The organism is Mesorhizobium sp. M1338, from assembly GCF_040318045.1.
Lineage (GTDB): Bacteria > Pseudomonadota > Alphaproteobacteria > Rhizobiales > Rhizobiaceae > Mesorhizobium.
In genome coordinates this window covers 54,335-165,337 of sequence record NZ_JAMYLL010000008.1, presented here as the reverse complement: position 1 = coordinate 165,337, position 111,003 = coordinate 54,335, and the positions used below count along the sequence as shown (strand labels likewise).

Below are 111,003 nucleotides of genomic sequence, written 5' to 3'. Positions count from 1 at the left end.
CTTGTTGGCGACAAAGTCGGCGAAGCCCGGGTCCTGATGACTGAAGCCATTGTGATCCTGGCGCCAGACATGAGAGGTCAGCAGGTAATTGAGTGAAGCGATCGGCTTGCGCCAGGCGAGCTCGCCAGAGGTCTTCAACCATTTCGCGTGCTGGTTGACCATAGAGTCGACGATGTGAATGAACGCCTCGTAACATGAGAACAGACCGTGGCGGCCGGTCAGCAGATAGCCTTCCAGCCAACCCTGGCAAAGATGCTCGCTGAGCACTTCCATGACACGGCCGTCGCGGGAAAGATGGACGTCGTACGGTTCGATGCGTTCCATCCAGATCCGTTCCGTGACCTCGAACACATCGTCAAGGCGATTGGAAGACGTCTCGTCCGGTCCCATCAGCCGGAAATTCCGCGCTTTGGCGTTAAGGCGAAAGACCTCGCGAAGATAGCCACCACAAATCCGTGTCGCCTCGGCAATGACGCCTCCGGGCCGAGGCACTTCGAGCGCCAGGCTTTTCCAGTCCGGCAGCGCCAGGTCGCGCTTCAACAACCCGCCATTCGCATACGGAGTTGCGCCCATGCGCTTTGTTCCAGTTGGGGCAAGGGCCGCGAGTTCGGGCAGCAGATGTCCATCCTTATCGAACAGTTTTTCCGGTTCGTAGCTTCGCATCCAGGTCTCGAGGATCTTGCGGTGCTCTTCATTGCCGCGGGCATTCGATACCGGCACTTGGTGCGAGCGCCAGAAACCCTCGACTTTTTCGCCATCGACCTCCTTCGGCCCAGTCCAGCCCTTGGGGCTGCGCAGGACGATCATCGGCCACTGCGGACGTTCGCCACGCCATCCCGGACCTCGCGCCTGTTCCTGGATGGAACGGATCCGATCGAGCACACTGTCGAGCGTCTTGGCCATCGCCTGGTGCATGGCGACCGGCTCATGGCCTTCGACAAAGAACGGTTCGTAGCCGTAGCCGGTGAAGAGGTTGCGCAGCTCCTGGTCATCCATGCGGCCGAGGATCGTCGGGTTGGCGATCTTGTAGCCATTGAGATGAAGGATTGGCAGCACCGCGCCGTCCGAGGCTGGGTTCAGGAACTTGTTGGAATGCCAAGCTGCCGCGAGCGGACCGGTTTCGGCCTCGCCGTCGCCAACCACGCAGGCAACCACCAGATCCGGATTGTCGAACGCCGCGCCGAAAGCATGGACCAGGGCATATCCGAGTTCGCCGCCCTCATGAATGGAGCCGGGCGTTTCGGGCGCCACATGACTTGGCACCCCGCCTGGAAAGGAAAATTGGCGGAACAGTTTTCTCAGGCCGTCTTCGCCTTGGCCGATATCGGGGTAGATCTCCCCATAGGTGCCCTCTAGCCATGTATTGGCGACCATTGCCGGACCGCCATGTCCTGGACCGCAGATAAACAGCACATCGAGATCACGCTCACGGATAATTCGATTCAGATGCAAATAGAGGAAATTGAGGCCCGGCGTCGTACCCCAATGGCCGAGCAGCCGAGGCTTGACGTGTTCGGCTTTCAAGGGTTGGCGCAGCAGCGGATTGTCGAGCAGATAAATCTGGCCAACCGAGATGTAATTCGCGGCGCTCCAGTAGCGGTTCATGAGATCGATCCGTTCGAGGCTGATCGCCTGCGTCGTCGCGGCAGCCTTGTCGTTCATCGCCCAGTCTCCAGCATCGGTTTTCCAGCATCGGTTCGCTGGAGATAACTGGAGCGACTTCGCGCCTGAGCAAGCCCAAATTGGCGATGGCGCTCGAAGCAATGCCGAGGCGACGCTTGGGCAAGCAAGAACCAGTCGGCGTCTCCAGCGGGTCAGGTGGACTTGTCCTGCAAATACGGAAGGAACTTTGAGGCCCTCCAGCGGTTAGAGGCATGAGCCGGGAGAGCCGCTGAAGGCAGAGGACGTGGCTCACCGGCCAAAGACGAAGGATATCCTTGAACAATCGCGGACAAGCGGCCGCCAAGGGAGCTGAAAATGCTCGATCTTCCCAGTGCTCGCGACCGGATGGTCAATGTTCATCTCGCCCGGCGTGGCATCCGCAGTCGCGAGATCCTGCAGGCCATGCGGGAAGTTCCGCGCGAGGCTTTCGTCGATCCCGGCTTCGAAGAATTCGCTTATGAGGACGGACCACTGCCCATCGCTGATGGACAGACGATATCGCAACCCTACATCGTCGCGCTCATGATCGAGCTGGCGGACGTCAAGGCTGGTGACCACGTACTGGAGATTGGCACCGGCTCCGGCTATGCGGCGGCCGTGATGAGCCGGATCGTCGAACAGGTCTACACGATCGAGCGTCATCCCGGATTGGCCGAAACCGCGAAGCGTCGGTTTGAGAGACTTGGCTACGAGAACATCGCGGTCAGGACCGGCGACGGCACCAAGGGCTGGCCGGAGGCAGCGCCCTACGACGCCATCGTGGTGACGGCCAGCGGACCCGGCGCGCCGCTCGCCCTGCAGGAACAACTGGATGTCGGCGGCAGGCTCGTCATTCCGGTCGGTGACGATCTGAATTCGCAACGCCTGCTCAAGGTCACCCGAACGGGCGCTGCAGCCTACAGCGAGGAGGATTTCGGCGGCGTGCGGTTCGTCCCTCTCATCGGCGAGCAAGGCTGGCCCGAGAGTGGCGAAATCGTCGAGGTCGGTCGTCCGCTCCGGCATCCGCATCCCGCCAGTCTGCCCGATATGATCGCAATGGCGGCCGAGCCGCTTCCGGATTTCGACGACCCCGCCTTCGGCGAATTGTTCGATCGGTTCGCCGACCGGCGCGTCGTTCTGCTTGGCGAAGCAAGCCATGGCACGTCGGAGTTCTACAAGGCGCGCGCGGCGATCACCCGCCGGCTCGTCGACAAGCACGGTTTCACAATTGTTGCGGTCGAAGCCGATTGGCCCGATGCCGCGGCCATCGACCGCTATGTTCGTCATCGCGAGCCACGAGCCGGTGTCAGCGCGCCATTCCAGCGGTTCCCGACCTGGATGTGGCGCAACACCGACGTTGCGGCCTTCACCGGCTGGATGCGCGACCACAACGAAAAGCTCGAGCCATCCAGGCAAGCAGGATTCTACGGTCTCGACATCTACAATATGAGCGGGTCCATAGCCGCGGTTCTCGAATATCTTGACCGGGTTGATCCGCAGGCAGCGAAGATCGCGCGCGAGCGCTATGGCTGCCTGACCCCGTGGCAAAACGAACCGTCCACCTACGGCCGTGCGGCGCTGACCTCTGGCTACCGGGAATGCGAGCAGGCGGTTCTCGAACAATGTCGAGACCTGCTCGCCAGGCAACTGGACTATGCCCGACGGGACGGCAGCGACTTTCTCGATGCCGCTCAGAACGCCCGGCTGATAGCCTCCGCCGAACGTTATTACCGGATCATGTACTATGGTGGCGCGCAATCCTGGAACCTGCGTGACACGCATATGTTCGAAACGCTGGAACATCTGCTGGACGCCAACGGACCGAATTCCAAGGCGGTTGTTTGGGCGCACAATTCCCATATCGGAGATGCCCGTTATACCGAAATGGGCGTCGTCCGGGACGAACTGAATATCGGCCAGCTTTGCCGGCAACGGTTCGGCGACAGGGCAGCCCTGATCGGTCTGGGCACGCATTCCGGCACCGTGGCCGCCGCCTCCGACTGGGACGGCGAGATGAGGGTGAAGCAGGTGCGGCCTTCACACGCCGACAGCTACGAGCGGCTTTGCCATGACTGCGGCGTTCCGCGTTTTCTGCTCGACCTGAAGCGCGACGAGGCGCTGCGCGAGCGGCTCCTGGAACGCAGGCTGGAACGCTTCATCGGGGTGATCTATCGGCCGGAAACCGAATTGCGCAGCCATTATGCCGACGTTTCCCTACCCCAGCAATTCGACGCCTTCGTGTGGTTCGACAAAACCACCGCGGTAACTCCGCTTGGCCCGGAGCATGCAAGAGCTGGCGTTCCCGACACCTATCCGTTCGGACTTTAGCCGTCGGCGAACAGCGAATGGCTCGGAACATTTCGGCCGGCCTTGGGTTTTGAAACCGGAACCCTCGAAGGAGTTGTCTCATGAGCACAAGCAAACATCCAAAGTGGAAAAAGCCGAGCGATGCCGACCTGGTGAACAATCCGGGCATCGGAACCTCCAAGGGCACGATCAAGGAAGGCGATGAGCTCTACCTTGAAGGCGAAAACACTATCGAGGGCGACGTCGAGAACGACACGACGGCCGCCGGCGGAATCAATCCAAGGCAGAAAATACGGACGAACAAGTAGCGCCCGAACCGCACGAGAAAGGAGGCTATCGATGGCCGGAAACAAAACCCACGAGCAAAGCCTTCGCGTAATCGAAAAGCGCGAGAATACGAAGAATGCCGGCAAGGACTTCGACGCGAAGACGGAGCTGGGAAAGAGCGACGCTGAGCGCGCAGCCTCGCGGCAGGACAACCTCAGGCCCAAGCTGAGGGATATTGCCGACCCCGATGATCGGAACATCATCCGCGGAGAGAACCAGGAAAGCTCTCACAACAAGCATCGGGGAGGTCGTTGAGGTCGGCCCCATGCGCCGATATCCGCGTAGCAATTGTCTTCCGAAGGAGCAACTCATGCCACTCACGCTCAGCAGTTCCGCCTTTGCCGAAGGCGCAAAAATCCCCGAAAGATATACGCGGGATGGCAAAAACGTATCTCCGCCGCTGAAGTGGTCGGGGGTCCCGAATGATACGAGAAGCCTTGTTCTCATCGTCCAGGATCCGGATGCACCGAGCGGAACGTTCGGCCATTGGGCGGTGTTCAACATGTCCCCCGACACCCAGGAACTTCCCGAAGCGGCAAGCGGCAAGCCGGGTCCGCAGGCCCTCAGGCAGGCGACGAACGATTTCGGCAATGCCTATTATGACGGCCCTGAACCGCCGGTCGGACACGGCGTCCATCACTATCATTTCAAGCTGGCCGCGCTCGACACGCCAAACCTTGCTATCCCGGCAAGCGCCGGCATCCAGCGTATCTGGCAGGAAGCGCAAAAACATCTGATCGAGCAAGCAGAACTCGTCGGAACATACGAACGGATTTGATGGGTTGCATGAAGCCGGTGGAAGGAACCCGGATCGCGTGGTCGATGTCGGCGTGAACGGAACAGTTCTTCTCCTTCCCGTTTGTTCGGGAAAGGAGATGTGTCATGTTTGATTGTCGTGGCCGGCGGGCCACTGTTGCTGATCCTGCTGATGGCCTATGTCGTGCTGACACGCCGCCGCCCCGGCCCCGCCGAAAGCAGGGAACGTGACCGCGCAACCGACCGGCTGTATCGCCAGGACAGGCGCTGATCCGGAAATGGGGCGGTCGGGAATCGCGCGGTTGCGGGCACGCGACGATTCCCAACTCTCGCTCAGTGCATGATCCTTTGCTTCAACCACGCGAGAAACCTGTTTCCGCCGATCATTGCGCGGACCCGGGCGGCGGCCCACCCTGCTTTCATGGTAGCGCCTACGTGACAGTCGCAGACGATGTCGTGCAGTTGCCAGTCATTCAGCTCGAAGAAGCGCTTGGCCTCGCCATAGGTGTCATCCCTTAGGCCCGATGCGCGCAGCACCGTGTCTTCGAAGGCAACGGCAATTGCCGACCCCTCGCCACGCACCGTGGCGCGTGCTTCCGGGTGCAGATGTTCGGTGCCGGAAAACGCCGCGAGGCGTCGCTCGGGATTCCGCTCGAGAAGTTCAGCCCAGCGCGCGATGCGCTGGTTTCGTGTCATTGCCGAATATGCAGCCGAGGGTTCGATGACGGCGACGGCATGCAGTTGGTCGAGTGTCTGGTGTTTCATGGTCGGCTCCTGTTTCAAAGGGAGAAGCGCCCACCCCTTCAGGGGAATTATCGCGCGGCGATGCTCCGACAAGAGCGGAAGCCTGACAGAATTCGTCATTGCCAAATTCACTGGCTGGATCGTAAACCCGCCGGCCGCGTTCATGGAAAACAGGGGTTATTACCAGCCACGGATCCAGAATCAGGTTCTGCCCATGTTCGTCCAGCCGATCGACTATTTTCTTGTTGCCTGGTTCACTCTTGCCGCTGCCTCGACGCTCTATGTCGGCATTGATCAGTACCGCAACAATCCCGAACCGGTGGTGATGAAATGGGGATTCATCCTGGTGACCCTCTACATGGGTCCAATCGGCCTGCTGCTGTATGTGCTGGCCGACAAGGAGCCGCGACAGGGCGAGCACGAGGACTTCACCAGACCACTGTGGAAGCAAGGCGTCGGCTCGACCATTCACTGCGTTGCCGGAGATGCTACAGGCATCATCCTCGCCGCCGTCGTCACTGCGACGCTCGGTCTTCCTATGTGGCTCGACCTCATTGTCGAATATGTTTCCGGCTTCGCCTTCGGTCTGTTCATCTTTCAGTCGCTGTTCATGAAGTCGATGATGGGCGGCACCTATTGGGAGAACGTGCGCAAAAGCTTCCTGCCGGAGTTCATCTCGATGAACTTCATGATGGCGGGTATGGCGCCTGTGATGAGCTTCCTGATGATGGGGCGCGACATGCGGGCGATGGAGCCAACGGAACTTCTATTCTGGGGCGTGATGTCGATCGGCGTCATTGCCGGCTTCACACTCGCCTACCCCGCCAATGTCTGGCTGGTGGCACGCGGACTGAAGCATGGATTGATGACGCAGCGCCCGCGGACCACCGGAACGAGCAGTCGAGAGCAATCCGCGCACCAACGGCACGGAACAAGCCACAACGACACCTCCCACAGGGGCAAAAGCAGTGGCCACCAGATGAAGACGGACGCCACGACGCCGCAGGTCTCGGCACTCGGCATCGTATCCGTGATTGCGCTGGCGATCGGCGTGGCCGCACCGGCGAACTGGCTGAACCTGACGCTGTCGGCCCGTGACGTCGGCGGGGTAATCATGCCGCAAGGCATGATCATGGACCGTGATACCCCGGCCGAGGCAATGCGTGACATGGCGGCAGCCGATCCGCGTCGGGTGACGGCGTCCTACGATCTCGCCGCCAGAGGCGACCGGGAATTGCCGTTTCGCCTGGAGAACGGCATCAAGGTGTTCGAACTCAGGCCATCGGTGATCCGTTGGCGGATACTGCCCAACGTCGCGGTCGATGCCTATGCCTACAACGGACAGATTCCCGGGCCTCGCATCCACATCCGCCAAGGCGACAGGGTACGCATCAATGTCACCAACGACCTGCCGGAGGAAACGACGGTGCATTGGCACGGCATGATCCTGCCGAACCAGATGGACGGACCCGCCGACATTACCCAAGCGCCGATCGAGCCCGGACAATCTTACTCCTATGAGTTCACCGCCACCCAGCACGGGACCTATTTCTATCATCCGCACGCCAAGCCCGACCGCACCCAGGCGCTCGGCCTCTACGGCGCGCTGATCATCGACCCCGCCAATCCCGCCGACGAGGTCCAGGCCGACCACGACTATGTGATCGAGCTCCAGGAATGGCTGGTGCGCGAGGGCCTGACCTATCCCGCGATGCCGATGGACGGCGGCATGCCGAACTTCTTCACCATCAACGGCAAAGCGTATCCTTCAACCGATACGATTCATATGAAGCTCGGCGAGACGCTGAAAGTGCGTTTCATCGGCACCAACAATGGCTTTATCCACCCGATGCATATCCATGGCGGACCCTTCGAGGTCGTCGCCCGCGACGGCGAGACCCTTGCCCCGCCGGCGCGCTTCCTGGCCGATACGATCAATGTTGGGCCGGGGCAGCGTTATGACGTCGTCTGGAAGGCACAGCGGCCCGGCAAGTGGCTGATTCACTGCCACATTCCGCATCACACGACGAACAATAACGTCGAGGAAAAGGGCGGCGGCGGGCTGATGGTCATCATCGATGTCAGCTAACCGACACCGAGGCCATGGCCGAACAGGTGCGCTCGGCCGACACCGACGCAGCAACCCCGCAGCTGTTCGGAGATATCGTGTTCTACTTCTTGATAATGTTCCCGTCGCGCAGGTCGAATGCTTCGGTGCCGCGAGCCTGGCGGTAGAAATCGTCCTGCAATTCGCCCCATTCGCCGAGGAAGGCACCGCAATTGCTGCAATGGATTGGCGTCGACTCCTTGGCGTCGTCGGGAATGTCCATCTGGACCGTTCCGCAAGCCTTGCAATCGAGTTTGTCGTCCAACCGGCGTCCCATCTTGCGATGATTGCGCATTTTCACACCGTAGCCAATTGTCGATTTCGTACGGAGTGGTGCCGGGCGATAGTGAAATCCATTGTCGATCGGCTGGAGATCGTCAATTTCCGGATCCGTATCTCGCAAAAAGGCATGGGGCGCTGTCCCTCCGGTCGCGGAAACCTGCTTGAGAGCATCGGGCCTGCCTTCAGCATCTCCTGGACCTCGATAGCTTCGTAGTTATCGATGGTAAGAGCGGCTACGGCGGCAAAGGGAAACGATTGAAATTGCCCGGCGGTCATCGTGCTTACGGAACCATCGCTCGGCACAAGGGTTGTCTTCGACGTTTCGAAAGAAATGCAAGGAACGACCATGCGAATGTTGACGATAGTCGCCGCGCTTGCCGGTGCGGTCATCACACAGCCTCTCTACGGGCAAACCATCGACCCGCAGGGTCCACAGCTGACACCCCTGCCGGACCAGATACCGCCCGAGCAAGGGGCGCCTAACGAGAATTTCACCGATGTTGCCATCGTCGCCGTCGAGGATCTACCCGCGGAAATCAAGGCACAGGCGGAAGCCGTGATCACCCAGACCAGTGCGGAAGATCTGCTGCGTCTGCAGAACTCCATCGATGCATCGCCTCAGGCAACATTGGCGCTGAGGGCGAACGGGCTCAACTCTTCACAGGTCGTGGCCGCCAACATCGATGGTGATGGCACGTTGACGCTGATCATCCAGACGACGACTTGATCGGCCATCCGAACATACGGCCGTGAAGCAACGAAACGCAGATGTCGCGGAGAGCCCATGGCCGAAGCCGCTGTTCGCAACTTCACCATCAATTTCGGACCGCAGCATCCGTCGGCCCACGGGGTCCTGCGTTTGGTGCTGGAGCTGGATGGTGAGATCGTCGACCGAGCCGATCCGCACATCGGCCTGCTCCATCGCGGCACGGAAAAGCTCATAGAGTACAAGAACTATCTGCAGGCCCTGCCCTATTTCGACCGGCTAGACTACGTCGCACCGATGAATCAGGAGCATGCCTTCTGCCTCGCCGCCGAGAAATTGCTCGAAATATCGGTGCCAAGGCGTGGGCAACTTATCCGTGTCCTCTTTTGCGAAATCGGCCGGCTTTTGTCGCATCTCCTCAACGTCACGACCCAGGCCATGGACATCGGCGCACTGACCCCGCCGCTTTGGGGTTTCGCGGAGCGTGAGAAGTTGATGGTCTTCTACGAGCGCGCCTCGGGCGCCCGCATGCATGCGAATTATTTCAGGATCGGCGGCGTGCACCAGGACCTGCCTTCCGAGCTTCTCGATGATATCTGGAATTTCTGCGACCCGTTCCTGAAGGTCTGCGACAATCTCGACGACCTGCTCACCAACAGCCGCATTTTCAAGCAACGCAACGTCGATGTCGGCGCGATTGGGCTTGATGACGCCTGGGCATGGGGCTTCTCCGGCGTGATGGTGCGCGGATCGGGAGCGCCGTGGGACCTGCGCAAGGCACAGCCATACGAATGCTATCCCGAGATGGATTTCGACATACCGGTCGGGAAGAATGGAGACTGTTACGATCGGTACCTGGTTCGCATGGAGGAGATGCGCCAGTCAGTCCGGATCATGAAGCAATGCCTGGAAAAGTTGCGCTCGCCGGAAGGCCAGGGGCCGGTAGCGATCCCCAACCACAAGATCACGCCGCCGCCACGTGCCAAGATGAAACGTTCGATGGAAGCGACAATCCAGCATTTCAAACTCTACACGGAAGGGCATCGTGTGCCCGCCGGCGAGGTTTATGCGGCAGTCGAGGCTCCGAAGGGCGAGTTCGGCGTCTATCTGGTTTCGAACGGAAGCAACGTTCCCTATCGATGCAAGATACGCGCGCCTTCCTTCGCCCATCTGCAGGCGATGGATTTCCTGTCCCGAGGGCACATGATCGCCGATGTCGCCGCAATCATCGGATCCCTTGATATCGTGTTCGGCGAGATCGACCGCTGACCAGTGCGCGGATCACATGCCGCAGATCACATGCCATTGTCGAAATCGGTGGCCTCATCGGCGTGACGCATCATGCGGCGAAAGCTCATCGAGATATGGGCGCGCCTTATGTGGCCGATCGATTCCCAGTCTCCGATCTCCGCGGCGGCAAGGACTTCCTCCATCTCCCGGCGGAAGGCAGTGAATTCTTCGACAAGGCCCAATTGCGGCATCATCTTCAGGACGACCCGCGCGACCTGAAAATACAGGCGCTCGCTGATCTCGCGCAGCGGCTGGTTGCCGGTCATCGCGGTGAGTTCGTAGAAAAAATCCATGTTAAGGCGCAAGAAAGCGCGCTGGTCGGGGTTGAGGATATCGGAGTCACAGCGTGCGATAAGCGCTCTTATCCGATCGAGGTCTTCCGGCTTGCGCGGGATCGGCGACAGCTTGCCGACCAGAAGCGCCAACTCGAGCCTCAGATGATAAACCTGCTGGAGTTCCTCGATATCGACGTCCGTGACGATCGTGCCGACGCCATGGACGGATTGAACAAGACCTTCGGATTCGAGCCGCGCCAGCACGCGCCGAACCGGCGTCCGGCTGATCTCGAATTCCTGGGCGAGTTCTTCCTCGGAGAGACGGCTTCCCGGAGCATAGTCCAGCAGGCAGATGCGGTCGCGCAAGATCCGGTAGATACGCTCGAACCGCTCCCGGGCCGAGAGCGGGCGCGGGGTCACGGCTGTGGGCGCGGCATCCGTTTCAAGCGTCATCCAGCCTCCAGGACAGCGTGCAGAAACTGCCGTGTCCGCTCGTTCTTGGGCGCCCCGAATAGCTCGTTTGGCGGCCCCTGTTCACAAATCTTGCCTTGGTAGAAGAAGCAAACGCGATCGGAAAACTCCTTGGCGAAGCCCATCTGATGGGTAACCATCAGCATGGTCAGATCGTGCTCGCGCCCGATCTGCCTTATCACCTGCAGCACTTCGCCGACAAGCTCCGGGTCGAGCGCCGACGTCACCTCGTCGAACAGCATGATCTTGGGCCGCATGGCCAGCGCCCTGGCGATGGCAACGCGTTGCTGCTGGCCACCGGACAGCTGTGACGGGTAATGGTCCTTCTTCTGAGCCAGTCCCACCAGTTCCAGCAATTCGGCCGCCCGCGCCTCCGCATCCGCGCGTTTCATGCCAAGCACCGTCATCGGCGCCTCGATGCAATTGGCCATCGCCGTCATGTGCGGGAATAGGTTGAAGGATTGGAACACCATGCCGATCTTCGCCCTGATGCGGCGAATATGGGCAAGGTCGGCGGGAACGAGCATGCCGTTCTTCTTCATATGGGTCAGCGGCTCGCCTTCGACCCAGATGACGCCGTCGTTGATTGTTTCCAGCGTCATCAGCATGCGCAGCACCGTCGTCTTGCCGGAGCCGGAAGGGCCAATGATGGAGACCTTTTCACCGCGCGCGATTTCAAGATTGAGCCCGTCGAGGACGGTCAGTGTGCCATAGCGTTTCGACACATTGTCAAAACGGACCATCGGTTGTTCCGTCATCGCGTGGCCCTCTGGTTGAGCAAGCGTTCGAGAGTCCGGATCAGCGCGGCTGAAACCAGGCTCATGGCAAGGAAGAACAGGCCGACCAACGTGATCGGCTCGGTGTAGCGAAATGTTTCCGAGCCGATGATCTTGGCCGTCTGCATCAGCTCCATCACGGCGATCGCGGAAAGCAAGGGCGTCTCCTTGAACAAGGCGACGAGATAGTTGCCGAGTGCCGGAACGATCGGTGGAACCGCCTGCGGGATGATGATGTCGCGAAACGTCGTCCAGGCCGACAGATTGAGCGCGATCGAGGCTTCCCACTGGCCGCGATGGATGTTGTCGAAACCGGCGCGATAGACCTCGGAACAATAGGCGGCGTAGTGGATGCCGATGGCAAGCACGCCGGCGGTGAAGGCGTCGAGCACGAGGCCGAATTTCGGGAAGACGAAGTAGATAAAAAATATCTGGATGAGCAGTGGAGTCGAGCGGATCAGCTCAACCAGAACCGAGATCGTCCAGCCGGTCCGCGGTACGGCGATGCGCACGACCGCCAGCACCAGGCCAAGGGTGGCGGCAAGCACGAAGCCGATCAGCGTCGCCTCGATCGAGACGATTGCCGCGTGAGCCAGCACCGGCAGGATTTCGAGGGTGAAATTCCAGTCCCAGATCATGCTGCCTTCCCCCGCGCCAGACCAGCCGACGCCCGCCTTTCGAGCAGCCGCATGCCGATGGTGAGGACCAGCGACATGACGAGATACATCAGCAGGACGAGGGTGAAGATCGGAATGGTCTTGAACGTATTCTGGTTCATCTGCTGCGCCTTGAAGGCGAGATCCGAGAGCGTGATCAGAGAGACCAGCGACGTCGATTTGAGAAGCTCGATGAACAGATTGCCCCAGGGCGGGATCATGGCGACAAAAGCTTGCGGCAGGATCACTCGCCGCAGCATCTGGGCTCGGCTCATATTCAGCGCCGTGCATCCCTCCCACTGGCCGCGAGCGACAGACAGGATCGCGCCGCGTACGACCTCCGATCCATAAGCGCCGACGTTCAGCCCAAGCGCCAGCACGGCGACCGGGAATGGGGCGAGCGTGACGCCGAATTGCGGCAGCACGAAAAACAGCCAGAACAGTTGCACCAACGCCGAGGTGCCGCGGAAGATCTCGACATAGACCGTTGCCAGCCATCGGAGTGGTGCCGGACCGTAGAGCCGGGCGAGCGCGGCAAGCACACCCATGATAATCGCGAGCAGGCTGCCGAGGATGGCGATCTCGATCGTCAAGACCGCGCCCTGCAGCAAGCCGGGTAGAAACAGGCTGTAGGCCTGCTGTGTCGCCAGGACGCCGATGACCGCGAGTGCAATCGCCAGCATCGCTACAAGCGTGCCAATTCCCATCTGCCTCTCCGAAAAAGAGGCGGCGCCTTCGCGCCGCCCAGCAGTTGGGACCCTATTTCCCGGCGCAGAGCTCGGCGGTGGTCTTGTTCGGCAGGTAGTCCTTGCCGAAGCCGAGCGGCTCGACGAGTGCGATATGCTCCGGCGAGCCAAGGAATTTCTTCAGCTCGGCGTTAAATGCCTCTTGCAGATCGGTGTCTTCCTTGCGGAAGCCGAAGCCACCGTGGCCCTTCACCGACTTGCCGGCAACTTCGCCGAATGGTTTCGTCGATTCCACGCCGTCGGCCTTCTTGGCCATGTCGGCGATAGACAGGGCGGTTAGCGCAGCGGCGTCGGCACGGCCCGACTGGACGGCGGCGACGAGGCTGGACTGGTCAGGCAGGGAAACAATCTGCCCTGCCGCGACACCGGCATCCTTGGCAAAGCCGCCCTCGACCGCTCCGGCCATCACGGCGAGCTTGAGATCGGGATTGTCCTTGAAGCTCGAAAAGTCCTTCACGGCCTTCGGATTGCCCTTTGCCACCAGCAAGGCCTCGCCGATGCCGTAAGAAGGCTCGGAGTAGTTGATCTCGGCGCAGCGCTTGGGAGTGATGAACATGCCGGCGGCGATGATGTCGAAGCGCCCGGCCTTGAGACCAGGAATGAGCGAGCCGAACTCGGTCAGCACGCCGTCGACCTGCTTGATGCCCATCTTGGCGAGCACCGCCTTGGCGACTTCGGGCGCCTCGCCAGTCAGCTTGCCATCTGGCGTGGCATAGCCGAACGGCGCCTCATTGGCGAAGCCGACGCGGATATAGCCGTCCTTCTTGGCCCGCTCCAGGGTGGTTTCCGCATGAGCGGGCAGCGACGTCAGTGACGTGGCGGCGAGAGCAAGACAGGCCGCCGCCTTCACGACGATACGGCGCGAGATCGATGAATTGAACATGCTTTTCTCCCATTGAACAACTGATGATGGTTCCCAGCGTCGCGGCCTTCTTCGAGGTTGAAACGCGCTTGACCAGACGTATACAACTGGCCTAGACATTGTGCAAGCCAAGACACTGACACCTTTGAAAATTCGACATTCATACAACAAGCTCCTATCACGTTGTGCACAATTTAGGCAATTTTGCCCATCGCAAGGCATATCCAGGAGGCAGGCATTCAGGTGGCGAGCGCGAACCATTTCGGAACATTCACGCAAGCGGAATATGCGCAGCGCTTGACCGGCGTGAAGGCACGCATGGAACAGGCCGGCTTCGACCTCATCGTCTGTCAGGATCCCGCCAACATGTGCTGGCTGACCGGCTATGACGGATGGTCGTTTTATGTTCCGCAGTGCGTGCTCGTCCATCTGGAGGAGGACCGGCCGATCTGGTTCGGCAGGGCTCAAGATGCCCGCAGCGCACGCCTCACCACTGGCCTACCGCAGAAAAATATCGTGCCGTTCTCGGAACGGCTGGTGCAGCAGCCCGTCGAACATCCCTATGACGAGCTCGCCCAGCTGATCCGCTCGCGCGGCTGGGGAACCGCTCGCATCGGTGTCGAGATGGACGCGCATTACTACACCGCGCGCTGCCACGCCCATCTCACCCAAGGATTGCCCGACGCGCACTTCGCCAACAACCACGATCTCGTCAATTGGGCGCGGCTGGTCAAATCCGAAGCCGAACTGGCGCTGATCCGCGAGGCCGGTGCGATCTGCACCCATGCCATGAACCGCGCCATCGACAAGATGCGGCCCGGCGTCCCCCAGAACCACGTCATCGCCGAGATCTATCACGCGCAGATCATGGGCGTGCCCGGAGCCGGCGGCGACTATGCCGCGATCTGTCCGCTGATGCCCGTTGGCGAGGGCACCAGCACGCCGCATCTGACCTGGTCCGACGCGCCGCTGCCGGACAGTGGGCTTGCGATCCTGGAGATTGCCGGCGTGCGCCGCCGCTATCACGCGGCGCTGACGCGCACCGTGCATTTCGGCAAGCCGCCAGCGGCCATCCTCGATATGGCCAGGGCAATCGTCGAGGGCGTCGATGCCGGTCTCGAAAAGGCCCGGCCCGGCAACACCGCCGAAGAAGTGGAAGCGGCGTGGCAGGCTGTCTTGCGCAAGAACGGGCTGAAGAAAGAAAGCCGCGTCGGCTATCCGGTCGGGCTGGCATACCCGCCCGATTGGGGCGAACGCACCGCAAGCCTTCGTCCTGGCGACACCACCGAAATGCAATCCGGCATGTGCTTCCACTTCATGGCCGGCGTTTGGCTCGACGATTTCGGCATCGCCATCTCGGAATCCTTCGTCGTCACGGATCGCGGCGGGGAACGCCTCTGCGACGTGGCGCGCGAACTCATCGTCATCGACTGACCATGGCGCGCGGGAAGCCGGACCTGTTGAGAGACCCCGCCCGCAACGAAGCCGGCAGCAGCAAGCACGAGGACGCCTGATGGACCGCAATCCCTTTTCCGAAGCCGAAATCGCCGGCCGTCTTGCAAGGATCCGTGCGGCACTGGCCGAGCGCGAACTCGACGCGGCGGTCTTCGCTTCGCCGGAGAACGTCTTCTACCTCACCGGGCTCGATCACTGGGGATATTTTGCCCCTCACCTGCTGATCGTCCCGCTCGAAGGCAAGCCCGTTCTGGTTACCCGTTCGATGGAAAGGGTGACGATCGAGAAGCAGGTGACGGCAGCGGAGTTCCGTGGCCATTCCGACAGTGAAACGGCGGCGGATCTTGCCGCGCGGGTCCTCGCGGAACTCGGCTTGTCCGGTAGGCGGATCGGTCTCGAATATTGGACGGCGGGGCTCAGCCACGGGCTTGCCGTGGCGCTGCAGACGCAGGTGGATGCCAGATGGAGCGACGTCTCCGGTCTGGTCGACAGGATGCGGCGGGTGAAGAGCGCCGAGGAACAGGCCCTGATGCGGCAAGCCGCAAAGGTAACCGACGCCGCCGCCGGGGCCGCGATCGCGGCGATCTCGGACGGTGCCACCGAGCAGGAGGTCGCCGCCCAATGTGTTTCGGCGATGATCCGCGCCGGTGGCCATGCGCCGGGCTTCGGCCCGTTTATCCGCCCGGCCGCGCGGCTTGGCGAGGAGCATACGACCTGGGGCGACGGAATCTATCGCACGGGCGAGCCGGTCTTCGTCGAACTGTCCGGCTGCATCTCGCGCTACCACGCGCCGCTCGGCCGGCTCGTTCGCATCGGCCACATCAGCGACGAAGACGCCGCAATGGCTGAAGTGACCGCCAAGGCGTTCGACGCGGTCGTCAAGGCGCTGCGGCCCGGGGCCAAGGCGCGCGATGTCTACGCCGCCTGGCAGGCCGTCGCCGACGAGGCCGGCCTTGCCCACTATCGCCGCCATCACTGCGGCTATCTTGTCGGCGCCGGCCAGCCGCCATCATGGACCGGCGGCAATTCGGTGACCGGGCTGCGGCACGATTCCGATCTCGAGATCGAGACCGGGATGAGCTTCCACATCCTGTCCTGGCTGATGGGCACCGGCCGTGGCGATGACTTCATCTCCAACACCGTGCTGTTGACCGATGCGGGCGCCGAAGTGCTGACCCGCACGCCGACCGGCCCGATCGTTCGATAGGCCTCCCTACGCATGGCACGCTACTCGGCATTCTCGATTTTCCGCAATGCGCTGTCCGGCCAGAAGAACTGGCAGCGCGCCTGGCGGGCGGCGGAGCCCAAACCGTCCTACGATGTGATCGTCATCGGCGGCGGCGGCCACGGCCTCGCCACCGCTTTCTACCTCGCCGAAAACCATGGCATCCGCAATGTCGCCGTGCTCGAAAAAGGCTACATCGGTGGCGGCAATGTCGGCCGCAACACCACCGTCATCCGCTCCAACTACCTGCTCGACGGCAACACCCAGTTCTACGAATTCTCAATGAAGCTCTGGGAGGGCATGTCGCGCGCGCTGAACTTCAACGTCATGTTTTCGCAGCGCGGCCAGCTCGTCACCGCGCATTCGGCCGATCAGCTCGACGGCTTCGGCCACCGCGCCAACATCATGCGGCTGAACGGTATCGACGCCGACATCCTCGATCGTGACGACGTGCGCCGGCTGGTGCCTTATCTCGATTTTTCCGACACGGCCCGCTTTCCGATCCATGGCGCGATCTTCCAGGGCCGCGCGGGCACGGCGCGGCACGACGCCGTCGCCTGGGGCTATGCGCGCGCCGCCGATGGCCATGGCATCGACATCATCCAGAACTGCGAGGTGACGGACTTCATTCGCGATGGCGAACGGATCGTCGGCGTCGAGACGACGAAAGGCCGGATCAGCGCCGGCAAGGTCGGCCTCGCCGTTGCCGGCCATACATCCGTGCTCGGTGCCAAGGCCGGCCTTGATCTGCCGATCGAAAGCCATGTCCTGCAGGCCTTCGTCACCGAACCGTTGAAGCCGCTGGTCGACCATGTCGTCGCCTACGGCGCCGATCATTTCTATGTCAGCCAGTCGGACAAGGGCGGACTGGTCTTCGGCGGCAATCTCGACGGCTACAATTCCTACGCCCAGCGCGGCAATCTCGGCGTCGTGCGCGAGGTGGCCGAGGCGGCGATCGCCTTGATGCCGTGCATTTCGCGCATCCGTCTGCTGCGTCATTGGGGCGGCGTGATGGACATGACCCCGGATGCCAGCCCGATCATCTGCCGGACGCCGATCGACGGCCTCTATCTCAACGGTGGCTGGTGCTATGGCGGCTTCAAGGCGACGCCGGCTTCCGGCTGGTGCTTCGCCCACACGATCGCCACCGGCAAGCCGCATCCGTTGATCGCGGGCTACGGGCTCGACCGTTTCCGGACCGGCCATACGCTGGACGAAGCCGGCGCCGGCCCCTCCGCCTGGCTGCAATAGGAGGCGGGAAGAAGATGCTGCGCATCGAATGCCCCTGCTGCGGTCCGCGCGACCATGACGAGTTCCGCTATGGCGGCGATGCTTCCGTCCGGCGTCCGGCCCATGACGATCCCGATCCGGAGGCCTGGTACGCCTATGTCTATGTCCGGAAAAACCCCGCAGGCCTCCACCGCGAGTTCTGGCAGCACGTGGTCGGCTGCCGCCAGTGGTTGGTGGTCGAGCGCGACACACGCAACCACGTCGTTTCTTCGGTCACCTTCGCCAGGACATCGCAAGCATGAACGCCCGGAACAAGCGGCTACAAGGCGGCGGTCGCATCGACCGCTCTTATCCCGTCGAATTCAGCTTCGACGGCCAAAAGATGGCCGGATATCGTGGTGACACGCTCGCATCCGCGCTGCTCGCCAACGGCGTCACCCTGGTCGGGCGCAGCTTCAAATATCATCGTCCGCGTGGCATTCTTTCCGCCGGGCCGGAGGAGCCGAACGCCCTGGTCACGCTGGGGACAGCGGGCAGGCGCGAGCCGAACTTGCCGGCGACGACGCTGGAGCTTGACGACGGCATGGTCGCGGAAAGCCAGAACCGCTGGCCGTCGCTCGCCTTCGACGTGCAAAGCGTCAATGGCCTGTTCGCGCCGTTTCTTTCGGCCGGCTTCTACTACAAGACCTTCATGGGCCCGACGCGGCGCGCCTGGAAGGTCTACGAGCACTTCATTCGCAAGGCGGCTGGCCTCGGCAGAGCCGGCACCGAGCCGGATCCCGATCGCTACGTCGTCCGTCATGCCTTTGCCGATATCGCAATTGTCGGTGGTGGTCCGGCCGGATTGTCGGCGGCACGGGCAGCCGCCGCGGCCGGCGCGCGGGTCACGCTGATCGAGCAGGATTTCCTTCTCGGTGGTCAGCTTCTGGCTGAACGGTCCGACGGCACGGCGGCCTCATGGTTGAGCCAGGTCGAAGCCGAACTGAAAAGCTTCGAGACCGTCACGTTGATGAAGCGGACCAGCGCTTTCGGCGTCTATGACGGCAATGTCATAGGCCTGGTCGAACAACGCGACCAGGTCGGCCCGCCGCGAACCGGCGAAGCTCGGCAAACAGTCACCATGCTTCGCGCGCGCTCGATCGTTTTCGCCACCGGCGCCATCGAGCGTCCGATGGTGTTCTCGAATAACGACCGGCCCGGCGTCATGCTCGCCTCGGCCGCCCGGACCTACCTCAACCGCTTCGCCGTTCTGCCGGGCAGGAAAGTCATCGTCACTGCTGCCAATGACAGCGCCTGGCGCACCGCCTTCGACTACGCCGCAGCCGGCGCTGAGGTGACAGTAGCCGATCCGCGCGCCGCACCGCCCACAGCACTTGTCGTGGAAGCCGCACGGCTCGGCGTCACGGTGCGGGTCGCGACACGCATTGTCGACCTGCATGGCGGCCGTGCCGTCAGGGGCGCGACACTCGCCGGACCGGACGGCCAATCCGAGGCCGCCTGCGATCTGGTCTGCATGTCCGGCGGATGGTCGCCGACCGTGCACCTGACTTCGCATCTGGGCATGAAGCCTCGATATCGCGAAGACATCGACGGCTTCGTGCCAGGCGCCTTTCCAGCCAACCGGTTCGGAGCCGGCGCAGTGATGGGAAACTATTCGACCGTCGACGCCATCCAGGATGGTCATCGCGCCGGCATCGAAGCGGCATCCTTCTGTGGCAAATCGGCGCCGGCACCAGCGCCTTCAAAGCTCGATCTGGGCGAAACCGTCAGGACCATGCTTCGCGACGTCCCGTCCGCCCAACGCGGAAAAGCCTTTGTCGATTTCCAGATGGACGTGACGACAAAGGACATCGAACTCGCCCATCGCGAAGGCTATGAATCGGTTGAGCACCTGAAACGCTACACAACGCTCGGCATGGGTACCGACCAGGGCAAGACCAGCAATTTCCCAGCGCTTTCGGCGATGGCCGCCCTGCGTGGCTCAACGGTTCCCGAGACCGGCACCACGACCTTCCGCCCGCCCTTCACGCCGGTCGCCATCGGCGCGCTTGCCGGCCGCGCCACCGGCCATCATTTCAAGCCATTCCGCCGCACGCCGATGCACGACTGGCATCTGGCGAACGGCGCCGACATGCTGGAAGTCGGCCTGTGGATGCGGCCATGGTTTTACAAGCAGTCCGGAGCCGATGTGAACGAGGCCTACGTCGCCGACATGCGCAATGTGCGCCAGGCCGCTGGCCTGATGGACATCTCCACCCTCGGCAAGATCGACGTCCAGGGTCCGGACGCCGCCACGTTCCTCGACCGTGTCTACGCCAATGGCTTCGCCAAGCTGCAAGTCGGCCGTGCCCGCTACGGCGTCATGCTGCGCGACGACGGCATTGTCTTCGACGACGGCACCACGACGCGGCTGGCGGAAAACCGGTTCTTCATGACCACGTCGACCGCCAAGGCCGCCGACGTGCTGTCGCGGCTGGAGTTCCTGCTCGACGCCGCATGGCCGGAACTGCGCGTCGCCGTCACCTCGGTGAGCGATGAATGGGCGGCGATGTCCGTCGCCGGACCGAAGAGCCGCGCGATCCTGGCGGCGGCGTTTCCGTCGCTCGACGTTTCCAACGAAGCGCTGCCGCATATGGGCGCGCAAGAGAGGGAATGGAAAGGTCGAGCGCTGCGCATCCTGCGCCTCAGCTATTCAGGCGAGCGGGCTTATGAAATCTATGTCGGCGCAACTGCCGGTGAACGGCTCTGGAGCCACTTGCTCGAAGCCGGCAGGCCGTTCGACCTGAAGCCCTACGGCGTCGAGGCACTTGGTGCGCTGCGTGTCGAGAAGGGCCACGTCGCGGGGCCCGAAATCGATGGGCGCACGACGCTCGACGATCTCGGCCTTGGCCGCATGGTCGGCAAGCGCAGCGGCTTCGTTGGCGATGTGCTGCGGCGGCGCCCTGCTCTGCTGGCGCCTGACCGGCAACGCCTGGTCGGGCTGGAATGCATCGAGGACGGAAAGCGCCTGCGCGGTGGCGCCATACTGTTCCTGCCAGGCGAGAAAGCTCACGGCCACGGAAGCGGGCGCATCACCTCCGTCACCTTCAGCCCCGAACGCGGCCGCTATGTTGGGCTGGCGCTGGTTGCCGGCGATGTCGCGACAGAGGGAAGCGAGGTCGTGGCCGTCTATCCCATGAAGGCCGAAACGGTGCGTGCCCGCATCGTCTCGCCGGTATTCCTCGATCCGCAAGGAGAACGGCTGCATGGTTAGCCCGGATTTCAGCCTGTCCGTGGCCGATTGCCCGCTCATCCAGGTCGAGGCATGGGACGGAACGCTGGGCCAATTCGAATCGAGCCTCTCGGCGGCGCTCGGCACCGGACTTCCCGCCTCGGTCGGAGAGACGGTTCGTCACAAGAACCTTCTCATCATCCGCGTTGCACCGCGCCGTCTCTGGCTGGCGCTCGACGACGGGACGCAAGCTCCGTCCCTTGCCATCGATCCGGATCTCGGCTGTTCGGTTTGCCTTGGCGAAGGTAGCGTACGGTTCAGCCTGGCCGGGGCCGACATCGCAAGCGTTCTCTCCACCTGCATCGCCGTCGACTGGCATGCGCCGACCAGCGCTCCGGGCCGGGCCGTGCAGACATCCTTCCACCATGTGCCGGTACTCTTGCTTCGCACCGGCGAGACTTCGTGCGATCTCGTCGCGCCGCGAAGCTTCGCCCGCAGCCTCCATGATTGGCTTGCCGAGGGCTAGGCTGAATACTGCCCCAGAAATCCCATCATACGAATCCGACGCCGCCGCGCCGGCTTGGTCACGCGACTTCACGCGTCACAACCCGATTCATGTCGGCTGCTTCGCGCGGCCGCTACGGTGCCTCAACAGCCCGGTCAATTAGTCGTCGCTCATGGAACAAGAGGGCTCGGGTGAACGTTGAAAAGACGGGTTCGCCGTTTGCCAAGCAGTGAACGGCGGATCTTCCCTTCCAGGAATAGGAGAAGACGATGAGAAGTCATCTGATTCCTGCCGCCGCCGGGCTTATTCTGCTCGCCGGCATCGGCGTGGCCATCGCGGACGAGGTGATTATCACGCCCGAACAGCAGACGGTCATCCGCGAATATGTGCACAAGCATCCGCTGGCATCGATCAATCTTCTCGGGTTGGAACTCAGTGTCGGTTCCGCTTTGCCCGACACGGTCGAACTTCGGTCGATCGATGTTCCCGATGTCAAATACAAATATGTCGTCGTCGGCGATCACACAGTGCTGGTCGACCCGGGCACACGCAAGATTGTGAAGGTTATTGACTGACGGCAAGCCCGCCGTTCCTCGAGACAGCAGGCGTACCGCCCGATAGGAAAGGAGCCAGTTCAATGTTGCCGCATGTTGAGACGTGCGACGTGGCCGCGGCTGTCGACCAACTCCTGAACGAGCGATGCAACGCGTTGCTGTCGATGAAGGCAGCAATCGCCGCGCTGCGGGAACGTACGGGGACGGAGCGCTCGGACGCGGATCTGGAAGGACTGATCACCAAGAAGGCGGCGCTCTTCGGCGTCGCGGTGCTGTCCGACAGGGATTGAAGGCGAAAGCGCCGTTGGCACGGGCGGCGGCGCTTCGTTGCGAACGAACGATCGACCACAACACCCGCTTATCGGCGAGCTTTCGACCTCGCCTGCCTGGCTGCCGCCGGCTTAATACGAATTCGCAACGATCCACCCTCGGGATGGTCAATCTCGAAAGAATTCGTTTTCCGCACGAGATCACTTAGTTTCCGAAACCCGAAGGTCCGCGGATCAAAGTCCGAGGCCAGGTTAGCGAGTTGCGTGCCGACAGCACCGAGTGGGACCCAACCGTCCTCGCTCTCCATCTGCGCGATGACTTTCGAAATGACAGGCGTGGCGGCGCTGGGAGACTGAAGCGGGTTCGTGGCCCGGCTTGTGTCCCCGCTATTGGCATGCGTCGTTGCAAGCAGGTTCTCCGTGTAGACGAATTTGCGGCAGGCCTGGCGAAAACTCTCCGGGGTCTTCTGCTCGCCAAAGCCAAACACATCGATCCCCTGCTCGCGGATACGTGCCGCGAGACGAGTGAAATCGCTATCGGAGGAAACAAGGCAGAAACCGTCGAAGCGGCCGCTGTGAAGCAGGTCCATTGCATCGATCACCAGGGTAATGTCCGACGCATTCTTTCCCGTTGTGTAGGCAAACTGCTGTTGTGGGATGATGGCGTGCTTCGAGAGGATGTCGGCCCAGCCTTTGGAACGGACGCCGGAGAAGTCGCCGTATATGCGGCGGACGCTTGCCTCGCCGAGCTTGGCGATCTCTTCGAACAGGCCATCCGCGATCTTGGACGACGCGTTGTCGGCGTCAATGAGAACAGCGAGACGAGGAGAACGGATCTCAGGCATTGGATTCCTCCTGCACATAAGGCCTTCATGTCGATCCTGTGACGTGGACCGGAGGCTCTTCATTCTCGTCGGGATCGGGCAGCGGAGTTTCGTCCGGCGGGCCTTCCGGTTCGGGCTCGTCAATCGGTTCAGGCTTCCACGTAGGAGCCGGCATGGGCACATCGCGATTTGGGTCGGGTTCCTTTGGCTGAGGCATCGAGATTATCTCCGTTCAGCCGGGACAACCCGTCCGCCTGGCCATGGTTCCTGGCAAAACCCTCACTGCTCTGATTCATTACTCAGTCGGGATCGCATGGCTGGTGGTCGCGACGAGGCATCGGCGCTCGTGTTTTGCAGATCTTTCGGAACCGGTCCGATTTTCAAGCCGTTGTCTTGGACAGCGATCGAGGAGAACCGCCATGAAGGACAAGGCAGCAGATTCCGACAACACCTTGCCGCAGGTTGCCATCGACGACCAGGTGCGACAGCTGGCCGTCACGGCCGATTTGCCGTCAAACCAGGCCCGCGAACTGGTGCGCCGTCACGGCAACGATCCCAGGAAGCTCGAAGAGCTGGCGAAGTCGATCAACGCAGCGAACTGAGCCCAGTCGGATTGAAGCTGGCGATCCGCGGCTTTCAGTGAAGTATCGGGTTTCAGGAAGTGCGGGCCAAAAGCGCCACGCACTTTTCGGTTCGATGCTTCGCGTTTCAGGGCTTCCGGGCCGGCAGTGGTGGAGAGGGTTGGATTTGAACCAACGTAGGCATAGCCAACGGATTTACAGTCCGTCCCCTTTAACCACTCGGGCACCTCTCCAGTCTGCCGCCGGAGCCATGCAACGAGGCATCAACGCGTCGTGACCGCCTCAGCAGCCTTCCGCGAAGCGCCTTATGGCGGCACCGCCCAAAACTGTCAACCGCAAGATCCCGTCAAAACGCGCTGAATTTCATCTGCCATCCGGCAAGCCGTTCGATGCGGCAGTATCCATTGCCGCGCGACACGGTTATAGAAGCCGGTTATGAGCAACGACAGCAATTCCAAGACGCCCAAAGACACCCATTACGCCAAGCTGCGCCGCGCCTATCGCGACGAGAAAAGCGGCGGCGCGCCGGCGTTCAGGCCCCGACAGCCGGTTCCGCCGGGCGAAAATGCCGCGGACGGCCTGGTGCGGCTCTATGGCTTGCACACGGTGCGGGCGGCACTCGACAATCCGCGCCGCAAGATCCGGAAGATGCTGGTGACGCGCAATGCGGCCGAGCGCCTGGAAATCGCCGATCTCGCCGCCCTGCCCTTCAAGGCGGAGCTGGTCGAGCCCAGGGACATCGACAAGATCACCGGCTCGGACGCCGTGCATCAGGGTGTGCTGATCGAGGCCGAGCCGCTGAGACCGAAGCGGCTTGACGCACTTGGTGATGCCAAGCTGGTGCTAGTGCTCGACCAGGTCACCGACCCGCACAATGTCGGCGCCATCCTGCGCTCGGCGGTCGCCTTCGGCGCCGGCGCGCTCATCACCACGGCCCGCCACAGCCCGCAGGAATCGGGCGTGCTGGCGAAATCCGCCTCCGGCGCGCTGGAGCACATCGAACAGATCGAGGTGAAGAACTTGGCCGACGCGCTCGGCCAGTTGCACGAAGCCGGCTTCCGCACCATCGGGCTTGATTCGGACGGACCGGCGGAACTCGAAAAGAGCTTTGCCGGAGAAAAGATCGCCCTGGTGCTGGGCGCCGAAGGCAAGGGCCTGCGCCAGAAGACGCGCGAGACGGTGACGACGCTGGCGCGGCTCGACATGCCCGGCGCGATCCATTCGCTCAACGTATCGAACGCCGCGGCGATCAGCCTCTACGTGGCGCGGAAGTTCTTAGCGAGTAGCGAGTAGCGAGTAGCGAGTAGCGAGTAGCGAGTAGCGAAAGTCGAATCCCGGCTATCCGTGGCTGCAATCCCTATTCGCTATTCCCTACTCGCTATTCGCTTCTAACCTACCTCATGCGCGGCCATCCGCTCCAGCGCCCTGACCAGAGCCGAATGATCTTCCTTTGCGCCGCCATTGGCCGCGCAGGAGTTGAACAGTTGCTGCGTGGTCGAGGTGTTGGGCAGCGACACGCCGAGCGCTTTCGCGCCCTCCAGCGCCAGGTTCAAATCCTTCTGGTGCAGTTCGATGCGGAAGCCCGGCGCGAAGGTGCGCTTGACCATGCGCTCGCCATGCACTTCCAGAATGCGCGAAGCCGCCAGCCCGCCCATCAGCGCCTGCCTGACCTTGCCCGGGTCGGCGCCGGCTTTCGATGCAAAAACAAGTGCTTCGGCGACAGCTTCAATGGTCAGCGCGACGACTATCTGGTTGGCCACCTTGGTGGTCTGGCCGACGCCGTTCGGGCCGACCAGCGTGATGTTCTTGCCCATCTTCTCGAAGACAGGTTTTGCACGCTCGAATGGCTTTTCCTCGCCACCGACCATGATGGTCAGCGACGCCGCCTTGGCGCCGACTTCACCGCCCGAGACCGGTGCGTCGAGATAGTCGCAGCCCAGTTCGTTGATCTTCCTGGCGAATACCTTGGTCTCGATCGGCGAGATCGAGCTCATGTCGATGACCAGCTTGCCCTTCGACAGACCGGCCGCGACGCCGTTCTCGCCGAACAGCACGTCGGCCACCTGCGGGGTGTCCGGCACCATCAGGATGACGATGTCGGCGGCCTTGGCCACGGCGGCATGGCCGTTGGTGGTTTTTAGGCCCTTGGCGACGAGATCGGCAGGCGGCTTGGAGCGATGGTCGCTGGCGATGACCTTATAGCCCGCTTCCAGCAGATGCCCCGCCATCGGTGCGCCCATGATGCCGAGGCCGATGAAGCCGATGGTTTCCATTGTGGTTCTCCGTCTCTTGTTAGGCCGCGCTCTGTCACGCCCCCCTCTGTCCTGCCGGACATCTCCCCCACGAGGGGGGAGATTGGATGTCACCGCTGCCTTCGCCAATTTTCGAGCGTCAGAAAATCAAAGGGCGGCGCCGAAGCTGCCGATCTCCCCACCCGTGGGGGAGATGGCCGGCAGGCCAGAGGGGGGGCGCGAAGGAACGCGACTTCTACTGCGATAGCCGCTACGCCGCCGCGCTGCCCTTCCCGCTCAGTTCCCTGAACCACCCCAGCCCGGCCTCGGTCCCTGCCCTCGGTTTGTATTCCGCCCCGATCCAGCCGGAATAGCCGATGCGGTCGATATGCTCGTAGAGGAAGGGGTAGTTGATCTCGCCCGTCCCCGGCTCGTGACGGCCGGGATTGTCCGCAAGCTGGATATGCGCGATGCGGCTGAGGTTAGCCTCGATTGTACGGGCGAGATCCCCCTCCATGATCTGCATGTGATAAATGTCGTATTGCAGGAACAGGTTCTTCGAGCCGATACGGTCGATGAGATCAAGCGCCTGGTCGGAGTGTGTGAGGAAGAATCCCGGAATGTCGCGCGTGTTGATCGGCTCGATCAACAGCCTGATGCCGGCCTGCTCCAGCTTCTCCGCCGCGAAGGCGAGGTTTTCGGCGAAAACATCCTCCAGCACCTTGCGGTCGGCGCCCGCGGGCGCGATGCCGGCCAGGCAATTGACCTGCTGACAGCCGAGAGCCTGCGCATAGGCGATCGCCTTGGCGATGCCTTGGCGGAATTCCGGCACGCGGTCCGGCAATGCGGCAATGCCGCGCTCGCCCTTGCCCCAGTCGCCCGCCGGCAGGTTGAAAAGCACCTGGGTCAGGCCGTTCTTCTTCAGCCGGGCGGCGACGACATCGGGCGCATGGTCATAGGGGCCGATATATTCGATGCCCTTGAAACCGGCGCGGGCGGCGGCATCGAAACGGTCGAGGAAATCATGCTCGCCAAAGAGCATCGAAAGGTTGGCTGAAAAACGCGGCATTCTTTCTCTCCTCTTAGTCGAGCATGACGATCGCGGTCGGCGCGTCTTCCTGATGCTCGGCAAGGTCCTCGAATTCGGTGATCTTGTCGATCTCGGTGCCCATGGAGATGTTGGTGACGCGTTCGAGGATGAATTCGAGCACGACCGGCACCCGGTGTTCTTTCATCAGCCGCTGGGCCTCCTTGAAGGCGGCGGCGAATTCCTCGGGCTTGCGCACTCTGACCGCCTTGCAGCCCATCGCTTCGGCGACCGCAACGTGGTCGACGCCATAGCCGGCCTCCGGATCGCCTGATCGGTTGATGTTCTCGAAGGCGAGATCGACCTCGAAATCCATCGAAAACCCGCGCTGCGCCTGGCGGATCAGCCCGAGATAGGCGTTGTTCACGACAACATGGAGATAAGGCAGCTTGTGCTGCGCGCCAACCGCCAGTTCCTCGATCATGAACTGGAAATCATAGTCGCCAGACAGCGCCACGATGGTGCGGTCGGGATCGGCGGCGCGAACGCCAAGCGCCGCCGGCAAGGTCCAGCCGAGCGGGCCGGCCTGGCCGCAATTGATCCAGTTGCGCGGCTTGTAGACATGCAGGAACTGCGCGCCGGCGATCTGCGACAGGCCGATCGTTGTGACATAGGTGACGTCGCGGCCGAACGCCTTGTTCATCTCCTCGTAGACGCGCTGCGGCTTCAGCGGCACCTGGTCGAAATGTGTCTTGCGCTTCATCGTCTTCTTGCGAGCCTGGCACTCCTTCGCCCAGCCGGACCAATCGCGAAGCTTTCCGGCCGTCTTCCATTCGGTGGCGACGTCGAGCAGCATCTTCAGTGCCGCACCCGCATCCGACACGACGCCGAGGTCCGGCGCGAAGACGCGGCCGATCTGGGTGGGCTCGATGTCGACATGGACGAATTTTTTGCCCTTGGTGTAGACGTCGACCGAGCCGGTGTGACGGTTGGCCCAGCGGTTGCCAATGCCGAAGACGAAGTCGGCCTCCAGCATCGTCGCATTGCCATACCGGTGCGAGGTCTGCAGCCCGCACATGCCGGCCATCAGCCGGTGGTCGTCGGGTATCGCGCCCCAGCCCATCAAGGTCGGGATGACCGGCACGCCTGAAATCTCGGCGAATTCGATGAGCAGATCCGACGCATCGGCGTTGATGATGCCGCCGCCGGCGACGATAAGCGGCTTTTCCGCGGCGTTGAGCATAGTCAGCGCCTTTTCGGCCTGCACGCGCGTCATGGCCGGCTTGAACGGCATCAGCGGCTCATAGGCATCGATGTCGAATTCAATCTCGGCCAGCTGAACGTCGACCGGCAGGTCGATCAGCACCGGGCCGGGCCGCGACGAGCGCATCAGATGAAATGCCTTCTGCAGCGCCATCGGCACCAGATAGGGCTCCATGACGGTGACTGCCCATTTGGCGACCGGCGCGGCAATGGCTGATATGTCGACGGCCTGGAAATCCTCCTTGTTCAGCCGCGCACGTGGCGCCTGGCCGGTTATGCACAGGATCGGAATGGAATCCGCGGCCGCCGAATAGAGCCCGGTGATCATGTCGGTGCCGGCCGGACCGGAGGTGCCGATGCACAGGCCGATATTGCCAGCCTTGGCGCGGGTATAGCCTTCCGCCATGTGCGAGGCGCCCTCGACGTGACGGGCAAGAACGTGGCGGATGGTGCCCCTCGCCTTCATCGCCGAATAGAACGGGTTGATCGCCGCGCCCGGCACGCCGAAAGCGCAGGAGATGCCTTCCTTTTCGAGAACGAGAACCGCGGCATCGACAGCGCGCATCCTGGCCATTTCCAGCCCTCCATAGGGTTTGTCGTTGTTGGATTGGCCAAGGATGTCAGCAAGCAGGCTATTTTTCAATTTTTTCAGAATATTTTTTCATTTCTAGAAAACGGCTCCTATCCCTTGATTTTATTGGATCTTTTGTTTTCCAGGAATTCACCCCTTCGATCGGATGAAAAACTTTTTCATTGCCCGTTTGGCGAAATCGGCTGAGAATGGCGCCATGGAAACGACCGAAAAACGCCAGCGCGGCCGGCCGCGCGCTTTCAACGGGCCATCGGAGGCCAACTCGGTGCAGTCGCTCGATCGGGCGCTGCGCATCCTGGCCATCGTCGCGGAGGGCAGCGGCCTCTCGCTGAGCGAGATATCGGCGCAGAGCGGCTTGGCCGCCTCGACCGCCTACCGCATGCTGACGACGCTGCAAAACCACGGCATGGTCGAATTCGACACCAGCGACCAGCTGTGGTCGATCGGCGTCGAGACCTACCGCATGGGCGCGGCGTTCCTGCGCCGCCGCAAACTGGTCGACCGCGCCCGCGTCGTCATGCAGGAGTTGATGGAGAGAACCGGCGAGACCGCCAATCTCGGCGTCGCCGAGGATGATTGCGTCGTCTTCGTCAGCCAGGTCGAGACGCATCAGGCGATCCGCGCCTTCTTCCGGCCGGGCACGCGCAGCCCGTTCCATGCGTCCGGCATCGGCAAGGCGGTGCTGGCCCATCTCGAGCCGGAGCGCGTCGGAACCATCCTGCGCAAGGCCGGCCTGCAGCGCTTCACCGATAGGACGCTGTCCGACATTTCGGCGCTGGCCCACGATTTGGCACGAATCAAGCTGCGGGGCTGGTCGGTCGATGACGAAGAGCGGCACCCCGGCATGCGCTGCGTGGCGGCGGCTATCTTCAACGAATTCGGCGAGCCGATCGGTGGCGTGTCGGTCTCCGGGCCAACGGTGCGGGTGACGCCGGAGCGGCTGGCCGAGATCGGGCCGCTGGTGCGCGACGCCGCGGCCGAGGTGACAAGGATGATCGGCGGGGTGAAGGCGACCTGATGATAGCGAGGCCTCTACAACCACGAAGGGCAACTTCACGTAGTCACGCGCCAAGATCACCACGCCGGACGCCGCGGGCCGCTTTGCGAGGCCGGCTGTCGGAGGCAGTAGCTTGAGGTTCGCGCTGCCCCTCATCTGCCTGCCGGCATCTTCTCCCCGTATAGTGACGGGGAGAAGGACGATGTCTAAACGATTTCGCCAATCTCCAACGCTGCGAAAAAGTGCGGAGTGCCGCGGCTAGCGTCCTTCTCCCTGTTTTACGGGGAGAAGATGCCGGCAGGCAGATGAGGGGCGGCGCCAACATTGCCTGTCGATCAATTCGACAAGGGCCTTGCCCCCAACAGCGAAAAGAGGGGCGGCGGGGGCTGCGGCGGGGGCGCCCCCTCTTTTAAGGGATTGAAACGCCTCCTCCTCTCAGAGACGACAGTAGTGGCGATAGCCGTCGTGGCCGATATAGGTGTCGGAGTCGACGTCGTAGCTCGCGTAGCGATCGTAGCAGCGACGGACGTGCCATGAGCCGCCGTCCTCGTCGACATAGACGGTACGGGGCTGCTGGGAGAGCAGGCTGCCCAGCACGAAACCGCCAACGCCGGCGGCAATGCCGATACCGATTTCGCGATTGTGGTGATGGCTGTGAGCAGCCGAAGGCTGGACGGTGCCGAGCAGCGTGCTGGCGGCGACGGCGGTGGCGATGACGCCGGAAACGAGTGTGCGTGTGAACATGACGATCTCCTTGCTTCGTTGACCGAGGCGATCCATCCGCCTCTTGATCATCTGTCGTCGCGGCAAGGAAAAAGGTTCGAATCCTTTTTCGATTTTTCTGGAACGGCTTGGTTCGCCCGGCGAATTCGTGCTGGCGGCGAGTTCGAAAGGGGAAATCAGAAGGAGCGAATAGTGAGTAGCGAGTGGCGAGTGGCGAGAAGGGAAAGCCAGGAACGCCACGTACCACTCGCTATTCGCTATTCGCTATTCGCTCTTTTCACATCCCCGTGACATGGCGCAGCCAGAAGGCGAGCGCGATGAAGCCGATGATGGTGGTGACGCCGGTCCAGTCGACATTGGCCTTCTTCACATCGTTGATGATCTTCACCAACAGCATCCAGGCCACGAAGATGATCGGGAGAATGATGACAAATCTGATCATGCGGCACCCCTGCTCGAAGCGATTGCACCGTTTCCATATGTAGGAAGCAATCAGGCGCTTTTCAGGATGCCCCTCGCCGACGGCCCATGCGGCATGCCGGGTAAAACGGAGTTTTGTCTTTACTGGCGCAACAAATATGCTAACCGGAGCGCCGTGCCCTTGTAGCTCAGCTGGTAGAGCAGCGGTTTTGTAAACCGAAGGTCGGCGGTTCGATTCCGTCCGGGGGCACCAGCTCCGATCGACGACTACCCGAGAGCCAGAGCCTTCCGGGCGCCCCGATATCCTATGACGCGCTCGCAATTTGGGCGGATACCCCAACCCTGGTGAACGTGTTGCGTACCCTGACGGATTTGTAGACGTAAGCGACCCAGAGTCCGGTAAGGACAAACGAGACTATCGGCGCCGCAAGCGCGCCTCCGGTGACCACTTGCCCGACCGCAACCCCGAGAGCAGCGGAAACCCAGGCAGCGTCCAGGATGAAAACCACCGGGATTGCAAGCCACTGGATGAGAAACAACTGCTTGAACCAAGAGCTCCGCCTCAGCATGGCAACCAGCACCACCAGTTGAAGCACCAGAAATGCCAGCAGCAAAGCAACCTCACCATAGACTACCATGGGTCCATTCGGCACCAGCATGAGTTGGTTGTAGCCATCGCTCGAGGAACCCAATACGAGAAGTGTGCGCAGCGGTGACAATGCCTGGCCGATCGCCAGCAGCATCAACCAGCCACCGATGCCTACAAGAGTCTCAGGATTCTGTGATGGCTTCGTGGCTGATCGAACAGCAAAGAAAACAGGCACGCCGATCAACAGCAGCACGATTGCCCAATGCCAGATGGAAAACGACCCCATTTTACCCCTCTCCCTTATTTATGCCCTTCTAGGTTGTATCAGATTTCAAACTCAACTCAAGAGGTGAGTCTCGTCTGAAACCAGGTTTTATGCCGAAGCGACGATTTCTCCTGTCTGCTCCTGACTCTTTCACGCCCCGATCGCCGCCACCAGTATTCTATTCTGCCTGCGTATCGCCGCGCGCAGCTCGGGGATCTTCGCCGCGTCGCGCTTCACGAATTCGATGAACATCATGTTCATGTTGTTGAAGATCAGTTCGCCGAGCGCCGCCCCATCGATGTCCTGCCGCACCAAGCCAAGGGTCTGCAGGCGGGCGATCAGGGCGCGGATCTGTTCGGTCAGCGCGCGGTCGAGCCCGGTGTAAGCCTGACCGAACGGGCTGTCGGGCAGTTGCGTCGAGATCGCCATGGCCTGCCGCCACATCTCCTTGCTGAGATAGTGCAGCGAGTGTTCGATGTAGATGCCGATCAGCGTGTCCAGCGCATCGCCGACATTGGCCGGCGGCCTGGCGACGACCCCCTGCCCGGCATTGAGCACCTCGTTGACCTCCAGCGAGACGATGGCGCCGAGGATGTCGCCCTTATTCTGATAGTAATTGTAGATCGTACCGACCGAGACTTCGGCTTGGGCGGCGATCGCCTCGATCTTGGCGCCTTCATAGCCGGCCTCGCGAAACAGTTCCGCCGCCGCCTCGATGATGCGGCGGTGCCGGTCCGCCTTTTGCCTTGCCCGCAATCCGCTCATCCCAGCCTCTTGCCATAAAAACAGAATTGACTCAATTTTAGAATTGGTTCAACTTTTTGCAAGAAGCCACAAAGGCAAGGGAGAACACTCGATGTCCGCTAAACCTGCATCCAGGAATCCGCTTTCCGTTCTGAAGAGCCATCTGCATGCGGCGTGTGCCGCAACGGCGCTGCTGCTCGGAGCCGGCAGCGCTGCCCAGGCCGCCGACCTCAACGCGCTGATCTGGTGCGATCACGCCGATCCGGCGCTGCTGCAACCCTTCGAAGAGGCCAATGGCGTCAAGGTCAACGTCAAGGAATTCGAGGGCACAGGCGCCGGACTGGCCATCGTCGAACAGTCGCAGCCGGGCGACTGGGACGTGATGGTGATCGATAGCATCGACATACCGCGCGGCGTCGAGAAGGACCTGTTCGAGCCGCTGCCGGACGACAGACTGCCGCTGGCCGACCTGTTCCCGCAGGTGAAGATGGACGGTTCCACCGTGGTCGGCAGCAAGCGCTACGGCATCACCGAAAAGTTCGGCTACAACACGATCGGCTACAACAAGACCAAGGTCGATCCGGCCGACATGCAGTCGATGGCTGCCCTCACCAGCGACAAGTACAAGGGCAAGGTCGCCATCTACGATTACTATCTGCCGGTCATCGGCATGGCGGCACTCGCCATCGGCAAGACGACTGCCGATCTGACCGAAGCCGACCTGCCCGCCCTCAAGGACGAACTTCTCAAGATGAAGGCCAATGCCAAGCTGGTCGGCGAAGTGACCGCCAGCCAGACGGCGCTGGCGACCGGCGAGGTCGACATACTGGTTGGCGGCGGCGAATGGGTGACGGCGGGGCTGGCCAAGGAGAACCCGGCGCTGGACTTCTCGATTCCTAGGGAAGGCGCGGTTCTATGGTCGCAGTCGCTGGCCATGTTCAAGGATTCCAAAAACAAGGACATGGCGCTGAAATTCATCCAGTACATCATGAGCCCGGAAGGCCAGGCGCGGCTCGCCACCTCGTCCTGCTACTGGGGCATGCCGGCGAACACCAAGGCGGCGCTGACCGACGAGCAGAAGAAGATCCTGCGCTTCGACGAGCAGCCGGGCTTCCTGGCACGCGCCCAGGCCTATCCGGCGCCGAACGCCGATCTCGACAAGAAGATGCAGGACATGTGGACCGAAATGCTGCAGGCGAAATGAGCGATTGCGGCTAATGAAGTCAATTGGAAGCAACGGGCGTGCTTTGCCCTGGGCGCTGGTGACGCCGGCGCTCGGCTGGACGCTGCTGTTCTTCGTGCTGCCCTTCATCGCCATGGGGTTTTCCAGCCTCACCGCGCATGAGGGCGGCGGCTTCACGGCGTCCAACTACAGCCAGTTCTTCACCAACCCTTCCTACTGGCAGGCGATGGTGAACTCGCTGCAGGTCACCGCGATCGTCACCGTCGTCTCGGTGCTGCTCGCCTATCCCTTTGCCTGGATCCTGGCCGAACAGGTGCCGGAACGCTGGCAGCGGCTGGCGCTGATGCTGGCCGTGCTGCCGTTCTGGACCTCCTATGTCGTGCGCTCCTACTCCTGGCTGCTGGTGCTGGCGCAGAACGGTGTGATCAACCGCGCGCTGACCGGCTCGGGCCTGTTCAGCGAACCGGTGCAGTTGGCCAACACGCGCTTCGCCACCGTCACCGGTTTTGTGCATTTCTTCGTCATGCTGTTGACGCTGACCATCTTCGCCAATCTCAAGCAGCTCAGTCCGAGCTACCGCAAGGCCGCCGCCGACCTCGGCGCCGGGCCGGTGCGCACTTTCCTGCATGTCGTGCTGCCGCTGACCTTGCCCGGCATCATGGTCGGCGCCTTCCTCACCTTCGTGCTGTGCATCGGCGACTACATCACGCCGCAGATCCTGGGCGGCAACAACGAGCTTCTGATGCCGCAGTTGGTGATGATGCAGATCGGCCGGCGCGGCGATTTTCCGCTGGCCTCGGCGCTGTCGATCATCCTGATGGCGGTGGTCACCATTGCCTACCTCGCCTGCGCCCGCTGGCTGAAGATCGAGCGGGCCTGAGATGCGCAGGATCGTCCGCATCGCCTCCTGGCTCTACGCCGTCCTGATCTACGGCTTCATCTTCCTGCCCGTGATCGTGCTGGTGCTGTTTTCGCTGCAGGCGACGTCGTTTCCGATCCCGCCCTTCACCGGCCCGTCGCTGCGCTGGTACGACGCGGTTCTCTCCGACGTCAGGCTGACCTCGGCGCTGGTCAATTCGCTGCTGGTCGCGTCCATCTCGTCGCTCGCCGCCGTCACGCTCGGCTTCCTCTCCGCCTGGGGTTTTGCGCGCTTCGTCCTGCCCGGCTCCGGCCTGCTGCGCGGGCTGATCACCCTGCCGCTGACGGTCAGCTACCTCATCATCGGCATGGGGCTCCTGGTGCTGTTCAACTGGGCCGGCGTGCCGAAGTCGCTGCTGGCCGTCGGCATCGGCCATGTCGTGATCAACCTGCCGCTGTGCTTTGCCATCATCTACAGCCAGATGGGCGACCACCAGATCAACATCGAGCGCGCCGCGCGCGACCTCGGCGCGCCGGAATGGAAGGTGCTGCTGCTGATCACCGTGCCGGTCATGGCGCCTGCCATCTTCGCCGGTTTCTTCCTGTCGATGACCTTCTCGTGGGACGAGTTCGTGATCTCCTTCCTGCTCACCCGCTTCGACACCACGCTGCCTGTTGAAATCTGGAACCTGCTGCGCTCCGGCCTCAATCCCAAGACCAACGCGGTCGGCTCGCTGGTCTTCGCGGTCTCCATCGTGCTGGTGGTGCTGTTCGAACTGACATTGCTGCGAAGGAGAAAGGCATGACCGCGCCTTTGGTCGATATCCGCTCCGTCTCGCACCGCTTCGGCCAGCAAACCGTGCTGAAGAATGTGTCGTTGCAGATCGAGCCCGGCAGCTACACCATCCTGCTCGGACCCTCGGGCTCCGGCAAGACGACGCTGCTGTCCATTCTGGGCGGCTTCGTCACGCCCAGCGAAGGCAAGGTGTTCATCCGTGGCGAGGACTGCACGTCCGTGCCGCCGGCCAAGCGCCCGACGACGACGGTGTTCCAGGACTACGCGCTGTTTCCGCATATGAGCGTCGGCGGCAATGTCGGTTTCGGCCTGCGCATGCAGGGTGTCGACGGCACGACCCGGGCGGCAAAGGCACGCGAGGCGCTGGCGCTGGTTGGACTGGCCGCAGCCTTCGACAAGAAACCGCATCAGCTTTCCGGCGGCCAGCGGCAGCGCGTGGCCCTGGCGCGTGCGCTGGTGATCGAGCCGGCGGTGCTTCTGCTCGACGAGCCGCTCGGCGCGCTCGACCTCAAATTGCGCCGGCAGATGCAGGATGAATTGAAGGCGATCCAGAAGCGCGTCGGCACCGCCTTCATCCATGTCACCCACGACCAGGAAGAAGCGATGGCGCTGGCCGACCATTGCGTGGTGATGAATGACGGGCGCATCGAGGACGAAGGCCCGCCCGAGCGCGTCTATGCGCGGCCGGCGACGCGCTTTTCCGCGACCTTCATGGGCGAAAGCACGATCCTTGCCGGCACAGTCGCGGAGGCCGGGGACCTGACAAGCACTGTTGCGACGCCGGTCGGGCCGGTTTCACTGCCCAGCGCGTTGCCGGCGGGCTCCGCCGTTGCGCTGGCCATACGGCCGGAGCATCTTGTCCTCGGCATGGCCGTAGGCACCGTACAGCTCGGCTCCGCCAAGGTGAGCGATGTCGTCTTCCAGGGCAGCTTCAAGCGCGTGCTTGCGGCTTCCATCGAAGATCCCTCGGTGCAATTCATCGCCAAGTTGCCCGCTACAGCGACCGTCCAGCCGGGCGACACGGTCGCGATTTCCTGCGATACCGACCAGATCGTCCTGCTGACGGATTGAACATGGGTACGCTTCCGCTCATCGACGCTCCCGACTGGTACGAGACCATCCGCATGAGCGATGGCGTGACGCTGATCCATGAGCCGTGGATCAAGCCGTTCTTCCGCTGCAATATGTGGCATGTGCGCGGCCGCGACCGCGACCTCCTGTTCGACACCGGGCTTGGCCATTTCAGCCTCCGGCGTCACGTGCCGCTGGTGAGCGAGCGCAAGCTCATCTGCGTCGCCAGCCACACGCATTTCGACCATATCGGCTGCCACCACGAATTTCCCGATCGCTGTGTGCACGCGGCCGAGGCTCAAATCCTCGCCGATCCGCGCAACGAATGGACGGCCGCCGGCACCTACGCGACCGACAAGATGTTCGATGGCATGCCGCGAGGCTGGGACACGGCGCGCTACGGCATTCTGCCCGCACCCGCCGGCCGCTTGCTCAACCATGGCGATGTCGTCGATCTCGGCGACCGTGCCTTCGAGGTGATCCACACGCCCGGCCATTCACCCGGCGGCATCGCGCTCTACGAAAACAGGACGGGCATCCTGTTATCCGGCGACATCATCTATGACGGCCCGCTGATCGACGATGTCTATCACTCGGACATATCAGACTACATGGCGTCGCTCATTCGCCTGCGCGACCTCGATGTCTCGGTCGTGCATGGCGGCCATTTCCCAAGCTTCGGCAAGGTGCGCTACCACCAGCTTGTCGACGAGTATCTGGAACAGAAGCGGCAAGCCGGCTGCCATCTGCGGAAGGGTTCATAGCTGAGTTGAGCGTGATTTCCTCGATCAGCACGCGCTACTCGGTCCGGCGATCCGTTGGCGCAGCGGTTGGAACGCCCGCAGCCGGTTTCGCTTCCAGCCAGAAACGACACGCCTCGCCAAGTCAGGTCCGAGTTACAGCGCCCTTTGCGGGCATGGCGCCCCGGCGGCATCGCCACAGCGCGACGCCGTGGGCTGAGGTCGGAAGCTCGTCTCTTCGGACTGGCGCACCAGTTCGGCAAAGAGAAGCGCGAAGCTTCCCAGCATCAGAAATACGATGATCAGGCGTGTTACCGGCAATATGTCGGCCTCGACTGGCTAGCCCCACGCCACCCAACCAATGCCGGCTAACATGACCGGTCCGGCTTTACGAGAGTTTAAAGCCGGTCTTAACCATCACATTCGCGTAGCCTTTGACATGATGCGCGAACGGCAAGCCGCATTCCGCCGCTCCGCGGTCGCCTCGACGCGCGCGGCTCTCTTTGCAGACACGGCCCGCCCATGCTACCCCGGCGCTGGCGCGTCCCGGTAACCGGCCGCCGCCAATGGGTCGTCATCGGGAAGCCATGAGCACAGCCGCCAGCCGCATCGCCTTCGTCTCGTCCGACACCGCTGACGCCAAGGCGGCGCTGGAAAGCCTGTCGGCGCGCTATGGCCAGTCCTCCGTCGAGGATGCCGGGATCGTCGTCGCGCTCGGTGGTGACGGCTTCCTGCTGCAGACCCTGCGCGACACGATGGGGACCGGCAAGAAGGTCTACGGCATGAACCGTGGCACCATCGGTTTCCTGATGAACGAGTACCGGTTCGGCGGGCTCACCGAGCGGATCGCGGCCGCGGTCGCCGAAACGATCCGCCCGCTGGAAATGCTGGCCGAAACCTCGGAAGGCGAAACGCTTTCGGCGCTGGCGATCAACGAAGTGGCGCTGTGGCGGCAGTCCTACCAGACGGCCAAGATCCGGATCACCGTCGACGAGCAAATACGGCTCGAGGAACTGAGCTGCGACGGCGTGATGATCGCGACGCCGGCCGGGTCCACCGCCTACAATCTCTCCGCGCACGGGCCGATCCTGCCGCTCGATGCGCCATTGCTGGCGCTGACCCCGGTCAGCCCGTTTCGCCCGCGCCGCTGGCGCGGCGCGCTGCTCTCCAACAAGGCGACCGTGCGCTTCGACATTCTCGAGCCGGAAAAACGGCCCGTGAACGCCGCCGCCGACCATACGGAAGTCAAGGCGGTGACCTCGGTCACGGTCAGGGAATCGCCAACAGCGACGGCGACGTTGCTGTTCGATCCCAACCATTCCTGGAACGAACGCATCCTCGCCGAACAGTTCCGTTACTGAGCCGGCGCGGCGAACTGCACGGGGGTTAAGTATCCCGATTAAGGTTACAACTTCACAATCGCGCCAATCACGGCCGTTTCTGTTGACAAATCGAGGGCTTGCTCCTAATTGCAATACCAATCTTGCAGGCGCGTGGCGCTTGCCGCGACAGACGTCGTTAGACGCCGTTGCGCTTCCCCGAACCAGCCAAAGACAACAACAATTGTCCTCAGACACCACGACCGCTCCAGAAGCGTTGACCTTTTCAGACCTCGGCCTGTCGCCGAAGGTTCTTTCCGCAGTCACCGATGCCGGCTACACGCAGCCGACACCGATCCAGGCTGGTGCCATCCCGCACGCGCTTCTCGGCAAGGATATTCTGGGCATCGCCCAGACTGGCACCGGCAAAACGGCTTCCTTTGTGCTGCCAATGCTGACCCGCCTCGAAAAAGGCCGGGCTCGTGCCCGCATGCCGCGCACGCTGATCCTGGAGCCGACGCGCGAGCTCGCCGCACAGGTCGAAGAGAATTTCATCAGATACGGCAAGAACCACAAGCTCAACATCGCGCTTTTGATCGGCGGCGTGTCGTTCGATGAGCAGGACAAGAAGCTGGAGCGCGGCGCCGACGTGCTGATCGCGACGCCCGGCCGCCTGCTCGACCACCGCGAGCGCGGCAAGCTGTTGCTCAACGGCGTCGAGATCCTCGTCATCGACGAAGCGGACCGCATGCTCGACATGGGCTTCATCCCCGACATCGAGCGCATCTGCGAGATGATCCCGTTCACCAGGCAGACGCTGTTCTTCTCGGCGACGATGCCGCCGGAGATCACCAAGCTCACCGAAAAGTTCCTGCATGCGCCGGTGCGCGTCGAGGTTTCCAAGGCCGCGTCCGCGGCGACCAACATCATCCAGCGCCTGGTCAAGTCCGGCTCCAAACCATGGGACAAGCGCGAGACCTTGCGCAACCTGATCAAGGCCGAAGATGCGGAGCTGAAGAACGCCATCATCTTCTGCAACCGTAAGGTCGAGGTGGCGGAGCTGTTCCGCTCGCTGCTGAAGTATGATTTCGACGCCGGTGCGCTGCATGGCGACATGGACCAGCGCGCGCGCATGCAGATGCTGGCCAATTTCCGCGACGGCAAGCTGCGTTACCTGGTCGCCTCCGACGTCGCCGCGCGCGGTCTCGACATCCCCGATGTCAGCCACGTCTTCAATTACGACGTGCCGATCCATGCCGAGGACTACGTTCACCGCATCGGCCGCACCGGACGCGCCGGGCGCTCTGGAAAATCCTTCACCATCGCGACCAAGTCGGACACCAAGTACATCGACGCCATTGAGCGGCTGATCGGCAACAAGATCGAGTGGCATGACGGCGACCTGTCGACAGTGGTCGCCAGCGAAGGCGAGGACGATGCTCCGCGCCGCGGCAAAGGCGCGCCGCGCCGTGCCGGCCGCAAGGACGACGACCGCAAGGACCATGATCGCAGGGAAAAGGGCGGCGAGCGCAAACCACGCGAACGCCACGCCAGGCACAGCGAAGAAGCGGCACCGGAAACGGTACGCGAGGATCAGCCGCCAGCCGAGGCCGCGGTCGCCGACATCGGCGAACGCCGCTCGCGCAAGGAAGCGATCCGGTCGGAAAACACCGAGCGCAAATCATCCGATCGCAACGAGCAGCGCGCACCGGAACGCGGCGACACCAGGCCGCAGCGCGACAGCAACCGCCCTGCCCGCCAACGCCATCAGGAAGACAACGATTCGACCGTCGGCTTTGGCGATGACATGCCGGCCTTCATGAAGATCGTCGCCAAGGTCTGATACGACGGCGCTGCGCGTCTTTTTGGACGCGCAAAAGTAGCCGTTTGCGAAAACGACCAGCCGGCTGGAAGGTGCGCCGAATACGACGCGCCGTAAAGCACCCAGGCATTTCGCCTGCCAGCCGGAATCCGGCAAGTGGCCGATTCGTATCGTCAAATCGAGGCCCTCGGCACCGAGATCGACAAATCCGTCGGAAAGCTGGAGGTCAACCTCGACCCGAGGATGGGTCCGCATGTAATCGGCGATTACCGGCATGAGGAAATCCGGACCGAACAGAATTGGTGCGCTCACGCGCAGGATGCCTGACGGCTCCGATCGCTGGTTGCGGATCACAGTACCCGCCAGACAGGGGCAATCAATTGTCGGGAAGCGGCATTGGTGTGTCACTCAAGGTCCGCAGGTAAGCGATGAGGTCTGCTCGCTGCTTCTCGTCCCGCAGACCCGGGAAAATCATATCTGTTCCGGGCAAAGCGAATGCCGGATTTGAGATAAAAGAATTGAGGTCCTCAAAGGTCCAAGTGCCGCCGGCTTCCTTTATGGCTGACGAATACGGGACATCGCTTTGTGAGGCCTTCGGCCGCCCTACGACGCCCCACAGATTGACCCGTTTGGGAATCTTGAGGCTCGGTGATGCAAGATGACAGGCCCCGCACGTTCCGTCGAAAATTTCCTTGCCCGATTCAGCGCTTGCCGATGCAAGTCGAGCCGAAATCGACGCAATGGCCGGTCGTCCGGCGCCATGACTGCGCAAGTAAGCCACGACGTCGTCGTGACCCCTGAGCTTGGCCAAATGTATGGGCGGATTTCCATTTGATGTCAGTGCGTTGACCTCTGCCCCGGCGTCCACAAGATGGATGACGCACTGAAGGCAGCCATTTTCGGCAGCCACGTGCAGCGGCGTCTGCGCTTTCGCCACCCGATTTGGATCGGCCCCATTGTCGAGCAACAGCTTCACGATCTCGGCGTGCCCAGCCTTGTTGGCGGCGTAGAGTGGCGTTCTTTGCCAGCTGACGGGCAGGTTGACGTCCGCGCCACGATTGATCAGAAGTTTGGCTAACTCGACATTTCCGCCTTCGCAGGCGATGTAGAGCGCCGTAACGCCGTCAATTTCGTTAATCGCGGCGCCTTTGTCCAAGGCGGAAGTCACCGCCGCGACGTCGCCGTTCCTGACAAGATCACCTAAGTGGCTCGCCTGGGCGGGCAGTGTAAAAAGCCAAAGGACGCACGAAGCCGATATCGCCCAGATGCGCGCCCGCTTTATCATTGTATCCTCCCTGATGAGAGTCCTGACGGGCTTGCCCTTAGAATTAGGGCTTGCTGGCGGCCGACATGGCAACGGTAGCCTAGAATGGCCGCTTTCGCCTCGGAGGCAGACTAAATGTCTGATCCAAGCATGCCCGTTTATGAGTTCACGCGCGCTAGCCAGCCTGGCTCGCCCTTTACATCGGTCCAGGCATCATCTTGGTCGGTTTCTCCAGCATCGGAAATTCGGCCTTGCTGCATTTCACGTTCGGGTTCGTCGGACTGAACATCCCGTTCGGGTTGTCCGTCAGCCAGGCGTGAAGATCGTAGTGCACGAACTCCCGCGGGATGAGCGGATAGTGCCCCTCCATCGGTCCCATGAAGGTTTGGCCGAAAAGCTTCGGGGGTTCCTTGATGTCTGGTGTCAGAGGCACCAGCCATTCCACGCCCACCAGGTGCAAGCCCTTCTTGGTCGGTTCGTAAATCAGCACATTGGGGTGCATCGGGTCGAGTTTTTGGCCAATACTCGGGACGTTGACGAAATGGATACCCATGGCGCCTTTCGGGTAATCCATCGCACCCGCTATCTTTTCTCCGCTGTAGTAGACGCAGCCGACTGTCGACAGATAGAGGTCGCGGACGGCTGCGGTGTAGTCCTCATATTTGGCCAGCGACTTTTTCAAGGCATCTATGTCGGCCTTGTTGACGTCCTCGGCCCGAGCCGTGGCTAGGCCCAACCATGCGCTCATCAGGCTTGTTAAAGTAAGGACGCCGCAGCGCCCAAGGCTGGCTGTTCTTGGCATGCATTCCTCCCAGATTTTCTCATCTGGCCGTGCAAGACCCGAGGCGGGAAAAATGCTGATTGCGCGGCCAGTTACACCGCCTCATCCCCTACGGAACGGCGACGATGGTATTCCTTTCCGTGGTTGCGGGGAAGTTTTTATTTAGCAACAACTAATATTCCGGTGCTGATCCGGAGAGCGCCCATAACAGCTCGAACAGAAACGGCCCCAACGCGGGGCCGTTTCGCATTCCCTCGCCGAACAGATCAGGTAAGCGGCGACAACTGGATTTCGACGCGGCGGTTCTGGGCACGGCCTTCGGCCGTCGCGTTGGATGCGACCGGACGCGTCTTGCCGAAGCCGGTGACCGCGAAGCGGCGCTGATCGACGCCCTGGCCAGACAGATAGTTGGCGACCGCCAGGGCGCGCCGCTGGGACAGGTCGAAATTGTGCTGATCCCCACCAGTCGAATCGGTGTGGCCGAACACATCGACCGTGGTCTGCTTGAACTTCTTCAGCACCAGCGCGACCGAGTTCAGCACCTGGTAGAAGCCGGGCTTCACAGCGTCCTGATCTGAGTTGAAGGTAATATCGGAGGGCATGTTGAGGATGATCTGGTCACCGCTACGGGTGACACTGACGCCGGTACCCTCGAGTTGCCGGCGCAGTTCGGCTTCGTTCTGGTCCATGGTGGCGCCGATGGCACCGCCGGCGAGCGCACCGATGCCCGCGCCGATCAGCGCGTTGCGGCGGTCATTGCCGCCGGCAAGCAGGCCAAGGCTGGCACCAGCCAAGGCGCCAAGGCCAGCGCCGGCAGCGGTGTTGGAAATCTTCTGGTCGCCTGTATACGGATCAGTGGTGGTGCAGGCACTCACGAGCACAGCCGTCGCCACGACGACGAGCACAGTCTTTTTCATAGGATGGTCCCTCTCCAAGTCACGCCTTGCGGTGGCGCCAAATCAGCCCTTGCGGCGACTTGTACCATGAATTGCGGCGAAAAGCGGAACGGCAAAAACGCCGCCCACGGCTTTTCCGGGGACCAATACCCCGTCGAAGGCGCCGCATCGCCGCACTGGGATGGCCTGAAGGCTACCAGAGATTCTTGCCATCGATGACCACCACTTCGACTTTATCCAGATCGAAATCATCGAACAGCCGCGAATTGACGCTGATCTTGGGATTATCGAAATCCGGCTCGCCCTTCGACCAGTCCGGCGTTTCCGTGAAGGTGCCGCAGCCGCAGGTGGCGCAAAACCCATGCTTTACGGTCTTCGACCCCCATCGGTAGAAAGAAACGTTCTCCATCGGGCTGGTGAGCTTGAATTGCGATGGAATGTAGTATGCCCAGAGCGAGCCACGTTTCGAGCAGAACGAACAGGTGCATTGCGTCACGGTCCGCGGTGCCTGCGAAACCTCGAACGTCGTCGCCTTGCAATGACAGCTTGCCTTGATGGTCATCAACGAGTTCCTCTCCATTGCCCGCCACCTAAGCGGCAAAGGCAACATAAAGAGGTGCTCCTGACAACTGCCTGTCATCATGCATCCACCGAACCGCGAATGCCCGGTCTGCGGGCATAGACAAGGTCCGGCAAGACGCCAGCCTGCCCCGTTACACGCGTTACACGCGACCGCGGATGTCGTGTCGTCAATAAGAGCGCGGCGGCACGAACAGGCAGATTGTCTTGCCGGCGTCGAGACCGGCCTGATGCGCGCACCAGTGGAACTCACCGTCCGGGCTGTCCTTGACGCGCTTGTCGCTCATGGGAACAACCTCACCCGTGCCGGCGATGACATAACCCTCGGGTTTTTCCAACACTTCGCCAGTATGGGTCGTACGACAATCATAGTTGGCGCAGCATGCGAATGGGTAACTCCAGCCTTGTGGCTTTGCCGCTGTCGGTGTGGCGTCATGCGCGAAGGCAGGTGCCGTCAGCATTGCGATCGCGCCGATTGCGAGGGAAAACAAAAGTCGGCCAGCCGGTTGAACGGCATGGGCCGATCTGGATGTGGCAGCAGACATGGACGCGTTCCTTTCAAACGAGCATCAAGCATTTCGCTTGCCCGTTCCCGGAACGTGTCTTCCCAGCGGCCAGATCGTCAGCTTGCAGATATGCCGCGCCCGGCCATAAATGCTTTTTGTCTCCCCTCAATGCCGTGATGGTGAGCGCAAATGTGAGTCGGCGCAAGAAATTGCTGCGTTCACGAGCATCGCGGCGCATGCCAACCAACCATCCGCTATCGACCGCTGAAATCAACTCCCGGCAAACAGGTATCGACTAAACGGGATTGGTGCGCTGTGGTTCCGGCCTATGGCCGATCGGCAATCACATGCTCTTGATATTGCGGCAGGCCGTCGGCGATGGTGAACCAGCCGGCCTTCGAGCCAACGAAGATGTGCGCGGTCGGGCGGATGGCCGGATCGTCGACAAGGGTTCCCATGGCGACGTGGACGAAAGCGCCGTCGCGGACGAGCGAATAGAGCAATGAGCCGCACCGGCCGCAATGCGCGTCATGGCCGCTTTGGTCACCGAAGATCAGGAGCTGGTCGTGCCCCGCGGTGAGAGCAAACTTGTCACGTTCGATGCCGGCGAAAGGCTTGAAGGCCGAACCGGTGGTGCGGCGGCAGTTCGAACAATGGCAATTCGCGGCATAGATGAATTCGTCCGCGACTTCGTAGTGAACCGCGCCGCAAAAGCACTTTCCAGTGAGCTTGCGAGTCATTCTCTCCTCCGTCGCTAAGGTGCGAAGGGTATGCTCAGATTCAGGTCAGGCCGAGTCGAAAATGGTGGGTTCCGAGAACCGGAGCGGAGCGGACATTCGGGTCCGTGAGCACCGGAAGCGCAGGAAGCCGCCGTTTGCAGGCCGGCCTCACCTGAATATGAGCATAGCCTTAGTCCAGGTCCGCCACGGCTTCACCCGCACCACCTTCGATGCGCTGCGATAACGAGGCTTCCATGAAATCATCGAGGTCGCCATCGAGCACGCTCGACGGGTTGGTGCTCTCGACGCCGGTGCGAAGATCCTTCACCAACTGATAGGGCTGCAGCACATAGGAGCGGATCTGGTGACCCCAGCCGATATCGCTCTTCGACGCTTCGGTGGCGTTTGCAACCGCCTCGCGCTTCTTCAGCTCTTCCTCGTAGAGGCGCGATCGCAGCATTTCCCAGGCCTTGGCCTTGTTCTTGTGCTGCGAACGTTCGGCCTGGCAGGCGACAGCGATGCCGGTCGCAAGGTGGGTGATACGCACCGCCGAATCGGTGGTGTTGACGTGCTGGCCGCCGGAGCCGGACGAGCGATAGGTGTCGATGCGGACATCGGATTCGGAAACGTCGATCTCGATCGTGTCGTCGATGACCGGATAGACCCAGACGCTGGCGAAGGACGTATGGCGGCGCGCATTGCTGTCATAGGGCGAAATACGCACTAGGCGATGGACGCCCGATTCCGTCTTCATCCAGCCATAGGCATTGTGGCCCTTGATCATCAACGTGGCGGACTTGATGCCGGCTTCTTCGCCGTCATGCACTTCCAGCACCTCGACCTTGAAGCGGCGCCGCTCGGCCCAGCGCGTGTACATGCGCAGCAGCATCGAGGCCCAATCCTGGCTTTCGGTGCCGCCGGCGCCGGCATGGATTTCGAGATAAGTGTCGTTCGCGTCGGCTTCACCCGACAGCAGCGTCTCGACCTGGCGGGCCTTCGCTTCGCCCTGCATCGAACGGAGCGCGGCTTCGGCTTCGGCGATGACGCTCTCGTCGCGCTCTTCCTCGCCGAGCTCGATCAGGCCGATATTGTCTTCCAGCGCCTGCGTCAGGCCTCTCACCGAGGCGATGCCCTCCTCGAGGCCCTGGCGTTCGCGCATCAGCTTCTGCGCTTCCAGCGGTTCGTTCCAGAGGCTGGCGTCCTCGGCGCGCACATTGAGGTATTCAAGCCGCTTTATGGCCTGATCCCAGTCAAAGATGCCTCCTCAGCAGGGTGATCGCCTGCCTGATCTCGTCGACAATGTTCTGCGTTTCCGCGCGCATGGCTGGCTGTTCTGTCCTGTTTGCTGAAATTGGTCGGCGATACATAGGGAGGCCGCCGCCGGCTGTAAAGCAAAATGGGCTGGCGCAAGGCCAGCCCATCCGCTCCTGAAAATCGTCAGTAGAGGCCGCCGCCGCCGGACTGGATGGCTTGATTGGCCTGCGGCGACAGCGCGCCACCCGTGGCATTGGAGCCATCGGCGCCCATGCCGATCACCCAATAGCTGTCGGCGGGACCGGTACCCGGCTTGAAGGCTTCGATGATGGTGCCGGGATCACCCGATGCGGCGCGCATGCCGGTCTTGCGATTGATGGCGACCAGACTCATGCCGTCCGGGACCTTGAAGTCGACATTGGGCGTGCCGTCCAGCGCCACCCGCATGAAGTCCTTGAAGATAGGTGCCGCGAGACCACCACCGGTGGCGCCATGGCCAAGGCCGCGCGGCGTGTCGTAGCCCATGTAGAGACCGACGACGAGGTTGGGCGTGTAACCGATGAACCAGGCGTCCTTTTCGTCGTTGGTCGTTCCGGTCTTGCCAGCGATGTGGCGGCCGAGTTCGCCGATGGTGGCGCCGGTGCCGCGCTGCACGACGCCTTCCATCATCGAGGTGATCTGGTAGGCGGTCATCGGATCGAGCACCTGCTCGGAATTGTCGACCAGTTCCGGCTCAGGCTGGTTCTGCCATTCGGGCGCATTGCAGCCCTGGCAGCCACGTTCGTCCTGCTTGAACACCGTCTTGCCGTAGCGGTCCTGGATACGGTCGATGAGCGATGGTTTGATCGACTTGCCGCCATTGGCCATGATCGAATAGGCCGACACCATACGCATCACCGTCGTTTCACCGGAGCCCAGCGCCATCGGCAGATACGGCGCCAGGTGGTCGTAGACGCCAAAGCGCTCGGCATATTCGACGACAAGCTTCATGCCCATGTCGTTGGCAAGCCGCACCGTCATCAGGTTGCGCGACTTCTCGATGCCGGAGCGCAGGGTCGCCGGGCCAGCGACGGTGCCGTCGTAATTCTTCGGCGTCCAGGTCGTGTTGCCGCTCTGGATGGTGATCGGCCCATCCATGATCACCGAGGCCGGCGTATAGCCATTGTCGAGAGCCGCCGAATAGACGATCGGCTTGAACGAGGAGCCTGGCTGGCGCATGGCTTGCGTCGCGCGGTTGAATTCGGACTGCGCGTAGGAGAAGCCGCCGACCATGGCCAGCACACGGCCGGTATGCGGATCCATTGCGATCAGGCCGCCCTCCACCTCGGGAACCTGGCGCAGGCTGTAGGCGCCATCGGAGCCGTCGTTCTTCTGCACGAAGATGACGTCGCCCGGCTTCAACACCTCCGCCGGCGACTTGGCCTTGACGGTCTTGCCGTCGACCACATGGCGCATGGCAAAACCCATGTCTTCCTTGCTGACGGTGCCTTCGACGCGTTCCTTGACGATCTCGCCCGACGCCTGGCGCGCGGGCTGCAAGCCGATCGACAAGCCGGTCGCGGAACTGTCGAGCACGACGGCGAGCGACCATTCGGGAACATCCTCCAGCCCCTTGACGCTGCCCAGCGGCACGCCCCAGTCGCCGGACACGTCGATTGACGTCACCGGCCCGCGATAACCGCGCAGGGTGTCGTATTTCATCAACCCGTTCTGCATCGACTTGCGGGCTATGAGCTGGATCTTCGGATCGAGTGTGGTGCGGACGGAAAGGCCGCCTTCGTAAAGCGCATTCTCGCCATAACGGGCGATGATCTGGCGGCGCACCTCTTCGGTGAAGTACTCGCCGGCGAACAGATAGCTGCCGTTGCGGCGCGGCTTCACGCCCAGCGGCTCGGCCTTGGCGTTGGCACCTTCCTCACGCGTGACGTAGCCGTTCTCGACCATCTGGTCGATGACCCAGTTGCGGCGCTCCAGCGCGCGATCGGCATGCTTGAAGGGGTGGTAGTTGTTCGGGCCCTTCGGCAGGGAAGCCAGATAGGCGGCCTCGGCCACGCTCAGCTCGTTGACCGACTTGTCAAAATAGGTCAGCGCGGCGCCGGCGACGCCATAGGCGCCGAAGCCGAAGAAGATTTCGTTGAGGTAGAGTTCGAGAATACGATCCTTGGGATAGGCCTGCTCGATGCGGAAGGCGAGGATCATCTCCTTGATCTTGCGCTCGTAGGTCTGGTCCGAGGACAACAGGAAGTTCTTCGCCACCTGCTGGGTGATCGTCGAGGCGCCGACCTGACGCCTGCCCGAGCCGAGATTCTGCAGGTTGACGATGATGGCGCGGCCGAGGCCGGTCACGTCGATGCCGGGGTGGTTGTAGAAGTTCTTGTCTTCCGCCGACAGGAAGGCCGCCTTGACGCGATCCGGTATGGCCTGGATCGGCAGATACAGGCGCCGTTCACGGGCATATTCGGCCATCAGCGCGCCATCCGACGAATGGATGCGGGTGGTCACCGGCGGCTCGTATTTGGCCAGCACCTCGTAGTCGGGCAAATCCTTCGACAAATGGCCGATGTAGATGGCAACGCCCGCCGCGACCAGAAGGGCCAGCGTCGTGCCGATGCCGAAAAAATAGCCAATGAGACGAATCATACCCGCTCCAGTCCTTGGTTCGGGAATTTCCTAAACGAAGCCGCCTTTCGCGCAAGCTTTCGAGCCGGTCCCAATCCGTAATCGAAAACCCTTGTCGCCACCATGTGGACAAAATACGGCAATGCCGGATTTCGCGGCCGCGTGCCGGAAATAAAAGCACCGGGTGTTGTCGCCGAGCAACGCCGCCTCCGGTTGCAGGCGCCGCCGGGCATGTCAGCCTCCGGTTCCCGATCCGGCCCTGGCCGAAGCGAAAAGCGCGACGGCATTGGTTATGCTCTGGGCCGCCTTGCCGCGCCAGTCGGCGTCGAGCAGTTGCGCCTCGTCCTTGGCATTCGAGAGGTAACCGAGTTCGATCAGCACGGACGGCACATCGGGTGCTTTCAGCACCTTGAAGCCCGCCGAACGCTGCGGATTGTTGATAAGGCCGACGCTGGTCGACAACTGGCCGACCAGCGTGTGGGCGAAACTCATCGAGAAATTGTGCGTTTCGCGGCGGATCAGGTCGATCAGGATGTCGGTGACTTCCTTGCTGTCGTTCTTGATTTCCATGCCGGCGAACTGGTCGGAGAGGTTTTCCCGGTCGGCAAGCGCCTGTGCCTCGGGATCCGAAGCCTTGTCGGAAACGGTGTAGACGGTGGCGCCGCGAATGCCCTTGACGCTGATTGTGTCGGCATGGATGGAAATGAGCAGATCGGCCTCGTGCTGCCGGGCAATGCGCACGCGGTCGTCCAGACGCAGGAATTCGTCCGTGTCGCGCGTCATGTACACATCGTAATTGCCGACGGCGGCGAGTTTGTCGCGCAGCTCCGTGGCGAAGGCCAGCGTGACGTTCTTCTCAATGGTGCCGTTCAATCCCTCGGCGCCGCCGTCGATGCCACCATGGCCTGGGTCGATGACGACGGTGAAGCGATGGCCCGGATTGGAGACCGGTCCGGTGCCGACCCGCTCTCCCTTGTCGGTCGAAACCGTCGACCCGGTGGTCAGCGCCTGATTGGCCAGCGCGGCATCGAACTCGCGTGCGGAGGCCGCCGATATGTCGATGGCAATGCGGTATCCGGTTCCGTCCTCATTCTTGAGCACATCGAGCTTGTCGACGGCGAAAGGGCCCTTGCCGGTGAGGATCAGCCGCGAAACGCCTTCGCCGAGCTCGCCCAGGCGCACGCCCTTGACCAGGCCGCGTGCCTTCAAGTCCTTGGCGTCAATGGCGAATCTCGTATTCGCGAGATCGAGGACGAGCCGGTTGGGACCGCGCAGCAGGAACCATTTGATATCGGGTTCGCGATCGAAATCCATGACGATGCGCATCTTGGTGGCGTCGCCCGCCATCTTGTAGCCTTTTGCCACGAGCGGAGCGTCGGCGGCTTGGGCAATCGAGGAAAAGGCGGAGGAGATCGTCAGCAGCAGCAAGAGGCGGAAAAAGGCCAGGATCCGGCCGCCAACACGACATCCCTTGTCTGTGAAGTCCGCCGGTCCCATTTCTCTTCCAGTCGCTCCCGGTTTGGCGCCAGGCGCCCGGTCGTTTTTGTCGAAGTGCCGGTTAGGCCGCGAACTCGATTAACGATTGGTATCCAGAGAAGGTTAACCAAGCCTTTTCATACAAGGGTCGAAACCCATCTTACGTTACGGAACTGCTTTTTGCCGGCATCGGAAATCGGGGTTGCCTTCCACCCCGCCAAATCATAAAAGCGATGGTGGATCACTGCAATCCTGGAACCGCCCTCCTCCGCAGCTTCCTGCTACAGGGTCAGATGAAAAAGGCGGCTCCTTTCGCTTCACGCGAAAAGGGTCCAGGTGATCGCGACGAATTTCGCAGGTGTGCGCCCGTGGCGGGGGAATCGCCTGCGTGAGGAAAACGGCCGGGTTTGTTCCCGCGCCGGCTCTGTATGAGCAAACAAGCTGGTCCGGTTCGTCCGGGCTTTGGTTCAAAAGGTTCTGCTGGTGACGATGGCTTCAAGCGCAATCATGGAAAGGTCCGCAACAAACCGCGCCAATATGGCTGCGGGCGGCACCGCCATGGCGCTCAAGTGGCGGCCGGCGGACGTTAAGATATCCGGCACCCACACTCCAGACACGCAGCAGCAGGCATTGCCTCGCAAGCTGCGGCTGACGGCTGCCGGGGGGAAACGAAATAATGCCCAACAAAATGCTGATAGACGCCTCCCACCCGGAGGAAACACGCGTTGTCGTCGTTCGCGGTAACCGTATTGAAGAATTCGACTTTGAATCCCAAGACAAGAAACAGCTCAAAGGAAACATCTACCTAGCCCGTGTAACGCGCGTAGAGCCCTCCCTTCAGGCGGCCTTTGTCGAATATGGCGGAAACCGTCACGGTTTTCTGGCCTTCAGTGAAATTCACCCCGACTACTACCAGATTCCGGTCGCCGATCGTCAGGCACTGCTGCGCGCGGAAGCGCAGGAGGCCGAGGACGAAGAGAACGAGGACGGCGACGGCGATGATCGCCAGAGCCGCGATCGTGGACGGCGCGGCCGCAGGCGCGGCGGCAAGACCCGCGACCGCGGTGAGCACAAGCGCGATGCGGGCGGCGAGGCAGGCGAAGGCTCCGGCGAGCCAGGCGAAGGCAGTGACAATGGCGACATCGTTGTCGAGGAAATTTCCCACACCTCCGAGATCATCGAACACGCTGCCGATACGTCCGAACATGGCGATACGCCCGAACATGCCGGCACGTCCGAGCATGACGAAGCTTCAGCCGAGCAGGACGAAACCGAAACCCGCGAGGGTGGCCCGACATCGATCGCGGCCGCGGTCGAAAGCGATGTGATTTCCGAACCCGTCTCGCAGGCCGAACAGGGCAGCGAAGCGACGTCCGGCGACAATGACCGTGGCATGCTGGAAGAAGTACAGTCCTCGCATCCGGATGATCACGAGGTCGAATCGGTCGGTGCCGAGGATGCGCTGGAAGAGGTGCGCAACCGCCGCAAGCCGGTGCGCCGCCAGTACAAGATCCAGGAAGTGATCAAGCGCCGGCAGATCCTGCTGGTGCAGGTCGTCAAGGAAGAACGCGGCAACAAGGGCGCGGCGCTGACCACCTATCTGTCGCTTGCCGGCCGCTATTCGGTGCTGATGCCGAACACGGCGCGCGGCGGCGGCATTTCGCGCAAGATCACCAGCGCGGTCGACCGCAAGCGCCTCAAGGAGGTCGTTGCCGATCTCGAAGTGCCGCAGGGCATGGGCGTCATCCTGCGCACCGCCGGCGAGAGCCGCACCAAGGCCGAGATCAAGCGCGATTACGAATACCTGATGCGGCTTTGGGAAAATGTCCGCAATCTCACCTTGCAGTCCACGGCCCCTGCCCTGGTCTACGAGGAAGGCAGCCTGATCAAGCGCTCGGTGCGCGACCTCTACAACAAGGATATCGACGAGATTCTGGTCTCCGGCGAGGAAGGCTACCGCGAGGCCAAGGACTTCATGCGCATGCTGATGCCGAGCCACGCCAAGGTGGTTCAGCCGTTCCGCGACACGACGCCGATCTTCGTGCGCAATGGCATCGAAGCGCAGCTCGACCGTATGCTGCAGCCGCAGGTGACGCTGAAAAGCGGCGGCTACATCATCATCAACCAGACCGAGGCGCTGGTTGCCATCGACGTCAATTCGGGCCGCTCCACCAAGGAGCACTCGATCGAGGACACCGCGCTCCACACCAATCTGGAAGCGGCCGAGGAAGTCGCCCGCCAGCTCAGGCTGCGCGATCTCGCCGGCCTGATCGTCATCGACTTCATCGACATGGAGGAGAACCGCAACAACCGCTCCGTCGAGAAGCGGCTGAAGGATCACCTCAAGAACGATCGTGCGCGCATCCAGGTCGGCCGTATCTCGCATTTCGGCCTGATGGAGATGTCACGCCAGCGCATCCGCGCCAGCGTGCTGGAATCGACCATGAAGCCCTGCCCGCATTGCGGCGGCACCGGGCATGTGCGGTCCGATTCCTCGGTCGCACTGTTGGTGGTGCGGGCAATCGAGGAATTCCTGCTCAAGGATTCGCGCAGCCACATCACCGTGCGGACACCGGCGGCGACCGCGCTCTACGTGCTCAACCACAAGCGCGGCACGCTCGTGGAACTCGAAAGCCGCTTTGGGCTGACGATCACCATCGAGGCCGACGATTCCGTCGGCGCGCAGCATTATGCGATCTTCCGCGGCGCGTTGGCTGAAAAGCCGGAAGGCTTTGTCGAGGCACGCAGCTTCCCGGCCTATGTCGAACCGGAAGAGCCCGAGGAAGAGATTGTCGTCGTCGAGGAAGACGATGAGGCGCCGGTGCAGGCTGAACAGCCACGCCAGCAGCCGCAGCAACAACCCAGACCTGCTGCCGGTGGCGAAGAAGGCGAAGGCCGCGACCGCAAGCGTCGCAAGCGTCGGCGTCGTCGCGGCGGCAAGGATCGCGACCGCGAACATGGCGCGCCAACGGACGGTGCTTCCGTCTCGATGCCGGCCAATGAGTTCTCCGACTCGGCGGGCGATAGCGATGCGGAAGCCGACGATGACGCCCAAGTTGGCGTCGCCGAAACGTCCGAGACAGTTGAGGCTTCGGACGAAGGCCAGGGCAAGAAGCGCCGGCGCGGCAAGCGCGGCGGCAAACGCAATCGCCGTGAAGATGGCGAAGGCGAAGCCGAGGCGAGCGCCGGCGAAACAGCCGACGCGTCCGAAGGCGAAGTCTCCGCACCCGAGGTGATCGCCAGCGAGCCGGCAATTGTCGCACCAGCCGAAGAGCCGGTGGCGCTTGCTCCGGCCAATGACGACACGCCAAGCACCGAGAAGCCGAAGAAGCCGCGCCGTGCCGCCAAGCCGAAGAAGGCTGCGGCCGAGGTCGTCGCCGAGGAGCCGGCCGCCGAGACGGAAGCACCGGTCGAGACACCGGCCACTGCGTCCGACGAGGCAGCGGCTGTCGAGAAGGCACCGAAGGCCCGCCCGTCGCGGCGCAAGCCGGCGGCAGCGGAGGCGCCAGTCCCCCCGGTGGTGTCTTCGACCGTTGCGGAAGAGTCCGCAGCCAAGACCGAGGACAAGCCGAAGCGCGCCGGTTGGTGGCAGCGGAAAGGCTTTTTCTAAGCCTTTCAGCCATTTGACGTGATTTTTTGACAGAAGAAACCCGCGCTGATCGAAAGACGGCGCGGGTTTTTCCGTTAATTTGACGGGATGCAATATGCATTTCACATATCGGCCTGGCCTCCCATATGCTGAACGGAAGCATGGAGGTTGCTATGGGAGATTGCCGATATCGTTGCGCTGATCGAAGCCAAGGAAGTCGAGCACCCGCTAAAGCCGGGTTCCCATAAGAAACGCGACGCCTAATCGTGACGTTGCTTCGTAGCGCTGATTGCGATCTGAAACAGAGAGGGGCGGGTTTCCCCGCCCCTGGTTCTTCGTTGGCCTATCTGTTCTTGCCCGGCAGGTCCGACGTGGTCGTCGTCGAGCAGTTATTGCAGTCGGTCTCGCCTTGCTTCACCTGACCATGTGGTCCTGAAGTCGTGGTGGTCGTTGTCGTCGTGCCACTGTTATCCGGGTTGGCGCTGTCATTTGTTTTTCCGCCATTTCCCTGTCCGGACGTGCTTGACGTATCGCTGTCAAATCCATTCTTCACGGCAGACGCGGGAGCGGACGCTGCGAGTGCGAGTGCCAAAGCCGCCGCGAAAGTAAGGAGCGTTTTCATCTATTCCTCCACTGAGAAGCCTAAAAGCGACGCATCTTTTTTGAGATGCCGCATCTTTTTTGAGAGGCAGAGGCACGTGAGAGGCAGAGGCACGGCCCGATGCCGCAAAGAACCATGAGACGCTTCCAGCGAGGACGGGTCCATTCTCTATTCGATAGTATTATGGTTAATGGCCCGGAACTGATCGAACGATATATGTCGTTCGGGTTAGGCGCTGCCGCGCATGTCGTTGTCCCAAACCACTGCGCACTTTTGGGCGACATGCATCAAGGCGCGAAGATCGACCAGTTCATCATCCTGGCCAGCTTTTCCAGCGCGATCGACCCCAGCTTGGAATTGCCGTTGGCATTGAGGCCCGGCGACCAGACGGCGAGCGACGCCACGCCTGGCACGATACCCAATATGCCGCCGCCGACGCCGCTCTTGCCGGGGATGCCGACGCGGAAGGCGAAATCGCCGGAGCCGTCATAGTGGCCGCAGGTCAGCATCATGGCGCCGATGCGCCGCGCCCGCTCGGCCGACACCACGGAATGCCCGGTCGCCGGGTTCTTGCCGCCATTGGCAAGGAAGCGGCCGGCGAGCGCCAGCTGCCGGCAACTCATGGCGATGGCGCAGTGATGGAAATAGACGCCCAGCGCCAGCTCCGGCGCATGGTGGAGATTGCCGAAGGATTTCATGTAGTTGGCAAGCGCGAAGTTGCGGTAGCCGGTGGCCCGCTCGGACGCGGCTACCTCGCGGTCGATGACGATCGTTTCGTCATCGGCGAGGAACTGGACGAAGCGGAGGATTTCGCCGATCGCCTCGCGCGGCTCGTGGCCGGCAAGCAGGATGTCGGAAATGACGATGGCGCCGGCATTGATGAACGGATTGCGCGGAATGCCGTTCTCATGCTCGAGCTGCACGATCGAGTTGAACGGATTGCCCGAAGGTTCGCGCCCGACCCGCTGCCACAGCGCGTCGCCGACATTGCCGAGCGCCAATGTCAGGGTGAACACTTTCGAGATGCTCTGGATCGAAAAGGCCTGTTCGGCATCGCCCGCCATCAGCACGCGGCCGTCATTGGTGACGGCGGCGATGCCGAACTTCTTCGGATCGACCTTGCCCAGCTGCGGGATGTAGGTGGCGACGTCGCCGCGATCGGTGCGTTCGGCCATTTCAGCGGCGACTTCGGCCAATGCCTGGTCAAGTTTGGGGGCCTGCTCGAGCTCCGGCATGGCGCTACCTCAACCAGCGTTCGATGCGCGCCATCGCCTCGACCATGTCGTCGTGGCTGCCGGCATAGGAAAACCGCATCATCCGGTGCCCCGCCTGGGTGTCGAAGTCGCGCCCGGGCGTTGCCGCGACATGCGCTTCAGCCAGCATCTTTCTCGCAAAGGCCATGCTGTCATTGGTGTGCCGGGTGACATCGCAAAAGGCGTAGAAGGCGCCGTCCATGGGTGCCGCCAACGGAAAGCCGAGTTCCGGCAGGCGTTTCATCAGGAGCTCGCGATTCCAGGCGTAGCGGGCTTTCACCGCTTCCAGCTCCTCGGTCGCCTTGAACGCCTCGATCGCGGCGATCTGCGACAGTTCCGGTGGCGAGATGTAGAGGCTCTGGGCGACGCGCTCGACCGGCCGCACCAGCTCTTCGGGCAGCACCATCCAGCCGATGCGCCAGCCGGTCATGCAGTAGTATTTGGAGAAGGAATTGATCACCGTCACGCTGTCCCCATAAGCGAGCGCCGTGGTGTCCGGGGCCGCATAGGCCAGCCGGTGGTAGATCTCGTCGGAGATGACGGCGATGCCGAGTTCTTGTGCCGTCCTCACCAGGGCCGCGAGCTCATCGGCCGGTATGACCGCGCCGGTTGGATTGGCTGGACTGGCGAACAGAACGCCCTTCAGCGGTTTCTCGCGATGCGCCGTCTCCAGGTGGCCGGCATGCAGGTAGGCGGCGTCGCCGAGTTCGATCTCGACCACCTCGATGCCGAGCGCGGCCATGATGTTGCGATAGGCGGGATAGCCGGGTGCCGCGATGGCGACGCGGTCGCCTGGATCGAACATCGCCAGGAAGGCGAGGTTGAAAGCGGCCGACGATCCGGTGGTCACTGCGATCCGGTCGGGCTCGATATCGAGCCCATAGTGATCGGCGTAATGTTCGGCGATCGCCTTGCGCAAACCTGCCAGTCCCAGCGCGTCGGTGTAGCCGATGCGTCCGTCCTGCAAGGCCTTGGCCGCGGCCGCGCGAACCAGAACCGGCGCGGGATCGGAGGGCTGGCCGACGGCCATGGAAATGACCGGCACCCCTCCTGCCTTCAGCCGGTTTGCCTCGGCCAGAATGTCCATGGCATGGAAGGGCTCGACATTGCCACGGCGTGAGAGCGAAACGACCATTTTATCCCTATTCCCGACGATCAAGCGCCCCAAGCCGCTGACGCATACGCCGCACAAATGCCCGATTGATGTGAGGATCACAAGTTGAGGAAGTTTCCCGCGCCGACTTTTCATCTTTCGCCCGCTCGTCTACCAGTGGAGCCATCATGTTGAGCCGACCTAGATCGACGATTGCCCAGGCAGCGCGCGTTTTCGCGACGCTTTCCCTTGGCGTCGCGGTCGCAGTGGCAAGTTCGGTCAGCGCTTTCGCCCAGAACGTGCCGGTGGTGCGCGACGCCGAGATCGAGGCGCTGGTGCGCGATTATGCGCGGCCGATCTTCAGGGCGGCGGGCCTGGCGAATGACGGCATCGACATCGTGCTGGTCAACGACCAGAGCTTCAACGCCTTCGTCACCGGGCGCCGGCTGTTCATCAACACCGGCGCACTGATGACGGCCGAGACGCCGAACGAGATCATCGGCGTCATTGCCCATGAAGCCGGCCACATCGCCGGCGGCCACCAGCAGAAGCTGCGCGACCAGCTCGAACGCGCCAAGACGATGGCCATCATCGCGACATTGCTTGGCGCCGGCGCCATGGTTGCCGGCGCGACCACCAACAGCCGCGGCCTTGCCGGCGCCGGCATGGGCGTGGCGGCCGGCGGCGGCGAGATGGCACAGCGCAGCATCCTCGCTTATCAGCGCACCGAGGAGATGACGGCCGACCGCTCGGCGATCACCTATCTCAATGCCACCGGCCAGTCCGGCATGGGCATGCTCAAGACCTTCCGACGCTTCCAGACGGCGCTGTCGCTTTCGGGCGCCCAGGTCGATCCCTACCGGATCAGCCATCCGATGCCGCAGGACCGCATCGCCAATCTCGAAGTGCTGGTGAAACAGAGCCCCAATGTCGACAGACTGGACCCGCCCGCGCTGCAGCAGCGTCACGACATGATGCGGGTGAAGATCGCCGTCTACATGGATGGCCAGGCCGCCGCGTCGCGGCTGATGCGAAAGATGCAGGGAACGCTGGCCGCACGGTATGGCGATGCCCAGTCGACCTACCTGTTCGGCAACATCGCCGCCGCGCTCGCCAAGACCAATGCATTGATCAAGGCGCAGCCGAAGAACGCCTATTTCCAGGAACTGCGCGGCGATATCCTGATGAAGGCGAACAAGCCCAAGGATGCGGCCGACGCCTATGCCAAGGCGGTCAGCCTCGATCCGGCGCGGTCCGGCTTGCTGCCTGTCTCCCTTGGCCAGGCGCTGATGGCCGTCGGCACGCCGGAATCCTTGAAAAAGGCCGTGGTGCAGATCAACAATGGCCTCGGTCGCGACAAGGAAAATTCGGCCGGGTACCGCTATCTGGCGCAAGCCTATGGCGAGCTGGGTGATATACCGGGCGCCGAACTCGCCACCGCCGAAGGCCATTTCTATTCCGGTAACTACAAGGATGCGAAGATTTTCGCCATGCGGGCGCAGCAAGAGATGAAGCGCGGCGAGCCGCGCTGGCTTCGCGCCCAGGATATCATAAACTACAGGCCATCAACCAAGATCAAGTGAACCTTCCGGCCGCGCGCCACGACATAGCCAGACCGGAAACAGGTAGAAGGAACGGAACGATGAAAAAGGCACTGTTGCTGGGCACCACGGGGGTTGCGGTCGCGTTGGCCATGCTGGCTTTCGGATTCGTGGCCGGAAACCCGCAGATTGCCAAGGCCGGTACGACGCAGCCCGTCGAGACGGCAGCGGCCGACACCAAGATCGACCGCGGCGAGGTGGAAGGCATCATCCGCGACTATCTGCTCAAGAACCCGGAAGTCCTTCTGGAGGTCCAGGACGCGCTCGAGGCCAAGCAGAAGGAAGAGCAGCGCATCGCTCATCTCGGCGTGATCAAGAACGCCAAGGACCAGATATTCAACTCCGCCTTCGACGGCGTCGTCGGCAATCCGAACGGCAAGGTCACCATCGTCGAGTTCTACGATTACAATTGCGGCTTCTGCAAACGCGCAATCGAAGACATGAGGGCACTGACCAAGACCGATCCGGACCTGCGCTTCGTGCTCAAGGAATTCCCGATCCTCGGACCGGATTCGCAGAAGGCGAGCGTCGTCTCGATGGCCTTTCACCTGATGCACCCGGAAAAATACGGCGAATTCCACAATGCGCTGCTCGGCGGCCAGGGACGTGCCACCGAGGCGGCGGCCATCAAGGTCGCGCTGTCGCTAGGTGCCGACGAAGCAACGCTGCGCGAGCAAATGAAGGACCCAAAAATCACCGAGGCCTTTTCCAAGACCTACGATCTTGCCAACAAGCTGGCGATCACCGGAACGCCGTCCTATGTCGTCGGCAACGAGGTGGTATTCGGGGCGCTTGGGCAGGAAGTGCTGGCCGAAAAGATCGAGGCGGCGAAAGCCGCACTCTGATCTTGCCCGCGCGCCTATTTCTCACGGGCATATTTCCGCCTGTTGTGGACAGTGAAAGAACGCACTTGCGCTCTTTCCGCGGGCGGGTATGCCCATTATAGAGGGCCCAGCGCGTCGACTTGATGTCAGCGCCGGAAAAGGTCGGCTTTTTTGAAAACGGTTTTCGTCTTGAACGGTCCCAATCTCAACGCGCTCGGAAAGCGCGAGCCGGGCATCTATGGCGGCAAGACGCTTGCCGACATCGCCGACGACTGCAAGCAGGCCGGCACGGCCCTTGGACTCGAAATCGATTTCCGCCAGTCCAACCACGAGGGCGACCTTGTCGACTGGATTCAGGAAGCCGGCGACAAGGCTGTCGGCATCGTCATCAATCCTGGCGCCTACAGCCACACCTCGATCGCCATCCACGACGCCATCCGCGCTGTCGCGCCGTTGCCGGTGGCCGAAGTCCATCTTTCCAACATCCATGCGCGGGAACCATTCCGCCACGTCTCCATGGTCGCGCCGGTCGCCGTCGGCATGATTTGTGGCTTTGGGCCGCTCGGCTATACGCTGGCGCTGCAGGCGCTGGCCGCACGCCTATGACCGGCCAACAAACAGAAGGCTCGAAAATGTCGATAAAGAAGACCGGTGTTGACCAGCAGCTGATCCGTGATCTGGCGGGCATACTGAATGACACCAATCTCACCGAGATCGAGGTCGAACTGGGCGACCTGAAGGTGCGCGTCTCACGCCAGGCGCCCGCCGTTCACGCGATCGCGGCACCGCAGCCGGCCTATGCGCCGGCAACAGCTCAGCCGGCCGCTATGGCCGCCGCCCCGGTGGTGGCCGACGTGTCGAAGAACGCGGTCACCTCGCCCATGGTCGGCACCGCCTATCTGGCACCGTCGCCCGATGCCAAGGCGTTCATCGAAATCGGCCAGAAGGTCAAGGAAGGCCAGACGCTGCTGATCATCGAGGCGATGAAGACGATGAACCAGATCCCCTCGCCGCGCGCCGGCACGGTGACGGCGATCCTTTTCGAGGATGCGACGCCGGTCGAATACGGTATGCCGCTCGTCGTGATCGAGTAGAGCGGACCTGATGTTCCAGAAGATCCTCATCGCCAATCGCGGCGAAATCGCCCTTCGGGTCCTGCGCGCCTGCAAGGAACTCGGCATCCAGACGGTGGTGGTGCATTCGACCGCCGATGCCGACGCCATGCATGTGCGGCTCGCCGACGAGAGCGTCTGCATTGGCCCGCCGCCATCGCGCGACAGCTATCTCAACATCCATCAGATCGTAGCGGCTTGCGAAATCACTGGTGCCGACGCCGTGCATCCGGGTTATGGCTTCCTGTCTGAGAACGCCAAGTTCGCCGACATCCTGGCCGCGCACAACATCACCTTCATCGGCCCGACCGGCGACCATATCCGTATCATGGGCGACAAGATCGAGGCCAAGCGCACGGCAAAGCGCCTCGGCATTCCGGTGGTGCCCGGTTCGGACGGCGCCGTTACCGATCAAAAGGAAGCCAGGCGCATTGCCGCCGAGATCGGCTATCCCGTGATCATCAAGGCATCCGCGGGCGGTGGCGGGCGCGGAATGAAGGTCGCCCTTACCGAAACCGACCTTGAGGTCGCCTTGCAGACAGCGAGCAGCGAAGCTGGTGCGGCCTTCGGCGACGATGCCGTCTACATCGAAAAGTACCTGGAAAAGCCGCGCCACATCGAAGTGCAGGTGTTTGGCGACGGCTTTGGTCGCGGCGTCCATTTCGGCGAGCGCGACTGTTCCTTGCAGCGTCGCCACCAGAAGGTCTGGGAAGAAGCCCCCTCGCCGGCCCTCAATGCCGAAGAGCGCGCCCGTATTGGCGGCATCTGCGCCAAGGCCATCGCCGATCTCGGCTATTCCGGCGCCGGCACCATCGAATTCCTCTACGAGAATGGCGAGTTCTATTTCATCGAGATGAACACGCGCCTGCAGGTCGAGCATCCGGTGACGGAAGCGATCACCGGCATCGATCTCGTGCACGAGCAGATCCGCGTCGCCTCCGGCGGCGGCCTCTCGGTGAAGCAGGAGGACATCAAGTTCAACGGCCACGCCATCGAATGCCGCATCAACGCCGAGGACCCGCGCACCTTCACGCCCTCGCCCGGCACGATCACCCACTTCCACACGCCAGGCGGCCTGGGCATCCGCGTCGATTCCGGTGTCTATTCCGGCTACAAGATCCCGCCCTATTACGACAGCCTGATCGGCAAGCTGATCGTGCATGGGCGCAACCGCGTCGAGTGCATGATGCGGCTGCGCCGCGCCCTGGACGAATTCGTCGTCGACGGTATCAAGACGACGTTGCCGCTGTTTCGCGATCTCGTCGGCAATGCCGACATCGCCAATGGCGATTATGATATCCATTGGCTGGAAAAATATCTGGCCCAGGAAGAGTAACGCGGAGACGCGATGACCCGTCCCTACGCGCCCGGCTATCGCATTCCCACCGACCTTCTGCTCAAGGCCTATGCTTCGGGCGTCTTCCCTATGGCCGAAAGTGCCGGCGACCCAGAAGTGTTCTGGGTACGGCCGGAGACACGTGGCATCATACCTCTCGACTATTTCCACACGCCGAAAAGCCTCAGGAAAACGATCAAGAAGAGCCCTTTCGACATCCGTTTCGATTTCGACTTCGAAGCGACGATCGACGGTTGCGCCGAGAAGCGCGTCGAGCGCCGGTCGACCTGGATCAATGCGCCGATCCGCGAAGCCTATGTCGAACTGCATCGGATAGGGCATTGTCATTCGGTCGAGGCGTGGCGCGAGGACCGGCTGGTCGGCGGCCTCTATGGTGTGTCGCTCGGCCGGGTGTTCTTTGGCGAGAGCATGTTCGCCAGGGAGACCGACGCTTCCAAGATCTGCCTTTATTACCTCGTCGAGCGCTTGAAGGCGCGGGGCTTCGCACTGCTTGATACGCAGTTCACAACCGAGCACCTCAAGCGCTTCGGCGCGGTCGACGTGCCGCGCGGCAAATACGAGAAGATGCTGGCCGACGCACTCAAGGGCGAGGCCGTATTCTACCCCTGACGATTAGTCTCGGCCGCGGCTTCCAACGGCGTCTGCGCGTGGAACATCATCTTCCAGCCATTGACGCGATGGACGTAACCGGTGCTGACCAGGGCCGCGTAGGGTTCGCCGTTCTCGCGCGTGGCATGCGCTTCGTAGGTCAGCATGACGATGTCGCTGCCCGGCTCGATAATACCCTTGAGGTCGATCTTCAGATCCCGCCAGCGGTTGGGTTTGGTTGCTGTCTTGGCGAGATCGGCATTATCCATCGCCTTGGCCATCCGCGGAAATGCCACCAGGCATTCCGTGTCGGCATTGGCGGCGTAATAGGCCGCGTCGCCCGTCCAGAACCCCTTTTCGAGTTCAAGCAATTCTGCCTCACTGGCCGTGATGCGCTTGCTGTCTGACATCGGAAGATCCTCCTTACGCATGGATGCGCGGTCTTCCGTGGCCCAACGCTTGGTGACCGGGAGGGTTCCGGAGGATCAGTTGGCGTCGGTCGAATCGGGATCCGAAGCGTCCGGCTCAGTCACATCAGGCTCAGTCACATCAGGCTCTGTCACGTCCGGAGTGGCCGCGGGCTTCGGTTTGGCCGCGGCCGGCTTGGGAGCATCGGGTTTGGTTGAGTCAGCTTTGGCGCCGTCAGGCGCCGGTACATCCGACTTCTGCTTGCATTCCTTCAGCCAGACGTCATAGACGGCATGCTCGACAGCGTTGAGGCCGGGGCTTTCGGCGAACATCCAGCCGGTGAAGATGCGGCGGATCTTGCGGTCGAGTGTGATCTCGTCGACCTCGACGAAGGAATCTGTCTTCGGTTCTTCGGTCTGCGGCCGCGAATAGCAGACGCGCGGCGTCACCTGCAAAGCACCGAACTGCACCGTCTCATCGATATAGACATCGAAGCTGATGATACGGCCGGTGATCTTGTCGATACCGGCAAACTCGGCGACGGGATTGGTGACCCGCTCCGATGCCGTGGACGGTGCCGGCGCGGGTGCGGCGGGTTCAGGCGAAGCGGCAAACGCCGCGGTGCTGACAGCAAGACCGGCGGCTAGCGTCAGACTGGCCGTTGATATTGGATTGAAAAAGCTCATGCAAAGATACCGGTGGTTCGCGCCCGGGTGATTCTGTCGATCGCCAAGGCTAGTCGCCGTTTTCTGATCAGCAAGCAGCTAAACACCAATTGTGGCGATAAAGGACCGGCCTGCACCCTGTCGCTACGACCCGGGCGTCCAGGCGTCGTAGTCGCCGGTGACCTGCGGACGATGCTGATTGGTCAGCACCGAGCCCTTCGGGCGATAGGCCGCCGGGCTGCCGGTCAGGTTGGGCTGATGCGGCTTCTGCCAGTCGCGCGGCTTGTAGTCCTCGCTCGCCGGTGCGACGTCGACCCGATGATGGATCCAGCCGTGCCAACCAGGCGGTATGGCGGACGCTTCCGAATAGTTGCGGTAGATGACCCAGCGGCGTGTGCGGCCTTCCGAATCGATGCCGCCCTCGTAGTAGACATTGCCCGTTTCGTCCTGACCGACCTTCTTGCCATACCGCCAGGTGTGCAGCCGCGTTCCCAGCGTCTGGCTGTTCCACCAGGTGAAAAACTGCGTCAGGAAAGTCTTCATCTTCAGAACCCTCGCGCCGGCAGCGCCCGTTTCCTGCTTATGGCGTCAGGCCTTGCCGAAGGCAAGGCTTTTGCCACGGGGTGCTTGCAAATGGCTTGCCGGAAACCCGGCACCAGCCCCTGATCCTCTCCGTCGCGGGATGCGCGCTTGCCAAGCCTTTGCGGTCTTTCTAAAGCTCTGCGCGCGCCGTGCGGGTATCCAACCCGGCAGCAGGCCGAAGGAGGTGACGATTGGCCACGAAATTGCCGACCACCGACATCCGCATCAGCACCGAGCTGATTCGCCGCCACAAGGGCGGCACGCCGATCGTCTGCCTGACCGCCTATACCTACCCCGTGGCCCGTTTGCTCGACGAGCATGTCGACCTGCTTCTGGTCGGCGACAGCGTCGCCATGGTGCTGCACGGCCACAAGACGACGCTGGGAGCCTCGCTGGAGATGATGATAGCGCACGGGCAAGCGGTGATGCGCGGCTCGGCCAGGGCCTGCGTCGTCGTCGACCTGCCGGCCGGCAGCTATGAGGATTCGACGGCGCAAGCCGTCGCTTCGGCGCGACGCGTCGCCGACGAAACCGGCTGCCAGGCGGTGAAACTCGAAGGCGGCGTCAGCATGGTCAGACAAATCGCGGCCATCGTCGCCGCCGGCATTCCGGTCATGGGACATATCGGCCTGCAGCCGCAATCGGTCGAAAAGGACGGCGGCTACAAGATCAAAGGCCGCACCGAGGAGGCTGTTGCGGCTTTGCTTCGCGATGCGCTTGCCGTCGAAAGCGCCGGCGCATTCTCGGTGGTCATCGAAGGCACGGTCGAGACGGTCGCCGCCGACATAACCCGCCGCATCGCCATTCCAACCATCGGCATCGGCGCCAGCGGCGACTGTGACGGCCAGATCCTGGTCATCGACGACATGGTCGGGCTCACCGTCGACCGAGTGCCGAAATTCGTCAAGGAATACGCCGATCTGCGCAGCGTGATCTCGCATGCCGCCGAAAGCTACGCAGCGGAGGTGCGAAGCAGGGCATTTCCCGGCCCTGGCCATGTCTTTTCGGCGACAGACAGCAGGAATGACGCATGAGCCTTCCCGTTGTCGTCGACAGCGTTGCCGCACTTCGCGCGCAAATCCGTGACTGGCGGCGCGACGGCCTTCGTGTCGCCATGGTGCCGACCATGGGCGCTTTGCATGACGGGCACGTCTCGCTGGTCAGAATCGCGCTCGAAAAAGCCGATCGCTGCGTCGTGTCGATCTTCGTCAACCCGACACAGTTCGCGCCGACCGAAGACCTCGACAAATACCCGCGTCAGCTCGCCAGCGACCTCGACCGGCTGGGATCGGCAAAGGCCGACCTTGCCTTCACACCGACGGTTGGCGAGATGTACCCTGCTGGCTTCGCCACGAAAATCTCGGTCGGCGGCCCCTCCGCCGGGCTCGAATCGGACTTTCGGCCGACCTTTTTCGATGGCGTCGCCACCGTGGTGGCAAAGCTCTTGCTGCAGGCAACGCCCGACTGCGCGATCTTCGGCCAGAAGGACTACCAGCAGCTTTGCGTCGTCAGGCAGCTCTGCCGCGACCTCGACCTGCCCGTCGAGATCATCGGCGCACCGACGATCCGCGATGCGCAGGGTCTCGCCATGTCGTCACGCAATGCCTATCTCGACGAGACCGAACTGAAGATCGCCCGCCAGCTCAACGTGATATTGCGCAACACGGCAGTGGCGCTGGCGGCGGGCGCCGACCAGAGCAACTCAACCGAAGAGGCCAGCCGCGCCCTCATCGCCGCCGGCTTCCAAAAAGTCGACTATGTCGAGGCACGCGAAAGCCTGACGCTCGCGCCATGGCGTCGAGACCGTGAAGGCCGCCTGCTCGCGGCCGCGTGGCTCGGCAAGACCAGGCTGATCGACAATGTGGACGTTTCCTCTGCGTAGCCAAGCTCGAGGCGAAGCCTGCCCCGTCGGCGCGGCGGTTTTCTGCCCGCGCCTACCGCTCCCCCATTCGTCCGCTGCTCTTGACGAACAATTGCCCCACGAGGATCCCGACAATGCCTGCGCAGGCTTTCACGAACGCATCGGAAAGCTGCGCGTGGCGACCGGGATCGATGATCTGAAGCAGTTCCAACATGCCAGCGGTCGCAGCTACAAAGATCACTGCTTGATACAGTCGGTTGGGGAAGCCGAGCGCCAAGGCGAAGCCCAACAGCACGTAAGCCAAGGCGCGCTCGACATTCGCTTCGGCGAGGTGCGGCCGCATCTGGATCGGCGACAATGTTGCGAAAATGATGATGGCGAGCAGCGCCAACGCTACAGTGCGGGATAGTTTGGTCATGTCCCTGCATATCCGTCGTGAGCCGGCACGGCAAATGCCGGGATGACGCATGGCCGGATCGCTGCCGACATGCCTCGAACTATTCCTCGGTTGGCATATGCAGATACATCGACTGGATGCCGACCCGCCCGGTGAAGCGGTTGACGATGAAATTCATGTTGGCGCCGAAGCCCGGCGGCAGCCTATCCGAGCGGCTTCTCGAAACTCAGCGTCGTCGGCCTTGAGCTGTCGTGAGGTTCCGCAGCTGTGCCGGCGGGCAAAAACCCCTTCGATCGATAGAAGGCGATGGCGCCGCCATTGGCCTCCTCGACCTCGACGCGCAGCACTCGCGCTTCCGGGAAACTGGCCTCGACCTCGTCGAGCAGTGCTTGCCCGATCCCTCGCCTTTGGCAGTCCGGATGGACGTAGAGTTGGTTCAACAGGATGACCTTCGCATCCGCGGTGGCGGCGGCGAAAGCCATGCCGCCGATCCGCTTGCCGTCATCGGCGACCAGGAATTCCGAGTTCGGCCGTGTCAGCCGCGAACGGAGCGAGGCAATCGAGTGCCATTCATCGGTGATCTCGGTCACCTTGGCAGCGCCATAAAGGGCATCATAGGTCGCATGCCAGGTCTCGACCAGCAGCGTCCGCACTGCGGCAAGGTCGCGCTCCCCGGCGGTGCGGACGAACACGGCCCTACTCGATGCCCAGCTTGGTCTTGACGAGGTCGTTGACCGCTTGCGGATTGGCCTTGCCGCCGGTCGCCTTCATCACCTGGCCAACGAACCAGCCCGCCATGCTCGGCTTGGCGCGCGCCTGTTCGACCTTGTCCGGGTTGGCGGCGATCACCTCGTCGACCGCCTTCTCGATTGCGCCGGTGTCGGTGACCTGCTTCATGCCACGGCTTTCGACCAGCTGGCGCGGATCGCCGCCTTCGTTCCAGACGATCTCGAACAGGTCCTTGGCGATCTTGCCGGAGATGGTGCCGTCCTTGATCAGATCGATGACGGCGCCGAGCTGATCGGGCGAAACCGGAGCGTTTTCAATGTCCTTGCCGGCCTTGTTCAATTGGCCGAGCAGATCGTTGATGACCCAGTTGGCGGCGAGCTTGCCGTCGCGGCCGGCGGCGACCTTCTCGAAATAGTCGGCGATCGGCTTTTCCGACACCAGGATCGAGGCGTCATAGGTCGACAGGCCGAGCGACGAGATCAGCCGCGCCTTCTTGTCGTCGGGCAGTTCCGGCAATTCCTTCGCCAGCGCGTCGACATAGGCCTGGTCGAATTCCAGCGGCAGAAGATCCGGATCGGGGAAGTAGCGGTAGTCGTGCGCCTCTTCCTTCGAGCGCATCGAGCGCGTCTCGCCCTTGACGGCGTCGAACAGCCGCGTTTCCTGGTCGATCTTGCCGCCGTCCTCAAGGATGGCGATCTGCCGGCGCGCCTCATAATCGATGGCCTGGCCGATGAAGCGGATCGAGTTGACGTTCTTGATCTCGCAGCGCGTGCCGAACTCACCGCCCGGCTTGCGCACCGAGACGTTGACGTCGGCACGCATCGAGCCTTCGTCCATGTTGCCGTCGCAGGTGCCGAGGTAGCGCACGATCGTGCGCAGCTTGGTGACATAGGCCTTGGCTTCGTCGGCCGAGCGCATGTCCGGCTTGGAGACGATCTCCATCAGCGCCACGCCGGAGCGGTTGAGGTCGACATAGGACATGGTCGGATGCTGGTCGTGCATCGACTTGCCGGCATCCTGCTCCAGATGCAGCCGCTCGATGCCGACCTCGATGTCCTCGAATTCGCCCTGGCGGTCGGGACCGACCGAGACGATCACCGTGCCCTCGCCGACGATAGGCTGCTTGAACTGCGAGATCTGGTAGCCCTGCGGCAGATCGGGATAAAAGTAGTTTTTCCGGTCGAAGACCGACTTGTGGTTGATCTGCGCCTTCAGCCCAAGGCCGGTGCGGATCGCCTGCTTGACACATTCCTCGTTGATGACGGGCAGCATGCCCGGCATCGCCGCGTCGACCAGGCTGACATTGGCGTTGGGCGCCGCCCCAAAGGCTGTCGAAGCGCCGGAAAACAGCTTTGCTTCCGAGGTGACCTGCGCGTGGACCTCGAGGCCGATGATGATCTCCCAGTCGCCGGTGGCGCCGGAAACAAGGCGCTTGGCGTCGGGCGTGCGGGTGTCGATGAGGGACATTGTGGCCTGCGTATTGGAACTACGGATTATGCGTTTACGCATATTTTGGTGTGCAACTTCGCTAGTGCAAACCGTTCAACGAGACAAGTGCAAAGCCGCAAGCTGGCGTTTTCAGCCGCTTTCGCCAATAGGACGCCCATTCCAATGGAGAGTGGATGTCCACTTACGCACAGTCCCGGTAAAGCCCTGACCTCCTAGCGAGGCAGGGCAGAAAACCTGTAACCCCGTGCCGTCAAGCTTCGCGGCGGCGGCATTTTCTGTTTTCCGGGAAAACTCTCACATGGATATTTCGCGCAGCGCATGCCCCCGAAAATCGGAATCGATTTTCGGCAAGGATCATGCGCCAACTTATAACTGCCACAGCGTCGACAACAGGTAGACCATGGCTCCGCCGGTTGGGTCTCCGGCCGGCGGTTCCTTGTCGGCGCTCAGGCGGTGGCGATATAGGCCCTGATCTCTTCGGCCTCGCGCTCGACATCCTCTATGCGGCGCTTGACCACGTCGCCGATGGACACGATGCCATCGAGCGTGCCGTCCTTTTCCACCGGCAGATGGCGGAAACGGCCTCGGGTCATGATTTCCATCACCTCGTTGACGGTGTGGTTTTCGTTGCAGATCTTCACCTTCGGCGTCATCGCTGAACGCACGGCGATATCGAGCGCGGCACCGCCTTCCTTGGCCAGAACCCGCACAATGTCGCGCTCGGAAAGAATGCCGACGATCTTGTGATCGCCATTGGTGATGACCAGTGCGCCGATCTTGTGTTCTGCCAGGATGCGGATGGCTTCGCTAAGCTTTTCGTTCGGCCCGAGCGTCAACACGTCGTGGCCTTTCTTCTCGAGAATTGCCTTCACCGTCATGGCGTCCTCCTCTGCTTTTTGCCTGCCGGTTCCTGCCTGACCGGCTTTCACATAAGATTGAACATCGTGCGCCGTGATCGGTTGCATTTCAAGTGCGGTGGTCGGTCGTCTCCCATTCGGGCGCCTGCCATCGCCGGTCGAACCAGCGCAGCCCGAAGAAGCCGGCGACGAAGCCGCCAATATGGGCCTCCCAGGCGATCTGGCCGTCTACTCCCGGGGCAAGGCCGAGAAGACCGGTGGCAAGGTTGATGATCATCCACACGGCGAGGAAGATCACGACGCCGCGCAAGCGCAACACGAATGCGATCGGCAGCACCGGGCCGGCGAAGGCAGCCGAACGGTCGGTGCGGAAACCGAAACGCGCCGCGGCTCCCATCATGCCCGATATGGCTCCCGAGGCACCGACCAGCGGCGCGTCTCCATAAGGATGCATAGCCCAGAAAAGCGCGACCGAAGCCAGCCCGGTTACGGCAAAGAACAGCGCGAACCAGAGCGTGCCCAGACGATTTGCCAACGGCGAGCCAAAGGCCGCGAGCCAGACCATGTTGATGGCGATATGGGCAAAACCGCCATGCATGAAGGCATAGGTGAACGGCCGGGAAAACAGGAACCAGTCGAAGCCGTATTGCCCGGTGTAGAGAACAGGAATGAAGGCCCCGTCGTACAGCAATGTCATCTGCTGTGCGTCGTCCAGCACATATTGCTGCAGCAGATAGACGGCGACGCAAATGCCGATCACCGCCAGCACCACCGGCGGCAGGTTGAACACCGGCTCGCGCCGGGGCTCAGGCGAACCCTCGACCAGGTCGTCTTCCGGGGGAGTTACCGGTTCACTCATTTGAAATTGCACTCACAGCATGATCGGGGTCCGAGCATCTAGATGACCGCGGACCGAACCGCAAACCGCGAATCGCCGCGGCGCGAATCAAAAAAGAAGCCGTTCAAGGTTTCCCTTGAACGGCCGGTCGAGCCCCACGCTCCCCTAAAACTCTTGACTGAAGTGCTGCCGATCGTTGCGAAACGACCGCTTCTGGAGTGGTTTTTGTGTGCCACGGGGCTCGCTTCGATGCAACGTAAACCACTTGTTAACCTTAACGGCCCCGACCCGTGAACAAGTGTTAACGACGCTGGCACGCTTCCTGCTCCGCAACGCATGTAGGTCATCGGAGGGCGCCCTTCTGTTCACCGATGGGACATCAGACGACAGATTGCGCGGAGCAGCATAGCATGAACCAGAATGGATCGATCACGCTGTTCCACTATTGGAATCGCCTGCGTGACGGACGCCCTGCCCCGAAGCGTTCGGAGGTCGAGCCGGCCGACATCAAGTCGCTGCTGGCCGACACCTTTATCCTGGAACGGGACACGCGCGGGCAAGCCGTGTTCCGGCTCGCCGGCACTAGGCTTTGCGCCTGCTATGGCCGTGAGCTCAAGGGGTTTTCCTTTCCGTCGCTGTGGCGTGAGAAGGATCAGCGGCTCGTCTCGCGGCTGATCCATGGCGTCTTCGACCAGAAGTCGGTCGTGCTCATCACCTATGAGGGCTTCAGCCGCAACGGGCGCTCCAACAAGTTCGAACTGCTCGCCTTGCCGCTTGACGGCGGCATCGAAAATCCGCGCTGCCTGGGCGTCGTCAGCGCCGTGGAGAAGCCCTTCTGGCTGGGCGCCGACCCGATCACCGACGCGCTGATCGATTCGATCCGCGTCATCGACCCGGAGAAAGAACTGCTGAGCAACCGTCCGGCGATCGATGTTCCCTCGCTCGTTCCCGATGACCTCGGGATACCCGAGACGATCTCGGCGCTCGGCCGGGCGCGCCGCATCCGTCATCTTGTCGTCTTCGATGGCGGGCGCGAGGAATAGTCCGCGGTATCGCGGCTCGATGCATGTCGCCCAAAAATGCGGAGCGGTTTTGGAACAGCGACATGCATAAAAAGGAAAACGCTAAAAGCGCCCGTTTTTCCCCTTTGTTAACCCGCTTTGCTGTACTTCTCGGATGAAGTTCCTCGCATCGACGCGTGGGACGCCAAACGGGGTGTAGGCAGTCATGAGGTCAGCGGCGATCGACTATGCGCCGTCCCAAGCTGAAAGGCGCAACTTTCAGCGCGTCCGGGTCAAGATTTACGGGCGCTTCATGCTGGAAGACCGCACCGAGCACCCTTGCCAGGTCATCGACATGTCACCGGGCAATGTCGCGTTTCGCACCGACCGCATCGGAATGCCCGGCGAAAAAGTCATCGCCTACATCGATCATATCGGCCGCATCGAAGGCGTCGTTACGCGCACCTTGCAAGACGGTTTCGCGATGACCGTCATCGCGTCGGATCGCAAGAAGGACAAGCTTGCCGCGCAATTGACCTGGCTTGCCAACAAGCATGAGCTCGACCTGCCGGAAGACCGTCGCCACGAGCGCGTCGCGCCGCGCAATCCGACCAGCGTGCTGCAGCTCACCGACGGCCGTCAGTACCAGTGCCGTATCATCGACCTGTCGCTCTCCGGCGCCGCGGTCGAGATCGACGTCAAGCCGGCGATCGGCATCCAGGTCATGCTCGGCACCATGCGCGGGCAGATCGTCCGCCATTTCGAGGATGGCGTCGCCATCGAATTCGCCGTCATCCAGCGCCCCGAAACGCTCGATTCCGAATTCAACACGCCGCGCGCCTGACAAGGCAGCAACGCTTTCATGAAACCGGCCCTTTGCGGCCGGTTTTTGCGTTCAAGACATCGCTGATCGAGATGCTCCAGCCAAGCTCAATGCCGTTGCCTGCCAGGCCTGCATGACATCGAGCCTGGAGGGCCAGCTTCGGAAAACTCCAAATAATTTAATACTCAAATGATTCAAATTTTATGTTTATTCTACTGGAGTTTTACTCAATATCTACTTCGCGCTTTTGCCTCAAATAAATCCACACGTGGCAATGTCTTCCTCGAACGGGGAGACTGCAGCAATGAAGAAAACGAGGGGCAAGCTGTTGCTGGTGGCAATGGCGATGCAGCTTTCCGCTTGGGGATCAGCATATGCCGCGGGACCGGCCTATATGCACACGGGCGGACGTACCACGCAGCCTGTTGGCCATTATGAATTCTGCCAGCGCATAGCCGGCGAATGCAGCGAAAAGACCCCCAAGGGCCCGCCGGTCGAACTGACCCGCAAACTGTGGGCGACGATCGTCAACATCAACAATTCGGTCAACACCCGCGTCAAGCCGCGCACCGACATGGAAAACTACGGTGTCGAGGAATACTGGGCCTATCCCGATAATGGCTATGGCGATTGCGAGGATTACGCGCTGGAAAAGCGCCGTGAATTGATGGATGCGGGCGTGCCCGCCGGCAATCTGCTGATGACCGTCGCGCGCCAGCCGAATGGCGACGGTCACGCGGTGCTGACCGTGCGCACCAGCCTGGGCGAATTCATCCTCGACAATCTGGAAACCAAGGTCCTGTCCTGGACGGACACCGAGTACACCTATCTCAAGCGCCAGTCAGATCAGAATTCCGGCGTTTGGGTGACGATCAACGACGGCCGCTCCGACGCTGTCGCCAGCGTCCGCTAAATCAGAGGTCAAGCGCGTCGCATGAATGTGACCGCTTAAGGAGAAACCCGGTCGAGTCCCCACCCTCCCCGTCCCCAACGACCGGGTGAAAGGAGCCGGCCCCGTCCCCGGGCCGGCTCCGCCATTTCTGGGACAACCCTTTGAAATCCCGATTGAAATCTACGATTTCAACAGCTTAGATTTCTGTTTGCGGCTCACCTCTGCTACACAAACAGGATGAAAGACGTGGCTGATCGAAAACACCTCCAGCACCGGGGCACCGTGCGGCGCTACGGGCTGCGCGTTCTCGTTTTAGGCCATCCGGCTGCCCCTTTAATCACAAAGCGTTTAGTTCACCAATAAATAAGGACGCGAGACATTTGCGATAAGCATCCGTCCCACTTCGTCAACCAACAACACGAGATAAGCCAGGAGACGCGCTAAAGCTGATGCTCAGCTAGCGCCTGGAAGGAGAAGGGCCGCAGGGATGTCAGTTCGCATGTATGCGCAGTACCGCAGGGCGCTGAAAACAGTGCCACTTAGCGCGAATTACACCGACTTTGGATGGTACAGGCTGCCGTCGCGAATGGATATGTCGTTGATGGCATATGGAACCATGCTTCGGGAGTTCTCTACCGAAATCGCGAATGAGATCAATGCTCTGATCAATTACACGCATGACCTTGCGGCATGGGATGAGGTGATGAAGCCGCTTAATGAACAAAGAAGGTTTGACGTACTGGTGGAGTTCGTGCGCCCCATTGCTTCTCTCGCGTTAGGGATGCCGTACGCAATTCGTGCACGTTTCCTTTTCGCGGCGGTTCATCTCTGTCATCAAGTAAACCAACTGAAGCACGGGAAAAAATGGGTCGATCAGCTGCCGCCTGACAGGGGCATCAAACCGGCTCATCTGGATCAGTTAGGGGTCGGATGGCAGAGCTACGCCGGCTTTAAACAGGCAATGGAAGGCATATTCGACAAGGGCTACCGGCAAGCAACGAGAGACTATCGACATAGGTACAACCATCAGATTCCCCCCGGTCTTGTTCTCGGGATCACAGGGATGGTCACTCGTAAGCTAGAGCCAAAGACCGGACTGGTGAGCTATGTCTTTGGCGCGACACCACCATTGCCCATGAACACAATTGTGCAGTTGATGTCGGATCAGTGCAGGCTATGCTGTAAAACTTTTGAGGAGTTCAAGAAATTGATCGAAGAGCACCAGGCCATCATTACTACGGCCTCTCCCTAGAATGCAAATCGAAATGAACCCGAACTCTGAAATCCACGCTGATCTGCATTGGTCATCTAAGAAAAATATTCCTGACGACGGAGAATTTTATGCACGTCCGGCCAGTACATCCCAGTCCTAGAGGCTATTATCTTTAAGCTGGCCGCGAGGATCATCTCGGGCGTCGGGCACCAGTTCATAACTCTCCAGATTTGCCATATCTAGAAAATACTTTGACTTTCTTTTTGGCGCTCCCCGAAGCCAATCAGCTAGTTCTGATTGCGTAACCGTTAGCCAATCTGGAAATTCGTCGAGGCCGCCGAACTCTCCTTCGATCAAACCGACCAAAGCGCTAATGTAGATGACACGACCAACACCGGGAAACTCGTAAATCTCAATCCCCCGCCTGCCTTGGAGGCGATCTTCAATCAACTTGTTCGCGATATCCAAAACGATCTTGTCGGCCGGGTATCGGTCATCCACGAGAAGCCAATTTACAATCTCCTGCCTTCGCTCGTTGTCGGTGGAACCGTAAAATGCACCAAGCCCCATGTTGCAGATGGTGCAGCACGGGACCAGTTTGCACTGACCAAACCTCTCCCGTATCGCCTTCTTGGTTACCAATCCGCCGTCCGCGAACCGATGAAGGATATATACTGGAGGTTGATGGTCAGATTTACCATCATTCGGCATCCCGCAATAGATACACTGGTCGCCCGCGACGACTTCATAAACGCGCTCGAAACGCATTTCGGCTTCACGTCGGTTGTACTTTTGCTTTACCCGACCCATGGGATTTTCCGTAACTCCTAGACCGCTCCGGCAACGGCGCGCCATTCGCCGGGGCATCCAAGATCGACTTGATCTTCACCAAATTCCCAAATAGCATAAGTATGTGGAGACGTTCTAAAGTTCGTCTGGGTAGCCGTTGTGGGTGACCTGATGGGCGCTATTCTTACGCTTGGCACCTACCACTAAATACTGCGGAGTGGCACTCTACAGGGTGTCGTCTCGTGCGAGGGTTATCCCTTCCGAATAAGGGGCAATCGCTTACCGGTTGCTGCACATCCGCTTCATGTTGATGAAGCAAAAGGATGTGCGAAATGTGCAAATCAAACACGCTGGCAAAACTCAAGATTGCGCAAGCCAACAAGCAGAATAGGCTATGCTTCCACTGCGACTTTCCGATGTGGGACGGAGATCCGGCGCCGTTTTCTGAGCGTTATCATCACTTTAGCGGATTGCTCGACCGTTTCCTCTGCACCGCTGAACATCTGACGCCCCGGATGGACGGCGGCAAAGACACGCAGGAGAACGTCGTTGCTGCTTGCAAGTTTTGCAATCAGACCCGCCATAAGATGCGAAATGTGTTGTCGCCTACTGCCTACCGACGGCACGTCCGAAGGCGAATAGTGGCCGGGAAATGGCATCCGCCTGAATGCCATCATTTGTTAAAATGGCGCTCAGGCGGTCCGTCGGAAGTTTCGCGGCCGCTGCGAACGCGGACAAGGCTCCCTTGTCCGCGATCCAGCTTTCAAATGGCAACTGATCGCTGCAGGATGAGCGATCAAAAGCCACCTCTGGATCTCGGCGATGTTGGAAATCCCGGAAGATCGATGCGAGCGCCATCGCCTGTTCAAGGCCATCGATGATGCCTTCAAGGCCGGCGATCTCGAGGGCCTCGGCGTAGCCCTGGGTGACTCGCCCCGCTGGTTCGACGAGCGCATGCCGTTTGAACTCGGCCTCGGGCATCCGCTGGAATATGCGATCTATTGGAGCCCCGTCGGTTTCATCTCGACCTTGCTGGATGCTGGCTCGGATCCGAACTATCAGGATCACGGCGGGTTTCCGTCCATCATCGCGGCGCTGTCCACCGACCGGGCCGACAGGCTGGACATCGTGCGGATATTGATCGACGGCGGAGCCGATCCCAACATGCGGGGTGTGAACGATTGGACGCCGCTTCACTATTCGGTGGCAATCCGCAGTGTCGATGCGATCCGCCTGCTTTTGGCGGCGGGCGCCGACCCGGCACTCGAAACCCGCATCGATGACTACAGGACGGCCGTGGAAGAGGCCCAGATTGCCGGTTTTGAAGCAGGTGCTTCATTGCTGCACGATGCGATGACCGGGCGTGGTTCCAACGGTGAGTTGGGCCGCGATTAAGACGGTCGGCGACAGATATAGGCCAAACTGGCCTCAGGCCTTCTTCAACCCAGCCTTGAAGCGCTTGCCATTGGCAACGTAGTGCGCGGCCGAGCCGCGCAACCTTGCCACGGCCGCGTCGTCCAGAACCCTGATTGCCTTGGCGGGCGAGCCGACGATCAGCGAATTGTCCGGGAATTCCTTGCCTTCGGTGACCAGTGCACCGGCGCCGACCAGCGAATTCCTGCCGATTTTCGCGCCGTTCAGCACGATGGCGCCCATACCGATCAGGCTGTTGTCGCCAATCGTGCAACCATGGAGCAAGGCGCGGTGGCCGATGGTGCAGCCCTCCCCGATGGTCAGCGGGAAGCCGGGATCGGTGTGCATCACCGTGTGCTCCTGCACATTGGTGTCGGCGCCGATGACGATGGGCTCATTGTCGCCGCGAATGACGGTACCGAACCAGAAGCCGGCGTTGCGGCCGACGCGCACGTCGCCGATCAGCGTCGCATCGGGCGCGATCCAGTTGGTCTCGGCATCCACGAAGCTGGGCTCCGTTCCATCGATCGCATAAAGCGGCATTTCTTGATCTCCGAATCGTCTCAGGCTGGCAAGCCTAGGAGACGGATCGTCCATGAGGCAATGGCAAGCACGACCACGCCCAGCGCCAAGGCCCAGGCGATCGCCGTGCAGCCGCAGGACATTAGCGCTATCATCGAAATGCGGCGCTCGCGCCGGGCATCGATGGCATCGTTGACCAGCATGAAGGGCCCGGCACACGCGGTGGCGAGCAGCGAGCGCAAGATATGGGACGGCGACACATAGGGTTCGGTGAAGGCGACCTTGCGGCCCGAGACCAGTTCCATGGCCGATCCAGCCAGCCCGCAGGCCGTCAACCCGACGACAAAAGCGAAGAGAGTGAGTTGCAGCGGTCCCATCTTAACTTTCCATTTACCATGAAATTGCACAGTCGTTCCATGAAGGCTGCAAGAGCCGTGCCGTACGATGTGTGCCGCACAGGGACACGGGAGGCGGACAGGTGGCGGCCGGAGATCCGGGGACTGAAATGAAACAGGCAGCGCTCGCCAACGGCCCCGAAATCACCGTGGTCGATTCCAGGCTGATGAAGCGGGTGCTCTACGGGTTCGCGGCGCTGGCCCTGCTGTCGGCAGCGATCAGCCTTGGCGGCAAATGGTTCGGCCATTCGATCGCCATGGCCGGATACACCGACGACACAACGGTCCACCAGGTGGTGATCGGCAACAATGTCCTCGCCGTGCCGGCCAACGCCATCCGCTTCGCCCAGGCCCGGCGCGACGGCATCGCCTCGCGGCTCGACCTCTATCTGCGCTATCCCCAGATGGACGGCTACAGCGAGGCCGCGCGCGACGACTTCAACCACACGGGGACAGCCAAGAACATCATCTTCCTGTCCTTCGAACAGCAGATGATGTCGCGTGACATGAGTGGCCGCTTCGCGCCGATCTACAACGCGTTGATCACCAAACCCGGCATTGCGGGGCCTGGCGGCACGACGGTGTACGGTTTCAACGAGAAATCAGGCTATTTGAACGAGGTGCTGGTTGTCGGCAAGCGCCCCGGCAAGGACCCGTTCGTGGCCCGTTGCCTGAGCGGGCCGAGTGCCGAGGAATCGCTGGCGCCCTGCGAGCGCGACATCCAGGTCGGCGACGAGCTCAGCCTCACCTATCGCTTCCCCAGGGAATTTCTGGGCGATTGGCAGGCGCTTGACGCGGCAATCGCCACCGAAGCCGGGCGCGTCCTGAAACCAGGACATTAGCATAGGAAAGCGTCGGGAGATCCGGCTGGCCGGCCGCATTCGAGGCGCAGCCGGCAAGCGCAAGATGCTGGCTCAGGCCAGGTCGATGTCGAGGATCGCCATCGAAAAATTGTAGTCGCCGTCGTCCTCGTCCTTGAAGACGATGCCGAGGAATTCGTCGCCGACATAGACCTCGGCCGAATCTTCCTTGCGCGGCCGTGCCTTGACCTCGAGCTTGGGGTTCTGGAAGACGCGCTTGAAATAGGCGTCCAGCTTTCTGATTTCGTCCGGCTTCAACAGTCTTCTCCGATCATCGGGCTTGCTCGTTCGAACGCGCTTCTGGCACGTCGACAATGGCGATGTAAAGGCAAGCGGCTTGATAAGACGAGACAACCACCACTCATGCCCGCGGCCGGAATCCGGCAAGCAGGCGGCAGGCCTCGTAAAAATCAGATGTCGAAGCTGACGACCTGATCCATCGACTGCGACGGCAGAAGCTGATCCATCTGGCGCGACGGCTGATCGCAGCCGGTCTCGCCGACGACGCGGGCCGGCACGCCGGCTACCGTCTTGTTGTGCGGCACTGGCGACAGCACCACCGAGCCTGCCGCGATCTTCGAGCAATGGCCGACTTCGATGTTACCGAGGATCTTGGCGCCGGCGCCAATCAGCACGCCGTAGCGGATCTTGGGATGACGGTCGCCGCCGGCCTTGCCGGTACCGCCCAGTGTTACGCCATGCAGGATCGACACATCATCCTCGATGACCGCGGTCTCGCCGACCACAAGGCCGGTGGCGTGGTCGATGAAGATGCCCTTGCCGATGCGCGCGGCCGGGTTGATGTCGGTCTGGAAGACCGAGGATGAGCGGCTCTGCAGATAAAGGGCGAAATCCTTGCGGCCCTGGTTCCACAGCCAATGCGCCAGCCGATGGGTCTGGATGGCGTGAAAACCCTTGAAATAGAGCACCGGCATGATGAACCGGTCGCACGCCGGATCGCGGTCGTAATAGGCCTGGATGTCGACACGCACGGTCGTCGGCCAGTCCTTGTCATCTGCCAGCATCGACTTGAAGGTCTGGCGGATGAGATCGGAGCCGATGTCCTGGTGCGCCAGCCGCTCGGCCAGCCGATGGATGACCGCTTCCTCCAGGCTGTCCTGGTTGAGGATGGTCGAATAGAGGAACGCGGCGAGCAATGGGTCGCGGTTGACAGCCTCCATTGCCTCGTCGCGGATCGAACGCCAGATCGGGTCGACCGGCTGCAATGCGCTGTGTCGGGAAATGCTGATGCTGTTCATCGCCGTCTCGTCCTGCGCCCTGCCGGGCTTGCCTGTTGTGCTTGCCTGTTGTCCGGCCGCACATATAAGCCAGATCATAGCACGATTGAACTCAATTTTCCTTAGTGCATTGTCAAATGGATTTGGTTCGCGGGAATTCAAGCAGCGATGGAAAACGAACCCTTGATGGACGACGCTCTGAAGAGCGAGCTCTCAGCACTCTACCGGGGACCAGGCCGCCATTACCACAACCTTGCCCATATCGAGGCGATGTTGGCTCTGGCGGGTGATTATCGAGCGGCGCTCGGCGACCCCGGAGCCGTCGAAGCGGCGATCTGGTTCCACGATGCCGTCTATGACAGCAAGGCCAAGGACAACGAGGCGCAAAGTGCCGACCTCGCCGAGAAGAAGCTGGCGGGCCGCGCGGATCCTTCACGCCTGAACCGCATCTCGGCGATGATCGTCGCCACCGCCACACACCAGGTGCCGCCGTTTGACGACGCGACGAGCACACGGGACGCAAGTCTCTTCCTCGATATGGATTTGGCGATCCTGGGTGCCGCGCCGGAAGCCTTCGACGCCTATGAGCGCGCCGTGCGGCGCGAGTATCAATGGGTGGAGGAGCCGATGTGGCGGGCCGGGCGCAGTGCGGTGCTGAAGAATTTCCTCGCCCGCCCACACATTTTCCACACGGAGGAGTTCCGGCAACGCTTTGAACGGCAGGCCCGGGAAAACATGACGCGGTCGCTGGCGGCTCTCACCACAGGCTGAGGGCAGTCACGTCCCTCTCCCCTCGCTGTCCGCTCAGAGCGGATTTTCGGCATAGAACTCCAGCACGCGCTGCTTGAAGGTCTTGTCCCCAACGGCCAGCATATGGTCGCGGCCCTCGATGTGAAAGGCCCTGGCGTTCGACATCAACGCCGCGAGTTCATCGGGCGAGCCGCCAATGTCGTCGGTCGTGCCGACAGCGACCAGCGTCGGCTGGGCGATGCGGGCAATATCCTGCTCGCTCAGCAGTTCGCGCGATTTGGCAATGCAAGCGGCCAATGCACGGCGATCGCTGCGGGTCTGGTCGGCGAAGCCGCGAAACGATCGGCCGCGCGGATGGCTTGTCGCGGCCGGATCATCGGCAAGCAGGGCCGCGGCGATCGGATCCCAATCGCCGACACCATCGATCATGCCGATGCCGAGGCCGCCAAAGACCAGCGTCGCCACCTTGTCCGGATCCGACAGTGCCATGAACGCCGCGATGCGCGCGCCCATCGAATAGCCCATGACATGGGCGCGTTGGATGCCGAGATGGCCGAGCAGGGCGGCGGCGTCCGAAGCCATCTTGACCGGCGTATAGTCCGCTTCCTCATAACTCTTCGACGACGAACCGTGGCCGCGATTGTCGAAGGCGATAGCGCGGTAACCGGCATCGTTCAGCGTCTTGAACCAGCCGGGCGACACCCAGTTGACATGGTGGTTCGAGGCGAAGCCGTGGATCATGAGCACCGGGTCGCCCTCGCCCGATGCCGGCTGGCGGTCGAGGAAGGCAAGGTCGAAGCCGTCATGGGTGAAAAGCCGCATCAGCGATCCCGCCTGCCCACTCAGCCGCCCCCGCCATTGGGCGAATCGCCATTGTCGGCTGGCGGCATGCCGGGGCCGGATACCGTGCCCACGGCCGGATGGCGCAACAGGTCGCCATATTCGATGCCATTCCTGGCAGCCGTGCCGGCCTTGAGCTCGAGCACGAAGCGCACGGGGACACCGGGCGAAACAACGGCGTCGGACTGCGGCTCGCCGTGCTTGATCGCCCGGATCTTGCCGTCCTGGCCGACAAAGATCAGATCGAGCGGCATCGGCGTGTTGTGCATCCAGAAATTGACCTGCTGCGGCATTTCAAAGACGAACAGCATGCCATGGTCGTCCGCCATGTCCTGGCGATACATCAAACCGGCCTCGCGCTCTCGATCGGTGTCGGCGACTTCAATGGAAAAAGAGCGGTCGCCGCCTTTCGTCACCACGACCAGCGGCGCCGGATCGACCGGAAGGATCATCGCCCGGCTGTCCGCCGAGGTCGGCCGGCCGGAATAGAAGAAGGCGCCTGCGGCGACGATGACGGCAATCACGGCGCATACCACGCCCGCCGTCAGCCAGTTTCTGTGAGCCATTTGAGATCCTCGGCCGGGAATCGTCTTAATGCGAGACCGGCAAGGTCCCCATATCGGGGTGAATTTCGGCGGCCATAAGGCCTTTGTCGCCGCGTCCGAAACGAACCAGCACGACCTGGCCGGGCCGAAGCTCGGTGATGCCGTAACGGCGCAAGGTCTCCATGTGGACGAAGATGTCCTCGGTGCCCTCGCCGCGGGTTAGAAAACCAAAACCCTTGGTGCGGTTGAACCACTTCACCAAGGCGCGTTCGAGACCACTTTCCGGCGTCACCACGATATGGGTGCGCTGCTCCTGCATCTCGGCCGGGTGAACTGCGGTGGTGAGATCCATGGAGAGCACCCGGAAGGCCTGCAACCCGCGGTCGCCATGCTTGACGAGGCAGACCACGCGCGCGCCCTCCAGGGCCGTCTGAAAGCCGTCCTTTCGAAGACATGTCACGTGGAGGAGGATGTCGCCCGAAATGCCGTCATCCGGAAGGATGAAACCGTAGCCCTTGGCCACATCGAACCACTTGATGGCGCCGGCAATTTCGAGCAGGTCGGCGGCGTCGCCGCCTTCGTCACGCTGCCGGGCGTCGCCAAGGGGTCCGTCCCGCCCCATGAAAGAGGCCTTTTCCCCCATAAGAATGCCCCCCTCTTTTCAAGAACACCGCAACTGATTCTTGGCACCAGATTAACACCGCCACTTCCGGTGTGTGCAAGACCTGCCGTGCCTTTTTTCACGGTTCAATGGGGGGAATACCGGATTTGTTCTTTGCCGGCATTGCGCGCTGCCGCACGATTGCCCTTTTACAGGGCCGACCCTATGTTGCACCGCAACGCAATTTGTCGAGGAAATCACATGCGCTATCTGCACACCATGGTCCGCGTCGCCGACGTGGACGCCTCGCTTGACTTCTACTGCAACAAGCTCGGCCTCAAGGAGGTGCGCCGCTACGAAAACGAGCAGGGCCGCTTCACGCTGATCTTCCTCGCCGCGTCGGAAGACGAGCAAAGCGGCATCGCCGACAAGGCGCCGCTGATCGAACTGACCTACAATTGGGATCCGGAAGACTACAAGGGCGGGCGCAATTTCGGCCACCTCGCCTATGAGGTCGACGACATCTACGCCACCTGCCAGCATTTGATGGACAACGGCGTCGTCATCAACCGGCCGCCGCGCGACGGCAATATGGCCTTCGTCAAGTCGCCGGACGGCATCTCGATCGAGCTGCTGCAGAAGGGACCGGCGAAGCCCAAGGCCGAGCCCTGGGCCTCGATGCCGAACACCGGCACCTGGTAGCGATCACGCCATCTTGAGTGGAGCGGCCAGGCGGACAAGCCGTCCGCCTTTGCCGTCTTGATCGACGGCACCTATCTACCTGCCTATAGCGCCTGCCCGGCAAGGGGCCGGCGCTCACCAGGAGAATTCATTCATGCCGACCAGCCGTGCCGATGTCGCCACCGAACATGCCAGCCGCTACCTGCAGCAGTTGTGCAAACACTGGGCGCATAAATTCCCGGTCGAGTTCGATCCCGCCCATGGCACCATCGATCTCTCGCTCGGCCGCACCGTCATGGATGCCGACGCGACCGCGCTGCATATAACGGTATCAACTGACGAAGCCGGATCGATCGAACGCCTGGAAAGCGTCGTCGCCGATTACATCAAGCGCTTTGCTTTCCGTGAAGAACTGACCTTCGCCTGGAAGCCCGCGCCGGCGGCATAAGGACCCTATTTTCCACCGGCCTGAGCGGCCATCTCCAGCAGCGCCCGCACCGAGCGCCAGTTGCGCGCCGTGCCCGGCACTTTCAACGTGCGCGGGATCAGCCCGGCAAACACCGATTTGCCCAATCCATCCGGCGCGTGCAGGTAGAGCACATCGCCCTTGATCTCGAAGCGTTCGGGCCCTGTGCACTTTTCGGCCAGCCGCGCCACCTCGTCGGCGGTCGGCTCGCGCTCCAGCACATAGGCGTGCAACTTCGTGTGGTCCGCGGCCACGTCCGGATAGGGATTTTCGTCCACCAACCGCTCGAACCATGAGAGATCGCGCACCATGATGCGTGAATGGAAACCCCATTTCTTCTCGAAGGCTGCTTCGAGCTGTTTCGTCAGCGTGACCGCATCGCCCTTCTTCGCCTTGAACACGGCATTGCCGCTCTGCACATAGGTGGCGACATCGGAGAAGCCGAGACCCTCGAAGAACGACCGCAACTCCGCCATCTTGACGATGCGGTTGCCGCCGACATTGATGCCGGAAAACAGCGCGACGAAGATTTTTCCAGCACCGCTCATATGATGAACCCGGCCAATGTCTCGTTGTCGGTGATGTCCTGGTACTGGACGCCCTCGGCCTCGAAATTCGCCTTGAGCAGGTCGAAATTGCGGCGGTCCTTGGTTTCGATGCCGATCAGCACCGAACCGAAATTACGCGCCGATTTCTTCAGATATTCGAAGCGGGCGATGTCGTCGTCGGGACCGAGCAGTTCGAGGAAGTCGCGCAGCGCGCCCGGCCGCTGGGGGAAGCGGATGATGAAGTATTTCTTCAAGCCCTCGAAGCGCAGCGCCCGCTCCTTGACGTCCGGTAGCCGCTCGAAATCGAAATTGCCGCCCGAAACCACGGCGACGATGGTCTTGCCCCTGATTTCCTTTCTGGAGAAATCCTTCAGCGCATCGATCGCCAGGGCGCCGGCCGGCTCCAGCACTACGCCTTCGACGTTGAGCATCTCGATCATGGTGGCGCAAAGCCGATTTTCCGGGATCAGCCGCACCGTGTCGGCCGGAAAATCCTTGAGATGCCGTAACGGCTCGCGGCCGATCTCGGCCACCGCCGCGCCATCGACGAAATTGTCGACTTTGGCGAGTTTGAGCCGTTTTCCCGCGGCGAGGCTCTCGCGCAGGCTCGGCGCGCCGGCCGGTTCACAGAAGACGAAGCGCGCTTCCCGGCCCTGATCGGCGAAATAATGGGTGACGCCGGCGGCGAGCCCGCCACCGCCGACCGGCAGCATGATGATATCGGGCATGCGGGCGCCCGGCATCTGGTCCGCGATCTCATAGGCGACGGTCGCCTGGCCCTCGATGATGTCCTTGTGGTCGAAGGGCGGCACCATATGGGCGCCGGAACTTTCGGTGAATTCGAAGGCGGCACGGTAGCAGTCGTCGAAAAAGTCACCAACCAGCCTGATCTCGACGAAATCGCCGCCGAACAGCCTGGTCTTGTCGATCTTCTGCTGCGGTGTCGTCACCGGCATGAACACCACGCCCTTCTTGCCGAAATGGCGGCAGACGAAAGCAAAGCCCTGCGCATGGTTGCCGGCGGACGCGCACACGAACAGTTCGGCCTCGTTGCCCGCCGCCAGCGTCTTGCGGAAGAAGTTGAAGGCGCCGCGGATCTTGTAGGAACGCACCGGCGACAGATCCTCACGCTTCAACAGCACCCGCGCACCTGTCTTTTTCGACAAATAGTCGTTTTCCTGCAGTGGCGTTTCCGGAAAGATCTGGCGGATCGCCGCGGCAGCGGCAGCGACGCGGGAAGAAAAACTGTTCATTGGAAAACACCTCGCGCCGGTTGTCGCCCGCGGACCCTCAATCATCGATCGGACCGCGCAGCCGGCCCCGCCTATTGCATATCCAGCCTCGCGACGCCATTGTCCGGCCATTCATGCCCTTCCGCAACGGGCATTCGTAGAATCCTTGCAAGCACTTGGAGGCGTTTGTTCATGCCGTGTCATCGGTTGGCCTGAATCCATGTCCTTGCCGGAATTCGGCGAGCCGACGGTGATGCCGCTCATTGCGCGCACCACGCATGCGTTCCTCCCGCCATTTTGGCTTTCGCGCAACACTGCGATGGCTGTAGCCGGGCGCTGATCACATTTCGACTGGACACGACTTAGTTCCGCCGCACTCTGCCTGTCCGGGAGGTGGCGGGGGTAGACAGGCCTTTCGGCCGGAGTTGGAATTTCAAGCGTGCCTTTGAACAAGATCTTTGCCGTTGTCCTTGCCTTGCTCGTCGCCGGCTGCGCGGGCTCGCAAACACAGGAACTGCTGGGTAGCGCCATGGTGTCCGCTCCGGTGACGGAGATCGCCGGCAACCACAGCATCTTCATCGCCACGACGCGCAAGAAATCCGACGATCCAAACAAGGTTTTCGACGGCGAGCGCTCGGCGACGCTTAACTACGCCCGCGTCAACGTCACCGTTCCGGGGACCCATGAGACCGGCCAGATCGAGCGGCGCTCGCGCGGCAAGTCGGATGACCCGGCCAAATATTTCATGGCCTCCGAGGTCGTCGGCTACGACACACAGCCGAAATTCTCCAGCGCCCTCAACGCCGACATCGCAGCGCGCGGCGGCCGCGTCATGGTCTTCGTGCATGGCTACAACACAGGCTTCGACGCCGCCGTCTATCGCCTCACCCAGCTTGTCCACGATTCCGGCTATCCCGGCACGCCCGTGCTGTTTTCCTGGGCATCCGGCGCCAGGACCACCGACTATGTCTACGACAAGGAAAGCGCCAGTGCCGCCCGCGACCAGCTGGAAGTGACGCTCAGGATGCTGCAGCAGTCGGGCGCCCGTCGCATCGACATCGTCGCCCATTCAATGGGAACCTGGGTGACCATGGAAACGCTGCGCCAGATGGCCATCAGCGGCGACCGCGATCTCGGCGGCAAACTCGGCGACGTGGTGCTGGCCTCGCCCGACATCGATGTCGACGTGTTCAAGAGCCAGATGCGGCGCTACGGCAAGCCCGACAAGCCGTTCATCCTGCTGCTGTCCGACGACGATCGGGCGCTGAGGCTCTCCGGCCTGATCGCCGGTTCGCGGCCGCGCGTCGGCGACTACAAGGATGCCGCCGATCTTGCTTCCTACGGCGTGACCGTCGTCGACCTCTCCAAGGTCAAGGGAAGCGACAGCTTCAACCATACGAAATTCGCCGACAATCCAACGCTGGTGAAGATGATCGGCCAGCGGCTGCGCGAGGATGACGGCTTTGCCAGCGACCGTGACGTGACCGACCGCATCGGCCTGCTCGGGCAATAGATGCGGTCCCGCGGTTTTCGCCGTTCCTGTTCAGCATCGCGGACGCATGGACTCACTTTGAACTGGACCGCGCCGGTCTCTGGCTTTATCGGAATAGCCAGCGACGTCATGCGTTTGACGTCCCCCTTCGCGGGAGCCGGCGCGTGACCGTGCGTTCGAAGAGTTACCTCGTCGTTGCGATCGCGCTCGCTGTCACCGGCTGCGCCGGCCGGAACACGCATGACCTGCTCAACAGAACTGCTGTCTCAGTGCCCGCTTCCGACATCGCGGCCACGCATGAGATCTTCGTTGCCACGACCCGCCAGAAGGCAATCAAGGATCCGCGACAGGTGTTCGACGGCGATCGCTCGCTGACCACCAGCTTTGCCCGCGTCGACGTCACCGTTCCGAAAAGCCATCAAGTCGGCGCCATCGAGCGGGCCAAGGGATCGGCAAACAGCGCTCCAGCCAAGGACTTCACCGCCAAGGACGTCGCCTTCTACGAAGGCGCGCCGCAATTCGCCAAGGCGGTCGGCGCCGACATTGCCATGCGCGGAGACCGTGCGCTGGTTTTCGTGCACGGCTTCAACAATGGCTTCGATGACGGCATCTATCGGCTGACGCAGATCGCTCACGACACGAAATATCCAGGTACGCCCGTTCTGTTTTCATGGGCGTCGAGTGCCAAGACGACGGGCTATCTCTACGACAGGGATAGTGCAAACGCGGCGCGCGACGATCTTGAAGCAACGCTGAGAATGCTTGCCAAGACCAAGGTGAGAAGCATCGACATTATCGCCCATTCGATGGGGACGTGGTTGACCATGGAGGCGCTGCGGCAACTCGCCATCACCGGCGACCGCGATCTCGGCGGGAAGCTCGGCTATGTCATTCTGGCCTCGCCGGATATCGACGTCGATGTGTTCAAGAAACAGATGATCCGCTACGGCAAGCCGGACAAGCCGTTCGCCATCCTGCTTTCGGGCGACGACCGCGCCTTGAGACTGTCAGGCCTTCTGTCCGGCGACAAACCGCGAGTCGGCGACTATGGCAATGCAGCCGACCTTGCCAGCTACGGCGTATCGGTTGTGGACTTGAGCAAACTGAAGTCCGGCGATCGCCTCAACCACGCCAAATTCGCCGATAACCCGATCCTGGTGCAACTGCTCGGCGACCGGCTGCGAGCACCGGCTGGCCTGGCTTCGGAGGAACCCGACCCGACACAGTTCAACAATATCGGTCAAGGCCTCGGCAAGGCTGTCGGCTCGGTCGCCGAGATCGTCATCACCACACCATTCAAGGTGCTGACCATAGCCACCGGCGGCTGAGTACCATCAACAAGCGCCGGGGTATGTTGAGATTCGGGTCAGGCCGAGTCGAGAATGGCGGCTTTCGAGAACCGGAGCGGAGCGTACTTTAAGTACGTGAGCACCGGAAGCGCAGAAAGCCACCATTCGCAGGCCGGCCTCACCCGAATATCGATATACCCTAGACGAAGAGATCGACCTTCTGGAAAGTCGTCACGTCGATCAGTCCGACATCGGAAATCCTGAGCTCCGGAATGACAACCAGCGCCAGCAGCGAGTGCTGCATATAGGCGTTGTTTAGCGAACAGCCCATCTTGCGCATCGCCTCGGTGAGCTTGTCCGCCTTGGCCGCGACGATTTCAGCCCGCTCGTCCGACATCAGCCCGGCGATCGGCATTTCGACCAGGGCCAGTTCCTTGCCCTTGGAGAACAGCACGACGCCGCCGCCGACCTCGCCCAGACGATTCACGGCCAGCGCCATGTCCTGCTTGTTGGTGCCGACGCAGATGATGTGGTGAGCGTCATGCGCCACGCTGGACGCCATGGCGCAGTCGCCCATGTAGCCGAAGCCGGAGACGAAGGCGTTGGTGACGCCGCCCGTGCCTCTGTGGCGCTCGACCAGCGCGATCTGGCAGACATCGTTGCGGCGATCCATGGCGACCAGCCCGTCCTCTACCGGCAGATCGGCCTCCAGTGCCCGCGTCGGCGCCTGGTTCTCGATGACGCCGATGACGCGCACCCGCACCTCGTTGGCGCCCTTGGGAGCGGCGATGTCGAAGTCGTGGGCCTTCAGCTTCTTGCCGAGCTTGACGGTGTTCTTCGCCGTCTTCGGATAATCATAGGCCGGAATGTCGATTTCGAGCTTGCCGCCCTTGGCCAGCCTGACGCCGCGTGCATAGACCTCATCGATTGCCATTGCGGCGAGATCCGAGACGATCAGCAGGTCGGCCAGCCGCCCCGGCGCGATCGAGCCGATCTCGCGCTCCAGTTTGAAATGCTGGGCTGTGTTGAGCGTCGCCATCTGGATCGCCGTCACCGGCTTCAACCCCTGTTGGATGGCGTGGCGCACCACGCGGTCCATATGGCCTTCATGAACCAGCGTGCCGGAATGGCTGTCGTCGGTGCACAGGATGAAGTTGCGCGGGTCGATCCCGCTCTCCGTCACCGCCTTGATCTGCGAGGCGACGTCGTACCAGGCCGAGCCCAGCCGCAGCATCGCCTTCATGCCCTGGCGCACACGGGCAATGGCGTCCTCGGCGCGCGTGCCCTCGTGGTCGTCTTCCGGGCCGCCGGCGACATAGCCATGGAACGGCAGGCCGAGGTCGCGCGAGGCATAGTGGCCACCGACCGTCTTGCCTGCCTTGACCGTCGCGGCGATCTCGCCCGACATCACCGGATCGTTGGCGGCGACGCCGGGGAAATTCATCACTTCGCCAAGCCCGATGATGTTTTCCCAGGTCATCGCTTCCGCCACATCGGCGACCGTCAGTTCGGCGCCGGCATGTTCCAGCCCCGGCGCCGAAGGCACGCAAGACGGCATCTGCACATGCACGTTGATGGGCATGGCAACGGCCTCGTCATGCATCAGCCGCACGCCTGGCAGCCCCAGCACATTGGCGATCTCGTGCGGGTCGATGAACATCGACGTGGTCCCGTGCGGGATGACCGCCCGGCAGAACTCGGTCACCGTCACCATGCCGCTCTCGACATGCATGTGCGCGTCGCAGAGGCCGGGCACCAGATAGCGCCCGCCGGCGTCGACCACCTTGGTGCCCTGGCCGATGGCATGGCTGGCGTTCGGCCCACAATAGGCGAAGCGCCCGCCGGCAATGGCGATGTCGGTGCCGGCGATGATCTCGCCTGAATGGACATTCACCCAGCGGCCGTTGCGGACGACCAGGTCGGCGGGCTTTCGCCCCATGGCGACATCGACCAGATGTGTCGCCATCTCGGTCCAGGGTTTGGGTTTTGCGGGCCTTGCGGGCTTGGCTTTCGTCATTGGCGATTCCTCGGTTGCGCCCAGTCTCGCAAATGTGGGCGGGCGCCGCCAGAGCCGTCGGTCCAACATCCGACGGCGGCCGGGCTTGTTGACTAATCTGGCCAAAACGCAATGCTGTCCGCGGACCGAGCCGTAAGAGGGAAACATGACCCGTTTTTGGAAAGCGTTCGCCATCGTCGTCCTGTTCGCCGCGCCAACCACTTTTGCCGCCGCCGAGGAACGTTGGCAGACCTTGCCGGAGCCCGCGGCCATGCCCGAACCCGATCAGAGCGGATATGCGCCGGTGAACGGCATCCAGATGTACTACGCCGTTTTCGGCGCGGGCGACCCGGTGCTGCTCATCCATGGCGGCCTTGGCCACGCCGACATCTGGGCCAGCCAGGTGGCGACGCTTTCCAAAACGCACAAGGTGATCGTCGCCGACAGCCGTGGCCATGGTCGCTCCACCCGCACCGAGCAGCCTTACGGCTACGACTTGATGGCGTCGGATTATCTCGCGCTGCTCGACTACCTGAAGATCGACAAGACCGCGCTTGTCGGCTGGAGCGATGGCGGCATTATCGGCATCGACATCGCGCTGCATCATCCAGAGCGGCTGACCAGACTCTTTGCGCAAGCGGCCAACGTAACCACCGACGGTGTCGATCCGGGCGTGATGACCAACAAGACCTTTGCCGCCTACATCGACCGCTCCGGCCGCGACTACAAGAGGATGTCGAAAACGCCGGACCAGTATGACGCCTTCGTGGCGCAAATCAGCCATATGTGGGAGAGCGAGCCGGCGTGGACCAAGGAACAGCTCGCCAAGATCACCACGACGACGGCGATCGTTGCCGGCGACCATGATGAGGCGATCAAGCGCGAACACACCGAATACATAGCCTCCGCCATCCCAGGCGCGAAGCTGATCATCCTGCCCAACGCCAGTCATTTCGCCATGCTGCAAGCGCCGGATGAATATAGCCAGGCGGTGCTGGACTTCATCGACGCCAAATAGGGAGATTCTGTGCAGCAACAGGTGAATCACAACTGTTGAACAATGGGATTCCGTTTTGCGACGAAAACGGTTATCGTCCCGGCAGGATTTTCTGAACCGTCATTTCGGAGAACTCGATGCGTCGTTTGACGTTTGCCAGTACCGGCTATCTTGTCCTCATGTGCGGGTCGGCGTTCGCGGCGGACATCGGTGCCGACGTGCCGATGACCGCGCCCGGCTTCGACTGGACGGGCTATTATGCCGGCCTGCAGGCTGGCTATGGCTGGGGCCAATCCGACATATCAGGAACAGAAGGCGCGCCGTTTTCCATCACGCCCGACATTGACGGCGGGTTCGTCGGCGGCCATGTCGCCGGCCTGTGGCAGTTCGACCAGGCGGTGCTCGGCGCCGAGGCCGAACTCAACTATTCCTCGATCGACGGCACGACGGAATCGGGCCTGGGAAGCACATTCGGCACCGACATCAAATGGTTCGGATCGGTCAACGCCAAGGCCGGCTACGCCGTGGATCGCCTGCTGGTCTACGGCATTGGCGGCGTCGCCTTTGCCGGCATCGAGACGTCGCAAGTCGCTGGTCCGGCGTTCGCCAGCACGCGCACGAATATCGGCTGGACCCTGGGCGCCGGCGTCGATTACGCGCTGACCGACAAGTTCGTCGTCGGCGCGCAATATCGCTACTATGATTTCGGCTCCGAGCACTACGACGTAGCGGAACCCTTTAACGATCGCGATCAGGACGTGAAGCTCAACACGGTCGGTATCAATTTGAGCTACAAGTTCTGAACCAGCCCACTGTTGTGGCGCTGCCGGCCACGACGGAGCTTGCGGAGCTATTTCAAAAGGAATTGGGGCGGCCGACGCTCCCAGTGGGCGGGGGAATGGGTTGGGCCTGGGAGACGCCGGCCTTGGCGGATCAAATCCGCCGCACAAACATCGTACCAATGCCCGCGGCGCCGAAAATTCCGTGATCGCGCCAGTATGGCCAAGCCGCCGGTCTGTTCGCACGTTCGGCCAAGGCCCAAGAACACGACTTGACGGCCTGTGTCTGGCGTCTGAAAAGGGCTGGCCTGCGGACGTGGCGGAATTGGTAGACGCAAGGGACTTAAAATCCCTCGATCTCTGATCGTACGGGTTCGATTCCCGTCGTCCGCACCAGCGACAATTTTTCAGATCGCCGGATAGCCGGCACTCAAGCCGGCATCGGGTTCAGCTTCAGGTGCTGGATCAGGATAATGGTCTTGGCATCAACAATGCGGCCGTCGACAATGCCGGCCAGCGCCTCGTCGAGCGGCATTTCCAGCACCTCGATGTCCTCGCCTTCGCCCGCCGCGCCGCCGCCGGCCGAGATGCGATCGGCGGGCGAATAGCGGGCGATGAAGAACCAGAGCCGTTCGGTGACGCTGCCCGGGCTCATATAGGGCGAAAACAACCGCTCCACGTTCCGCAGCCGGTAGCCGAGTTCTTCCTCCGCTTCCTTGCGGATACAGGTTTCCGGATCGTTTTCGTCGAGCAGGCCGGCACAGGCCTCGATCAGCGGCTCGCGGTGGCCGGTGACGTAGGCGGGATAGCGGAACTGGCGCACCAGGAGCACGGTCGAACGCGAGGGATCGTAAGGTAGGATCACCGCGCCGTCGCCGCGATCATAGGTCTGGCGCACCTGCGTCTCCCACTGTCCGTCACGCCGGCGGTAGTCGAGGACGGTCTTCTTCAGGACAGCCCAGTCATCGGAGAGGATTTCCTCCGAACGGATGCGAACGCGATCTTCCATCATGGTCTCCATGCTATCGGGTCGAGGCCTAGCCGCGAACCGGCGTTTCGGCAATGCCCTCAGTGATTGGTCCAGAAGCCGGTTCACCGCCTCGTGTCTGGCGTAGACTCGATCGGTTGCCTAAATAGCGGCTAACCCCTCCCCGGAGCCCCTTTTCATGACAACATCGCTTTTCCAGCCGATCACCCTCGACGGCCTTACCTTTCCCAATCGCATCGCTGTCGCGCCTATGTGCCAGTATTCGGCCGAAGACGGCTCGGCCAGCGACTGGCATCTCTACCATTGGATGAACCTTGCCATGTCCGGCGCCGGCATGGTCACGGTCGAGATGACCGATGTCGAGCGGCGCGGACGCATCACGCATGGTTGCCTCGGCCTCTATTCCGAAGACAATGAGGCTGCCGCCCGTCGGGCACTCGATGCGGCAAGACGCGTCGCCGCTCCCGGCACGAAGTTCGGCTCCCAGCTTGCCCATGCCGGCCGCAAAGCCTCCAATCGCAAGCCGTGGGAGGGCGGCGGACCGCTGCAGCCAGACGAGGATCCTTGGCAGACCGTGTCGGCGTCGGCGATCGCCTACGACACCGGCTGGAACGTGCCGCGCGCGCTGGAGGAGGAGGAAGTCCTGCACCTCATCGAACGCTTCGCAGACGCGGCAAGGCGGGCCGAACGCGCGGGCTTCGACTTCCTCGAGCTGCATGCCGCGCATGGCTATCTGATCTTCCAGTTCCTGTCGCCATTGTCCAACCAGCGCACCGACCGTTGGGGCGGCTCGCTGGAAAACCGCATGCGCCTTGTCGTCGAGATTGCCAAGGCGGTGCGCAAGGCAACGCCAAAGCTGATGCTCGGCGCGCGGCTGTCGGTGAAGGATTGGGTCGATGGCGGCTTCGACGTCGAGGATGCGATCGAAGTGGCGAAAGCACTCAAGGACGCGGGCGTCGCCTATCTCTGCTGCTCGAGCGGCGGCAATTCGCCGTTGCAGAAATTGCCCACCGGTCCGGGTTACCAGGTGCATCTGGCGGAGGCCGTGCGCAAGGGTGCCGGCATTCCGACCCGCGCGGTTGGCCTGATCGACGATCCGAAGCAGGCCGAAGCGATCGTTGCCGACGGCCGTGCCGACATGGTGGCGCTGGCGCGCGCCTTCCTGGCCGATCCGCGCTGGGGATGGCGCGCGGCGGCGACGTTCAGCGAGACAATCCACCCGGCGCCGCAGCTTGCGCGATCGGTGACCACCATGCAGCACTGGATGAAGGCGGCGGGCTGATCGGCCCGTTCTCCCGATACCGGCGCCCCCTGGCTTTGGACAGTTGCCCCGCTTCAATTCTCGCCGCAAACTGTTACGTTCGGTGAGGCCGCGGCGGGCGCGGCAGGGCTTGGGAGGAAATCATGGCGTTCAAGGCATTCTTGCCGGTTGCGGCGCTGACCGTTGTGGCCGGACTTTGGATCGGCACGTCGACGCCGGCCGGCGCACAATATTGCGAGGGCACGGTGCACGGCCTGTCCGGCCGCTACAATCTATCGACCGGCAGCGGCTTTCTTGCCGTGCGGACACGGCCGAATTCGTCGTCGCGGATGATCGGCCAGTTGTTCAATGGCGATCATACCGAGATCTTCGACCGACGCGGCAACTGGTATCAGGTCGAAATCGGCGGCCGGACCGGCTGGGCAAACGCACGCTGGCTGCGCAACGACTGCGGCTACTGAGCGGCTGTTTTCGAGTCGCTCCCGGTCGGATGGCAGCCTCCAAACAGGCTCTGAGACGTTTGGGCGCACGCTGAAGGCCACGTTTGCAACCAAATTGGCTGCTTTGCGTTGCGGCCATGATGGACAACAAACCTTTTGAAGTGCCGGTCGTCGTCGAACTTGGGCACGTCGGCAAATATCGCCATATCCGCAGCGCCCAGGAGGCGGCGGAATGCCTGATGACCGTGTGGCCGCTCAATCGCGGCCCGCGCCATCGTGATGCCCTCGACACTTGCCTCAAAGTGCTGGAAGGTTATCGTTCGACAGCGGATGCGCGCCGGGCGCTGATTGAAGCCGCCAAGGAATCGGAAGTTCTGGTGCCCGACGACCAACTGCCCGACGACCGGCTGCACTGAGCGGACGGACCTTTCAACCGGAGGTTTTCATGGCGAAGCTGACTTATAAGATCGTCGAGCATGACGGCGGTTGGGCCTACAAGGTCGGAGCGACCTTCTCGGAGACGTTTCCCACCCATCAGGACGCATTGCGCGCCGCCGAAATCGCTTCGGCCGAGCAACGGATCGCCGGAGCCACGGACGGCATCCAATACGAAGATGCCGATGGCGAATGGCATGAGGAACTGGCCGACGGCCGGGATCGGCCTCAGACAGAGGTTTCCGACTAGTTTGGGATCTACAGTCAGTTTTTGGCATTGAGCGGGACGCCGGCCGCGGACGTCCGGAGAGGAAACGCTCCGCGGCCAGCAACCGCCGCGTGGCCCTATTTGCCGCAGTACCGATCGTTGACGTTCAGCCCGGCATTGGCGTCTGGACCGGGCGTGTGATCGGCACATGGGCCAATCCCGCCGGTATTGCCCAAAGTGTTCAACCCGGAGCCGTCCGCACTGATACTACCGGTGGTGTTGGGATCGACAGTCGTCCGGTCTTCATTGCCGAACAACCACCAGCTATGGTTGGAATAGTTGCTATCCGACGACTGCGCCATCGCCGCTGTGGCAAGACCGATCGTCAGGACGGATGCTGCGAGTAGTTTTGTGTACATTTTGAATTACTCCATATCTTCGTCGTCTTGGGTGCGACACGGGGTAAAACCCGGCATTCAGCCGAATGGTTCCTTGAAATTGTTGTGAAGCCGGTTTGATGTCGGCTTGGAAAACGCACGTGCCGCAAGGCGTTTGATGAAGGCAATGACCCGGTCCGGCTCATTGAATTGAGGCATGTGGCCGAGGCCGCCGACAGATTCGAAATCAAGTGTTTCGATCTTGTCCTGCATTGGCTCGCCGTGGGTACGGATATCGATGACGCGGTCGGCCGTTCCGAAGAGAATGCCAGCCGGCATGACGATCTCGCCATAGCGCTGCTCGATGCGGCCGAGATCTTGCTCGACTGCGACGACATCGGAGGACGTGGCGTAGAAATGGGTTGGCCTCAGCCCGAGCCATCCACCTGCGTCGACCATGTAGTCGGCAGGAAAAACCCGCGGCGCGAAGATGAATTCCATTGTAGGCCGCGCATATCGGAGACTTGTCGGTATCGCCATGGTGTAAGCCATGATCCAGCGCCGCAGGCGTGAGGGGATATAGAGCAAGCCGGACTTTTCGCGCATGCCGGCTTCCAGATGGGTCAATGGCGCCAAAAGCGCGATGCCGGAAATTACCTCGGGATGCTCCACGGCCAGGGTCAGCGCGACGGCGCCGCCCAGCGAGTGACCGACCACCAGCGGCCTTTCCAGTCCCAGGGCTTCAATGAAGCGTCGCACGATCTCGGCCTGTTCGGGCAGCCGGCCCGTGGCGCTGCGCGCTCGCACCGAATAGCCCGACCCCGGTCGATCGAGCGCGATCAACCGGTAGCCCGGACCGAACCGTTCGAACAGAGTGTGCCGGAAATGATGGAGTTGGGCGCCAAGCCCGTGCACGAAGACAATCGGCTGCCCCTCACCCTGATCGACATAGTGGATGCGGTTGCCGCCGATCTCGATGAATTTTCCGACCGGCGGCACCAGCCTTTCAGCCTTGGCGGCGATCCACAGCGTCGCCAGCACCAGACTGGCGATCCCCAGGACCGCCAGCAGGAACAGCGTGCCCAGAAGCCATGACAGAATCGGCAAGATCATTGTTCACCGGACCAGAACCCGCATGAGCTTAGCTTCCCCCGATCCAGGTGCAACCTTCCGTCGAAACGGCGAGCGCGAAGGCCGCCCGTTTCGACGGTCGACTTCCGTGACGCGGCACCCTGTCCGTAGGCAATGGATATCTCGGGTGCGGATTGTTCACCGTTCCGGCGGCATTGCGGCCGCCGCCGCGCCGCGCTATCTCAGGCCACCCGTCATACCGGAGCCTCCCATGCCTGAAATCGTGACCGCCGCCATGCTCGTCATCGGCGATGAGATTCTATCCGGCCGAACCAAGGACAAGAACATCGGTCATCTCGCCGATATCATGACGGCGATCGGCATCGACCTGAAGGAGGTGCGCATCGTCCCGGACGAGGAAGACGAGATCATTGCCGCGGTGAATGCCGTGCGCGCCCGTTACACCTATGTGTTCACCACCGGCGGCATTGGCCCGACGCATGACGACATCACGGCCGATTCCATTTCCAAGGCTTTCGGCGTGCCTTGCGAGTACGATGCCAAGGCCTATGCACTGCTGGAGGCAAGTTACGCGGCGCGCGGCATCGAATACACGGAGGCCCGCAAACGCATGGCACGGATGCCACGCGGTGCCGATCTCATCGACAACCCGGTGTCCGTTGCACCCGGCTTCCGTATCGGCAACGTCCATGTCATGGCCGGTGTGCCGTCGATCTTCCAGGCCATGCTCGACAATGTCGTGCCGACGCTAAAGGCCGGCACGAAAATGCTGTCGGCAACCGTGCCCTGCCCATTCGGCGAAGGCCTTATCGGCGGGCCGCTTGGCGATATCCAGAAAGCGCATCCGGACACGATCATCGGCTCCTATCCGAAATATGGCGACGGCAAGTTCTGGACCGAACTGGTGGTGCGTGCCCGCAACCAGGAGGCCCTGGATGCCGCGCGTACCGATGTCGAGGCAATGGTGGCCGGGTTCGCCAGCAATCCCGGCTGATCTGGTCCAGACCGGAACCAAGCACGAAGCTGCAACGTTTCCTCGGCACGAGTTCGGTAGCTCGTAGATTGAGGGATTATCATGCGCTTCAAAACCATCGTCGCCATTCTGCAGAACGAGCAGGACGCGGAGCGCGTGCTCGACTGCGCCATTCCTCTCGCCACCCGGTTCCAGAGCCATCTGATCGGCATCCACGCCGAAACGCTTCCCGTGCCCTACACCTCGGCCACGGGCTTTCCGGACACTGAATTCCTGCAGGTTTCGGCCGACATGAACCGCGAGCGTGCCGAAAAACTGCAGGCGACTTTCCTCAGACGTATCGAGGATTCCGGCCTGTCCTTCGAGTGGCGAAGCCTGGAGAGCTTTTCGGGCGACAGTGCGCTGACCGGGATTTCGAGCGTGCGCGCCGCTGACCTGATCATTGCGGCGCAACGCGAAACGGGCGGTGACCCGAGCGCTGATGTCGACACGCTGGTCTATGATGCCGGCCGGCCGGTGCTGGTGGTGCCGCATGAGGGTCCGCTGATCACCACCTTCAAACACGTCCTGCTCGCCTGGAACGGCAGCAAGGAGGCGGCGCGCGCCGCTTTCGACGCGCTGCCCTTCATCATCGAAGCCGAGAAGACCGAGATATTGGTCATCGATCCGCCTGAAACGCTCGACGACAGCGCGGAGGCCGCCGGCGCCGAAATCGCGTCAGCGCTGTCGCGCCACGGCGCCACCGTCAGCGTCTCGCTGCAGCAGTCGGGAGGCAATTCGATCGACGACATCATCCAGACCAGGATCGCGGAGACCGGCGCCGATCTGCTGGTGCTCGGCGCCTACAGCCACTCCTGGCTGCGACAACTTCTGTTCGGCGGCGTGACGCGCAGTGTGCTGCGCACCGCGCCGGTAGCAGCCTTCCTGTCGCGTTGACGCATGTCGCGCAGGTCGCGAGTTTTGAGACAACGACATGCAGACTTGGAGCGGATCGCATGCATCTGTTTCGATGCGACGCGTTTGAAGTCCACCGCGATCGGTCAGGCCTGCGCTTGCCAAGGCCCCTGCTCTTGCCAAGACCCCTGCTCTTGCCAAGGCCCATGCTCTTGCCAAGATGGGGGCTTTCCAGCTAATTCCGCGCGCATTCCCCTGTTTTCTTGCGCGCGATCCCCGCGTGCTGCGGAGTGCGCGACATGTCCCTTCCCGAAAAAGCCTTTCCGGTCTCCTGGGACCAGTTCCATCGTGACGCCCGGGCGCTCGCCTGGCGGCTTGCCGGCGCCAACAAGGGGCAGTGGAAAGCGATCGTCTGCATCACGCGAGGCGGGCTGGTCCCCGCGGCGATCATCTCGCGCGAACTCGGCATCCGCGTCATCGAGACGGTCTGCGTCGCCTCCTATCACGACTATACCAGCCAGGGGCAACTGCAGGTGCTGAAAGAGATCACGCCGGCCTTGCTGGCCGACGATGGCGCCGGCGTGCTGATCATCGACGACCTGACCGATACCGGCAAGACGGCGGGCATCGTGCGCGCGATGATGCCGAAGGCGCATTTCGCCACCGTCTACGCCAAGCCGAAAGGCCGGCCGCTGATCGATACTTTTGTCACCGAAGTCAGCCAGGACACCTGGATCTATTTTCCGTGGGACATGGGCTTCACCTACCAGAAGCCGATCGCCGACGACCACGCCAGCTGATTCGCAACAACCTGGCTGTTACAGATCAGCAGCTTGCACGGGCATTATTTGCTTTCGCGAATAAGCCCGGCAGGCCGGATATTTTGCGAAATCGACGTCTATTGGCGGAAATCGGCCGGACGAATGAAATTTTTTACTTTTATTGCCGACAATTAGCCCTAAGATTCGTGAGACGGCAAACGATTCCGGAGGCTGGGGCTAGCTTCTTCGATGTTGACGAGGCCAACGACGCACAATCATCTGGCCGAAAGGGTCCGACGGCTCTTCGGCACGGCGCCGTGCCGCCTTCAGGTCGCCGCCCTGCCCTGGCGCGATGCCGGAAACGGTGTCGAGATCATGCTGATCACCAGCCGCGATACCGGCCGCTGGGTGTTGCCAAAGGGTTGGCCCGAGGCCAGGGAGCCGCTCTGCGAGGCCGCGGCGCGCGAAGCCGCCGAGGAAGCTGGGCTGCGGGGGAGTATCTCTCATCTCGAAGCCGGCCGCTACTTCTACGCCAAGGTGCTGGCTTCCGGCGAAGAAGTGCCGTGCGAGGTCCTGGTGTTCCCGCTGCACGTCGACAAGATCGCCGACCGCTGGAAGGAAAAACACTCCCGCACCCGCAAATGGGTCAGTTCCAGCGAAGCCGTGCGCATGATCAACGAACCCGACCTTTGCCAGATCATCGCCTATTTCTGCGCCGACCCGCACAGCTTCCCCTGACGCGACATTGAGCGGCGGCATCGCGCTGCCTGCAAACCGGATCGGTTTGCAAGGGCAAGCGGAACGGTTTTTTCAAAGGCGAGACACGCTGCGCCGCGCATCGACGTGAATGCTTTGCTAAGGAATCAAGGGTACGATTCGGCAGCTCTGGTATTTTCATCGATGGCGAACCCCGCAAATCCAATTCCGAACGAGTCCGGCGATCCCCAGCGCGAGCATCGTCCGCGCGTGCTCAAGGGCGGGTCGATCATCACCGGAATTTCGAATTCGGAAGTCGGTTGCACGCTGCGCAATCAGCACGAAGGCGGCGCCGAACTGAAGATACCACTCGAAGCCCGGGTTCCCGATCGCTTCCTTCTCTATGTGCCGCTCGACGGCATTGCCTATCGGTGCGAGGTTCGCTGGCGGCGCAATGACCGCCTTGGCGTGCAGTTCACCGGCACCGAGCCAAAGCCCCGGCTGCACTACGGCTGATCCTGTCGGAACCTGGGGGCAAGCGCGTGCCTCACCCCCTTGCCCTGGCAATAGTGTGAACATCGCCCGCATCCACGTCTCCCATTGGGCGGCAATTGCGATCGCCGCGCCGGTTTCTATCCCCGTTATCCACATATGTGACACACAAGATGTTGGGGTCACAAAAGCTACGCAAACGAATCCTTGACGGCGCAAAACGAGTCGCCTTTTATAGGCCATGCGCTTCTGTTGAGAGTGCGACCGGAAAGTTCTGAGCCCGGTATTTTTCCCGGATTATGTGCGTTTTTGCTCGCATTTCCGCCCGTTTACGAGGCCGGCGGAAGCGTTGGAATTGTGGGGCGATTGGGGACAATTGGGACAATTGTCAGGCTTGAATAAATTGTCTGTTAACACTATATTTAGTGTTTGCAGGTACGTTCGACGCTAGATAGTGTGAATCTCCCTCAAGTGAGGGAATCGAAAAAATCAGTTTTGAGGGACCCGTGGGGTTCGTCGGCGCGTTGGACAGTTACTTCGCAAGGAGTTTTGACCAGCAGGGCCGGCGGAGACCGCGAAATGGAGAGCCGGCCGTTTTCGAACGCCGGCAGACGCGGACATGCGTGTTTCGCATTGGGGGCAGAAATTCCCCTGACGAAAGCGCTATATATAGACAAAAGGGACCGGACCAATGCGCATCGAGCGTCGTTTCACCAAGCCAGGACAATCTGCCTATGCGGAGATCGAATTCCGCAAGGCGCTTTCGGAGATCAAGAATCCGGATGGTTCGGTGGTGTTCCGCTTGGACAACATCGATGTGCCGGCGCAGTTCTCCCAGGTCGCCGCCGACATCCTGGCGCAAAAGTATTTCCGCAAGGCCGGTGTCCCCGCACGCCTGAAGAAGATCGAGGAGAACGACGTCCCCTCCTTCCTGTGGCGCTCCGTCGCCGACGAGGCGGAACTTGCCAAACTGCCGGAAGCCGAGCGCTACGGCTCCGAGATCGACGCCCGCCAGGTCTTCGACCGGCTGGCAGGCACCTGGACCTATTGGGGCTGGAAGGGCGGCTACTTCAAGTCGTCGGAGGAAGACGCGCGCGCCTTCCGGGACGAGCTTGCCTACATGCTGGCCACCCAGCGCGTGGCGCCGAATTCACCGCAATGGTTCAACACCGGCCTGCATTGGGCCTATGGCATCGACGGCCCGAGCCAGGGCCACTTCTATGTCGACCCGTTCACCGGCAAGCTGACCAAGTCGAAATCCTCCTACGAGCATCCGCAGCCGCATGCCTGCTTCATCCAGGGCGTGCAGGACGACCTCGTCAACGAGGGCGGCATCATGGACCTTTGGGTGCGTGAAGCGCGTCTGTTCAAATACGGCTCCGGCACCGGCTCCAACTTCTCACTGCTGCGCGGCGAAGGCGAAAAGCTGTCGGGCGGCGGCCGCTCGTCCGGCCTGATGAGCTTCCTCAAGATCGGCGACCGCGCGGCGGGCGCCATCAAGTCGGGCGGCACGACGCGGCGCGCCGCGAAAATGGTCATCGTCGATGCCGACCACCCCGATATCGAGGAATTCATCGACTGGAAGGTCAATGAAGAGCAGAAGGTCGCCTCGCTGGTGACCGGCTCCAAGATCGTCAAGAAGCATCTCGAAGCGATCATGAAGGCCTGCGTCAATTGCGAAGGCAATGGCGACGACTGCTTCGATCCATCGATCAACTCCGCGCTGAAGCGCGAGATCAAGGCGGCCAAGAAATCCGCCGTGCCGGAGAACTACATCTACCGCGTCATCCAGTTCGCCAAGCAGGGCTATTCGTCGATGTCGTTCAAGACTTACGACACCGACTGGGATTCGGATGCCTACCTCACGGTTTCGGGCCAGAACTCCAACAATTCGGTGTCGCTGAAGGACGACTTCCTGCGCGCTGTCGAGGACGATGCCGACTGGCACCTGACCGCCCGTAAGGACGGCAAGGTGCTGAAGACGCTGAAGGCACGGGATCTGTGGGAAAAGATCGGCTATGCCGCCTGGGCATCTGCGGATCCGGGCCTGCATTTCAACACGACGATGAACGACTGGCACACCTGCGCTTCCGCCGGTGCGATCCGGGCGTCCAACCCGTGCTCTGAATACATGTTCCTCGACGACACGGCCTGCAATCTCGCCTCGATCAATCTGCTGCCCTACCGCAACGCCGACGGCACCATCGACATCGCCGCTTACGAGCACACCGTACGGCTGTGGACCATCGTGCTGGAAATCTCGGTCATGATGGCGCAGTTCCCGTCGAAGGAGATCGCCAAGCAGTCCTATGAATACCGCACGCTCGGCCTCGGCTATGCCAATATCGGCGGCCTGCTGATGACCTCGGGTATTCCCTACGATTCCGACGAGGGCCGCGCCATCTGCGCCGCCCTCACCGCGATCATGACCGGTGTCGCCTATGCCACGTCGGCTGAGATGGCCGGCGAGCTTGGCGCCTTCGCCGATTACGACCGCAACGCCCAGAACATGCTGCGCGTCATGCGCAACCACCGCCGTGCCGCCTATGGCGAGAAGCAGGGCTATGAGAAGCTCGCCGTCAATCCGGTGCCGCTGGTCGCCTCCGACCTGAAGCAGCCGGAACTCGCAACCCACGCCAAGGCCGCCTGGGACCGCGCCATCGAGCTTGGCGAGGAGCATGGCTATCGCAATGCGCAGGCAACCGTGATCGCGCCGACCGGCACGATCGGCCTGGTCATGGATTGCGACACCACCGGCATCGAGCCCGATTTCGCGCTGGTCAAGTTCAAGAAGCTGGCCGGCGGCGGCTACTTCAAGATCATCAACCGCGCCGTGCCTGAAGCGCTGCGCACGCTCGGCTACTCCGAGGCCCAGATCGGCGAGATGGAGGCCTATGCGGTCGGCCACGGCAATCTCAACCAGGCGCCGGCCATCAACCCCGGCGCGCTCAAGGCCAAGGGTTTCACCGACGACAAGATCGCGGCGCTCAATGCAGCGCTGAAGTCGGCCTTCGACATCAAGTTCGTCTTCAACCAGTGGACGCTCGGCGCCGACTGGGTGAAGGAGACGTTCGGGTTCTCCGACGAGCAGCTCAACGACTTCTCGTTCGAGATACTGCAGGCGCTGGGCTTCTCCAGGAAGGACATCGAGGCCGCCAACATCCATGTCTGCGGTGCGATGACGCTGGAAGGCGCGCCCTTCCTCAAGCCCGAACACCTCGCCGTGTTCGACTGCGCCAGCCCGTGCGGCAAGATCGGCAAGCGCTCGCTGTCGATCAACAGCCACATCCAGATGATGGCGGCGGCACAGCCCTTCATCTCCGGCGCCATCTCCAAGACCATCAACATGCCCAACGATGCCACGGTGGAAGACGCCAAGGGCGCCTACATGCTGTCGTGGAAGCTGGCGCTGAAGGCCAACGCGCTCTACCGCGACGGCTCGAAGCTGTCGCAGCCGCTCAATTCCTCGCTGCTCGCCGATGTCGAGGACGACGAGGACGAAGCTCTCGAGCAACTGATCGCCGCACCGGCGGCGGCGCGCGCGGCACAGATCACCGAGCGGATCGTCGAGCGCATCATCGAGCGCGTGTCGCGCGAGCAGGAAAAGCTGCCCGGCCGCCGCAAGGGCTATACGCAGAAGGCCAAGATCGGTGGCAACACCATCTTCCTGCGCACCGGCGAATATGACGATGGCCGCCTCGGCGAGATCTTCATCGACATGAACAAGGAAGGCGCGACGCTGCGTGGCCTTCTCAACAACTTCGCCATCGCCATCTCGCTCGGCCTGCAGTACGGCGTGCCGCTCGACGAATATGTGCACGCCTTCACCTTCACCAAATTCGAGCCAGCCGGCATGGTGCAGGGCAACGACGCCATCAAGAGCGCGACGTCGATCCTCGACTACGTGTTCCGCGAGCTGGCGATCTCCTATCTCGGCCGCAACGACCTCGCCCATGTCGACCAGTCGGACTTTTCCAACACCGCACTTGGCCGCGGCATCAGCGAAGGCAAGACGGACGCGGTCTCCAAGGGCCTGACCCGTGGCGCCTCGCCGGTGAAGCTGGTGTCGCGCGTCAGCGGCAACGATCCGAAAGGCTTTGCGGCTCCCTCGGGCGCCCCTGCCCGCTCGGTGCCGACAGCCTTCTCCGGCTCCAACGTGCTGGCCCTGAAACCGGCCAGCGACGAAGCGGTCGCCTACAAGCGCGACTATGAGGAGCGAGCGAAGGAACTGGCCGAGGACATCACCTTCGAGGAAGCGGCTGCATCCGACGCCACGGCAGGCTTGTTCACCGATGCCGCAGCCCTTGAGGCGGCCGAGGCCAAGAAACTCGCCAACGACCGCCGCGCCAAATCGCTGCTCCAGGGCTACACCGGCAATTCCTGCTCCGAGTGCCAGAATTTTACGATGGTGCGGAACGGGACTTGTGAGAAGTGCGATACGTGTGGTGCCACGAGCGGGTGCAGCTGAGAAAATTCTGATGATGAGGCCCCCTAAACGCAACATTTCGGCCCGGTCGCAAGATCGGGCCGAAATGGCAAAAGGAACAAAAAGGGTACGGCTCAGTTTGCTTTAACAACACGACCGGAGCACTCATGTCAGAAATCAAATCGATCTCAAGAACGCCGCCTGTTGACGTTCGACGACGGCTTCGAGCGGAAGTCGGCTTCGGATGCCCGATGTGCGGTTCTCCGCACCTGGAATATCACCATTTCAATCCTACCTGGGCCGAGCAAAACCATCACGATCAACAGGGCATGATCGCCTTATGTGCTGAACATCATGCTGCCGCCGATTCGGGAGCGTTCACAAACGATCAACTTACGAGTCTTAAGCGACCCAATCATACCTTTGTCCAAAGTAGCTTTCAGTGGCGTAGAAAACACACCATTTTCGTTTGCGGTGGAACTTATGCCTATCAATGCGATAGTATGCTTCGCGTAGGGGGAATAGACGTAATCTATTTTGAAAAAGATGAATTCGGATGCGATACTCTTTCTTTGAATATATATGATGTTTGCATGAATAGAATATTCGAAATGCGGATGAACGATTGGACCGCCAAAATAAATGTAGATGACATCGAGACGCCGCCGGCCGCGCGAACGCTTTTATTCAAATCGACTATCCATCAAGTTAACGTCAAAATCGAATTCAAAGATAGGAAATCGTTGAGCACCGAAGACGAGAATATCTCCGCCGAATTCGGAATTCCTGCCGAGGAAAACGTCGTTTTCTGCTTCTTTACAGGTGATATGCCTGCACCTGTGCCCGTCAAATTCAACGATCGCAACATCCAGGTCGGCGGTATGATACTAGAAGGGAATCGTATGGCAGGCTGCGGCGTCGGCATCCAAGTTGGTTAAGTTAGTCCACTTAAGGGAGTGATGACATGCGTTACGCGGTCGTGATTGAAAAAGCAGGAGATAATTTCTCCGCCTATGTGCCGGACCTCCCCGGCTGCATCGCGACCGGTGCGACCGTACCTGAGGTGGAAACCGAGATTCGCGACGCAATCCGCTTTCACATCGAAGGTTTGCGCGCCGATGGGCTGGACGTGCCTAACGGCGTCAGCCTCGCGGAATACGTAGAGGCATAGAAGACAGACCCGGCGCCTCGCTCATCCGGACCGGCTCGGATCCCGCCTCCTACCCCGCCGGCAACACGTACAGCGTCTGCTCGTCAAACAGCGACTCGTCCTGGCCTATTCGCACGAACAGCAGTTTGCGCGCCTCACCCGTGGGCACCTCGAAATACTGGATGCCGTCTGGCATTTCGCCCCAGTCGCCGCAGGGTGGCTCTGGAACCTCGTTGGGGTCGGCCACCGCTTTCAGTTCTTTCGCGTAGGCCGCGTCGGGGCTGAATGTATAGCGCTTGATGCCGGCGGGAACTGTGCCCTCGGTGTAAGGCGCCAGCACGCAGCGGGCGCTGACTGCCTTGTCGGTCTTTTGCAGGAACAGGCGCTGCAAGGCGGCCTCGGCGGTTTCACCTGATATGATGTCGAAGACCTCGACAAGAGGGTCGGCGGCGCCGCCATCGCTGTATTTGATGGCGAGCGCATTGCCGGCGAATTCGAAGTGGATCTGACGGAAGCCGAAATCGCAGCGCTGCACCCAGGCGGCGAGCCCGACACTCCTGTCGGACAGCCTTTCCCAGACGCATTTGTCGATGGGCGGGCGCGACGGCGCCGGCTCGTCCGCCACGGCGGATATCGTCGTGGATGCAAGCAGGGCGCTGACCCAGATGATCGATTTCATGGCATTATTCATCGCTGCATCCTGTCAAAGTGAAGGCATCCCAGGCCGAACCATCGGGATTGGCATTGGCGAAATCGGCCAATTCGCTGAAGGCCACACCGAAATCGGGTAAAAGCAGCCCTTTCGGCGCCGCTGTCGCTTCGCGCGAATTCAACTGCTCGGCGCCGCCGCCGGTCAAGGCATAGACCTGTCCCTCCCATATCCTGCACAGTCCGCTGCCGTCCTGCAGGCCCGCTTCGCGGTCGTCGTCGGTGCAGGTGTGGCGGATGGTGCCGAGCGGAAAGGAATTCTTGCCGTTGGTCCAGGTGATGTCGGCCGGCAGGCTTGTGCCGGTGTTGGGCACGGTCAGCGAAAACACCTGCGCCGTCAGCGCCGCCGGCTCGTTGGCGAGCGGCCGAAATTGCATGACGGCACCCGAGCGCTGTTCCCGATAGGTGGCGTGGCTCAGCAGACAGTCCCTGGCGCTCGCCGCCTGCATCGGACCGAGCAGGCCCAGGAAGACGAAGGCCAGTTTGCGGGTGATCATTAGATGTCTCTGGGAAAGCGTTGCCTGGGTACTCCCGCACAGTCGCATCATCCGTGCAAAAGCATAAGCGAAATCCGGAACGGCAGCGTTTGTCCACGCCTGGACGAAACGTATCCCGTATCGTTCCCAACAGTCTGTATGGTCGAGCGCAACAACGAAGGAGAAAACCCGGTGATGCGGCGCTTTATGACGACGATGACGATGTCCGCATTCGCGGCTGGCCCTGCGATGGCGGCGGCGCCCTATGTCGGAGCATGGTCCAGCGACCGGCTGAACTGCAGTGCGACCGCCGACGTCCAAAGCCAGACTGTGTTCACCGTGGATCGGGCGTCGCTGTCGCTTCCCGAATTCGGCTGCGAGCACGCGACCTTCCGCAAAACCGCCACCGGCTGGGTGGTGCATGCCAGCCAGTGCTACGGGTCGGACCCGTCACTGGAGGAGCCGTTCACGCGCGTCATCCGTATCGTCAAGCATGGCGCCACGGTGCGGTTCACCTGGCATGGCTTCGACAGCGGGCCCCTCGTCCGCTGCTGAAGGCATCCGGCGCCTCACACCAGCAGGGCGATCGCTTGTGGCGGAGACCACCAATTGTCGAAGTCGGCGCCGCCCCTCATCGCCCTGCCGGGCACTTCTCCCCGTATAGTGACCTATGGCATTCACACATCTCTTTCCGCTCATGGACGGTAGGTCAAAAATGCCAGCATTTTCAACGCCTGCATCCTAGCGCCGCCAAGGGATCATGACGACATCGCCCTCACTTAAGTCTTTGATTTCACGTTTCTTTAGCCGCCGCAGAAAGATGTGTGAATCCGATAGGTATAGTGACGGGGAGAAGTGGGCCGGCCGCAACCTCGGCACCCATTCTGCAACGCTGGAGATTGGCGAAATCCATCGCGAAAGCGTCCTTCTCCCCGTCACTATACGGGGAGAAGATGCCGGCAGGCAGATGAGGGGCGGCGCCAACGTCCGGAAAAGGTTGGGGTACGAATCCGAACCCGAAGCGATTGTCCGCTCACACCAGCCCGACCAGAAACGCGGCGCCGCCGAGAAAGCCAACCGAACAGACCCACAGCAACCAGAGGCCGCGCACCCGGCATTCGAGCACCGCCGAGGCGGGGTTAGCGGGGTCATAGCGCACGTCGACCTTGCTGCCCTCGACATACTGCCGTGCCTGACCGCCGACGAGGCCGAGCAGCGAAGCCGTCACGGTGGCGCCGAAGGTGACGCGATCGGCACTGTAGCGCTGGCCGGCGACGCCATAGGAGTAGACGATCCGCGATTTGAAGACCGTGCGCCAGCGTCGATAGCCTGAATGGCTTCGCAGCGCCTGCAGGCCTGACGCGTCGACGCGGCCGGCCGCGACCGGCCATTTTGCCGCCTGCTCGGCCAACGATTTCTGGGCGAAACCCATGCGCAGGACAAACAGGCCCATGAACAGCAGCAGCGCTCCCGCGCCGAGGTTCTGCGGCTTGGGCAGATGCGGCCCGATAGCCTCCAGGACGCCCCCGACGGAAAACACCAGCACAACCGCGCCGATCACCAACCCTGCCGAAAGCTGCACCATGAACTTGAAGGCGCCGTCCGGCATGGTGCGCTCGATCACGGCTTTGCCCGGATCGGCCGGATTGTAGAAGACGGTCACTTCCGCGCCGCGAGGAAACTGCGCAAGGGTTTCGGCGACTCCGAAATTCCCCAAATTCTCCTTCACGCTGTAGCGCGAGCTTTGAAATTTCTTGCCGCCGACCTTGTATTCAAAGGTGATCGCCGGAAAATTGCGCATTTCGGTGGTATCAGTGCTATCCGAGCCAACGCCCAAGCGCCTCACTTCACGGGCTTCGACGCGCGACGAGATGATCTTTCCCGGCGCCGGCAACCAGCGGCTGAGTGCCTTTACCTCTCGCCATTTCAGGAAGGTGATGAGCGACAACATGCCGGCGACCACGCAGGCAAAGCCGACAAGCAAAATCTTGAGTTCCAACTCGTCTCCCCCCAGGAGTGCAGGAGCCTGCACATAGACAGCAAGGCTGCGGCAATGTCTTGTTTATTCGCGAAGCCTCCCCTTCGGATCTGGAAACGACTGTCTTCCGTTGATCTGGATCAACGCACATGCACCGTGCGTGCTGTCTTCTCGACACTCATCGAAGGGAGAACCAACGTGTCGACTTACGACCTCATGATTACGGCCGCGGTCTTGCTCTATTTCGGGTCATTCTCCGCGGTCCTGGCCTATGCCACCCTCGATGAATCGCGTCGCCGGCCACGCAGATAAGAGCAGCGCAAACAGCAACAGCCACGCGCGAAGGAACGCCGGGCCTGATCGGCTGCTTCAGTTGGCGTCGGCGACGGAGATCCGGCCACCGGCCCAGGCGCGCCATTGCCGTTCGTCGCCGTGGAAGACGTTGAGGTCGATGCGGCCGGTGACGCCATGCGACAGGCCGGAGCCGGAATACTGCCAGAACAGCCATTTGCGATCGGGGTAGACCTTTGACGGGTGCCGCGCCACCGCCCGCAGCCAGAACGGATAATCGAGGAAGGCGCCGCGCAGATTGTCGCGATAGAAATCGGGCGCGGTGTAGATGATGGGCCGCTGGCCGTAATGGCGCTCCAGCCTGTCCATGAACACCTGCATCTTCTCCAGCACCTTTTCACGCGACGGCCGCCGCTTGCAGCTGGACTCGCCGTTCCACTCGACGTCGATCACCGGCGGCAGAGCGCCTTCGACCCTGGGCACGTTGCGGATAAACCAGTCGGCCTGCTCGCCGGCCGTACGGCACCAGTAGAAAAAGTGATAGGCGCCGCGCTTCAGGCCGGCGGCGTCGGCATTGCGCCAGTTCCTGGTGAACATCGGATCGAGGTGGTCGCCACCGTCGGTGGCCTTGATGTAGGCGAAGTTGGCGCCCTGAGCGCGCAGCTTGTTCCAGTTGACGTTGCCCTGCCAGCGCGAGACGTCGACGCCGTGCACGGCAAGGTAACGGGGCGAAGCCTTGCCGAAATTGATCGGCTTGGCATCGCGAAATCCATAGCGCGTAAGCGGCCCGGCAAGCATCGGAGGCGCCGCGCGGCTGAGCAGCCTCGGCGGCGATACCAGGGCCGCCGGCTCGATTGAGGGCTCGACGCTGTCCGACGGATCAGGCGCAGAAAGTGCCACCGTCTCTTCCTCCGCCAGTCCGAAAGGCCGCGGACTTTCGTCGACCGGCGCCATTTCGACGCTCGGCGCCTTGCTGGGCATTGCCCGCGGCACCGCCGCGATAGGCGCCGGCGGCCGTATCACGGAACTGGTGGTTTCGCTCGACGGCTTCTGCAAATCCAAAGCGTCGACGCCGGCCGTCGACGTGCAGCCGGCAAGGCATAGCGATGCGATCAAGAAACTGATGGCGCCCGAAATCCGCATCTGGACCTGTACTCAAAACACAACAGACCGAGGGCAAAACGACAGCCAACGGACAAACCGGATCAGTTATGAATGAGAAATTACCAATAAAGTTTGAATCAAAGATTATTTGCCCGAGCGAGGGTTCCAAGCGGGGTCGGGAAGCGACCTCGGGCGCTAGCCGTTCTTCCTGAATACCCCAATCATCGGCCCCAAATTCCAGTAGTCGTCATTGCGGCCGATGGCCGGTGCAAACAGGCTGGATATCGTGCCGTCGAGGAACAGCGCATTGTTGCAGCCGAGCGCGTCGCGGAAAAGACGGGCGAAGGCATGGAAGGTCACCGTGCCGTTCGAAATCGCGAAGACCGCGACGCCGTCCTTGCGCACCCCGACACCGTCGCGGGTTTTGCGCGAGGTGCCGTCGGCCTGGAATTTCGGATGCAGCTTACCGTCGATCACCAGCATCGGCCCGGATTGGGTCGCATAGTCGACGGGCGGACGCCTTTTCACAAAATCCTTGGTGGCGCGGACCGCC

119 protein-coding genes, 3 tRNA genes and 2 pseudogenes (2 of these 124 only partly in view) are annotated in these 111,003 nt (G+C 61.8%); 66 read left to right on the top strand and 58 right to left on the bottom strand.

The features are described from left to right. On the bottom strand, nt 1-1,662 hold the 5' portion of the coding sequence (locus NKH19_RS11145) for a phosphoketolase family protein (protein ID WP_352864563.1). The gene continues 750 nt to the left of window position 1, outside the view; only the first 1,662 of its 2,412 coding nucleotides appear in the window; it begins with the start codon at nt 1,660-1,662; its stop codon lies beyond the left edge, outside the window. Between the two features lie 315 nt (nt 1,663-1,977). Here NKH19_RS11145 and NKH19_RS11140 point away from each other — a divergent pair, with 315 nt between their 5' ends. The 5 genes from NKH19_RS11140 to NKH19_RS11120 all read left to right on the top strand — a co-directional run bounded on the left by NKH19_RS11140 (nt 1,978) and on the right by NKH19_RS11120 (nt 5,302). Continuing rightward, nucleotides 1,978-3,969, top strand: coding sequence for a protein-L-isoaspartate(D-aspartate) O-methyltransferase (locus NKH19_RS11140; RefSeq protein WP_352864561.1), 1,992 nt, complete (start codon nt 1,978-1,980; stop codon nt 3,967-3,969). 80 nt (nt 3,970-4,049) lie between these two features. Then, entirely contained in the window at nt 4,050-4,256 is a 207-nt protein-coding gene (locus NKH19_RS11135; RefSeq protein WP_352864559.1) for a hypothetical protein, read from the top strand. Between the two features lie 31 nt (nt 4,257-4,287). Further along, the gene (locus NKH19_RS11130) at nt 4,288-4,530 is read left to right on the top strand and encodes a hypothetical protein (protein WP_352864558.1); all 243 of its coding nucleotides are present in this window, start codon (nt 4,288-4,290) and stop codon (nt 4,528-4,530) included. Between the two features lie 55 nt (nt 4,531-4,585). Beyond that, complete coding sequence (locus tag NKH19_RS11125; RefSeq protein WP_352864557.1) at nt 4,586-5,053, top strand: YbhB/YbcL family Raf kinase inhibitor-like protein; 468 nt, start codon at nt 4,586-4,588, stop codon at nt 5,051-5,053. Nucleotides 5,054-5,152: 99 nt separating this feature from the next. Then, complete coding sequence (locus NKH19_RS11120) at nt 5,153-5,302, top strand: hypothetical protein (protein WP_352864555.1); 150 nt, start codon at nt 5,153-5,155, stop codon at nt 5,300-5,302. Nucleotides 5,303-5,364: 62 nt separating this feature from the next. Here the strand turns inward: NKH19_RS11120 and NKH19_RS11115 are convergent, their stop codons facing one another. Further along, complete coding sequence (locus tag NKH19_RS11115; RefSeq protein ID WP_352864652.1) at nt 5,365-5,796, bottom strand: hypothetical protein; 432 nt, start codon at nt 5,794-5,796, stop codon at nt 5,365-5,367. Between the two features lie 193 nt (nt 5,797-5,989). Between NKH19_RS11115 and NKH19_RS11110 the strand changes: the two genes are divergently transcribed. Then, a complete protein-coding gene (locus tag NKH19_RS11110; protein WP_352982114.1) occupies nt 5,990-7,864 on the top strand; it encodes a multicopper oxidase domain-containing protein in 1,875 nt (624 codons plus the stop codon). An 82-nt stretch (nt 7,865-7,946) separates the two neighbouring features. On the opposite strand, the gene NKH19_RS11105 is transcribed toward NKH19_RS11110, so the two are convergent. After that, the gene (locus tag NKH19_RS11105) at nt 7,947-8,177 is read right to left on the bottom strand and encodes a hypothetical protein (protein WP_352982113.1); all 231 of its coding nucleotides are present in this window, start codon (nt 8,175-8,177) and stop codon (nt 7,947-7,949) included. A gap of 339 nt (nt 8,178-8,516) precedes the next feature. On the opposite strand from NKH19_RS11105, the gene NKH19_RS11100 reads away from it, so the two are divergent. Continuing rightward, a complete protein-coding gene (locus tag NKH19_RS11100; protein ID WP_352864551.1) occupies nt 8,517-8,891 on the top strand; it encodes a hypothetical protein in 375 nt (124 codons plus the stop codon). Nucleotides 8,892-8,948: 57 nt separating this feature from the next. Further along, the gene (locus NKH19_RS11095; RefSeq protein ID WP_352864549.1) at nt 8,949-10,139 is read left to right on the top strand and encodes an NADH-quinone oxidoreductase subunit D; all 1,191 of its coding nucleotides are present in this window, start codon (nt 8,949-8,951) and stop codon (nt 10,137-10,139) included. Between the two features lie 26 nt (nt 10,140-10,165). Here NKH19_RS11095 and NKH19_RS11090 read toward each other — a convergent pair whose 3' ends face one another. From NKH19_RS11090 to ehuB, 5 genes are read right to left on the bottom strand one after another with little or no spacing between them, the layout of a single operon-like run. Further along, nucleotides 10,166-10,888 (bottom strand): GntR family transcriptional regulator, encoded by a 723-nt coding sequence (locus NKH19_RS11090; RefSeq protein WP_352864548.1) that lies wholly within the window; start codon nt 10,886-10,888, stop codon nt 10,166-10,168. Beyond that, nucleotides 10,885-11,664 carry an ectoine/hydroxyectoine ABC transporter ATP-binding protein EhuA gene (gene ehuA, locus NKH19_RS11085; RefSeq protein WP_352864547.1) on the bottom strand — a complete coding sequence of 260 codons (780 nt, stop codon included), beginning with the start codon at nt 11,662-11,664 and terminating at the stop codon, nt 10,885-10,887. The genes NKH19_RS11090 and ehuA overlap by 4 nt, the downstream gene beginning before the upstream one ends. Continuing rightward, nucleotides 11,661-12,320, bottom strand: a complete 660-nt coding sequence (ehuD, locus tag NKH19_RS11080) for an ectoine/hydroxyectoine ABC transporter permease subunit EhuD (RefSeq protein ID WP_352864546.1) — start codon at nt 12,318-12,320, stop codon at nt 11,661-11,663. Before ehuD ends, ehuA begins: the two co-directional genes overlap by 4 nt. Beyond that, entirely contained in the window at nt 12,317-13,045 is a 729-nt protein-coding gene (ehuC, locus tag NKH19_RS11075; protein WP_352864544.1) for an ectoine/hydroxyectoine ABC transporter permease subunit EhuC, read from the bottom strand. Before ehuC ends, ehuD begins: the two co-directional genes overlap by 4 nt. Nucleotides 13,046-13,097: 52 nt before the next feature. Beyond that, a complete protein-coding gene (gene ehuB / locus NKH19_RS11070; RefSeq protein ID WP_352656277.1) occupies nt 13,098-13,967 on the bottom strand; it encodes an ectoine/hydroxyectoine ABC transporter substrate-binding protein EhuB in 870 nt (289 codons plus the stop codon). 222 nt (nt 13,968-14,189) lie between these two features. Between ehuB and NKH19_RS11065 the strand changes: the two genes are divergently transcribed. The 8 genes from NKH19_RS11065 (at nt 14,190) to NKH19_RS11030 (ending at nt 22,416) form a co-directional block, all read left to right on the top strand. Then, complete coding sequence (locus tag NKH19_RS11065; protein ID WP_352864541.1) at nt 14,190-15,380, top strand: M24 family metallopeptidase; 1,191 nt, start codon at nt 14,190-14,192, stop codon at nt 15,378-15,380. Nucleotides 15,381-15,459: 79 nt separating this feature from the next. Next, complete coding sequence (locus NKH19_RS11060; RefSeq protein ID WP_352864539.1) at nt 15,460-16,608, top strand: M24 family metallopeptidase; 1,149 nt, start codon at nt 15,460-15,462, stop codon at nt 16,606-16,608. A gap of 12 nt (nt 16,609-16,620) precedes the next feature. Beyond that, a complete protein-coding gene (locus NKH19_RS11055) occupies nt 16,621-17,877 on the top strand; it encodes a sarcosine oxidase subunit beta family protein (protein ID WP_352864537.1) in 1,257 nt (418 codons plus the stop codon). 14 nt (nt 17,878-17,891) lie between these two features. Continuing rightward, nucleotides 17,892-18,158, top strand: a complete 267-nt coding sequence (locus NKH19_RS11050; RefSeq protein WP_352864534.1) for a sarcosine oxidase subunit delta — start codon at nt 17,892-17,894, stop codon at nt 18,156-18,158. Next, nucleotides 18,155-21,109, top strand: a complete 2,955-nt coding sequence (locus NKH19_RS11045) for a sarcosine oxidase subunit alpha family protein (RefSeq protein WP_352864532.1) — start codon at nt 18,155-18,157, stop codon at nt 21,107-21,109. The genes NKH19_RS11050 and NKH19_RS11045 overlap by 4 nt, the downstream gene beginning before the upstream one ends. Then, on the top strand, nt 21,102-21,593 hold the full coding sequence (locus NKH19_RS11040) for a sarcosine oxidase subunit gamma family protein (RefSeq protein ID WP_352864529.1): 492 nt from the start codon (nt 21,102-21,104) through the stop codon (nt 21,591-21,593). Before NKH19_RS11045 ends, NKH19_RS11040 begins: the two co-directional genes overlap by 8 nt. A 248-nt stretch (nt 21,594-21,841) precedes the next feature. Continuing rightward, nucleotides 21,842-22,147 carry a DUF1236 domain-containing protein gene (locus tag NKH19_RS11035; RefSeq protein ID WP_352864527.1) on the top strand — a complete coding sequence of 102 codons (306 nt, stop codon included), beginning with the start codon at nt 21,842-21,844 and terminating at the stop codon, nt 22,145-22,147. Between the two features lie 62 nt (nt 22,148-22,209). Beyond that, nucleotides 22,210-22,416 carry a hypothetical protein gene (locus tag NKH19_RS11030; RefSeq protein WP_352627145.1) on the top strand — a complete coding sequence of 69 codons (207 nt, stop codon included), beginning with the start codon at nt 22,210-22,212 and terminating at the stop codon, nt 22,414-22,416. A gap of 68 nt (nt 22,417-22,484) precedes the next feature. Here NKH19_RS11030 and NKH19_RS11025 read toward each other — a convergent pair whose 3' ends face one another. Continuing rightward, nucleotides 22,485-23,240, bottom strand: coding sequence for an NYN domain-containing protein (locus tag NKH19_RS11025; protein ID WP_352864524.1), 756 nt, complete (start codon nt 23,238-23,240; stop codon nt 22,485-22,487). A gap of 398 nt (nt 23,241-23,638) precedes the next feature. Between NKH19_RS11025 and NKH19_RS11020 the strand changes: the two genes are divergently transcribed. Beyond that, nucleotides 23,639-23,821 (top strand): hypothetical protein, encoded by a 183-nt coding sequence (locus NKH19_RS11020; protein ID WP_352864522.1) that lies wholly within the window; start codon nt 23,639-23,641, stop codon nt 23,819-23,821. Between the two features lie 127 nt (nt 23,822-23,948). On the opposite strand, the gene NKH19_RS11015 is transcribed toward NKH19_RS11020, so the two are convergent. Continuing rightward, nucleotides 23,949-24,033, bottom strand: a tRNA-Tyr gene (locus NKH19_RS11015). A gap of 202 nt (nt 24,034-24,235) precedes the next feature. Between NKH19_RS11015 and NKH19_RS11010 the strand changes: the two genes are divergently transcribed. Next, nucleotides 24,236-25,093: a TrmH family RNA methyltransferase gene (locus NKH19_RS11010; RefSeq protein WP_352982112.1), complete on the top strand. Its 858-nt coding sequence runs from the start codon at nt 24,236-24,238 to the stop codon at nt 25,091-25,093. Nucleotides 25,094-25,188: 95 nt separating this feature from the next. On the opposite strand, the gene NKH19_RS11005 is transcribed toward NKH19_RS11010, so the two are convergent. The 3 genes from NKH19_RS11005 to gcl form a co-directional block, all read right to left on the bottom strand. After that, nucleotides 25,189-26,073, bottom strand: coding sequence for a 2-hydroxy-3-oxopropionate reductase (locus NKH19_RS11005; protein ID WP_352864519.1), 885 nt, complete (start codon nt 26,071-26,073; stop codon nt 25,189-25,191). A 229-nt stretch (nt 26,074-26,302) separates the two neighbouring features. Next, the gene (gene otnI / locus NKH19_RS11000) at nt 26,303-27,100 is read right to left on the bottom strand and encodes a 2-oxo-tetronate isomerase (RefSeq protein ID WP_352864517.1); all 798 of its coding nucleotides are present in this window, start codon (nt 27,098-27,100) and stop codon (nt 26,303-26,305) included. A gap of 13 nt (nt 27,101-27,113) precedes the next feature. Then, entirely contained in the window at nt 27,114-28,895 is a 1,782-nt protein-coding gene (gene gcl / locus NKH19_RS10995) for a glyoxylate carboligase (RefSeq protein WP_352864515.1), read from the bottom strand. Nucleotides 28,896-29,109: 214 nt separating this feature from the next. Between gcl and bhcR the strand changes: the two genes are divergently transcribed. Then, complete coding sequence (gene bhcR, locus NKH19_RS10990; protein WP_352864513.1) at nt 29,110-29,931, top strand: HTH-type transcriptional regulator BhcR; 822 nt, start codon at nt 29,110-29,112, stop codon at nt 29,929-29,931. A 414-nt stretch (nt 29,932-30,345) separates the two neighbouring features. Here bhcR and NKH19_RS10985 read toward each other — a convergent pair whose 3' ends face one another. Both NKH19_RS10985 and NKH19_RS10980 read right to left on the bottom strand, forming a co-directional pair. Next, on the bottom strand, nt 30,346-30,654 hold the full coding sequence (locus NKH19_RS10985; protein WP_352864510.1) for a BA14K family protein: 309 nt from the start codon (nt 30,652-30,654) through the stop codon (nt 30,346-30,348). A 256-nt stretch (nt 30,655-30,910) separates the two neighbouring features. Next, nucleotides 30,911-31,075: a hypothetical protein gene (locus tag NKH19_RS10980; RefSeq protein WP_352864508.1), complete on the bottom strand. Its 165-nt coding sequence runs from the start codon at nt 31,073-31,075 to the stop codon at nt 30,911-30,913. Nucleotides 31,076-31,230: 155 nt separating this feature from the next. Between NKH19_RS10980 and NKH19_RS10975 the strand changes: the two genes are divergently transcribed. After that, nucleotides 31,231-31,306: transfer RNA gene (locus NKH19_RS10975), tRNA-Thr, on the top strand. Between the two features lie 52 nt (nt 31,307-31,358). Here the strand turns inward: NKH19_RS10975 and NKH19_RS10970 are convergent. Both NKH19_RS10970 and NKH19_RS10965 read right to left on the bottom strand, forming a co-directional pair. Beyond that, a complete protein-coding gene (locus NKH19_RS10970; protein WP_352864274.1) occupies nt 31,359-31,928 on the bottom strand; it encodes a DUF2569 family protein in 570 nt (189 codons plus the stop codon). 129 nt (nt 31,929-32,057) lie between these two features. Then, nucleotides 32,058-32,672, bottom strand: coding sequence for a TetR/AcrR family transcriptional regulator (locus tag NKH19_RS10965; RefSeq protein ID WP_352864271.1), 615 nt, complete (start codon nt 32,670-32,672; stop codon nt 32,058-32,060). 91 nt (nt 32,673-32,763) lie between these two features. Here NKH19_RS10965 and NKH19_RS10960 point away from each other — a divergent pair, with 91 nt between their 5' ends. The 7 genes from NKH19_RS10960 to NKH19_RS10930 all read left to right on the top strand — a co-directional run bounded on the left by NKH19_RS10960 (nt 32,764) and on the right by NKH19_RS10930 (nt 40,461). Continuing rightward, a complete protein-coding gene (locus NKH19_RS10960) occupies nt 32,764-33,855 on the top strand; it encodes a polyamine ABC transporter substrate-binding protein (protein ID WP_352864269.1) in 1,092 nt (363 codons plus the stop codon). Nucleotides 33,856-33,868: 13 nt separating this feature from the next. After that, the gene (locus NKH19_RS10955) at nt 33,869-34,714 is read left to right on the top strand and encodes an ABC transporter permease (RefSeq protein WP_352864267.1); all 846 of its coding nucleotides are present in this window, start codon (nt 33,869-33,871) and stop codon (nt 34,712-34,714) included. Nucleotide 34,715: 1 nt separating this feature from the next. Next, on the top strand, nt 34,716-35,498 hold the full coding sequence (locus tag NKH19_RS10950) for an ABC transporter permease (protein ID WP_352982111.1): 783 nt from the start codon (nt 34,716-34,718) through the stop codon (nt 35,496-35,498). Next, complete coding sequence (locus NKH19_RS10945; RefSeq protein ID WP_352864262.1) at nt 35,495-36,559, top strand: ABC transporter ATP-binding protein; 1,065 nt, start codon at nt 35,495-35,497, stop codon at nt 36,557-36,559. The genes NKH19_RS10950 and NKH19_RS10945 overlap by 4 nt, the downstream gene beginning before the upstream one ends. A gap of 2 nt (nt 36,560-36,561) precedes the next feature. Further along, nucleotides 36,562-37,323: an MBL fold metallo-hydrolase gene (locus tag NKH19_RS10940; protein WP_352982110.1), complete on the top strand. Its 762-nt coding sequence runs from the start codon at nt 36,562-36,564 to the stop codon at nt 37,321-37,323. Nucleotides 37,324-37,886: 563 nt separating this feature from the next. After that, nucleotides 37,887-38,660, top strand: coding sequence for an NAD kinase (locus NKH19_RS10935; RefSeq protein ID WP_352881165.1), 774 nt, complete (start codon nt 37,887-37,889; stop codon nt 38,658-38,660). Between the two features lie 202 nt (nt 38,661-38,862). Then, nucleotides 38,863-40,461, top strand: coding sequence for a DEAD/DEAH box helicase (locus NKH19_RS10930; RefSeq protein WP_352864254.1), 1,599 nt, complete (start codon nt 38,863-38,865; stop codon nt 40,459-40,461). A gap of 117 nt (nt 40,462-40,578) precedes the next feature. Here the strand turns inward: NKH19_RS10930 and NKH19_RS10925 are convergent. The 10 genes and pseudogenes from NKH19_RS10925 to NKH19_RS10880 form a co-directional block, all read right to left on the bottom strand. After that, a pseudogene (locus NKH19_RS10925) lies at nt 40,579-40,716 on the bottom strand (LysR substrate-binding domain-containing protein); the annotation flags it as partial. Between the two features lie 100 nt (nt 40,717-40,816). After that, nucleotides 40,817-41,725, bottom strand: coding sequence for an ankyrin repeat domain-containing protein (locus NKH19_RS10920; protein ID WP_352864251.1), 909 nt, complete (start codon nt 41,723-41,725; stop codon nt 40,817-40,819). A gap of 175 nt (nt 41,726-41,900) precedes the next feature. Beyond that, on the bottom strand, nt 41,901-42,506 hold the full coding sequence (locus NKH19_RS10915; protein ID WP_352864248.1) for a hypothetical protein: 606 nt from the start codon (nt 42,504-42,506) through the stop codon (nt 41,901-41,903). Between the two features lie 245 nt (nt 42,507-42,751). Beyond that, on the bottom strand, nt 42,752-43,402 hold the full coding sequence (locus tag NKH19_RS10910; protein ID WP_013531371.1) for a YiaD family glycine zipper/OmpA-like lipoprotein: 651 nt from the start codon (nt 43,400-43,402) through the stop codon (nt 42,752-42,754). 172 nt (nt 43,403-43,574) lie between these two features. Further along, nucleotides 43,575-43,943, bottom strand: coding sequence for a GFA family protein (locus tag NKH19_RS10905; protein WP_352864245.1), 369 nt, complete (start codon nt 43,941-43,943; stop codon nt 43,575-43,577). 187 nt (nt 43,944-44,130) lie between these two features. Beyond that, nucleotides 44,131-44,505, bottom strand: coding sequence for a hypothetical protein (locus NKH19_RS10900; protein WP_352864243.1), 375 nt, complete (start codon nt 44,503-44,505; stop codon nt 44,131-44,133). A gap of 287 nt (nt 44,506-44,792) precedes the next feature. After that, on the bottom strand, nt 44,793-45,206 hold the full coding sequence (locus NKH19_RS10895; protein WP_352864241.1) for a GFA family protein: 414 nt from the start codon (nt 45,204-45,206) through the stop codon (nt 44,793-44,795). A gap of 169 nt (nt 45,207-45,375) precedes the next feature. Next, nucleotides 45,376-46,507, bottom strand: a protein-coding gene (prfB, locus tag NKH19_RS10890; protein ID WP_352864238.1) for a peptide chain release factor 2 whose coding sequence is annotated in 2 segments (ribosomal slippage) — nt 45,376-46,440 and nt 46,442-46,507 — 1,131 coding nt in all. Because the reading frame shifts where the segments join, the coding sequence is not laid out codon by codon here. Nucleotides 46,508-46,622: 115 nt separating this feature from the next. Beyond that, nucleotides 46,623-49,079 carry a penicillin-binding protein 1A gene (locus NKH19_RS10885; protein WP_352864236.1) on the bottom strand — a complete coding sequence of 819 codons (2,457 nt, stop codon included), beginning with the start codon at nt 49,077-49,079 and terminating at the stop codon, nt 46,623-46,625. Between the two features lie 213 nt (nt 49,080-49,292). Beyond that, nucleotides 49,293-50,555, bottom strand: a complete 1,263-nt coding sequence (locus tag NKH19_RS10880; RefSeq protein ID WP_352864234.1) for an N-acetylmuramoyl-L-alanine amidase — start codon at nt 50,553-50,555, stop codon at nt 49,293-49,295. 655 nt (nt 50,556-51,210) lie between these two features. On the opposite strand from NKH19_RS10880, the gene NKH19_RS10875 reads away from it, so the two are divergent. Beyond that, nucleotides 51,211-54,144 (top strand): Rne/Rng family ribonuclease, encoded by a 2,934-nt coding sequence (locus NKH19_RS10875; RefSeq protein WP_352864232.1) that lies wholly within the window; start codon nt 51,211-51,213, stop codon nt 54,142-54,144. Between the two features lie 322 nt (nt 54,145-54,466). Here the strand turns inward: NKH19_RS10875 and NKH19_RS10870 are convergent, their stop codons facing one another. From NKH19_RS10870 to NKH19_RS10860, 3 genes are all read right to left on the bottom strand, one after another. Next, nucleotides 54,467-54,745 carry a hypothetical protein gene (locus NKH19_RS10870; protein WP_352864230.1) on the bottom strand — a complete coding sequence of 93 codons (279 nt, stop codon included), beginning with the start codon at nt 54,743-54,745 and terminating at the stop codon, nt 54,467-54,469. A gap of 266 nt (nt 54,746-55,011) precedes the next feature. Beyond that, entirely contained in the window at nt 55,012-55,959 is a 948-nt protein-coding gene (locus tag NKH19_RS10865) for a glutaminase (RefSeq protein ID WP_352864228.1), read from the bottom strand. A gap of 4 nt (nt 55,960-55,963) precedes the next feature. Next, a complete protein-coding gene (locus NKH19_RS10860; protein WP_352864226.1) occupies nt 55,964-57,112 on the bottom strand; it encodes a pyridoxal phosphate-dependent aminotransferase in 1,149 nt (382 codons plus the stop codon). Nucleotides 57,113-57,258: 146 nt separating this feature from the next. Between NKH19_RS10860 and NKH19_RS10855 the strand changes: the two genes are divergently transcribed. The 6 genes from NKH19_RS10855 (at nt 57,259) to aat (ending at nt 62,573) form a co-directional block, all read left to right on the top strand. Then, the gene (locus NKH19_RS10855; protein WP_352864224.1) at nt 57,259-58,653 is read left to right on the top strand and encodes a M48 family metalloprotease; all 1,395 of its coding nucleotides are present in this window, start codon (nt 57,259-57,261) and stop codon (nt 58,651-58,653) included. Between the two features lie 59 nt (nt 58,654-58,712). Further along, nucleotides 58,713-59,516, top strand: coding sequence for a DsbA family protein (locus NKH19_RS10850; protein WP_352864222.1), 804 nt, complete (start codon nt 58,713-58,715; stop codon nt 59,514-59,516). Nucleotides 59,517-59,666: 150 nt separating this feature from the next. Next, a complete protein-coding gene (gene aroQ / locus NKH19_RS10845; RefSeq protein WP_352864220.1) occupies nt 59,667-60,101 on the top strand; it encodes a type II 3-dehydroquinate dehydratase in 435 nt (144 codons plus the stop codon). 26 nt (nt 60,102-60,127) lie between these two features. Continuing rightward, nucleotides 60,128-60,589, top strand: a complete 462-nt coding sequence (gene accB / locus NKH19_RS10840; RefSeq protein ID WP_352864217.1) for an acetyl-CoA carboxylase biotin carboxyl carrier protein — start codon at nt 60,128-60,130, stop codon at nt 60,587-60,589. A gap of 10 nt (nt 60,590-60,599) precedes the next feature. Next, complete coding sequence (gene accC / locus NKH19_RS10835; protein ID WP_352864215.1) at nt 60,600-61,943, top strand: acetyl-CoA carboxylase biotin carboxylase subunit; 1,344 nt, start codon at nt 60,600-60,602, stop codon at nt 61,941-61,943. Between the two features lie 12 nt (nt 61,944-61,955). Continuing rightward, nucleotides 61,956-62,573, top strand: a complete 618-nt coding sequence (gene aat, locus NKH19_RS10830; RefSeq protein ID WP_352864212.1) for a leucyl/phenylalanyl-tRNA--protein transferase — start codon at nt 61,956-61,958, stop codon at nt 62,571-62,573. On the opposite strand, the gene NKH19_RS10825 is transcribed toward aat, so the two are convergent. The 3 genes from NKH19_RS10825 to NKH19_RS10815 form a co-directional block, all read right to left on the bottom strand. After that, a complete protein-coding gene (locus NKH19_RS10825; RefSeq protein WP_352864210.1) occupies nt 62,564-62,962 on the bottom strand; it encodes a hypothetical protein in 399 nt (132 codons plus the stop codon). The two genes, aat and NKH19_RS10825, sit on opposite strands and share 10 nt — an antisense overlap. A 75-nt stretch (nt 62,963-63,037) precedes the next feature. Next, the gene (locus tag NKH19_RS10820) at nt 63,038-63,646 is read right to left on the bottom strand and encodes a DUF2155 domain-containing protein (RefSeq protein ID WP_352864208.1); all 609 of its coding nucleotides are present in this window, start codon (nt 63,644-63,646) and stop codon (nt 63,038-63,040) included. 123 nt (nt 63,647-63,769) lie between these two features. Beyond that, nucleotides 63,770-64,168 (bottom strand): NADH:ubiquinone oxidoreductase subunit NDUFA12, encoded by a 399-nt coding sequence (locus tag NKH19_RS10815; RefSeq protein ID WP_352864206.1) that lies wholly within the window; start codon nt 64,166-64,168, stop codon nt 63,770-63,772. A 230-nt stretch (nt 64,169-64,398) separates the two neighbouring features. Between NKH19_RS10815 and panB the strand changes: the two genes are divergently transcribed. Both panB and panC read left to right on the top strand, forming a co-directional pair. Continuing rightward, entirely contained in the window at nt 64,399-65,241 is an 843-nt protein-coding gene (gene panB, locus NKH19_RS10810) for a 3-methyl-2-oxobutanoate hydroxymethyltransferase (protein ID WP_352864203.1), read from the top strand. Then, nucleotides 65,238-66,089 carry a pantoate--beta-alanine ligase gene (panC, locus tag NKH19_RS10805; RefSeq protein WP_352864201.1) on the top strand — a complete coding sequence of 284 codons (852 nt, stop codon included), beginning with the start codon at nt 65,238-65,240 and terminating at the stop codon, nt 66,087-66,089. Before panB ends, panC begins: the two co-directional genes overlap by 4 nt. Nucleotides 66,090-66,141: 52 nt before the next feature. On the opposite strand, the gene NKH19_RS10800 is transcribed toward panC, so the two are convergent. From NKH19_RS10800 to NKH19_RS10780, 5 genes are all read right to left on the bottom strand, one after another. Then, entirely contained in the window at nt 66,142-66,486 is a 345-nt protein-coding gene (locus NKH19_RS10800) for a VanZ family protein (protein ID WP_352864199.1), read from the bottom strand. A 182-nt stretch (nt 66,487-66,668) separates the two neighbouring features. Beyond that, entirely contained in the window at nt 66,669-67,157 is a 489-nt protein-coding gene (locus NKH19_RS10795) for a GNAT family N-acetyltransferase (protein ID WP_352864197.1), read from the bottom strand. Nucleotides 67,158-67,161: 4 nt separating this feature from the next. Further along, on the bottom strand, nt 67,162-68,661 hold the full coding sequence (gene gatB / locus NKH19_RS10790; RefSeq protein WP_352864195.1) for an Asp-tRNA(Asn)/Glu-tRNA(Gln) amidotransferase subunit GatB: 1,500 nt from the start codon (nt 68,659-68,661) through the stop codon (nt 67,162-67,164). 428 nt (nt 68,662-69,089) lie between these two features. Then, a complete protein-coding gene (locus tag NKH19_RS10785) occupies nt 69,090-69,521 on the bottom strand; it encodes a CBS domain-containing protein (RefSeq protein ID WP_352864193.1) in 432 nt (143 codons plus the stop codon). An 88-nt stretch (nt 69,522-69,609) separates the two neighbouring features. Then, entirely contained in the window at nt 69,610-70,359 is a 750-nt protein-coding gene (locus NKH19_RS10780) for a rhomboid family intramembrane serine protease (protein ID WP_352864191.1), read from the bottom strand. A 42-nt stretch (nt 70,360-70,401) separates the two neighbouring features. On the opposite strand from NKH19_RS10780, the gene NKH19_RS10775 reads away from it, so the two are divergent. From NKH19_RS10775 to NKH19_RS10755, 5 genes are all read left to right on the top strand, one after another. Further along, nucleotides 70,402-70,632, top strand: a complete 231-nt coding sequence (locus NKH19_RS10775) for a hypothetical protein (protein ID WP_352864188.1) — start codon at nt 70,402-70,404, stop codon at nt 70,630-70,632. 116 nt (nt 70,633-70,748) lie between these two features. After that, on the top strand, nt 70,749-71,381 hold the full coding sequence (locus NKH19_RS10770; protein ID WP_352864186.1) for a PAS domain-containing protein: 633 nt from the start codon (nt 70,749-70,751) through the stop codon (nt 71,379-71,381). A gap of 184 nt (nt 71,382-71,565) precedes the next feature. Then, the gene (locus NKH19_RS10765) at nt 71,566-72,183 is read left to right on the top strand and encodes a PilZ domain-containing protein (protein WP_352864184.1); all 618 of its coding nucleotides are present in this window, start codon (nt 71,566-71,568) and stop codon (nt 72,181-72,183) included. A gap of 283 nt (nt 72,184-72,466) precedes the next feature. Beyond that, entirely contained in the window at nt 72,467-73,075 is a 609-nt protein-coding gene (locus NKH19_RS10760) for a transglutaminase-like cysteine peptidase (protein WP_352864182.1), read from the top strand. A gap of 478 nt (nt 73,076-73,553) precedes the next feature. After that, nucleotides 73,554-74,306 carry a hypothetical protein gene (locus NKH19_RS10755; RefSeq protein WP_352864179.1) on the top strand — a complete coding sequence of 251 codons (753 nt, stop codon included), beginning with the start codon at nt 73,554-73,556 and terminating at the stop codon, nt 74,304-74,306. Between the two features lie 117 nt (nt 74,307-74,423). Here NKH19_RS10755 and NKH19_RS10750 read toward each other — a convergent pair whose 3' ends face one another. Next, nucleotides 74,424-75,077: a hypothetical protein gene (locus NKH19_RS10750; protein WP_352864177.1), complete on the bottom strand. Its 654-nt coding sequence runs from the start codon at nt 75,075-75,077 to the stop codon at nt 74,424-74,426. A gap of 302 nt (nt 75,078-75,379) precedes the next feature. On the opposite strand from NKH19_RS10750, the pseudogene NKH19_RS10745 reads away from it, so the two are divergent. Then, nucleotides 75,380-75,631: pseudogene (locus tag NKH19_RS10745) on the top strand (HNH endonuclease); the annotation flags it as partial. A gap of 31 nt (nt 75,632-75,662) precedes the next feature. On the opposite strand, the gene NKH19_RS10740 reads toward NKH19_RS10745, so the two are convergent. Beyond that, a complete protein-coding gene (locus tag NKH19_RS10740; protein ID WP_352864661.1) occupies nt 75,663-76,037 on the bottom strand; it encodes a hypothetical protein in 375 nt (124 codons plus the stop codon). Between NKH19_RS10740 and NKH19_RS10735 the strand changes: the two genes are divergently transcribed. Continuing rightward, on the top strand, nt 76,011-76,451 hold the full coding sequence (locus NKH19_RS10735; RefSeq protein ID WP_352864646.1) for an ankyrin repeat domain-containing protein: 441 nt from the start codon (nt 76,011-76,013) through the stop codon (nt 76,449-76,451). The two genes, NKH19_RS10740 and NKH19_RS10735, sit on opposite strands and share 27 nt — an antisense overlap. Nucleotides 76,452-76,484: 33 nt before the next feature. Here NKH19_RS10735 and NKH19_RS10730 read toward each other — a convergent pair whose 3' ends face one another. Next, the gene (locus NKH19_RS10730) at nt 76,485-77,012 is read right to left on the bottom strand and encodes a gamma carbonic anhydrase family protein (protein WP_352864175.1); all 528 of its coding nucleotides are present in this window, start codon (nt 77,010-77,012) and stop codon (nt 76,485-76,487) included. 20 nt (nt 77,013-77,032) lie between these two features. Further along, nucleotides 77,033-77,368 (bottom strand): DUF6949 family protein, encoded by a 336-nt coding sequence (locus NKH19_RS10725; RefSeq protein WP_352864173.1) that lies wholly within the window; start codon nt 77,366-77,368, stop codon nt 77,033-77,035. A gap of 128 nt (nt 77,369-77,496) precedes the next feature. Here NKH19_RS10725 and NKH19_RS10720 point away from each other — a divergent pair, with 128 nt between their 5' ends. Then, nucleotides 77,497-78,228, top strand: a complete 732-nt coding sequence (locus tag NKH19_RS10720) for a hypothetical protein (protein WP_352864171.1) — start codon at nt 77,497-77,499, stop codon at nt 78,226-78,228. Nucleotides 78,229-78,300: 72 nt separating this feature from the next. Here the strand turns inward: NKH19_RS10720 and NKH19_RS10715 are convergent, their stop codons facing one another. Both NKH19_RS10715 and cysE read right to left on the bottom strand, forming a co-directional pair. Next, nucleotides 78,301-78,504 carry a DUF3126 family protein gene (locus tag NKH19_RS10715; protein WP_006200852.1) on the bottom strand — a complete coding sequence of 68 codons (204 nt, stop codon included), beginning with the start codon at nt 78,502-78,504 and terminating at the stop codon, nt 78,301-78,303. A 152-nt stretch (nt 78,505-78,656) separates the two neighbouring features. Continuing rightward, entirely contained in the window at nt 78,657-79,505 is an 849-nt protein-coding gene (gene cysE / locus NKH19_RS10710) for a serine O-acetyltransferase (RefSeq protein ID WP_352864168.1), read from the bottom strand. 147 nt (nt 79,506-79,652) lie between these two features. Between cysE and NKH19_RS10705 the strand changes: the two genes are divergently transcribed. Next, entirely contained in the window at nt 79,653-80,255 is a 603-nt protein-coding gene (locus NKH19_RS10705; protein ID WP_352864166.1) for an HD domain-containing protein, read from the top strand. Nucleotides 80,256-80,288: 33 nt separating this feature from the next. Here the strand turns inward: NKH19_RS10705 and NKH19_RS10700 are convergent, their stop codons facing one another. From NKH19_RS10700 to NKH19_RS10690, 3 genes are read right to left on the bottom strand one after another with little or no spacing between them, the layout of a single operon-like run. Then, nucleotides 80,289-81,056, bottom strand: coding sequence for an alpha/beta fold hydrolase (locus tag NKH19_RS10700; RefSeq protein ID WP_352864164.1), 768 nt, complete (start codon nt 81,054-81,056; stop codon nt 80,289-80,291). A gap of 20 nt (nt 81,057-81,076) precedes the next feature. Further along, entirely contained in the window at nt 81,077-81,640 is a 564-nt protein-coding gene (locus NKH19_RS10695; protein ID WP_352864162.1) for a DUF192 domain-containing protein, read from the bottom strand. A 25-nt stretch (nt 81,641-81,665) separates the two neighbouring features. Beyond that, on the bottom strand, nt 81,666-82,262 hold the full coding sequence (locus NKH19_RS10690) for a cold-shock protein (RefSeq protein WP_502910899.1): 597 nt from the start codon (nt 82,260-82,262) through the stop codon (nt 81,666-81,668). Between the two features lie 219 nt (nt 82,263-82,481). On the opposite strand from NKH19_RS10690, the gene gloA reads away from it, so the two are divergent. After that, a complete protein-coding gene (gene gloA / locus NKH19_RS10685) occupies nt 82,482-82,922 on the top strand; it encodes a lactoylglutathione lyase (RefSeq protein ID WP_352864158.1) in 441 nt (146 codons plus the stop codon). 133 nt (nt 82,923-83,055) lie between these two features. Continuing rightward, a complete protein-coding gene (locus tag NKH19_RS10680; RefSeq protein ID WP_352864156.1) occupies nt 83,056-83,349 on the top strand; it encodes a DUF2218 domain-containing protein in 294 nt (97 codons plus the stop codon). A gap of 5 nt (nt 83,350-83,354) precedes the next feature. On the opposite strand, the gene NKH19_RS10675 is transcribed toward NKH19_RS10680, so the two are convergent. After that, nucleotides 83,355-83,915: a DUF1697 domain-containing protein gene (locus NKH19_RS10675; protein WP_352864153.1), complete on the bottom strand. Its 561-nt coding sequence runs from the start codon at nt 83,913-83,915 to the stop codon at nt 83,355-83,357. Then, entirely contained in the window at nt 83,912-85,168 is a 1,257-nt protein-coding gene (ilvA, locus tag NKH19_RS10670) for a threonine ammonia-lyase IlvA (RefSeq protein ID WP_352864151.1), read from the bottom strand. Before ilvA ends, NKH19_RS10675 begins: the two co-directional genes overlap by 4 nt. A gap of 418 nt (nt 85,169-85,586) precedes the next feature. On the opposite strand from ilvA, the gene NKH19_RS10665 reads away from it, so the two are divergent. Next, nucleotides 85,587-86,660, top strand: coding sequence for an alpha/beta hydrolase (locus NKH19_RS10665; protein ID WP_352864148.1), 1,074 nt, complete (start codon nt 85,587-85,589; stop codon nt 86,658-86,660). A gap of 143 nt (nt 86,661-86,803) precedes the next feature. Next, a complete protein-coding gene (locus tag NKH19_RS10660) occupies nt 86,804-87,967 on the top strand; it encodes an alpha/beta hydrolase (protein ID WP_352864146.1) in 1,164 nt (387 codons plus the stop codon). Between the two features lie 160 nt (nt 87,968-88,127). Here NKH19_RS10660 and ade read toward each other — a convergent pair whose 3' ends face one another. After that, entirely contained in the window at nt 88,128-89,945 is a 1,818-nt protein-coding gene (gene ade / locus NKH19_RS10655; protein WP_352864143.1) for an adenine deaminase, read from the bottom strand. Between the two features lie 145 nt (nt 89,946-90,090). On the opposite strand from ade, the gene NKH19_RS10650 reads away from it, so the two are divergent. The 3 genes from NKH19_RS10650 (at nt 90,091) to NKH19_RS10640 (ending at nt 92,096) form a co-directional block, all read left to right on the top strand. Next, nucleotides 90,091-90,942 carry an alpha/beta fold hydrolase gene (locus tag NKH19_RS10650; protein ID WP_352864140.1) on the top strand — a complete coding sequence of 284 codons (852 nt, stop codon included), beginning with the start codon at nt 90,091-90,093 and terminating at the stop codon, nt 90,940-90,942. 116 nt (nt 90,943-91,058) lie between these two features. Further along, complete coding sequence (locus NKH19_RS10645; protein ID WP_352864137.1) at nt 91,059-91,724, top strand: outer membrane protein; 666 nt, start codon at nt 91,059-91,061, stop codon at nt 91,722-91,724. Nucleotides 91,725-92,010: 286 nt separating this feature from the next. After that, nucleotides 92,011-92,096: transfer RNA gene (locus NKH19_RS10640), tRNA-Leu, on the top strand. Nucleotides 92,097-92,130: 34 nt separating this feature from the next. On the opposite strand, the gene NKH19_RS10635 is transcribed toward NKH19_RS10640, so the two are convergent. Continuing rightward, nucleotides 92,131-92,709, bottom strand: a complete 579-nt coding sequence (locus NKH19_RS10635) for an NUDIX domain-containing protein (RefSeq protein WP_352864135.1) — start codon at nt 92,707-92,709, stop codon at nt 92,131-92,133. 157 nt (nt 92,710-92,866) lie between these two features. Between NKH19_RS10635 and NKH19_RS10630 the strand changes: the two genes are divergently transcribed. The 4 genes from NKH19_RS10630 to NKH19_RS10615 all read left to right on the top strand — a co-directional run bounded on the left by NKH19_RS10630 (nt 92,867) and on the right by NKH19_RS10615 (nt 95,074). Continuing rightward, nucleotides 92,867-93,970: an NADH:flavin oxidoreductase/NADH oxidase gene (locus NKH19_RS10630; RefSeq protein ID WP_352864132.1), complete on the top strand. Its 1,104-nt coding sequence runs from the start codon at nt 92,867-92,869 to the stop codon at nt 93,968-93,970. 122 nt (nt 93,971-94,092) lie between these two features. Beyond that, nucleotides 94,093-94,410, top strand: a complete 318-nt coding sequence (locus NKH19_RS10625) for an SH3 domain-containing protein (RefSeq protein WP_352864130.1) — start codon at nt 94,093-94,095, stop codon at nt 94,408-94,410. 116 nt (nt 94,411-94,526) lie between these two features. Further along, nucleotides 94,527-94,805, top strand: a complete 279-nt coding sequence (locus NKH19_RS10620) for a DUF982 domain-containing protein (RefSeq protein ID WP_352864128.1) — start codon at nt 94,527-94,529, stop codon at nt 94,803-94,805. 29 nt (nt 94,806-94,834) lie between these two features. Continuing rightward, nucleotides 94,835-95,074, top strand: a complete 240-nt coding sequence (locus NKH19_RS10615; protein ID WP_023759465.1) for a DUF2188 domain-containing protein — start codon at nt 94,835-94,837, stop codon at nt 95,072-95,074. A gap of 95 nt (nt 95,075-95,169) precedes the next feature. Here NKH19_RS10615 and NKH19_RS10610 read toward each other — a convergent pair whose 3' ends face one another. Together NKH19_RS10610 and NKH19_RS10605 are read right to left on the bottom strand one after the other, a co-directional pair. After that, nucleotides 95,170-95,451, bottom strand: coding sequence for a hypothetical protein (locus tag NKH19_RS10610; RefSeq protein ID WP_352864124.1), 282 nt, complete (start codon nt 95,449-95,451; stop codon nt 95,170-95,172). 57 nt (nt 95,452-95,508) lie between these two features. Beyond that, nucleotides 95,509-96,522: an alpha/beta fold hydrolase gene (locus NKH19_RS10605; protein ID WP_352864121.1), complete on the bottom strand. Its 1,014-nt coding sequence runs from the start codon at nt 96,520-96,522 to the stop codon at nt 95,509-95,511. Nucleotides 96,523-96,751: 229 nt separating this feature from the next. Here NKH19_RS10605 and NKH19_RS10600 point away from each other — a divergent pair, with 229 nt between their 5' ends. From NKH19_RS10600 to NKH19_RS10565, 8 genes are all read left to right on the top strand, one after another. After that, nucleotides 96,752-97,495: a competence/damage-inducible protein A gene (locus NKH19_RS10600; protein ID WP_352864118.1), complete on the top strand. Its 744-nt coding sequence runs from the start codon at nt 96,752-96,754 to the stop codon at nt 97,493-97,495. Between the two features lie 81 nt (nt 97,496-97,576). Then, the gene (locus NKH19_RS10595) at nt 97,577-98,410 is read left to right on the top strand and encodes a universal stress protein (protein WP_352864116.1); all 834 of its coding nucleotides are present in this window, start codon (nt 97,577-97,579) and stop codon (nt 98,408-98,410) included. 257 nt (nt 98,411-98,667) lie between these two features. Then, nucleotides 98,668-99,168: a xanthine phosphoribosyltransferase gene (gene gpt / locus NKH19_RS10590; protein ID WP_352864113.1), complete on the top strand. Its 501-nt coding sequence runs from the start codon at nt 98,668-98,670 to the stop codon at nt 99,166-99,168. Nucleotides 99,169-99,378: 210 nt separating this feature from the next. Next, a complete protein-coding gene (locus NKH19_RS10585; protein ID WP_352864110.1) occupies nt 99,379-99,867 on the top strand; it encodes an NUDIX hydrolase in 489 nt (162 codons plus the stop codon). 162 nt (nt 99,868-100,029) lie between these two features. Continuing rightward, nucleotides 100,030-100,341, top strand: coding sequence for a PilZ domain-containing protein (locus NKH19_RS10580; protein ID WP_352864108.1), 312 nt, complete (start codon nt 100,030-100,032; stop codon nt 100,339-100,341). 667 nt (nt 100,342-101,008) lie between these two features. Continuing rightward, on the top strand, nt 101,009-104,785 hold the full coding sequence (locus NKH19_RS10575) for a vitamin B12-dependent ribonucleotide reductase (RefSeq protein WP_352982109.1): 3,777 nt from the start codon (nt 101,009-101,011) through the stop codon (nt 104,783-104,785). Nucleotides 104,786-104,910: 125 nt separating this feature from the next. Beyond that, nucleotides 104,911-105,681, top strand: coding sequence for a hypothetical protein (locus NKH19_RS10570; protein WP_352864102.1), 771 nt, complete (start codon nt 104,911-104,913; stop codon nt 105,679-105,681). 26 nt (nt 105,682-105,707) lie between these two features. Then, a complete protein-coding gene (locus NKH19_RS10565; RefSeq protein WP_352864099.1) occupies nt 105,708-105,914 on the top strand; it encodes a type II toxin-antitoxin system HicB family antitoxin in 207 nt (68 codons plus the stop codon). A 49-nt stretch (nt 105,915-105,963) separates the two neighbouring features. Here the strand turns inward: NKH19_RS10565 and NKH19_RS10560 are convergent, their stop codons facing one another. Together NKH19_RS10560 and NKH19_RS10555 are read right to left on the bottom strand one after the other, a co-directional pair. Continuing rightward, nucleotides 105,964-106,584, bottom strand: a complete 621-nt coding sequence (locus NKH19_RS10560) for a hypothetical protein (RefSeq protein WP_352864096.1) — start codon at nt 106,582-106,584, stop codon at nt 105,964-105,966. After that, nucleotides 106,577-107,098 carry a hypothetical protein gene (locus NKH19_RS10555; RefSeq protein WP_352864094.1) on the bottom strand — a complete coding sequence of 174 codons (522 nt, stop codon included), beginning with the start codon at nt 107,096-107,098 and terminating at the stop codon, nt 106,577-106,579. The genes NKH19_RS10560 and NKH19_RS10555 overlap by 8 nt, the downstream gene beginning before the upstream one ends. Nucleotides 107,099-107,272: 174 nt before the next feature. Between NKH19_RS10555 and NKH19_RS10550 the strand changes: the two genes are divergently transcribed. Next, nucleotides 107,273-107,632: a hypothetical protein gene (locus tag NKH19_RS10550; protein ID WP_352864091.1), complete on the top strand. Its 360-nt coding sequence runs from the start codon at nt 107,273-107,275 to the stop codon at nt 107,630-107,632. Between the two features lie 478 nt (nt 107,633-108,110). Here the strand turns inward: NKH19_RS10550 and NKH19_RS10545 are convergent, their stop codons facing one another. Further along, nucleotides 108,111-109,076 (bottom strand): DUF3592 domain-containing protein, encoded by a 966-nt coding sequence (locus NKH19_RS10545; protein ID WP_352864089.1) that lies wholly within the window; start codon nt 109,074-109,076, stop codon nt 108,111-108,113. A 348-nt stretch (nt 109,077-109,424) separates the two neighbouring features. After that, on the bottom strand, nt 109,425-110,402 hold the full coding sequence (locus NKH19_RS10540; RefSeq protein ID WP_502910906.1) for a glycoside hydrolase family 25 protein: 978 nt from the start codon (nt 110,400-110,402) through the stop codon (nt 109,425-109,427). Here NKH19_RS10540 and NKH19_RS10535 point away from each other — a divergent pair. Next, nucleotides 110,317-110,565, top strand: a complete 249-nt coding sequence (locus NKH19_RS10535) for a hypothetical protein (protein ID WP_352864083.1) — start codon at nt 110,317-110,319, stop codon at nt 110,563-110,565. The two genes, NKH19_RS10540 and NKH19_RS10535, sit on opposite strands and share 86 nt — an antisense overlap. A gap of 80 nt (nt 110,566-110,645) precedes the next feature. On the opposite strand, the gene NKH19_RS10530 is transcribed toward NKH19_RS10535, so the two are convergent. Then, nucleotides 110,646-111,003, bottom strand: partial view of a phosphodiester glycosidase family protein gene (locus tag NKH19_RS10530; protein ID WP_352864081.1) — the 3' portion only. Its footprint extends 434 nt past the window's final position; 358 of the gene's 792 nt are visible here — the last part of the coding sequence; the start codon falls outside the window, past its right edge — the gene reads right to left on this strand; its stop codon occupies nt 110,646-110,648.

Coding starts and splice junctions, on each gene's coding strand:
- NKH19_RS10800 (WP_352864199.1), bottom strand. CDS start 66,486: ATGACCAAACTATCCCGCACTGTAGCGTTGGCGCTGCTCGCCATCATC.
- NKH19_RS10565 (WP_352864099.1), top strand. CDS start 105,708: ATGCGTTACGCGGTCGTGATTGAAAAAGCAGGAGATAATTTCTCCGCC.
- ilvA (WP_352864151.1), bottom strand. CDS start 85,168: ATGAACAGTTTTTCTTCCCGCGTCGCTGCCGCTGCCGCGGCGATCCGC.
- NKH19_RS10570 (WP_352864102.1), top strand. CDS start 104,911: ATGTCAGAAATCAAATCGATCTCAAGAACGCCGCCTGTTGACGTTCGA.
- NKH19_RS10750 (WP_352864177.1), bottom strand. CDS start 75,077: ATGGGTCGGGTAAAGCAAAAGTACAACCGACGTGAAGCCGAAATGCGT.
- NKH19_RS10700 (WP_352864164.1), bottom strand. CDS start 81,056: ATGCGGCTTTTCACCCATGACGGCTTCGACCTTGCCTTCCTCGACCGC.
- NKH19_RS10645 (WP_352864137.1), top strand. CDS start 91,059: ATGCGTCGTTTGACGTTTGCCAGTACCGGCTATCTTGTCCTCATGTGC.
- NKH19_RS11115 (WP_352864652.1), bottom strand. CDS start 5,796: ATGAAACACCAGACACTCGACCAACTGCATGCCGTCGCCGTCATCGAA.
- NKH19_RS10650 (WP_352864140.1), top strand. CDS start 90,091: ATGACCCGTTTTTGGAAAGCGTTCGCCATCGTCGTCCTGTTCGCCGCG.
- ehuB (WP_352656277.1), bottom strand. CDS start 13,967: ATGTTCAATTCATCGATCTCGCGCCGTATCGTCGTGAAGGCGGCGGCC.
- NKH19_RS10895 (WP_352864241.1), bottom strand. CDS start 45,206: ATGACTCGCAAGCTCACTGGAAAGTGCTTTTGCGGCGCGGTTCACTAC.
- NKH19_RS10725 (WP_352864173.1), bottom strand. CDS start 77,368: ATGGGACCGCTGCAACTCACTCTCTTCGCTTTTGTCGTCGGGTTGACG.
- NKH19_RS10620 (WP_352864128.1), top strand. CDS start 94,527: ATGATGGACAACAAACCTTTTGAAGTGCCGGTCGTCGTCGAACTTGGG.
- NKH19_RS10880 (WP_352864234.1), bottom strand. CDS start 50,555: ATGGGACCGGCGGACTTCACAGACAAGGGATGTCGTGTTGGCGGCCGG.
- NKH19_RS10855 (WP_352864224.1), top strand. CDS start 57,259: ATGTTGAGCCGACCTAGATCGACGATTGCCCAGGCAGCGCGCGTTTTC.
- NKH19_RS10595 (WP_352864116.1), top strand. CDS start 97,577: ATGCGCTTCAAAACCATCGTCGCCATTCTGCAGAACGAGCAGGACGCG.
- gpt (WP_352864113.1), top strand. CDS start 98,668: ATGTCCCTTCCCGAAAAAGCCTTTCCGGTCTCCTGGGACCAGTTCCAT.
- NKH19_RS10585 (WP_352864110.1), top strand. CDS start 99,379: ATGTTGACGAGGCCAACGACGCACAATCATCTGGCCGAAAGGGTCCGA.
- NKH19_RS11030 (WP_352627145.1), top strand. CDS start 22,210: ATGTTGCCGCATGTTGAGACGTGCGACGTGGCCGCGGCTGTCGACCAA.
- NKH19_RS10555 (WP_352864094.1), bottom strand. CDS start 107,098: ATGATCACCCGCAAACTGGCCTTCGTCTTCCTGGGCCTGCTCGGTCCG.
- panC (WP_352864201.1), top strand. CDS start 65,238: ATGAGCCTTCCCGTTGTCGTCGACAGCGTTGCCGCACTTCGCGCGCAA.
- NKH19_RS11035 (WP_352864527.1), top strand. CDS start 21,842: ATGAGAAGTCATCTGATTCCTGCCGCCGCCGGGCTTATTCTGCTCGCC.
- NKH19_RS10870 (WP_352864230.1), bottom strand. CDS start 54,745: ATGAAAACGCTCCTTACTTTCGCGGCGGCTTTGGCACTCGCACTCGCA.
- NKH19_RS11025 (WP_352864524.1), bottom strand. CDS start 23,240: ATGCCTGAGATCCGTTCTCCTCGTCTCGCTGTTCTCATTGACGCCGAC.
- NKH19_RS10760 (WP_352864182.1), top strand. CDS start 72,467: ATGAAGAAAACGAGGGGCAAGCTGTTGCTGGTGGCAATGGCGATGCAG.
- NKH19_RS10910 (WP_013531371.1), bottom strand. CDS start 43,402: ATGAAAAAGACTGTGCTCGTCGTCGTGGCGACGGCTGTGCTCGTGAGT.
- NKH19_RS10705 (WP_352864166.1), top strand. CDS start 79,653: ATGGAAAACGAACCCTTGATGGACGACGCTCTGAAGAGCGAGCTCTCA.
- otnI (WP_352864517.1), bottom strand. CDS start 27,100: ATGCCGCGTTTTTCAGCCAACCTTTCGATGCTCTTTGGCGAGCATGAT.
- NKH19_RS10635 (WP_352864135.1), bottom strand. CDS start 92,709: ATGGAAGATCGCGTTCGCATCCGTTCGGAGGAAATCCTCTCCGATGAC.
- bhcR (WP_352864513.1), top strand. CDS start 29,110: ATGGAAACGACCGAAAAACGCCAGCGCGGCCGGCCGCGCGCTTTCAAC.
- gatB (WP_352864195.1), bottom strand. CDS start 68,661: ATGTCCCTCATCGACACCCGCACGCCCGACGCCAAGCGCCTTGTTTCC.
- NKH19_RS10900 (WP_352864243.1), bottom strand. CDS start 44,505: ATGTCTGCTGCCACATCCAGATCGGCCCATGCCGTTCAACCGGCTGGC.
- NKH19_RS11110 (WP_352982114.1), top strand. CDS start 5,990: ATGTTCGTCCAGCCGATCGACTATTTTCTTGTTGCCTGGTTCACTCTT.
- NKH19_RS10550 (WP_352864091.1), top strand. CDS start 107,273: ATGCGGCGCTTTATGACGACGATGACGATGTCCGCATTCGCGGCTGGC.
- NKH19_RS10720 (WP_352864171.1), top strand. CDS start 77,497: ATGAAACAGGCAGCGCTCGCCAACGGCCCCGAAATCACCGTGGTCGAT.
- NKH19_RS10865 (WP_352864228.1), bottom strand. CDS start 55,959: ATGCCGGAGCTCGAGCAGGCCCCCAAACTTGACCAGGCATTGGCCGAA.
- NKH19_RS10905 (WP_352864245.1), bottom strand. CDS start 43,943: ATGACCATCAAGGCAAGCTGTCATTGCAAGGCGACGACGTTCGAGGTT.
- NKH19_RS10960 (WP_352864269.1), top strand. CDS start 32,764: ATGTCCGCTAAACCTGCATCCAGGAATCCGCTTTCCGTTCTGAAGAGC.
- NKH19_RS11055 (WP_352864537.1), top strand. CDS start 16,621: ATGGCACGCTACTCGGCATTCTCGATTTTCCGCAATGCGCTGTCCGGC.
- NKH19_RS11050 (WP_352864534.1), top strand. CDS start 17,892: ATGCTGCGCATCGAATGCCCCTGCTGCGGTCCGCGCGACCATGACGAG.
- NKH19_RS10850 (WP_352864222.1), top strand. CDS start 58,713: ATGAAAAAGGCACTGTTGCTGGGCACCACGGGGGTTGCGGTCGCGTTG.
- NKH19_RS11095 (WP_352864549.1), top strand. CDS start 8,949: ATGGCCGAAGCCGCTGTTCGCAACTTCACCATCAATTTCGGACCGCAG.
- NKH19_RS11130 (WP_352864558.1), top strand. CDS start 4,288: ATGGCCGGAAACAAAACCCACGAGCAAAGCCTTCGCGTAATCGAAAAG.
- NKH19_RS10610 (WP_352864124.1), bottom strand. CDS start 95,451: ATGTACACAAAACTACTCGCAGCATCCGTCCTGACGATCGGTCTTGCC.
- NKH19_RS10690 (WP_502910899.1), bottom strand. CDS start 82,262: ATGGGGGAAAAGGCCTCTTTCATGGGGCGGGACGGACCCCTTGGCGAC.
- NKH19_RS11105 (WP_352982113.1), bottom strand. CDS start 8,177: ATGCGCAATCATCGCAAGATGGGACGCCGGTTGGACGACAAACTCGAT.
- NKH19_RS11020 (WP_352864522.1), top strand. CDS start 23,639: ATGAAGGACAAGGCAGCAGATTCCGACAACACCTTGCCGCAGGTTGCC.
- NKH19_RS10625 (WP_352864130.1), top strand. CDS start 94,093: ATGGCGTTCAAGGCATTCTTGCCGGTTGCGGCGCTGACCGTTGTGGCC.
- NKH19_RS11005 (WP_352864519.1), bottom strand. CDS start 26,073: ATGGAAACCATCGGCTTCATCGGCCTCGGCATCATGGGCGCACCGATG.
- cysE (WP_352864168.1), bottom strand. CDS start 79,505: ATGAACAGCATCAGCATTTCCCGACACAGCGCATTGCAGCCGGTCGAC.
- NKH19_RS10605 (WP_352864121.1), bottom strand. CDS start 96,522: ATGATCTTGCCGATTCTGTCATGGCTTCTGGGCACGCTGTTCCTGCTG.
- NKH19_RS10875 (WP_352864232.1), top strand. CDS start 51,211: ATGCCCAACAAAATGCTGATAGACGCCTCCCACCCGGAGGAAACACGC.
- NKH19_RS11090 (WP_352864548.1), bottom strand. CDS start 10,888: ATGACGCTTGAAACGGATGCCGCGCCCACAGCCGTGACCCCGCGCCCG.
- NKH19_RS10560 (WP_352864096.1), bottom strand. CDS start 106,584: ATGAATAATGCCATGAAATCGATCATCTGGGTCAGCGCCCTGCTTGCA.
- NKH19_RS11140 (WP_352864561.1), top strand. CDS start 1,978: ATGCTCGATCTTCCCAGTGCTCGCGACCGGATGGTCAATGTTCATCTC.
- NKH19_RS10980 (WP_352864508.1), bottom strand. CDS start 31,075: ATGATCAGATTTGTCATCATTCTCCCGATCATCTTCGTGGCCTGGATG.
- NKH19_RS10965 (WP_352864271.1), bottom strand. CDS start 32,672: ATGAGCGGATTGCGGGCAAGGCAAAAGGCGGACCGGCACCGCCGCATC.
- NKH19_RS10955 (WP_352864267.1), top strand. CDS start 33,869: ATGAAGTCAATTGGAAGCAACGGGCGTGCTTTGCCCTGGGCGCTGGTG.
- NKH19_RS10915 (WP_352864248.1), bottom strand. CDS start 42,506: ATGCCAAGAACAGCCAGCCTTGGGCGCTGCGGCGTCCTTACTTTAACA.
- NKH19_RS10815 (WP_352864206.1), bottom strand. CDS start 64,168: ATGAAGACTTTCCTGACGCAGTTTTTCACCTGGTGGAACAGCCAGACG.
- ade (WP_352864143.1), bottom strand. CDS start 89,945: ATGACGAAAGCCAAGCCCGCAAGGCCCGCAAAACCCAAACCCTGGACC.
- NKH19_RS10680 (WP_352864156.1), top strand. CDS start 83,056: ATGCCGACCAGCCGTGCCGATGTCGCCACCGAACATGCCAGCCGCTAC.
- NKH19_RS10675 (WP_352864153.1), bottom strand. CDS start 83,915: ATGAGCGGTGCTGGAAAAATCTTCGTCGCGCTGTTTTCCGGCATCAAT.
- NKH19_RS10755 (WP_352864179.1), top strand. CDS start 73,554: ATGTATGCGCAGTACCGCAGGGCGCTGAAAACAGTGCCACTTAGCGCG.
- NKH19_RS11100 (WP_352864551.1), top strand. CDS start 8,517: ATGTTGACGATAGTCGCCGCGCTTGCCGGTGCGGTCATCACACAGCCT.
- NKH19_RS10740 (WP_352864661.1), bottom strand. CDS start 76,037: ATGCCCGAGGCCGAGTTCAAACGGCATGCGCTCGTCGAACCAGCGGGG.
- NKH19_RS10985 (WP_352864510.1), bottom strand. CDS start 30,654: ATGTTCACACGCACACTCGTTTCCGGCGTCATCGCCACCGCCGTCGCC.
- NKH19_RS10950 (WP_352982111.1), top strand. CDS start 34,716: ATGCGCAGGATCGTCCGCATCGCCTCCTGGCTCTACGCCGTCCTGATC.
- NKH19_RS10770 (WP_352864186.1), top strand. CDS start 70,749: ATGAACCAGAATGGATCGATCACGCTGTTCCACTATTGGAATCGCCTG.
- NKH19_RS10785 (WP_352864193.1), bottom strand. CDS start 69,521: ATGACGGTGAAGGCAATTCTCGAGAAGAAAGGCCACGACGTGTTGACG.
- gcl (WP_352864515.1), bottom strand. CDS start 28,895: ATGGCCAGGATGCGCGCTGTCGATGCCGCGGTTCTCGTTCTCGAAAAG.
- NKH19_RS10735 (WP_352864646.1), top strand. CDS start 76,011: ATGCCGTTTGAACTCGGCCTCGGGCATCCGCTGGAATATGCGATCTAT.
- NKH19_RS10825 (WP_352864210.1), bottom strand. CDS start 62,962: ATGTCAGACAGCAAGCGCATCACGGCCAGTGAGGCAGAATTGCTTGAA.
- NKH19_RS10580 (WP_352864108.1), top strand. CDS start 100,030: ATGGCGAACCCCGCAAATCCAATTCCGAACGAGTCCGGCGATCCCCAG.
- NKH19_RS11135 (WP_352864559.1), top strand. CDS start 4,050: ATGAGCACAAGCAAACATCCAAAGTGGAAAAAGCCGAGCGATGCCGAC.
- NKH19_RS10780 (WP_352864191.1), bottom strand. CDS start 70,359: ATGAGTGAACCGGTAACTCCCCCGGAAGACGACCTGGTCGAGGGTTCG.
- NKH19_RS11010 (WP_352982112.1), top strand. CDS start 24,236: ATGAGCAACGACAGCAATTCCAAGACGCCCAAAGACACCCATTACGCC.
- NKH19_RS10940 (WP_352982110.1), top strand. CDS start 36,562: ATGGGTACGCTTCCGCTCATCGACGCTCCCGACTGGTACGAGACCATC.
- gloA (WP_352864158.1), top strand. CDS start 82,482: ATGCGCTATCTGCACACCATGGTCCGCGTCGCCGACGTGGACGCCTCG.
- ehuD (WP_352864546.1), bottom strand. CDS start 12,320: ATGATCTGGGACTGGAATTTCACCCTCGAAATCCTGCCGGTGCTGGCT.
- NKH19_RS10765 (WP_352864184.1), top strand. CDS start 71,566: ATGAGGTCAGCGGCGATCGACTATGCGCCGTCCCAAGCTGAAAGGCGC.
- accB (WP_352864217.1), top strand. CDS start 60,128: ATGTCGATAAAGAAGACCGGTGTTGACCAGCAGCTGATCCGTGATCTG.
- ehuA (WP_352864547.1), bottom strand. CDS start 11,664: ATGACGGAACAACCGATGGTCCGTTTTGACAATGTGTCGAAACGCTAT.
- NKH19_RS11125 (WP_352864557.1), top strand. CDS start 4,586: ATGCCACTCACGCTCAGCAGTTCCGCCTTTGCCGAAGGCGCAAAAATC.
- NKH19_RS10600 (WP_352864118.1), top strand. CDS start 96,752: ATGCCTGAAATCGTGACCGCCGCCATGCTCGTCATCGGCGATGAGATT.
- NKH19_RS10615 (WP_023759465.1), top strand. CDS start 94,835: ATGGCGAAGCTGACTTATAAGATCGTCGAGCATGACGGCGGTTGGGCC.
- NKH19_RS10575 (WP_352982109.1), top strand. CDS start 101,009: ATGCGCATCGAGCGTCGTTTCACCAAGCCAGGACAATCTGCCTATGCG.
- NKH19_RS10860 (WP_352864226.1), bottom strand. CDS start 57,112: ATGGTCGTTTCGCTCTCACGCCGTGGCAATGTCGAGCCCTTCCATGCC.
- NKH19_RS11040 (WP_352864529.1), top strand. CDS start 21,102: ATGGTTAGCCCGGATTTCAGCCTGTCCGTGGCCGATTGCCCGCTCATC.
- aat (WP_352864212.1), top strand. CDS start 61,956: ATGACCCGTCCCTACGCGCCCGGCTATCGCATTCCCACCGACCTTCTG.
- NKH19_RS10935 (WP_352881165.1), top strand. CDS start 37,887: ATGAGCACAGCCGCCAGCCGCATCGCCTTCGTCTCGTCCGACACCGCT.
- NKH19_RS10695 (WP_352864162.1), bottom strand. CDS start 81,640: ATGGCTCACAGAAACTGGCTGACGGCGGGCGTGGTATGCGCCGTGATT.
- NKH19_RS10820 (WP_352864208.1), bottom strand. CDS start 63,646: ATGAGCTTTTTCAATCCAATATCAACGGCCAGTCTGACGCTAGCCGCC.
- accC (WP_352864215.1), top strand. CDS start 60,600: ATGTTCCAGAAGATCCTCATCGCCAATCGCGGCGAAATCGCCCTTCGG.
- NKH19_RS10885 (WP_352864236.1), bottom strand. CDS start 49,079: ATGATTCGTCTCATTGGCTATTTTTTCGGCATCGGCACGACGCTGGCC.
- NKH19_RS10945 (WP_352864262.1), top strand. CDS start 35,495: ATGACCGCGCCTTTGGTCGATATCCGCTCCGTCTCGCACCGCTTCGGC.
- NKH19_RS11045 (WP_352864532.1), top strand. CDS start 18,155: ATGAACGCCCGGAACAAGCGGCTACAAGGCGGCGGTCGCATCGACCGC.
- NKH19_RS10775 (WP_352864188.1), top strand. CDS start 70,402: ATGACCGCGGACCGAACCGCAAACCGCGAATCGCCGCGGCGCGAATCA.
- NKH19_RS10920 (WP_352864251.1), bottom strand. CDS start 41,725: ATGATAAAGCGGGCGCGCATCTGGGCGATATCGGCTTCGTGCGTCCTT.
- NKH19_RS10630 (WP_352864132.1), top strand. CDS start 92,867: ATGACAACATCGCTTTTCCAGCCGATCACCCTCGACGGCCTTACCTTT.
- NKH19_RS10970 (WP_352864274.1), bottom strand. CDS start 31,928: ATGGGGTCGTTTTCCATCTGGCATTGGGCAATCGTGCTGCTGTTGATC.
- NKH19_RS10730 (WP_352864175.1), bottom strand. CDS start 77,012: ATGCCGCTTTATGCGATCGATGGAACGGAGCCCAGCTTCGTGGATGCC.
- NKH19_RS11060 (WP_352864539.1), top strand. CDS start 15,460: ATGGACCGCAATCCCTTTTCCGAAGCCGAAATCGCCGGCCGTCTTGCA.
- ehuC (WP_352864544.1), bottom strand. CDS start 13,045: ATGGGAATTGGCACGCTTGTAGCGATGCTGGCGATTGCACTCGCGGTC.